Origin of the sequence: Paenibacillus donghaensis (assembly GCF_002192415.1) — a bacterium.
GTDB classification, from domain to species: domain Bacteria; phylum Bacillota; class Bacilli; order Paenibacillales; family Paenibacillaceae; genus Paenibacillus_AQ; species Paenibacillus_AQ donghaensis.
In genome coordinates this window covers 8,357,944-8,473,286 of record NZ_CP021780.1, presented here as the reverse complement: position 1 = coordinate 8,473,286, position 115,343 = coordinate 8,357,944, and the positions used below count along the sequence as shown (strand labels likewise).

95 protein-coding genes, 5 pseudogenes and 1 riboswitch (2 of these 101 only partly in view) are annotated in these 115,343 nt (G+C 51.7%); of the genes and pseudogenes, 22 read left to right on the top strand and 78 right to left on the bottom strand.

From position 1 onward, the window contains the following. Positions 1-436 carry the 5' portion of an RNA 2',3'-cyclic phosphodiesterase gene (gene thpR / locus B9T62_RS38200; RefSeq protein ID WP_087920014.1) on the bottom strand. 170 nt of this gene lie to the left of the window's left edge, so 436 of the gene's 606 nt are visible here — the first part of the coding sequence; it begins with the start codon at positions 434-436; the stop codon falls past the left edge of the window. A 91-nt stretch (positions 437-527) separates the two neighbouring features. Here thpR and B9T62_RS38195 point away from each other — a divergent pair, with 91 nt between their 5' ends. Then, entirely contained in the window at positions 528-1,484 is a 957-nt protein-coding gene (locus B9T62_RS38195) for a D-2-hydroxyacid dehydrogenase (RefSeq protein WP_087920013.1), read from the top strand. 102 nt (positions 1,485-1,586) lie between these two features. Here the strand turns inward: B9T62_RS38195 and B9T62_RS38190 are convergent, their stop codons facing one another. Continuing rightward, a complete protein-coding gene (locus B9T62_RS38190; RefSeq protein ID WP_087920012.1) occupies positions 1,587-3,362 on the bottom strand; it encodes a methyl-accepting chemotaxis protein in 1,776 nt (591 codons plus the stop codon). Positions 3,363-3,540: 178 nt separating this feature from the next. Then, the gene (locus tag B9T62_RS38185) at positions 3,541-4,950 is read right to left on the bottom strand and encodes a deoxyguanosinetriphosphate triphosphohydrolase family protein (RefSeq protein ID WP_087920011.1); all 1,410 of its coding nucleotides are present in this window, start codon (positions 4,948-4,950) and stop codon (positions 3,541-3,543) included. Between the two features lie 212 nt (positions 4,951-5,162). Between B9T62_RS38185 and B9T62_RS38180 the strand changes: the two genes are divergently transcribed. After that, on the top strand, positions 5,163-6,161 hold the full coding sequence (locus tag B9T62_RS38180) for a substrate-binding domain-containing protein (protein WP_087920010.1): 999 nt from the start codon (positions 5,163-5,165) through the stop codon (positions 6,159-6,161). A 105-nt stretch (positions 6,162-6,266) separates the two neighbouring features. On the opposite strand, the gene B9T62_RS38175 is transcribed toward B9T62_RS38180, so the two are convergent. The 14 genes from B9T62_RS38175 to B9T62_RS38110 form a co-directional block, all read right to left on the bottom strand. After that, positions 6,267-6,677 carry a hypothetical protein gene (locus B9T62_RS38175; RefSeq protein ID WP_087920009.1) on the bottom strand — a complete coding sequence of 137 codons (411 nt, stop codon included), beginning with the start codon at positions 6,675-6,677 and terminating at the stop codon, positions 6,267-6,269. A 24-nt stretch (positions 6,678-6,701) separates the two neighbouring features. Then, positions 6,702-7,076, bottom strand: a complete 375-nt coding sequence (locus B9T62_RS38170) for a hypothetical protein (RefSeq protein WP_087920008.1) — start codon at positions 7,074-7,076, stop codon at positions 6,702-6,704. Then, positions 7,073-7,393: a hypothetical protein gene (locus B9T62_RS38165; RefSeq protein ID WP_087920007.1), complete on the bottom strand. Its 321-nt coding sequence runs from the start codon at positions 7,391-7,393 to the stop codon at positions 7,073-7,075. Before B9T62_RS38165 ends, B9T62_RS38170 begins: the two co-directional genes overlap by 4 nt. Beyond that, a complete protein-coding gene (locus B9T62_RS38160) occupies positions 7,393-7,962 on the bottom strand; it encodes an RNA polymerase sigma factor (RefSeq protein ID WP_087920006.1) in 570 nt (189 codons plus the stop codon). Before B9T62_RS38160 ends, B9T62_RS38165 begins: the two co-directional genes overlap by 1 nt. A gap of 202 nt (positions 7,963-8,164) precedes the next feature. Continuing rightward, positions 8,165-8,830, bottom strand: coding sequence for a molybdate ABC transporter permease subunit (gene modB, locus B9T62_RS38155; protein WP_087920005.1), 666 nt, complete (start codon positions 8,828-8,830; stop codon positions 8,165-8,167). Positions 8,831-8,859: 29 nt separating this feature from the next. Further along, positions 8,860-9,642 carry a molybdate ABC transporter substrate-binding protein gene (gene modA, locus B9T62_RS38150; RefSeq protein WP_087920004.1) on the bottom strand — a complete coding sequence of 261 codons (783 nt, stop codon included), beginning with the start codon at positions 9,640-9,642 and terminating at the stop codon, positions 8,860-8,862. Between the two features lie 163 nt (positions 9,643-9,805). Next, positions 9,806-10,696, bottom strand: coding sequence for an ABC transporter permease (locus B9T62_RS38145; RefSeq protein ID WP_087920003.1), 891 nt, complete (start codon positions 10,694-10,696; stop codon positions 9,806-9,808). A gap of 11 nt (positions 10,697-10,707) precedes the next feature. Further along, positions 10,708-11,712 carry an ABC transporter permease gene (locus B9T62_RS38140; protein WP_087920002.1) on the bottom strand — a complete coding sequence of 335 codons (1,005 nt, stop codon included), beginning with the start codon at positions 11,710-11,712 and terminating at the stop codon, positions 10,708-10,710. A gap of 12 nt (positions 11,713-11,724) precedes the next feature. After that, the gene (locus B9T62_RS38135; RefSeq protein ID WP_087920001.1) at positions 11,725-13,395 is read right to left on the bottom strand and encodes an ABC transporter substrate-binding protein; all 1,671 of its coding nucleotides are present in this window, start codon (positions 13,393-13,395) and stop codon (positions 11,725-11,727) included. Positions 13,396-13,508: 113 nt separating this feature from the next. Then, a complete protein-coding gene (locus tag B9T62_RS38130; RefSeq protein WP_087920000.1) occupies positions 13,509-14,480 on the bottom strand; it encodes an ABC transporter ATP-binding protein in 972 nt (323 codons plus the stop codon). Then, positions 14,477-15,466, bottom strand: coding sequence for an ABC transporter ATP-binding protein (locus B9T62_RS38125; RefSeq protein WP_087919999.1), 990 nt, complete (start codon positions 15,464-15,466; stop codon positions 14,477-14,479). Before B9T62_RS38125 ends, B9T62_RS38130 begins: the two co-directional genes overlap by 4 nt. Before the next feature lie 245 nt (positions 15,467-15,711). Beyond that, positions 15,712-16,677 (bottom strand): helix-turn-helix transcriptional regulator, encoded by a 966-nt coding sequence (locus B9T62_RS38120; RefSeq protein ID WP_169834500.1) that lies wholly within the window; start codon positions 16,675-16,677, stop codon positions 15,712-15,714. Between the two features lie 199 nt (positions 16,678-16,876). Further along, positions 16,877-17,569, bottom strand: a complete 693-nt coding sequence (locus B9T62_RS38115) for a hypothetical protein (RefSeq protein WP_087919997.1) — start codon at positions 17,567-17,569, stop codon at positions 16,877-16,879. 187 nt (positions 17,570-17,756) lie between these two features. Further along, positions 17,757-18,449, bottom strand: a complete 693-nt coding sequence (locus B9T62_RS38110; RefSeq protein WP_087919996.1) for a M50 family metallopeptidase — start codon at positions 18,447-18,449, stop codon at positions 17,757-17,759. Positions 18,450-18,730: 281 nt separating this feature from the next. On the opposite strand from B9T62_RS38110, the gene B9T62_RS38105 reads away from it, so the two are divergent. Continuing rightward, positions 18,731-19,222, top strand: coding sequence for a coiled-coil domain-containing protein (locus B9T62_RS38105; RefSeq protein WP_087919995.1), 492 nt, complete (start codon positions 18,731-18,733; stop codon positions 19,220-19,222). A 24-nt stretch (positions 19,223-19,246) separates the two neighbouring features. Continuing rightward, positions 19,247-19,951 (top strand): AIM24 family protein, encoded by a 705-nt coding sequence (locus tag B9T62_RS38100; protein ID WP_087919994.1) that lies wholly within the window; start codon positions 19,247-19,249, stop codon positions 19,949-19,951. A 911-nt stretch (positions 19,952-20,862) separates the two neighbouring features. On the opposite strand, the gene B9T62_RS38095 is transcribed toward B9T62_RS38100, so the two are convergent. From B9T62_RS38095 to B9T62_RS37980, 22 genes are all read right to left on the bottom strand, one after another. Further along, the gene (locus B9T62_RS38095; RefSeq protein ID WP_087919993.1) at positions 20,863-21,318 is read right to left on the bottom strand and encodes a Dps family protein; all 456 of its coding nucleotides are present in this window, start codon (positions 21,316-21,318) and stop codon (positions 20,863-20,865) included. A 1,571-nt stretch (positions 21,319-22,889) separates the two neighbouring features. Continuing rightward, positions 22,890-25,592, bottom strand: coding sequence for a discoidin domain-containing protein (locus B9T62_RS38090; protein ID WP_087920587.1), 2,703 nt, complete (start codon positions 25,590-25,592; stop codon positions 22,890-22,892). 55 nt (positions 25,593-25,647) lie between these two features. Continuing rightward, a complete protein-coding gene (locus B9T62_RS38085) occupies positions 25,648-27,171 on the bottom strand; it encodes a glycosyl hydrolase (RefSeq protein ID WP_087919992.1) in 1,524 nt (507 codons plus the stop codon). 28 nt (positions 27,172-27,199) lie between these two features. After that, on the bottom strand, positions 27,200-29,521 hold the full coding sequence (locus B9T62_RS38075) for a PA14 domain-containing protein (RefSeq protein ID WP_425436628.1): 2,322 nt from the start codon (positions 29,519-29,521) through the stop codon (positions 27,200-27,202). Positions 29,522-29,535: 14 nt separating this feature from the next. After that, positions 29,536-29,615: riboswitch (cyclic di-GMP riboswitch) on the bottom strand. Between the two features lie 137 nt (positions 29,616-29,752). Further along, on the bottom strand, positions 29,753-31,126 hold the full coding sequence (locus B9T62_RS38070; RefSeq protein WP_087919991.1) for a sugar phosphate nucleotidyltransferase: 1,374 nt from the start codon (positions 31,124-31,126) through the stop codon (positions 29,753-29,755). Between the two features lie 50 nt (positions 31,127-31,176). Then, a complete protein-coding gene (locus B9T62_RS38065) occupies positions 31,177-32,517 on the bottom strand; it encodes a UDP-glucose dehydrogenase family protein (RefSeq protein WP_087919990.1) in 1,341 nt (446 codons plus the stop codon). A 4-nt stretch (positions 32,518-32,521) separates the two neighbouring features. Further along, positions 32,522-33,622, bottom strand: coding sequence for a glycosyltransferase (locus tag B9T62_RS38060; RefSeq protein ID WP_087919989.1), 1,101 nt, complete (start codon positions 33,620-33,622; stop codon positions 32,522-32,524). A 99-nt stretch (positions 33,623-33,721) separates the two neighbouring features. Then, entirely contained in the window at positions 33,722-34,861 is a 1,140-nt protein-coding gene (locus B9T62_RS38055; protein WP_087919988.1) for a glycosyltransferase family 4 protein, read from the bottom strand. Further along, on the bottom strand, positions 34,855-36,048 hold the full coding sequence (locus B9T62_RS38050; protein WP_087919987.1) for a glycosyltransferase family 4 protein: 1,194 nt from the start codon (positions 36,046-36,048) through the stop codon (positions 34,855-34,857). Before B9T62_RS38050 ends, B9T62_RS38055 begins: the two co-directional genes overlap by 7 nt. Next, positions 36,035-36,889, bottom strand: a complete 855-nt coding sequence (locus tag B9T62_RS38045; RefSeq protein ID WP_087919986.1) for a glycosyltransferase family 2 protein — start codon at positions 36,887-36,889, stop codon at positions 36,035-36,037. The genes B9T62_RS38050 and B9T62_RS38045 overlap by 14 nt, the downstream gene beginning before the upstream one ends. 19 nt (positions 36,890-36,908) lie before the next feature. Next, positions 36,909-38,288 (bottom strand): lipopolysaccharide biosynthesis protein, encoded by a 1,380-nt coding sequence (locus B9T62_RS38040; protein ID WP_087919985.1) that lies wholly within the window; start codon positions 38,286-38,288, stop codon positions 36,909-36,911. Beyond that, positions 38,254-39,744: an O-antigen ligase family protein gene (locus B9T62_RS38035; protein WP_087919984.1), complete on the bottom strand. Its 1,491-nt coding sequence runs from the start codon at positions 39,742-39,744 to the stop codon at positions 38,254-38,256. Before B9T62_RS38035 ends, B9T62_RS38040 begins: the two co-directional genes overlap by 35 nt. Positions 39,745-39,785: 41 nt before the next feature. Then, positions 39,786-40,559 (bottom strand): WecB/TagA/CpsF family glycosyltransferase, encoded by a 774-nt coding sequence (locus tag B9T62_RS38030; RefSeq protein ID WP_087919983.1) that lies wholly within the window; start codon positions 40,557-40,559, stop codon positions 39,786-39,788. Then, entirely contained in the window at positions 40,556-41,902 is a 1,347-nt protein-coding gene (locus tag B9T62_RS38025) for an O-antigen ligase family protein (RefSeq protein ID WP_087919982.1), read from the bottom strand. The genes B9T62_RS38030 and B9T62_RS38025 overlap by 4 nt, the downstream gene beginning before the upstream one ends. 10 nt (positions 41,903-41,912) lie before the next feature. Next, positions 41,913-42,848, bottom strand: coding sequence for a glycosyltransferase (locus B9T62_RS38020; protein WP_087919981.1), 936 nt, complete (start codon positions 42,846-42,848; stop codon positions 41,913-41,915). Between the two features lie 25 nt (positions 42,849-42,873). Further along, positions 42,874-43,566 (bottom strand): sugar transferase, encoded by a 693-nt coding sequence (locus B9T62_RS38015; protein ID WP_087919980.1) that lies wholly within the window; start codon positions 43,564-43,566, stop codon positions 42,874-42,876. 38 nt (positions 43,567-43,604) lie between these two features. Next, a complete protein-coding gene (galU, locus tag B9T62_RS38010; RefSeq protein ID WP_087919979.1) occupies positions 43,605-44,495 on the bottom strand; it encodes a UTP--glucose-1-phosphate uridylyltransferase GalU in 891 nt (296 codons plus the stop codon). Positions 44,496-44,520: 25 nt separating this feature from the next. Next, complete coding sequence (locus B9T62_RS38005; RefSeq protein WP_087919978.1) at positions 44,521-45,162, bottom strand: CpsD/CapB family tyrosine-protein kinase; 642 nt, start codon at positions 45,160-45,162, stop codon at positions 44,521-44,523. Beyond that, positions 45,146-45,898 carry a YveK family protein gene (locus B9T62_RS38000; protein WP_087919977.1) on the bottom strand — a complete coding sequence of 251 codons (753 nt, stop codon included), beginning with the start codon at positions 45,896-45,898 and terminating at the stop codon, positions 45,146-45,148. The genes B9T62_RS38005 and B9T62_RS38000 overlap by 17 nt, the downstream gene beginning before the upstream one ends. Before the next feature lie 1,913 nt (positions 45,899-47,811). Then, positions 47,812-48,447, bottom strand: coding sequence for a response regulator (locus tag B9T62_RS37990; RefSeq protein WP_087919975.1), 636 nt, complete (start codon positions 48,445-48,447; stop codon positions 47,812-47,814). Between the two features lie 23 nt (positions 48,448-48,470). Next, positions 48,471-50,084 carry a sensor histidine kinase gene (locus B9T62_RS37985; protein WP_245864274.1) on the bottom strand — a complete coding sequence of 538 codons (1,614 nt, stop codon included), beginning with the start codon at positions 50,082-50,084 and terminating at the stop codon, positions 48,471-48,473. Positions 50,085-50,676: 592 nt separating this feature from the next. Next, positions 50,677-50,994 carry a hypothetical protein gene (locus B9T62_RS37980; protein ID WP_087919973.1) on the bottom strand — a complete coding sequence of 106 codons (318 nt, stop codon included), beginning with the start codon at positions 50,992-50,994 and terminating at the stop codon, positions 50,677-50,679. A 104-nt stretch (positions 50,995-51,098) separates the two neighbouring features. Here B9T62_RS37980 and B9T62_RS37975 point away from each other — a divergent pair, with 104 nt between their 5' ends. Together B9T62_RS37975 and B9T62_RS37970 are read left to right on the top strand one after the other, a co-directional pair. After that, complete coding sequence (locus B9T62_RS37975) at positions 51,099-52,034, top strand: hypothetical protein (protein ID WP_087919972.1); 936 nt, start codon at positions 51,099-51,101, stop codon at positions 52,032-52,034. Positions 52,035-52,114: 80 nt separating this feature from the next. Continuing rightward, positions 52,115-52,354, top strand: a complete 240-nt coding sequence (locus B9T62_RS37970; RefSeq protein ID WP_087919971.1) for an NHLP leader peptide family RiPP precursor — start codon at positions 52,115-52,117, stop codon at positions 52,352-52,354. On the opposite strand, the gene B9T62_RS37965 is transcribed toward B9T62_RS37970, so the two are convergent. Together B9T62_RS37965 and B9T62_RS37960 are read right to left on the bottom strand one after the other, a co-directional pair. Further along, positions 52,355-54,301, bottom strand: a complete 1,947-nt coding sequence (locus tag B9T62_RS37965) for a sensor histidine kinase (protein ID WP_087919970.1) — start codon at positions 54,299-54,301, stop codon at positions 52,355-52,357. Positions 54,302-54,407: 106 nt separating this feature from the next. Then, positions 54,408-56,114 (bottom strand): sensor histidine kinase, encoded by a 1,707-nt coding sequence (locus B9T62_RS37960; protein WP_087919969.1) that lies wholly within the window; start codon positions 56,112-56,114, stop codon positions 54,408-54,410. A gap of 253 nt (positions 56,115-56,367) precedes the next feature. Here B9T62_RS37960 and B9T62_RS39820 point away from each other — a divergent pair, with 253 nt between their 5' ends. After that, positions 56,368-56,547: a hypothetical protein gene (locus tag B9T62_RS39820; RefSeq protein WP_157794177.1), complete on the top strand. Its 180-nt coding sequence runs from the start codon at positions 56,368-56,370 to the stop codon at positions 56,545-56,547. Positions 56,548-56,595: 48 nt separating this feature from the next. Continuing rightward, positions 56,596-57,270, top strand: coding sequence for a hypothetical protein (locus tag B9T62_RS37955; RefSeq protein ID WP_087919968.1), 675 nt, complete (start codon positions 56,596-56,598; stop codon positions 57,268-57,270). 419 nt (positions 57,271-57,689) lie between these two features. Here the strand turns inward: B9T62_RS37955 and B9T62_RS37950 are convergent. Then, positions 57,690-57,785, bottom strand: a pseudogene (locus B9T62_RS37950) (LysR family transcriptional regulator); the annotation flags it as partial. Between the two features lie 40 nt (positions 57,786-57,825). On the opposite strand from B9T62_RS37950, the gene B9T62_RS37945 reads away from it, so the two are divergent. Beyond that, complete coding sequence (locus B9T62_RS37945) at positions 57,826-58,209, top strand: GyrI-like domain-containing protein (RefSeq protein ID WP_087919967.1); 384 nt, start codon at positions 57,826-57,828, stop codon at positions 58,207-58,209. Between the two features lie 159 nt (positions 58,210-58,368). Here B9T62_RS37945 and B9T62_RS39815 read toward each other — a convergent pair whose 3' ends face one another. From B9T62_RS39815 to B9T62_RS37910, 8 genes and pseudogenes are all read right to left on the bottom strand, one after another. Then, entirely contained in the window at positions 58,369-58,596 is a 228-nt protein-coding gene (locus tag B9T62_RS39815) for a hypothetical protein (RefSeq protein ID WP_157794175.1), read from the bottom strand. 322 nt (positions 58,597-58,918) lie between these two features. Further along, entirely contained in the window at positions 58,919-59,332 is a 414-nt protein-coding gene (locus B9T62_RS37935) for an NUDIX hydrolase (RefSeq protein ID WP_245864748.1), read from the bottom strand. Positions 59,333-59,341: 9 nt separating this feature from the next. Then, a pseudogene (locus B9T62_RS42000) lies at positions 59,342-59,521 on the bottom strand (class I SAM-dependent methyltransferase); the annotation flags it as partial. Positions 59,522-59,665: 144 nt separating this feature from the next. Next, entirely contained in the window at positions 59,666-60,634 is a 969-nt protein-coding gene (locus B9T62_RS37930; RefSeq protein ID WP_087919964.1) for a helix-turn-helix transcriptional regulator, read from the bottom strand. Between the two features lie 226 nt (positions 60,635-60,860). After that, the gene (locus B9T62_RS37925; RefSeq protein ID WP_245864273.1) at positions 60,861-60,965 is read right to left on the bottom strand and encodes a MerR family DNA-binding transcriptional regulator; all 105 of its coding nucleotides are present in this window, start codon (positions 60,963-60,965) and stop codon (positions 60,861-60,863) included. A gap of 188 nt (positions 60,966-61,153) precedes the next feature. Next, positions 61,154-61,297 (bottom strand): annotated as a pseudogene (locus B9T62_RS41110) (GNAT family N-acetyltransferase); the annotation flags it as partial. Positions 61,298-61,739: 442 nt separating this feature from the next. Continuing rightward, complete coding sequence (locus B9T62_RS37915; RefSeq protein ID WP_087919962.1) at positions 61,740-62,192, bottom strand: Lrp/AsnC family transcriptional regulator; 453 nt, start codon at positions 62,190-62,192, stop codon at positions 61,740-61,742. A 196-nt stretch (positions 62,193-62,388) separates the two neighbouring features. Further along, positions 62,389-63,672, bottom strand: coding sequence for an MFS transporter (locus B9T62_RS37910; protein ID WP_157794174.1), 1,284 nt, complete (start codon positions 63,670-63,672; stop codon positions 62,389-62,391). Positions 63,673-63,818: 146 nt separating this feature from the next. Between B9T62_RS37910 and B9T62_RS37905 the strand changes: the two genes are divergently transcribed. After that, positions 63,819-64,535, top strand: coding sequence for a peptidylprolyl isomerase (locus B9T62_RS37905; protein WP_087920583.1), 717 nt, complete (start codon positions 63,819-63,821; stop codon positions 64,533-64,535). Positions 64,536-64,677: 142 nt separating this feature from the next. On the opposite strand, the gene B9T62_RS37900 is transcribed toward B9T62_RS37905, so the two are convergent. The 10 genes from B9T62_RS37900 to B9T62_RS37850 form a co-directional block, all read right to left on the bottom strand. Continuing rightward, positions 64,678-65,784 carry a Glu/Leu/Phe/Val family dehydrogenase gene (locus B9T62_RS37900; protein ID WP_087919961.1) on the bottom strand — a complete coding sequence of 369 codons (1,107 nt, stop codon included), beginning with the start codon at positions 65,782-65,784 and terminating at the stop codon, positions 64,678-64,680. Between the two features lie 47 nt (positions 65,785-65,831). Further along, positions 65,832-66,152, bottom strand: a complete 321-nt coding sequence (locus tag B9T62_RS37895) for a hypothetical protein (RefSeq protein WP_157794173.1) — start codon at positions 66,150-66,152, stop codon at positions 65,832-65,834. A gap of 401 nt (positions 66,153-66,553) precedes the next feature. Continuing rightward, positions 66,554-67,258 (bottom strand): pirin family protein, encoded by a 705-nt coding sequence (locus B9T62_RS37885; protein WP_087919958.1) that lies wholly within the window; start codon positions 67,256-67,258, stop codon positions 66,554-66,556. Positions 67,259-67,417: 159 nt separating this feature from the next. Next, positions 67,418-69,082 (bottom strand): MGH1-like glycoside hydrolase domain-containing protein, encoded by a 1,665-nt coding sequence (locus B9T62_RS37880; RefSeq protein ID WP_087919957.1) that lies wholly within the window; start codon positions 69,080-69,082, stop codon positions 67,418-67,420. Positions 69,083-69,084: 2 nt separating this feature from the next. After that, positions 69,085-70,572 (bottom strand): glycoside hydrolase family 43 protein, encoded by a 1,488-nt coding sequence (locus B9T62_RS37875; RefSeq protein WP_087919956.1) that lies wholly within the window; start codon positions 70,570-70,572, stop codon positions 69,085-69,087. A gap of 27 nt (positions 70,573-70,599) precedes the next feature. Continuing rightward, on the bottom strand, positions 70,600-71,481 hold the full coding sequence (locus tag B9T62_RS37870) for a carbohydrate ABC transporter permease (protein WP_087919955.1): 882 nt from the start codon (positions 71,479-71,481) through the stop codon (positions 70,600-70,602). A gap of 12 nt (positions 71,482-71,493) precedes the next feature. Next, entirely contained in the window at positions 71,494-72,393 is a 900-nt protein-coding gene (locus B9T62_RS37865; protein WP_087919954.1) for an ABC transporter permease, read from the bottom strand. 87 nt (positions 72,394-72,480) lie between these two features. After that, positions 72,481-74,142, bottom strand: a complete 1,662-nt coding sequence (locus B9T62_RS37860; RefSeq protein WP_087919953.1) for an extracellular solute-binding protein — start codon at positions 74,140-74,142, stop codon at positions 72,481-72,483. Positions 74,143-74,249: 107 nt separating this feature from the next. Continuing rightward, the gene (locus tag B9T62_RS37855) at positions 74,250-75,914 is read right to left on the bottom strand and encodes a response regulator transcription factor (RefSeq protein ID WP_087919952.1); all 1,665 of its coding nucleotides are present in this window, start codon (positions 75,912-75,914) and stop codon (positions 74,250-74,252) included. Position 75,915: 1 nt separating this feature from the next. Further along, positions 75,916-77,649 (bottom strand): sensor histidine kinase, encoded by a 1,734-nt coding sequence (locus B9T62_RS37850; RefSeq protein WP_087919951.1) that lies wholly within the window; start codon positions 77,647-77,649, stop codon positions 75,916-75,918. Positions 77,650-78,115: 466 nt separating this feature from the next. On the opposite strand from B9T62_RS37850, the gene B9T62_RS37845 reads away from it, so the two are divergent. Beyond that, positions 78,116-78,946 (top strand): DUF6973 domain-containing protein, encoded by an 831-nt coding sequence (locus B9T62_RS37845; RefSeq protein WP_087919950.1) that lies wholly within the window; start codon positions 78,116-78,118, stop codon positions 78,944-78,946. Continuing rightward, positions 78,943-79,392 carry a hypothetical protein gene (locus tag B9T62_RS37840; RefSeq protein ID WP_087919949.1) on the top strand — a complete coding sequence of 150 codons (450 nt, stop codon included), beginning with the start codon at positions 78,943-78,945 and terminating at the stop codon, positions 79,390-79,392. Before B9T62_RS37845 ends, B9T62_RS37840 begins: the two co-directional genes overlap by 4 nt. 420 nt (positions 79,393-79,812) lie before the next feature. Here the strand turns inward: B9T62_RS37840 and B9T62_RS37835 are convergent, their stop codons facing one another. The 5 genes from B9T62_RS37835 to B9T62_RS37815 form a co-directional block, all read right to left on the bottom strand. Then, positions 79,813-80,745, bottom strand: a complete 933-nt coding sequence (locus tag B9T62_RS37835) for a manganese-dependent inorganic pyrophosphatase (RefSeq protein ID WP_087919948.1) — start codon at positions 80,743-80,745, stop codon at positions 79,813-79,815. 87 nt (positions 80,746-80,832) lie between these two features. Continuing rightward, positions 80,833-81,951, bottom strand: coding sequence for a slipin family protein (locus B9T62_RS37830; RefSeq protein WP_087919947.1), 1,119 nt, complete (start codon positions 81,949-81,951; stop codon positions 80,833-80,835). Between the two features lie 560 nt (positions 81,952-82,511). Further along, entirely contained in the window at positions 82,512-83,288 is a 777-nt protein-coding gene (locus tag B9T62_RS37825; RefSeq protein ID WP_087919946.1) for an AAC(3) family N-acetyltransferase, read from the bottom strand. Positions 83,289-83,522: 234 nt separating this feature from the next. Next, on the bottom strand, positions 83,523-84,203 hold the full coding sequence (locus B9T62_RS37820) for a stalk domain-containing protein (RefSeq protein WP_087919945.1): 681 nt from the start codon (positions 84,201-84,203) through the stop codon (positions 83,523-83,525). A 202-nt stretch (positions 84,204-84,405) separates the two neighbouring features. Beyond that, positions 84,406-85,095: a YjjG family noncanonical pyrimidine nucleotidase gene (locus B9T62_RS37815; protein WP_087919944.1), complete on the bottom strand. Its 690-nt coding sequence runs from the start codon at positions 85,093-85,095 to the stop codon at positions 84,406-84,408. Positions 85,096-85,231: 136 nt separating this feature from the next. Between B9T62_RS37815 and B9T62_RS37810 the strand changes: the two genes are divergently transcribed. Then, a complete protein-coding gene (locus B9T62_RS37810) occupies positions 85,232-86,170 on the top strand; it encodes an MraY family glycosyltransferase (protein WP_425436626.1) in 939 nt (312 codons plus the stop codon). 441 nt (positions 86,171-86,611) lie between these two features. On the opposite strand, the gene B9T62_RS37805 is transcribed toward B9T62_RS37810, so the two are convergent. Then, positions 86,612-87,139, bottom strand: coding sequence for a mismatch-specific DNA-glycosylase (locus B9T62_RS37805; RefSeq protein ID WP_087919942.1), 528 nt, complete (start codon positions 87,137-87,139; stop codon positions 86,612-86,614). A 258-nt stretch (positions 87,140-87,397) separates the two neighbouring features. Between B9T62_RS37805 and B9T62_RS37800 the strand changes: the two genes are divergently transcribed. From B9T62_RS37800 to B9T62_RS37780, 4 genes and pseudogenes are all read left to right on the top strand, one after another. Next, positions 87,398-87,970, top strand: coding sequence for a hypothetical protein (locus tag B9T62_RS37800; protein WP_087919941.1), 573 nt, complete (start codon positions 87,398-87,400; stop codon positions 87,968-87,970). Positions 87,971-88,044: 74 nt separating this feature from the next. Continuing rightward, positions 88,045-88,587 (top strand): annotated as a pseudogene (locus B9T62_RS37795) (TerD family protein); the annotation flags it as partial. Positions 88,588-89,415: 828 nt separating this feature from the next. Continuing rightward, a pseudogene (locus tag B9T62_RS41105) lies at positions 89,416-90,132 on the top strand (TerD family protein); the annotation flags it as partial. A gap of 451 nt (positions 90,133-90,583) precedes the next feature. Further along, positions 90,584-91,132: a DUF559 domain-containing protein gene (locus B9T62_RS37780; RefSeq protein WP_342746142.1), complete on the top strand. Its 549-nt coding sequence runs from the start codon at positions 90,584-90,586 to the stop codon at positions 91,130-91,132. Positions 91,133-93,045: 1,913 nt separating this feature from the next. On the opposite strand, the gene B9T62_RS41405 is transcribed toward B9T62_RS37780, so the two are convergent. The 5 genes from B9T62_RS41405 to B9T62_RS37755 form a co-directional block, all read right to left on the bottom strand. Further along, positions 93,046-93,174, bottom strand: coding sequence for a hypothetical protein (locus B9T62_RS41405; RefSeq protein ID WP_281257669.1), 129 nt, complete (start codon positions 93,172-93,174; stop codon positions 93,046-93,048). A gap of 334 nt (positions 93,175-93,508) precedes the next feature. After that, entirely contained in the window at positions 93,509-94,279 is a 771-nt protein-coding gene (locus tag B9T62_RS37770) for an amino acid ABC transporter ATP-binding protein (RefSeq protein WP_087920582.1), read from the bottom strand. A 57-nt stretch (positions 94,280-94,336) separates the two neighbouring features. Next, positions 94,337-94,996 carry an amino acid ABC transporter permease gene (locus tag B9T62_RS37765; RefSeq protein WP_087919939.1) on the bottom strand — a complete coding sequence of 220 codons (660 nt, stop codon included), beginning with the start codon at positions 94,994-94,996 and terminating at the stop codon, positions 94,337-94,339. 46 nt (positions 94,997-95,042) lie between these two features. Then, complete coding sequence (locus tag B9T62_RS37760) at positions 95,043-95,795, bottom strand: amino acid ABC transporter substrate-binding protein (RefSeq protein ID WP_087919938.1); 753 nt, start codon at positions 95,793-95,795, stop codon at positions 95,043-95,045. 217 nt (positions 95,796-96,012) lie between these two features. Continuing rightward, positions 96,013-97,725: an MFS transporter gene (locus tag B9T62_RS37755; RefSeq protein ID WP_087919937.1), complete on the bottom strand. Its 1,713-nt coding sequence runs from the start codon at positions 97,723-97,725 to the stop codon at positions 96,013-96,015. 154 nt (positions 97,726-97,879) lie between these two features. Here B9T62_RS37755 and B9T62_RS37750 point away from each other — a divergent pair, with 154 nt between their 5' ends. Next, positions 97,880-98,497 carry a TetR/AcrR family transcriptional regulator gene (locus B9T62_RS37750; protein WP_087919936.1) on the top strand — a complete coding sequence of 206 codons (618 nt, stop codon included), beginning with the start codon at positions 97,880-97,882 and terminating at the stop codon, positions 98,495-98,497. Between the two features lie 90 nt (positions 98,498-98,587). On the opposite strand, the gene B9T62_RS37745 is transcribed toward B9T62_RS37750, so the two are convergent. Further along, positions 98,588-99,751, bottom strand: coding sequence for a polysaccharide deacetylase family protein (locus B9T62_RS37745; RefSeq protein WP_169834499.1), 1,164 nt, complete (start codon positions 99,749-99,751; stop codon positions 98,588-98,590). Positions 99,752-100,239: 488 nt separating this feature from the next. Between B9T62_RS37745 and qoxA the strand changes: the two genes are divergently transcribed. From qoxA to qoxD, 4 genes are read left to right on the top strand one after another with little or no spacing between them, the layout of a single operon-like run. Continuing rightward, positions 100,240-101,256, top strand: a complete 1,017-nt coding sequence (gene qoxA, locus B9T62_RS37740) for a cytochrome aa3 quinol oxidase subunit II (protein WP_087919934.1) — start codon at positions 100,240-100,242, stop codon at positions 101,254-101,256. A gap of 39 nt (positions 101,257-101,295) precedes the next feature. Further along, a complete protein-coding gene (gene qoxB / locus B9T62_RS37735) occupies positions 101,296-103,239 on the top strand; it encodes a cytochrome aa3 quinol oxidase subunit I (RefSeq protein WP_087919933.1) in 1,944 nt (647 codons plus the stop codon). Then, on the top strand, positions 103,236-103,832 hold the full coding sequence (gene qoxC / locus B9T62_RS37730; RefSeq protein WP_087919932.1) for a cytochrome aa3 quinol oxidase subunit III: 597 nt from the start codon (positions 103,236-103,238) through the stop codon (positions 103,830-103,832). The genes qoxB and qoxC overlap by 4 nt, the downstream gene beginning before the upstream one ends. A gap of 1 nt (position 103,833) precedes the next feature. Continuing rightward, positions 103,834-104,127 carry a cytochrome aa3 quinol oxidase subunit IV gene (gene qoxD, locus B9T62_RS37725; protein ID WP_245864272.1) on the top strand — a complete coding sequence of 98 codons (294 nt, stop codon included), beginning with the start codon at positions 103,834-103,836 and terminating at the stop codon, positions 104,125-104,127. A 252-nt stretch (positions 104,128-104,379) separates the two neighbouring features. On the opposite strand, the gene B9T62_RS37720 is transcribed toward qoxD, so the two are convergent. The 6 genes from B9T62_RS37720 to B9T62_RS37695 form a co-directional block, all read right to left on the bottom strand. Then, positions 104,380-105,672, bottom strand: a complete 1,293-nt coding sequence (locus tag B9T62_RS37720; protein WP_087919931.1) for a HAMP domain-containing methyl-accepting chemotaxis protein — start codon at positions 105,670-105,672, stop codon at positions 104,380-104,382. A 1,789-nt stretch (positions 105,673-107,461) separates the two neighbouring features. Further along, positions 107,462-108,151, bottom strand: coding sequence for an ECF transporter S component (locus tag B9T62_RS37715; protein WP_087919930.1), 690 nt, complete (start codon positions 108,149-108,151; stop codon positions 107,462-107,464). Then, positions 108,124-109,809 (bottom strand): ABC transporter ATP-binding protein, encoded by a 1,686-nt coding sequence (locus tag B9T62_RS37710; RefSeq protein ID WP_245864270.1) that lies wholly within the window; start codon positions 109,807-109,809, stop codon positions 108,124-108,126. Before B9T62_RS37710 ends, B9T62_RS37715 begins: the two co-directional genes overlap by 28 nt. Then, a complete protein-coding gene (locus B9T62_RS37705) occupies positions 109,725-110,669 on the bottom strand; it encodes an energy-coupling factor transporter transmembrane component T (protein WP_087919929.1) in 945 nt (314 codons plus the stop codon). The genes B9T62_RS37710 and B9T62_RS37705 overlap by 85 nt, the downstream gene beginning before the upstream one ends. Beyond that, on the bottom strand, positions 110,666-111,682 hold the full coding sequence (locus B9T62_RS37700) for a DUF4430 domain-containing protein (RefSeq protein ID WP_157794172.1): 1,017 nt from the start codon (positions 111,680-111,682) through the stop codon (positions 110,666-110,668). Before B9T62_RS37700 ends, B9T62_RS37705 begins: the two co-directional genes overlap by 4 nt. A gap of 639 nt (positions 111,683-112,321) precedes the next feature. After that, positions 112,322-115,343, bottom strand: the 3' portion of a protein-coding gene (locus B9T62_RS37695) for an S-layer homology domain-containing protein (protein WP_087919927.1). Its footprint extends 1,595 nt past the window's final position; 3,022 of the gene's 4,617 nt are visible here — the last part of the coding sequence; its start codon lies off the right edge, out of view; the stop codon is at positions 112,322-112,324.

Sequence of the window (115,343 nt, the reverse complement as noted above, 5' to 3'; positions counted from 1 at the left end):
CGCGATATTTTCGGGCAAGGGTCAGATGCGGTTTATAGGGTCTTGCCTCGTTTGAATAACCCAATAGACGGGTAGTGTTAGTTACCGACCGATGCAGCTCCTCCAGCTTGTCGAGCTCACCGGAAATCCCGGCCCATAGCACACGTGGTGCTTCAGGAAGACCAAAGATTCCCCACGTGTGCAGGGATAGCTTGAAGGGCTTCATACCCTTTTCAGCCTCTTGGAGCGCTTCTAGTAAGGGCGGAATATTGCGAATTGGAATATCCCCCATAAATTGCAAAGTAATATGATAATCCTGCGGATGTGTCCATTTGGCAAACTGCAGCTTCCGGGACAGTCTGCCGCACTGCTCACCCACAATCCCCTGCAGTTCACGGGGTAAGGGCACAGCTATAAATAAACGTTCGGTTTCGTCATTGATTCCCTTCATTTCCATTGAAATTTCACCTTTTCCCGTAGATTTGTTATCCTTAATTTATCTTACCCTCTAATCTCGTCCAATATTTCTACTAACAGGAGGCACCCGCATGACTAAATCCATTGTTTGTTTACAGAAGCTCACATCCGAGCAGCAAGAGTGCATCCGAGCTGCCGCGCCGGGTTATACACTTCTGCAAGGAGACACCAAGCAGCCCGATCTTCAGCAACTTGCCGAAGCGGAGATTATAATTGGCTGGGCCAAAGGCATCAGTGATACGGTACTGCAGCCTGATTCCCCGCTGCGCTGGGTACAGGCCTGGTCGGCCGGCGTGGAGAAGATGCCACTCGGCAAGCTGGAAGAGCGCGGCATTCTGCTGACCAATTCCAGCGGAGTTCACGCCCAGCCCATTGCTGCGGTCATCTTCGGGTTCATGCTGCTCTTCACCCGCAACCTGCATACAGCCGTGCGCAATCAACAGAAACGCCATTGGGGCTCGGAGGGCAGTGAGAGCGAGCTCACCGGCAAAACAGCCGTTATTGCCGGCACCGGCTCCATCGGCAGCGAAACGGCCCGCATTGCCAAGGCCTTCCACATGAAGACGCTCGGGATCAGCCGTTCCGGCAAGTCTGCCGAGCACTTTGACCGCGTGGTCTCCACCAGACAATTGCAAGATGCCGTCGGTGAAGGGGATTTCATCATCAACACCCTGCCGCTCACAGACGAAACCACGCAGCTGTTCGATGCCACTGTCTTCTCGGCCTTCAAGCAAGGCTCGTATTACATTAATATCGGGCGGGGAGCGACAACGAACACCGAGGCGCTCCTGGAGGCCCTTAACAGCGGCCGACTGCGCGGAGCAGGGCTTGACGTGTTCGAGCAGGAACCGCTGCCTGAGGATCACCCGCTCTGGGCGATGGAGCAGGTGGTTATCACCCCGCATAATGCAGGAACAACGGATCGTTACGCGGACCGGGTCGTTGAGATTGTTACAGACAACCTGAAGACATATCTGGAATCAGGCAAGCTTGCCCGCAACCAGGTAGATTACAGCCGCCAGTATTAAATTTCAGTCTCTAATTTATGGTGTGAACCCTAAAGAATCTTATATTTGAGCAAAGGGGTATTCCGCAGCCGTTCTAACGGCCTTGCGGAATACCCCTTGTGCTTATACCTTGAAGCGGGTTACGGATTCTTCAAGCTCACCGCTCAGCTGCTTCAAATATTCAATTCCTCCGGCCAAATCATCGGTGGCCTTGACCTGTTGAAGCGCAGAGGCCGAGGTTTCCTCAACACCGGCCGCCGATTGCTGGGATAATGCTGAGGTATGCTGGCTGAAATCCTTCATCGATTCACTGGCCTCGTTCATCAACTGCAGCTCAGCCCCCATCGCATCTATGGTTGCCGCCATTCTGCCGACAGATCTGTTGATCTCTCCCAATGCCTCACCGGTCAGCCTAATTTGACGGCTGCCTTCTTCCGTTTGGGATACGCCAGCCTCCAGCTGTTCTACCACATCCCGTGAGTCCTGCTGAATGCCCTCGGTAATGCCCGTAATCTCGGCAACCGTCTGCTGAACCTCTTCAGACAGCTTGCGGACCTCCATGGCGACCACCGCGAACCCGCGGCCTTGCTCACCGGCCCGGGCGGCTTCAATGGCTGCGTTAATCGCCAGCAGATGGGTCTGCTCTGCTATATTGCGGATGGAGCCAACCAGCTGGAAGATGCCTTGATTCTTGAGATTCAGCTCTTCTACTCTTATCATGGATTGGGCTACAGCACGGGAAATCTGCTCCATCTGCGCCACAGAGCTGTCCATTAAAGTCCGGCCCTTCTCCCCTTGGAGCGATACCTCATGGGAATGAAGCGACAGCTCTTGCCCTTTGCCTGCAAAATCCTCAATCAGCGCGTTCAGATCATCGACCGCCTTGGAAGCGTCCACAGCCGCCTCGGCCTGGCTGGCAGAGCCGGCTGCCAGTTCTTCCATGGTGGCTGCGATCTGCAGACCGCCTTCCTTGGTCTCCAGTATCGCCTGCTGTAAGGTTTCACTCTGTCCGCCGATTCCTTGCGACACTCCTCTGATCTGCTGCACAATGCCCAGCAGAGCCTTGTTCATTTCATTCACCGTTGCTCCCAGCTGACCCACTTCATCTGTATTTGTAATCAGTGTATCCGGTTGAGTCAGATCACCGGCCGAGATATGCTTCAGATGCCCTGTTACTTGCTTAAGCGGTTTGATCATATTGCGGTGAATCACCAGGTTAAGTCCCGCTATGATAAGAAGCACTACTGTTACAATGATGTAGATCAGGGTGCGAGACGTGTGAAACTTGCTTACGGACAGGGCTCCCAAGACTGCTGCTTCATCCTGGCTGTGCTTAACCAATGCCTCCAGATCAACCTGCATGGAATTAAAGGCGGCGACTCCCTTGTTCGACACCTCCAGAGCCAGCTCCTGATCGCCTTCGGCGCTAAGCTTCACCGCTTGAGAATTCATCATCATGTACTCATCCCATTTTTTGCGCAAGCTCTGAAATTGCTCCGTCTGCGCTTGAAGGTCGAGGGATTGTTCGTAGCTCTTCATCGTTCCTGCGACTTTGTGGATAAATTGATCTCTTTCCTGCTCCAGCTTTTGTTTTACCGCCTGATCCTTGCTTTGGAAATGCTGCAGGCTTATAGCCATAATATGCTCCGTGGCATAATTGATCTCCTGAATCTTGTCCATATCGGGCAAGACCTGCTCTACAATGGCGCTGGTATTATCTTGCATTTGGTACATCTGGAACAGCGAGATTCCGCCGATCAGGATCACAAACAGGGCCAATGCTGCATAACCTGCTGCCATTTTGAAACCAATGCTTTCCATGCGCTTTTGCACAGATCTGCCAAGCTTTCCTGTGAAACGTTTTTTGTTCTTTTCTGAAGTTATCAGTTCTGTACTCATATGTACGCCTCCCAGGTTTAGTTACAGCTCCATTTTCAGGAAATTTATATAATTTTCAACATTCAATTTTCATTTTCATAAAAATTCAAAAAGAGGAGGCTCCACCCAGCCCCGCCTCCAGATCTACATTCCTCCCGAAGCGGCCGGGGAGCAGCCTCTGCCTCTACAACCTTATCTTTTAATCCAAATCATAAATGGAGCCTACCTTAAGTCCGTACAATTCATTGTATATTTTCTCGGCAAAAGCATCGGTCATGCCTGCGATATAATCGATCACCATATGCTCCCAGGTCCAGATCGGCTTCTGCTGTCGTTGGTCCTTCTCGAAGCGCTGCAGCCAATCGGAGGGAATAATCGCCTTGGACGTGTCCGGATCGTTGAATGCGCCCCAGAGGCGCCGCAGAATCCATTCGCTCCTCTTCTGCAGCCGCTGTACACGCAAATCACGAATCATCGTCACCCAGGCGAAGCTCTTAAGCACACTTACAGTCCGCAGCATGTCCTCATCCTCCCGGCCGTCCTTGATGAAGGTGACCTTCTTCCAGTCTCCATCCTCAATGACCCCCAGGCTTGCGACAAAGGTGCTGACCCAATAAGCCTTCACTTCACGGCGGGTACGGGAATAATCATTCTCACAGGTGGGCATCTTCTCCATCCAGACGCGCAGAAAGGAACTGAGCACCTCCGCCACTTTCACTCTGATGTTCTCTTCCTTCCACCCCAGCCAGAAGAAATCCTCCAAGGTGGTGATTTTCTCGGCGACCAGCTGCTGGGTATACGCATCATGCATAAAATGCTCGTGGACCTCAATCTTGCCCGCCTTGATGCCATCCTCCAGGTCATGGGCCGAATAAGCAATATCGTCGCACAGATCCATCAGTTGGGCCTCCAGCGTCTTCTTGCCGGCAGGAATGCCCCACTGGCTGCGAATCTCAGAGATATACTCCCATTCATGCAGGTACATCCCCTTCTTCAGCACCGTACCGGGAAAAGGATATTTGTTAATTCCCAGCAGCACCGCATCGGACAGGTTCAGCCCGTCGATATTCTCGCGTTTCTCCAGGAACATAATTAGCCGGAAATTATGGGCATTACCCTCAAAATGCTCGTAGCGCCGCTTCGTAGTCTCCTGAATCAGCTGCTGCTGCACCGGACCTGCGCCTGCCCGCCGCGCCTCTTCCAGTGTTTTGTCTTCAATCAGCCGCTCCAGAATGCTGTCAAGCACCTCTTCACCCTTGTGCCCAAACGGCGGGTGGCCGAAATCATGGGCAATTGCCGCACATTCCACCACCTCGGGATCGATGACCAGTCCCGGATTCTCTGCCCGTCCGGTTTCTACCTCCGGGTAGGAGCGGAGCAGGCTTTTGGCTGCCTCGCGGGCAATCTGCGCCACCTCCAGCGAGTGAGTGAGGCGCGTCCGGTAATAATCGCCGGTGCCTGCGCCAAAAACCTGTGATTTGCCCTGCAGCCGGCGGAAGGTCGGTGAATGAATCAGACGCGAATAATCACGTTCGTAAGCAGCTCTTGAGGTTTCCAGGCGGGTGATCTCCGGATACTGCCGATGCTCTCTTTGTTCGATTAGTGTCATACTCCCTGCCCCTATCCCTTAATCTGTATTTAGGTTTTCATTATAAGACATTTTCATATCTGAAAGTGAAAATTTTATCAACCTGACTGCACGTGTTAGGTTATCAACCCGCTTGGTTCCGGCAATTGCGGAGGATAACAAAATAAGGTAGTCTTGTGCTATTATAATGTACTTTGGAATGCCGTGTTAAACCATCCTAGGAGGCTTTATTTATGTCTGAGCATACATCCTTCACAACCGAAGAAATCGCCGGGCTGCTGAAGATTTCGAAATTAAAGGTTTATGACCTGATCAAAAAAGGCGAGCTGCCCTCCTACCGGGTCGGCAAGCAGATGCGTGTCGACCTCTCCGACCTGGAGGCTTACAAACAGAATTCGCGCAGCCTGACTTCAACCGCCACAGCAAGCGGGCATGGCGTGGCAGCATCGCCTTCACTCTCCGCCTCCTCCAACGAAGCCATCGGCCCCAGATCTTCACAGCTCCATAGCGGCAAAACAGCTCCGGTGAACATTGTCATAACCGGCCAGGATATGTCGCTGGATATTCTGGCTACCCATCTGGAGCGCTCGCTGCCTTCAGCGCGTCCGCTCCGCTCCTATGCCGGAAGCCTGGACAGCCTGATCGCGATGTATCACGGGGAATCCGACATCGTCAGCACCCATCTGCTGGACGGCGATACCGGCGAATACAATCTGCCCTACATCCGCAGGCTGCTGGTGGGATTCTCTTATATCGTAGTCCGCATGCTGACCCGCAGTGCCGGACTCTACGTCCGGGCAGGCAACCCTTTGGGATTACGCGAGTGGTCCCAGCTGGACCAGCCCGGTCTGCGTCTGGTTAACCGTGAACAAGGCTCCGGAGCCCGCGTGCTGCTGGATGAGCAGCTGCGTCTGCACGGCATCCGTGCCACGGACATTCAAGGCTATCAGACCGTAGAGAACAGCCATCTGGCCGTAGCCGGACGGGTGGCCAGAGGGGAAGCCGATGTCGGCATCGGCACAGAGAAGGCTGCCAGAATCATTGATGGCGTTGAGTTTGTTCCGCTTGTTCAGGAGCAGTATGATCTGGTCATGGTCAAGCAGCCCGGTCGTGAGGGCTGGATTGCCGCCGTGCTGGATACCCTGCGCTCCGAGGCGTTCCGCAATGAGCTTGGCTCCATTCACGGCTACGATCTCAGCGAGACCGGAACCATCATTTATGAGACGCCTTGATTAGCGTGTAGCCTCTACATGTTTAGACTTCACACAACAAACAATCCGCAGCAGATTCGCGTGCGGATTGTTTGTTGTGATTTTTTTCATTAGAATGTAACTTTGCTATTTATCGGCGTCACTATCGTTCTCCTTAACTTTGGCGAGACTGACCTCAAAGCTGCCTTTGGCTTGATCTCCATGGATCTTAAGCTTGTATTTCCCGTCCTGCTCGGCTTCCAACTGCAGATTACCTTCCTCATTCACCGGGAGCTCTTGCAGCAGCTCATTCTCCGGACTAAACAGCTTCATCGACAATTCACCTTTGTCTACCTCAGATTTATAATCAATAGTTAAGATGTCACCGCTCTCCAGCTGTATGCTCTTCTGATCTGTACCTGTAAACAGCTTATATGAAGCTTTGATATGGCCTTTGGTGCTGGAGCCTGCGTACATCATTTTTAAATCACAGCCTGTCAGCAGAAGAGCCGTCAATATCCCAAATAACAGCACAGTGCTCCATCTTCTGATTCTCATCGTCGTCCACTCCCTTAATAGTAATTATATTGGCTTGCCGCAATGCGGGCAGGTCTGTGGCAGCGGCCTCTCCACAGCAGGCGGTCCTGCCTTCTGCTGCCGCACAAACATATAAATAATCAGTCCGATCCAATTGGGGATATACAGCACCACACTCATCCAGAACCAGCGGTTCAGCCTCCGGCGGGAGGCATCTCTGTAGATGAATACTGCAATCGGCACATTCAGTCCCAGCCTCACCAGCAGCACTGCCCCTACAAGCATCACCCAGAGCATATTGTCGCCGTAGACATCCTCAATGTAAGGAAACATCCAGTAGGCGCCGAAGCCAAGCGTCAGTAGCAGCGCGATACTAAGCACCCAGAACAAAATCATGGCCAGAGAGAAACGGCGCGTCATCTCTTCACCTCTGTACTCGGTCCGCCCACGGCCGATTTCATGATACAGAACAGCAGCACCGCTGCCGCAACGCTCTGCCACAGCATCATGCTGAGTAAGGCCGCCAGCTTGCCCGGCAAAGGCAGCGGAGCGAACAGTACCCCTAGGGTTACTGCAATAAGCAGCAGTGAGTTCAGGAGACCCAGTCCTACCATCAGCCAATAATTCATTCCCTGCCTATTGCGGAGATGCTCCAGCGTCTGCGGAACCAGATGTGACGGCGCGGCTTGCGGCTTGCGGAAATAGTCACTCCAGATCTGTTCCTGCGGTTCCACCATTACGTCCCTTCCTTCCCTTGCTTAAGTATTTCCTTCAGCAGCTTTTTCCCCTGATTCAACCTCGATTTCACCGTCCCAAGCGGAATGTCCAGCATATAAGCAATTTCTTCATAGCTGAATTCCTGATAATAATAAAGAGTCAAGGGTGCCAGATAACGTTTAGGCAGCCGGCGAAGGCTGGTCTCCAGTTCCGCACGCTCCTCACGTTGCAGCAGCGTCTCCTCCATCAGAGGAGCAGTGTCCTTGATTCGGAGCAGCGTGGCATCTGCAGCACCCGGCTCAAGCGCCATTAGCCTCCAGCGTTTTTTCCATTTCCGGTAGCTGTCCCTGTAGAGATTAAGGGTGACCTGAAACAACCAGGCTTTAAACGGCCGCTCACAGTCATATTGATGCAATTTGCGGATCACGCGTACCCATACGTCCTGGAACAAATCCTCAGCATCGGTTGAATTCAGGGTCAAGTGGCGGCAAAAGCGGTACAAATCGTCCTTATATCTGCCGATGAGCGGCTCCAGTGCCTCCGGGCGGCCTTCATAGATTCGTTCCACCAGCTGTTTGTCGCTAATCATCTTCTCCGCCCGCCCTTTCCCTTCCACCCGACATTACGAAACTGCGCCCACTTTGTTCGAAATTTCACAAAATAAGTATGGAGCAGTTTGTTTCATCCTGTATATAGCGATCCGCACACAGAAAAACGGACCTCAACAGCAGCTGTTGAAATCCGTTATTCAGTCATTAGTTATCCAGTTATTAAATGATGTGATGGTCTGCTCAGGTCCAGCGACGGTTGACGAACATCAGCATGGCCGCAGAAATGGCTATGATAGAACAAACCCACAGCCAGGCCAGCGTCATATTGCCGCCGTCCACGGCCACATAGATCGCAGTGGGCACCGTCTGCGTGCGTCCGGGAATATTTCCAGCCACCATGATCGTAGCGCCGAATTCGCCCAGTCCTCTGGCGAAACCAAGCACATACCCTGCGGCAAGCGACCGGCCGGCCAGCGGCAGGGTGACATAACGCAGCACCTGCAGCTCACTGGCGCCCTGGGCACGCGCCGCATCCTCAAGGTCCTTCTCGACCCCCTCAAATCCCGCTTTGACTGTCCGGTATACCAGCGGGAAGGCGACTACAACTGCAGCAATCACCGCAGCCCCCCAAGTAAACAGGATGGTCTGCTCCGTCCACTGCTCATACCATCTTCCAATCCAGCTCCGGCGTCCCAGCATGACCAGAAGTACGAAACCTACAACCGTAGGCGGCAGTACCAGCGGCAGCAGCAGGATAGTCTCGACCAGACTTTGTCCCGGGAACCTCCTGCCTGCCATCGCCTTAGCCACAGCGGAGGCCAGGATAAATACAATGATGCTGGTAATGACCGAAATTTTGAGCGAAAGCCAGACTGGGGCAAGAAATTCATTCCAGTTCAACTCCATCTGCAGCCCCCGCTTGTTCAGAGTTTAGTTTATTGTGGAAGCTTAAATCCATAGCTTGTAAAGATGTCCGTGGCGGCTTTGGACTGCACATAGCTATAAAAGGCTTTGGCTGCCGTCCCATTCTTGCTGCCCTTCACAATCCCTACCGGGTAGTTGATTGCCTTATGCACATGAGGGCCTACCGTCAAAGCGATTTTCACTTTAGAGGAGGTGAGCGCATCGGTCTTATAGACGAAGCCGGCATCCACATTCCCTGTTTCTACATAAGATAACACCTGGCGTACATCCTTGGCAAAAACCAGCTTGCTCTGCAGAGGATCCCAGAGTTTCTTGGCTGTGAGCGCCTGCTGTGCATATTGGCCCGCCGGTACCGATTCAGGCTGCCCTACGGCTACCCGCTTAAACGTTCTGTCGGCAAGCTGGGCAATCGTCGTAAGCTTGGCTGCCGAATCTGCCGGCACAACCAGCACCAGTTGGTTCTTCAGCAGCTTGGTATGATCGGTGATCAGGCCTCCCTCCACCAGGGCATTCATCTGCTTGTCACCAGCCGAGAAGAACAGATCCGCTGGCGCCCCTTGTTCGATCTGCTTCTGCAGGGTGCCGGAAGCGCCGTAGTTGAATATCAGGTCAATACCCGGATGCTGCTTCTCATAGAGAACGGCGATCTTGTCCAAGCTATCCTGCAGGCTGGCTGCTGCCGATATCACGATCTCCGTCTTCTTCGCGGCAGCCTGCACCTCAACCTCAGGTACCGCAGATATCCCCGCAAACAGCATTACAGCCAGCATGGTCATCGCCAATTTCTTTAACATTTTCCATTCCTCCCATTTATATATCTATATGTTTAGATGCTATTCTAGCATAATAATATCCAGTTATCTATATGTTTGGTTATGTTTATATATAATTAGATATGAATAGCACACAAAAAAACCCTTAAGGCAGCAACTCACCATAAGGGCAGCTTATATAAGTCTAATTCTTCATCCGCGGGTCCAGCACATCACGCATGCCGTCTCCCATCAGATTAAATCCAAGTACAGTCAGCATGATCGACAATCCCGGAAAAATAACGGTCCAGGGTGCTTTTTGAATAAACTGGCGTGAATCGGAGAGCATTTTGCCCCATTCCGGGTCAGGCGGCTGCGCCCCCAGTCCGAGAAAACCCAATGCTGCCGCTTCAATAATCGCCGTCGCTATCCCGAGCGTACCTTGCACGATAATTGGCGTAAGGCTGTTGGGCAGAATATGGGTCAGCAGAATCCGGCTGTTCTTCATCCCGATTGCCCTTGCTGCCGTGATATACTCCTCGGACTTCAGACTCAGCACCTTGGCACGCACCAGCCGGCCATAGGTGGGAATATTGACGATAGCGATAGCGTAGAGGGCATTCTGCAACGATGGCCCCAGAATGGCTACAATGGCAATGGCCAGCAGAATACTCGGGAACGCCAGCAGAATATCGAACACTCTGGAGATCAGCATATCGAGCCATTTGCCGTAATAACCGGCCAGCACCCCCAGGAAAGTACCGGTAATAATTGAGCCGATGACGGAGAAGAAGCCTACCCACAGTGAAATCCGCGCGCCGTACAGGACCCGGGTGAACAGATCCCGGCCGAGATCATCCGTACCGAACCAATGCGCCGCAGACGGCGCTTTCAGCCGGTCTACCAGCACCTGCTCCTTATAGCCATACGGTGCAATCAGCGGCGCCAGCAGAGCAATTAGAATAAAGAATACAATAATACACAGTCCGAGCATGGCCGTTTTGTTCTTGCGGAACGCCTTCCACGCATCATGCCAGGGACTGGTGACCTTCTCGGCAAGCATGGGAGGCGCCCCGTTTAATGATGCCTGTGCCATAGGTTCACCCCTCACTTGTAATTGATGCGTGGATCAACAGCGGCATACAGCAGATCCACCAGCAGATTAATAAGCACAAAGATAAAAGCGATCACCAGAATGCCTGTCTGAATCACCGGATAGTCGCGTGAGCTGATCGCCTCAAATATGTATCTGCCCACGCCGGGCCAGGCGAAAATCGTCTCGGTCAGCACCGCTCCTCCAAGAAGGGCTCCAGTCTGCAGGCCCACCACGGTCAACACGGGAATCAGCGCGTTCTTGAGCGCATGCTTGTAGACTACAAAAAATTGAGACAAGCCTTTGGCTTTGGCTGTACGGATATAATCGGAGCTCATCACTTCCAGCATGCTGGAGCGGGTCATCCGGGCGATAATCGCCATCGGGATGGTCCCCAGCGCGATGCTTGGCAGAATGAGATGTTTAACAACGATCCATAGCTGGTCCCAGCGTCCCGCGATCATGCTGTCGAGCACATACAGATTCGTAATGCTCTCTATCGGGTTACGCTGGTCCATCCTTCCTATGGAAGGCAGCCAGTGCAGCTTCAGCGAGAATATCAGCTGTTCCATTAGACCCAGCCAGAAAATAGGCATCGACACCCCGACTAGCGCAATAATCATCGCGGTATAATCGAACCACGAGTTCTGCCGCCAGGCGCTTAGAATCCCCGCATTTACTCCTACCACCGTCGCAAACAGCATGCTTGCCACGGTAAGCTCCAGCGTAGCTGCAAGATAAGGCATTATTTCTTTGGCAATCGGCGTTTTGGTACGGATAGACGTACCGAAATCGCCCTTCAGCAGATCGCCCATATAGTTGAAGTATTGCTGCAGCCACGGCTGGTCAAGACCCAGTTGCTCCCGCAGCGCCTGCTTGGACTGCTCCGTTGCTTTTTGGCCAAGAATCGTTTCTGCCGGATCACCCGGAATCGCATGGATAATGGAGAACACGATAATGGTCATTCCAATCAGCACCGGGATCAGTACCATCACACGTTTTAATAGGTAGGAGTTCAATTCAGCTCACCTTCATTCGAAATAAACTTCACTGTAATATTCCGTCCCTGTAGGTCCGGGAACAAATCCTTTGAGGTTCGCCTTGCCGGCAAGCAGCGGAGTTGTATGCACCAGCGGAATCCAAGGTGCATCGGCTTTGATGATCTCCTGAGCCTGCTTGTACAGGTCAGAGCGTTTCGCCTGATCCGTCTCCTTCTGTGCGCCGATCAGCAGCGTATGCAGTTCCTCATTGACATAGAAGGTACGGTTATTGCTCGGAATCGCATCCTTGTCCAGCAGCGTATAGAGGAAGTTATCCGGGTCACCGTTATCCCCGGTCCAGCCCAGCATGTAGATGTCATCCTTCTCGCCTGCTTTGGTATCATCCAGATAGGTAGCCCATTCCGGAGATTCGATTACGGTTTTGACACCGATTTTCTCCCAATCGGCTTGAATGGCTTCCGCTACCTTCTTGCCGTCAGGCATGTAAGGGCGTGGTACCGGCATGGCATAGAGGGTTACGGGTTCCGGCAGACCGTCAGGATATCCGGCTTCGGCCAGCAGCGCCTTGGCCTTCTCCAGATCATATTCATAATCGGCAATCCCTTCATTAAAGCCCCACAGTGACGGCGGCATTGGATTGACTGCAGCGGTTGCCTGGCCGGAGAAAAATGCATCAATAATAGCTTGTTTGTTGACGGCATGGTTCAGCGCCTGTCTAACCTTTACATTGTCGAACGGCTTCTTTTTGAAGTTGAAGCCCAGATAAGAAACGTTAAATGGCGGGCGTTCAATTTTTTGCAGCCCGCTATTGCCTTCCAGCGTGGACAGATCATCAGGACTAAGATCCTCCATCAGGTCGATCTCCCCGTTCTGCAGCGCATTGAACCGGGCCGAGTTGTCCGGGATGGAACGAACAATAACTTTATTCAGCTTCGGAAGGCCTTCCTTCCAATAGCTGGCGTTCTTGTCCAGTGTGATGAAATCATTGCGTTTCCATTCCTTGAACACGAACGGTCCTGTTCCTACCGGCTCATTCTTGAAGTTCTCTTTCTTCTCCTTGATCGCCGTCGGACTGGCGATGCCAAAGGAAGTCATGGCAATATTCTGCAGGAATGGAGCCTGCGGCTGGTTCAAGGTGAACTGGACGGTGGTCGCATCAACCGCTTTAACTTCCTTAATTACGCGGCTGTCCTCCGGTCCAAACATGGAATCATAATAATCGAAGGAATCGCCTTCGAATTTGAATTCAGTCGCCGGATCACTCCAGCGGTTGAAGTTGAAGGCTACCGCTTCCGCGTCCAGATCCGTCCCATCATGGAACTTCACACCCGGATGCAGCTTGAAGGTGTAGCTAAGGCCGTCAGGCGCAACTTCCCAGCTGTCCGCCAGTGATGCCTGTACTTCTGAAGTGCCTGGTTTGTATTCCAGCAGTGAATCGAACACCTGATGGGCAATCTTCAGGGATTCACCATCCGTTACAATCGCCGGGTCGAGCGAGGCAGAGTCACCGCCGCGTCCCAGTATCAACGTATCCTGCGCAGTTTCTGCAGCAGTTGTACTCTCAGGAGCTTCCGTTGCAGCCGCATTAGTCGGCGTACTGGCATTTCCTTCTGTCGGCGCATTGTTGTTCCCCCCACAGCCGCTCAGGGCAAAAGCTGTGCTAAGCATTACGGCAAGTGCAAGACTACTCCATTTCTTCATCTCCTGAAAACTCCCTTCTCTCACTTAAAGTAATAAAGCGTTTATATGGAGCCGCGCCTAGGCGCAGCCATAAACCGGGGCCTGTATAGCAGAAATGAAGCTTCTAGCGCAGCCTAAGCATCATATAAATGACAGGCTGTCAAATGTCCGGGATCTGTCTCCAAGAGAGGAGGCCGCACGCTTCTGCAGACATCCATCACGCGCGGACAGCGGGTGTTAAACGCACAACCAACCGGCGCGTTGGACGGACTTGGCACCTCGCCCTGCAGAATCACACGTTCCTTGCGGACGTCCGGGTCTGGCTCAGGCACTGCCGACAGCAGTGCCTGGGTATACGGATGTTTGGGCTGTGCATAGAGCTTGCGCTTATCTGTAATTTCAACAATTCTGCCAAGGTACATCACGGCTACACGGTCACAGATATGCTTCACTACACTGAGATCATGCGCAATAAATATGTAAGTCAGACCAAACTCAACCTGCAGATCCTGCATCAGGTTCACAACCTGTGACTGGATGGATACATCCAGCGCCGATACCGGCTCATCGGCGATGATCAGCTTCGGCTGCAGGGCAAGCGCCCTGGCAATCCCGATCCGCTGGCGCTGTCCGCCCGAGAACTGGTGCGGATAGCGCTGCAGATGCTCTTTGGCAAGACACACAACATCCGCCAGCCTTTCCACTGCCGCCCGGCGTTCCTTGGCATTCCCTACGCCATGCACGATCATCGGCTCTTCCAGAATCCGCTGCACGGTATTGCGCGGATCCAGCGAAGAGAACGGGTCCTGGAATACAATCTGCATCTCCCGGCGCTGCTTGCGCATCTGTTCCAGCGACAGCTTGGTGATCTCCTGTCCCTCGAACCAGACCTCGCCTGCCGTCGGCTCGATCAGACGCAGGAGCGCCCGGCCGGTTGTGGACTTGCCGCAGCCGCTCTCCCCTACCAGTCCAAAGGTTTCGCCGCGCTTCACCGCGAATGAGATATCATCCACCGCTTTGACATAGCCCTGTGCCCTGTTGAAGAATCCCTTGGTGATCGGGTAATACTTCTTGAGATTCTTAACCTCGAGCAAACTCTCACTCATACAGCATCCTCCTGTTCACTGTCGTGCAGCCAGCATCTGCAGCTGTGCTGCTCCTCTTGCAGGGTTAGCTGGGGCAGCGACCGATGGCAGATTTCCATAACACTCGAGCAACGCGGAGCGAAGCGGCAGCCTTGCAGCTCATTGCTGAGAATCGGCACATTCCCGGGAATCGAATAGAGCCGTTCAAGTTCCACATCCATTCTGGGCACGGATTGAATCAGCCCGCGGGTATACGGATGCAGCGGTTTCTTGAAAATATCACGTACGCTGCCTTCCTCTACCACCTTGCCGGCATACATGACGGCAACGCGGTGGCACATCTCGGCTACAACTCCAAGATCATGGGTAATCATCATAACTGCGGTGCCCTGTTCTTCATTCAGCCTGCGGATCAGGTCCAGAATCTGCGCCTGAATCGTCACATCCAGTGCCGTTGTCGGTTCATCCGCAATCAGCAGCTCCGGGCTGCAGGAGATGGACATTGCAATCATCACCCGCTGGCGCATACCGCCTGACAGCTGATGGGGATACTCATCAATGATCGCCTCCGGCCGGGGGATGCCCACCTTGCCGAGCATCTCAATGGCATGCGCACGTGCTTCCTTTCTGGAGAGGCCGCGGTGTAGCCTCACAGTCTCCATAATCTGCTGTCCTACTGTAAACAGCGGATTCAGCGAGGTCATCGGCTCCTGAAATATCATTGATACGGAGTCGCCACGGATCTTGCGCATTTCCTTTTCCTTCAGCGGAACGATATCCCTGCCCTTGAACAGAATCCGCCCATCCACGATCCGGCCCGGCGGGCTTGGAACCAGCCCCAGGATGGACAGCGAGGTGACGCTTTTGCCGCAGCCCGATTCCCCTACCACACCCAGAACCTCACCTGGATTAATGTACAGATTCACTCCGTCTACGGCAGGAATTTCGCCGCGGTCACTGAAAAAATGAGTATGCAAATTCTCAATCTTCAGAATAGGCTGGATCAAGCCGACCCCTCTTTTCCATTAAAAATTAAACTAAGGTCAATAATGTAATACAAAGTCTCATAAAGAGAACTTCGTTAACCCAAACCTAACATAAAAAGAGTTGAATTTCTTTCGCAAAGCTATATATATGTTATATAATGTATAACTTACTATATAAACCATGGGTATACAAGAAATATTTGTATGTTTAGCTAACACCATAGAAATTGTTGGAATAAAAGCATCCGTTTTGTAGAAGAATTGCGCTATTTGTAGATTGACAGCCACTTTTCCAGCTGATTTCTGAGTAATTCCCGATAGTGTACAGGCTCAATGATCACTGCTTCCTCTTCAAAACGCATGATCCAGCGCACAAATTCTATATCTTGCTCTACTGAAACCTTGAAATAAACATAACGGCCCTGGCGGTCCACCTTGCTTGGCTTGATGAGCATATTCTCTTGCTTGATCCATTCCATCATCCGTTCTGAGAATCTGACTTTAAATTCCAGTTGAAGACTGTCCTGATCCAGTGACCACTTCTGCTCCATAAACTGCTTCAGATCAAACTTTGCCTTGGAGAACGTATGGCCCAACACCTTCACAGTGGAGAACCCTCCCAGATGGAAAGTGCGGATGCCTTTATATTGATGACAGTAACCGATCAGATGAAAACGATTTTCCAGCGGAACCAGGCAATAAGGGTCGATCTGAATACTTTTTTCTATAGAGGCATTTTCGCTATAGTCAGCCTGGATACTTTTTTGTTTATAGACGGCAACCAGAATTTCAGCTAAAAAATACTTAAATTCAGTACGGGAGCCCCTTCGCTCAATCCAGGGAAATCCAGTTTCCCTCCTCACACTCTCCATAGTTTCTTCCCTCTCCGCCCTATACTTATAATCTGCTGCCATTACCTTTTCGTAAGCCCCTTCGAATCCCGCTGGCAGCAGAGGTCTGATCTCATTCAGCGTATGGCCGAACTGGGAAAAACCAGCCGCTTCCTCCTCCGACCAATCCAGCGGATAAAGCGCAAAATTCCCAATAAAAGCATAGCCTTTCCCGTGTCCCAGGTGAGTGATAGGGATATGCATTGCACTCAGCGCATCCATATCCCGGTATATCGTTCTTTCGCTGTTGCCGCAGCGTTCTGCCAGCTCGCGCGCTAGAATTCCAGGCTTCGCTTGAACCAGCGTAATAATGCGCATCAGCCGAATTAATCGGTCTGTCATATTCAATTCCCCTTGATTCATGGTAAAATAGAACCATTATTTTAGAATAGACTAGTTATATATATCTATAATCCGGGTAATCTTAACCAAGATCAGAAATAATATAATAGAACTATTTTACTATATTACCCCATTTATATATAACATTAACGCTCAGTCCATCTTCACAAAAGCGAAAGAAATATGTTATGTATAAGCTTCAGACCTCATTCTCTCCCGCCGCTTTGCTGTGTGCTTTATGCACACTGTCCAGCTGTTTGTATAGCGTCTCCGCTTCTTTAAGCAACTGCATATCACCACTTCGTGTAGCCAGCAGCAGCAACTGGTCGGCCTGGGTACGGAGCTTATCATACGCACAAGTTTGCCGGCCTGTGCTCTGCAGGACCATCACTTCCTCCAGCACCTTGGCCGTTTTCAACAGCTCCAGATGTTTCTCGACATGGAAGCTGTGAGAAACTGTGAGCACGTCGGTGTGGCGGGTGTATTCGAGACCCAGTTTTTGGACGGGCAGCTCACGAATCCGCTCCACCGAAGGCTGCTTGTATTGCCATTGCAGCCATAACGCATCATGTTTGCCGACAGCCATAGGGCTGAGAATAAATTCAAAGCCGATAAACTTGCGTTGTCCTGCATGTATTTTACCAAGCTTTAGGAGCAGTGATCGCCCCTCTCCTGCCTCAATTTCACAGCCGTGGCATCCCGACAGCCGGACGTGGGATTCCAGCCAAATTCTTAGCTCAATCTCACGGGCCACTACCTTGCGGCTCTGCTTGCGTTGAGGCTCATTCTGGGTAATTCCTTTCCATTCGACAAGCAGAGCTATATTACGCGCTCCTCCTGCAAAGATACGCTCCTGGCTCCATGTAAAAACGGGTTGAATACTGGCTTGCATATTTACACCTCTTTCTAATTTTTGGGTCTTCTATTAATGTACCAATATTGGCGGACAACTCCTTGTCATGGAATATATGTTCGGCTTCAGAATATCGACAAAAAAAGGGCCACCTACCTTATTAGTAGATTGACCCTTTCAAAAAACAACTTTCTTTGTCTAATCATGTCGAAATATTTCCGATATTTCACCTAGTTGCCTTCACTGTATTTGAGCGTACCCGTTCGCGCGTGAAAAACTGCTGCAGCGCGAGCTTAGCACAGACCAGCGAAATCATCAGAAACAGCAGTGCCCAGAATAGGGCGGGTACCGGGGTAAGCCGGGCCAGATTGGCGGCATCGCCGGCCCTTGACGGCGAAGTTACAGCCGCATAGACCAGATAAAGAGTGCCCATAACCGATTCCTCCAGTGTCAGAAAAGCCAGGAATAAGTAATAATAACGGCTGGCTTTCTTCCACGGAAAGAGCATCAGTAGATTGAGCAGGATGAACCCTGCCAGCCAGATCATGCCAAAGCTCCCGCGAACGTACAGCAGCAGCATCATAATGGCGATGGCCGAAGACAATATGAGTCCCCAGTTCTGTTGCCCTTTCCGGTACAGATAGAATAGGAGCAAGGCGAATAGTGAGGCAAACGGGTACCCCGCAAGCGATAGCACAATGGCCTTGCCCCCGGCCTGAATGGCTGAATAGGTAACTCCGCTATGGTTCATATACAGCTCTACTCGCAGCACACGTCCTGAGAGCAGCAGCGTAGCCAGCGCATGGCCAAATTCATGGACCATGGTATCCAGATTGCGGAATAACGAAGAGAACGGAATCCAGCGGGTTAACAGTGCCGACCCGGCCAGAATCAGCAGCGTTGTAAGCCATTTATTCATAGTTTGCAGCCTCCCTTCCGTCAAAGTATACGATAATTGGAGGGGCTTCTCAATTCTAATCCATGCCGTATGCACAAGCTGTCGGACGGTGTCCAGCTATGATAGAATAATAAGTAGAAACGGCAGGCTGTCCTCTGCAAAGCGTATGCTTCCGAAGCAGCGATCCTACGTATCGCTTTCAGGTATCCGTTTCTGCGAGAAATAGAAGGATGATGGATAGCGTAAAACATATAAATCCTTATATTTTAAGAAATAATAGCCTATGCAGGTGGTGACTATGAATGAATAACTCTATGATTATCCGCAGATCTATACGACTGCTCTGCCCGCTTCTGCTTGTGCTGGGAATTTCGCTGAGCCTTCCGGCCCCTGCGGCCAATGCCAACTATTTAAATGATTTATATAATGGTTTGGAAACCTTCTCCGAACTACCCGGAGAAGTCAACAAGCTGCAGGACAGCTACCAGCAGACGATGGAAGAACTGCAGCAGACCAAAGACGAGCTTGGCAACACGATGAACCAGTTGGGACAAACGCAGCAGGAGATGGAGACCTACCGGTCCCAGAATGCTGCACTGCAGGAGCAGAACCGCCAGCTGACGCAAATGGTAGATGAATTAAGGGATGACCGGGCGGCACGCGAGAGTTATCTCAACCGGATTAAGGTTACTATTTTTACCGGAATCGGCCTTGTACTTGGCTATTTCGTGCTGATTCGACTGATAAGGTTCGGGATGCGCCACCGCTCTCGCAGAGGGGACCGGCTGCTATAATGAACTAGGGAAGGAATGTGAGCGATGAACGTCGATATCCAGGATGAAGGCGACGGCGGAGGCGGACAGGCAGTCGCTTTTACCATTGCCGAACACGAAGAGGTTCATGTTCTTCACCCGCAGCAGATTATCGCCTACCAGGGCCCTTCTTCCGGCCGCGCAGATAGAATTATGGATGTTAAAGGCATCTACCGCAAACGCAAGCTGATCCGCTCGGACCTCTCCGGTCCCTGCAGATTCGTGGCTGCGCTGCCTCCCGGCTACCGGGTCAAAACCATGCAGCTGGATGGCAAAAGCGATCTGCTCTATGATTTCAGACATCTGTTCTATTACAGTGAAGGGATTACCATGCAGACTCGGATGCTGAGCATCAAGAATATGTTCATCACGCGTGACGTTGTAAAGGTCAAGTTCTCCGGCAAAGGCAGCATCGGTATATTGACCGAAGGCACAGTCTGTGAAGCGGAGCTCGACCCGTTCGAGCCGCTGTATGTGGACGCGGGCAGCATCGTCGCCTATCCCGAGAATGCCAAGCTGGAGCTTACCGTATACGGCAACCATCTGGCCAGTCAGCATATGAGCTATCATTGGAAAATGACCGGACATGGGTCTGTGCTGTTTCAGGCGGGCAGGCAGAGCCGCCGCTTCGAGCGTGACAACAGCGAAGACGGAATCATCAAACGTTTCCTGCGCGAAGCCCTGCCTTTTGGCGGCGTGTTCATTAAATGACCGCCGGCCTTGCGGGGGCAGAACTGGATGGGCGTGGTGAAAATAACGGATTTAGGTTACTACTTAGGCCTCCCGCCTTCCCTCTATAGGTTTGAGCGTTCAAAGTCGAAACCCCGTCCTCCCCCATCTGCCATTTCAAGTAACGGACTGTATAGCCTGTATTGAGCTCAAAACCGCCGAATCGAAGGGTGTTTGGAGCAAATTAGGGCCTTATAGAACGTGAACTTAAGAATGTTACATACGGAGTTGCCAAGAAACCCTATGAATCAGGCTTTCTGACAACTCCACTACTCTATTCTTAAGTTCATCTTATATAGCCGTGAACTAGCGGTAGAATTTTCTGCCTGGACCTAAGGAGTAACGGATTTATACACTATTTTGCGCCTCATATGGCTGAACGAGCTAAATTTAGAGGATTTATCCCTTATTTTATGGCACACACTGGTTTGACTGGTGTTCCTCTCAGTAATGGGTTGAGTAGCGGCAGCAGTCTTTATGTTAGCCAAGTAGAAACGGCTTCGCCGCCCTCTGTAAGAGGCGGTATCCGTTTCTGCGAGAAATAGAAGGATAATGGATTGCGTGAAACATATACATTCTTATATTTCAAGTAGAAACGGCTTCGCCGCCCTCCGAAAGAGGCGGTATCCGTTTCTGCGAGAAATAGAAGGATAATGGATTGCGTGAAACCTATACATTCTTATATTTCAAGTAGAAACGGCTTCGCCGCCCTCTGTAAGAGGCGGTATCCGTTTCTGCGAGAAATAGAAGGATAATGGATAGCGTGAAACATATACATTCTTATATTTCAAAAAAATCGCTCTGCTGTAATGGAGGCATCCATTTCAAGCAGAGCGATTTGTTTATGAGCTGAACTGCGGGCTGGGCTGAGCATGCCCGCCGGTCAGGCGCTATTAAGCCAGGTAAGCGTTCAGCATCCAGGCGTGTTTCTCCACATTGCTGCGGATTCCGATCAGCAGGTCGGCGGTTGGCTGATCGCCAAGCTCTTCAGCAACAGCGATGGCTGACTGCAGCTCTGTGGCGACAGCGGAATAATCGCTGACCAGCTCGGCCACCATTTCTTTGGCATCCTGGCCGGATTTCGCTTCCTGCAGCGCTGACAGCTCCAGGTATTGCTTCAGCGTAGATGCAGGTTGTCCGCCAATAGCCAGCAGGCGTTCTGCCAATTCATCCACATAACCGGCGGCTTCATTATAGAATTCTTCGAATTTCTCATGCAGGGTGAAGAAATGCGATCCCTTGACGTACCAGTGATAGTGGTGCAGCTTCACGTACAGCAAGGACCAGTTGGCTGTCTGGCGGTTCAAGGCAACATGCAATTCAGTGTGGCTCTTCGTTTGGATACTCATCATTAAAAACCTCCTTGGTTAGTGTCTATATGTTATTGTATTTAGACTCAATCTAAATCTATATACAATTTAACATAAATAATCTTCTTTTGCAACCACTCAGTTACTCATGTTGCTGCAGATTCTAGCATAAGCTACAGCCACTCCCCATACCTGTTAGCTCTGTCACAAAAGGCCACTTGCTTGCGAAATTGCCATAAATAACCCAGCTGTGGAAGGAAAAGCTACACAAGCTTCCTCTGAAGGAAAACAAGCTGGTCTGCAAGATGGATCATTGCGATATCTCACGCCTTTCCTGTCTGCTCAGACAAGGAATAGTATGAACAAGCCCGGATATTCAATACGCAACGGCTTCGCCGTCCTCTGCAAGAGACGGTATCCGTTTCTGCGAGAAATAGAGGCTCAAAATCAAAATCAGCGGTTGGCCCCTTGTGAATGATGCCCGCTACGGGTTCGGAGGGTTCTTCCGATCGCTGTTAAAGCCCGATTTCCTGATTGTAACCTGCAGATTCAGTTCCATGATATAGAACGTGAACTTAAGAATGTTATATTCGAGTTGTTCGGGTAGCCCTATGCACCAGGCATTCTGACAACTCCACCGTTTCATTCTTAAGTTCATCTTATATAGTCTCATATGTCCAGTCCAAAGAATTAGTTGCGAAACTGGTTATTACTTAGAGCCCCCTTGTTTTCCATGTATTACTCGTTCGAGCCTGTCATACCACACCACGCGACAAGGAGGCTAAGCATAACAAAGGAAGGCTGTCGCCGGTAACCAGCGATTACCTTTCAGACTATTAACGGACTCAGGAGCCCCTATTCAAGCCGAACCCCACTAGGTAAGGCCTGTTTTTCCGATATAGAGGCTATGCGGTCCGCTAGACTCCAAACCATCGCAGGAATGAGGAAATAAGAGCTATACGGTCCGTTAGCACGTAGGTTACCTGAAGTTCGGGTGGGGAGGGTTGGGATTTCGGTAGTGCGATCCCCTAACCTTCGCAAGTAAACCTTCTATATCCTCGCAGGGTTCTAAGTAGTAACCGAAACTGCATCTATTTAGCCGTTTTTTTCTGTGTTGGAGGAAATAAGTGCGAAAACGCACCTAATTTAGGATTTTGAGCGTAATAAGCTTGCTTTACTCGAATTTAGTTGCAGATATGCACTTATTATCCCGATAATGGGTGTTTCGGCGGAAATTAGTTGCAGTTTCGCATCTAATTACTCCGGAGGTTCCAGGGCAACACTCTAAATCCTGGCTGAATCCTAAGCAGTAACGAAATGTGAGAATAAGCCTCTCTTCCTATAGCGGAAGAGAGGCTTATTTGATGAGGTATAGGTTACTACGTAAGGCCCCTTGCCTTCTGATAGAGGTTTTAGCTTTCTAAGGAAGCGAACACTACCGTTTTTCCAGAATCCCGTAAGGCCCTCCGCTCTGTTCACTCGTATAGTCAACCGCTGATTTTTAGATTGAGCCGAAATAGAAGATTAATTTATGTCGTTAAATCTATAAATTATTATATTTTCAAAAAAACCCCAGCAGAGTATTCTGCGGAGGTTTCTTCCAGGTTATGCTATGATTCCCGTGAGAGCACCTCCAGTTCCTGAATCGACCAGTAGTTGCCTCCTGAGCCAGTCTGCACGATTCGGACATACCGCGTCTTCACCTGGGAAAATTCTATTCTTGAGACACCCAGCTTGCCTTTGCCAGAAGCAATTCTGCTCCAGCTAGCTGCATCGTCAGAGACATAAATCTCATATCCCCGCGGATAGTCGTAGGTTGAGAGGGAAATGTCCAGATCCAGGGCTTCGATGGTATGAGCCTCACCCATGTCTATCTGGAAATACTCGCCTGATGCCTGATGTTTGCCGCTATCCCAGCGCGTATGCAGGTCGCCATCAATGGCGCTGGCAGGCTTCGAGCCCTGAGTATTCACATTAGAGGTCACCTTCCACGCTCCGCGATCCAGCGGAACAAGACCGGTGGCCGTAATCTGCAGCGTCTGCGACATGACCCGTGAGTTAGTTGCTTTGACGGCATAGGTGTAGAGGTTGCCCTCCTGGAGATTCCGGTCGATAAACTGCGTATCCTTAATTCCTGCTGCAATCACCTTCAGCACTTCTCCAGGGCCATCGGCGCGCAGCAGCTCATAGCTTGCTCCCGGCGCCTCCAGCCAATTCAGCTTGACGGTCAGCCCTTTGGCCGCCGTCGCTTTCAGCCCTTTCGGAGCTGCAGCCGTCATCTCAGATGACGGCTGCAGAATATACTGTACAGCCTCGCCCGGTTTCAGCGTTTCCTGGAAACGCAGTGTAGGCGAAGCCTTCAGTCCTGTTACATATCTCCGTGCTTGTTCATAGGTATCCCCGCTGCCGAAACGTTCACCTTCATACACCGTTTCTTTCGGCATTGCCACGTCTACCGTTACGGTCTGGGGCGTGTCCTCGAAATTGACGAGGTTCACCAGCACCTTGTTGGAGGTCGCGCCGCTGCCCGCAAGCGGTTTAAGGGTAGAAGTATCCACCGCACGAACATATACCAGCTTGTCCAACAGAGCCTCCTTGTTCGTGATCTGGTAGCTTAACGGCGTGCCATGCGTGGCATAAGCCACACTTAATCTTCTCATAATACTGACACGCGATTCCTCGTTTGGTTTCGTATAATAGATTTCCGTCTTGGCTGGATCATGCCCCTCCAGGCTAAAGCCATATTTGAACAGGCTGAACTCCTTGAAGAATGCGGCATGCTGCACGAACATGTCTGCATAGCCGATATGCCCGCGCATAATTCGGTCGAAGACAGCAGCTGTCGGCTCGGAAGCACCATATTGATAGGCATCGACATGGCTGTCGGAGGTGCCGAATTCAGTAGTAAGCATTTTTTTGCTGAGTCCGTCGGCAGCTCCGCCAAAGGTCTTCAGATTCTCGGTGAAACTTCCGCCGCCGCTGAAGATGTAGGACTCGCCGTAGGAGTGGCCGTTGGTCAGATCCGTAACCTCTTCCAGCTCCATACGCTGTTTTGGATCACGCTCCCACCCGTCCGGGTCTCCGCACTGCTGTGCCCCGCCTTTCTTCTGATTCCCGCAGGAATCCTCGCTGAAGCCTGGCCAATAAGCCCAGCCCGGCGCCACTGTCTTCAGATGCGGGGCAAGTTCCTTGCCCTTCCCGTTCAGCCATTCCGCAATGGCCAGATTGACCGCCTTGGAACGGTTGAACAGCCCGGGCTCATTATCCACCTCATAATACTGGAAATAGCGGCTATACTTCTGGAAATATTCCGTAAGCTTCTTCTCAGCATCCTCCGGCAAAGAGCCGTCGGCATTCAGCTTGATGTCACCGGTATGCAGGTAGAGGGCAACCGCCTCCATGTTGTAATCCTGCAATACCTTGTAGTAATCTTCCATATTGGAGCAGGAGCGGCCGACATCACTGGCACAGCTGGTACGCATGATGTTGCCGCTGTAAGCTACACCCAGCCATTTCATAATATAGGGCAGATGGTTCACTGCACCTTCATCGAAATAAAACTGCTTATTGTTAACCATAGTCCCCGTCTGGATATAACTGCCGTGAATCGGCTCCTTGATCGGAGTCTTCAAGGATTCCAGGCTGAGGTTATCCCAGGTCCACCACGTATAGGGGTCCTCCTTCTCCGAGGAGTAGATCCCGCGGGCTGTCTGCAGCTTCAGCTCATTGGTGCCCTTCTGCAGCTGCTCCTTGGGGATATACAGCTCATAGGTTTTGCGGAAGCTGAATTTATTGTCTGTCCCCGATACTCCGGCGATCTGGATAATCCCTGACAGCTGCCGGTTGGAGAACACGCTCATCTGCGGAACCGATTTGTAGGCATCGGTAATGCTTACGCGAAATAAGACCCCGTTTGCCGGGATCTTATCGAGCTGGTACGAGATCCGCAGTTCAGGCTGGGTAGACCCGTTCAGCCCGGAGGGCAGCTGCTGAAGAACGGAAGATTTAGGCGTTGCCGATGTAATCGTGATGGCAGATTTCGGGGAAGCAGAGGATTTGGCGGCTGTGAATTCTCGCGCGGATTCATCGTGTGTGCCCAGCTTCCACAGGAACTCGCCCTCCGGAAGCTCCGGCCCGGCATCGTCAGCCACCGGGAGGTCAGCCAGTCCGGCATCCTCCACCACCTCGTCATGGGGCGTCCCGCCGCGTCCGAACACTGAGATGGACAATAGAAGCAGAACGGTCAGAGCTGCGAATTTGAGCAATAGCTTTATAGGTTTGATTCTGGTCTTTGGTCTGGTCCTTTTCCTCATGTCCATGTCCTCGCTTTCTTTCGGAATGTCAGAATGTCTTCCTATGAAGCTGCTTCTATTTTAGAAAAAGAGCCTTCTGCGGGATAATCGACTGCTTCTGGCGTGCGCTTTTCCACTGCAGCCGGATGCTTGCGTCTCCTCGGTTCTCGTAATATTCCACTTTGATATCGTACAGCGTGCCTGCAGTCAGAGTAATACTGCCTTCACGACCAACACCGCTCTGGTTCTGCCAGCTGTCGATAACCAGCTTCCCGTCGATCCAGACCCGCACTCCATCATCGGATGAAGCAGAGAAGGTGTATTTCTCGCTGTACACGGGTTTGACCTTTCCTATCCAGCGGATGGAGAAGCTGTCCTTGCCAATTCCCTCTGCCGGACCTTCCCCATGCCAATTGAAGTCAATATTGCTGTCCTTGCGAATGACTGCAGCTGTCCCGGACAGCTCCGCATTGTTGAAATATTCGCCGGTCAGTCCATTGCGGGAGACCGGAGCTATAGCGGCTTGTTCCGTGCGCACGAAATCTTCACGGGACACGGTATAATTGCTGCCCATAAAGCTCTTAATCTGCTGCATGTTGTTGTTCTCGGTCAGCATTTTGCCCCAAGTCATCATATAAACCCACTGGCTCTGTTTCTTGGCCAGCATAGCCGGGTCAGGCAGCTCTCCGCTCTCGCCGATGCCAATCGGCTTGCCGTCGGCAAGTTTAAGCAGGTTGTCGTAATAGGATTGTCTGAAGTCATTGTTGTAGATATCGGCAGCCAGTACATCTACCTTATCCGTTCCCGGATAATACGGCGCATACGGATCGGCCTCCTTGGTCGGCGCGTTCGGATTCCATACCCACAGCAGATTATCTAGCTTGTGCACATCGGTAAACCGTTCATACATAATGTTCCAGAGTACTTCGAAATTGTTCTTCTTGCCCCACCAGAACCAGCCGCCGTTCATCTCATGATAGGGCCGCCACATTACAGGTACACCCGCATCACGCAGCTCCCCCAGATATTCGGCGATATCATCAAGCTCCGCCACCAGGCTCTGATATTCCTTAGTACCTGGTGTGACATAGGCATTAAATTTGGCCTGGCTCAGATTCATCTGAACCCTGGACCATTCCGGAGAGGTGCCGGGCAGGCTCTGATGAAAAGTCATCGCCACGATGCCGCCGTCTTTATGCCATTTGATTGCGCTGGCTACAACTGCCTGACGCTGGGCGGCAATGGTTGCCGGGGACTGGTTATTCAATGCTCCCAGCTCATAGCCGTGCAGCACGGCTTGTTTGCCTGTAGCGCTCTTAAGCTTGCTGTTGAATTCATCCGGGCTCTCCAAGTAATCATGCTGGCCGGAGAGGATTCCCTTGCCGCTTAAATTGACCAAATCACGCAGCAGCTCACTGGCTTCATCGGATGCTTCGGGATTTACGGGAGCTATCGGCGCAGATGCGGGAACCTTGACTTCCGTCAAGGTGATATCCCCTGACTCTGTCAGATTCCTCGCCTCTGTCCAGTGTAATAGGGTCACCATAAGAATAACCGGCAATAGGGTCGTCAACAGCATATATTTACGGTAATTCTTCAAAGTATTCCTCCTTCTAAGCGGCTGTAAGTCAAACACCTGCAGGAAGGAACAGCGCACTCGCTGGTACGGTTCCTTTGGACTGACTGGCGCTTTCCCACATCAGACGCACTCTGGCATCACCCTGGTTCTCATAATATTCAACCTTAATCTCATACAGCTGGCCTGCGCTTAGACTGATCTCACCCACACGTTCGGTGCCGCTCTGCTTGGTCCAGCTGTCGATGATCAGGCTGCCGTCCACCCAGACTCGGATGCCATCATCTGATGTGGTATAAATCTGGTAGGTTTCACTGTACTCAGGTTTGATCAGTCCGCTCCAGCGAACGGAGAAGAAATCAATCCCGAGCAACGGGTCCGGCGAATTTTGCCGCCAGTTGAAATCAAGCTTGGCATCTTCACGCATCAGCACCGGGCTGCCCGACAGCTGCATATTGCTGAAATATTCGCCATACAGACCGTTAGCGGCAGGAGCGGCAGCTTCGGGAGATGCAGCCTGCTCTGGCATCGGCAATGGCATTGGCTCAGGCTGAGCTTCCATAACCGGCGGTAAGCTTTCGGCGGGGACCGGTGTTGGCGCTGCGGCTGGTACCGGTGCAGGCGTTGAGTCCGGTGTTGGTGCTGCAGTTGGTGTAGGCGTGGGCACTAAGGTCGGTTCAGCTGTTGGTACGGGCGTAGGCGCAGGCGTGGATACAGCCATCTCAAGCGAATTCGCAGCAGAAGTTGCCCCGTTAAACAATGCGCTCGCCGGAACGGTTACCTTCGCCTGGCTGGGACTCTGCCACATCAGCTTCATGCGGGCATCGCCCTGGTTCTCGTAATACTCCACCTTGATGTTATGCAGTTGCCCGGCTTGCAGGGCAATCGTGCCCATTCGCTCGGTGCCGCTCTGCTTAGTCCAGCTGTCGATAATCAGGCTGTCGTCCATCCAGACGCGAATACCGTCATCCGATGCCGTATAGATCTGATAGGTTTCACTGTAGAGCGGCTTAATCTGGCCGCTCCAGCGAATGGAGAAGTAATCCACGCCAAGCGATGAATCGGGCGCGCCCTGACGCCAGTTGAAATCAATGTTCTTATCATTGCGCACCAGTACTGGCGTTCCGCTAAACTGCATATTTCTGAAGTATTCGCCCGTAAGCCCGCTGGCCGGAACTACCGGATTACCGTCTACAGGCATGGGAGTTGGTGAAGGTGCTGCCGTAACCACAGGTCTCGGAGCAGTGGTTGGTGTAGGTGTAGGTGTAGGTGCAGGCGTGGCTGTCACCACCGGTGTTGCCGCTGGAGTTGCCGTAGCAGTCGGGAGCACCCCCGATTTGTATTTATCCCGGGTCAGCGTATAACTACTGTTCATGAAAGCATGGATGGTTTCCGTGCTGTTTTTTTCATATAACATCTTTCCCCAGTTCATCATATATACCCACTCGCTCTGCGATTGCAGCAGCTTCGCGGTATCCGGCATTTCTCCGTTCTCCCCAATGGCAATCGGCTTGCCGGCGGCCAGACTGAGCAGGCTGTCATAATAGTTCTGCTGGTAATCATTTTCGTATATGTCTGCTGCAAGAATGTCCACCTTATCCGCCCCCGGATAGGAATGGGAGTAGGGATCAGACCATACATTAGGCGCATTCGGATTCCACACCCACAGCAAATTGTTCAATTTATGAACGTTAACAAAACGGTCATACATAATATTCCACAGGTCAGGGAAGTTCGTTTTGCGGCCCCACCAGAACCAGTCGCCATTCATCTCATGGTAGGGTCTCCACAATACCGGTACACCGGCATCACGCAAGCGTTTGAGAGATACCGCGACCTTGTCTAGCTGGGCAATCAGGTTATTATACTGAGGAGTGCCGGGAGTTACATATTTATTGAATTCGCTCTGACTAAGCCCTCTATGCACATTGGACCAGTCATAAGAGGTTCCGGGCAGATTGGCATGGAAGGTCATCGCTACAATCCCGCCGTTTCGGTTCCAGTTGATCGCACTGTTCACCACATTCTGGCGCTGCCAGGCCAAGGTGCCTTCGGTTTGCCCGCTGATTCCTCCCAGCTCATAGCCGTGAAGCGCAGCATATTGTCCGCTTGTATTCTTCAGCTTGTTGTTCATCTCGTCCGGGCTCTCCAGGTAGTCATGCTGGCCGGCAAGAATGCCTTGTCCGGACACAGCGTTCAGATATTCTAGTAGTTTAACTGCTTGGGGGGAAGCTTCACGGTTTACGGGGGGCATGGAATTTAGAGCCCCTGCATCTACAGAAGGAATCATCCCTCTGCCCCAGGGAATAGCAGTCATAAATAAGGCAACAGCGGCCACAATAAACAATAGTCGATACGTGCGGTAAGATCTCAATTTCATCTCTTCCTTTCGGTAGCCAGGCTGCCACTCTTGCGAAGGCCCTATAGCTTTGCGTCCCAGTCTTTCGACAGGTTTGCCTTTATCGTTATTGAAGGATTGATCCCTCTAACCGTAAGTATCGACTCTATTTAGTTTTTATTTAGGTCATTAATTGACTAATTTCGAAAAATAAGGCTTAAGACCTGTTTTGAATCCGTTTTATTTGTTTAAATAGTTAGTTTGGACCTAAGATATAAACTGCTGTAATTCGATATCTTCCCAGTTCAGGGTGATGCGGATATTATCCTCTTCCACCAGCTCCGAGCCAGTCTGGACCTCAATAAACTCCATATCCGTCACCGCCAGAATCGCATGCTTAGTGCCCTGCGGAATACGGACCACATCGCCCGCCTTCACATTATGCATCTTCTCATTCAGCACAATGCTCGCTTCTCCGCTGACGATTGTCCAGATCTCACTGCGCTTGTGATGCAGCTGATAGCTGATGTTCTTGCCCTCGGAGATAAAAATCCGCTTCGTCAGCACCTCATTGCCCTCATCATATTTCACATAATCAATCACTTTATAATGGCCCCAGCGGCGCTCCTCGTACATCGGTCTTTGTTCAAAAGCCTTCAGCACTTCCTTGATTCTCGGGCTTTCCGCCTTGTGGGTCACCAGAATGCCGTCCGGGCTGGCAGCAATGATCAGATCCTTCGCCCCGATCACCGTGATTGGAATATCCAGCTCATTGATCAGGCAGGTACCTTCCGAATCGGCGGTCACAAATCCTTTGCCCACATGGTTGCTGGTCATCTCCTCGGTCAGAGTGTTCCAGGTGCCAAGGTCTTTCCAGAATCCGTCGTACGGCTGCACCACGATATTCTCTTCCTTCTCTACCACTTCGTAGTCGAAGCTGATCGACGCCAGCAGCTTATATTGCTTCTGCAGTTCTTCATAATTCAGCGGCAGCCCCTTGCGCTGCAGGATATCAAGCAGATACCCCAAGCGGAAGGCAAACACGCCGCAGTTCCACAAGGCATTGCGGCTTATGAGCTCTTCGGCCTGCTTACGTTCCGGCTTCTCCTGAAAATGACTGACCTGCATGTACCCGCCCGGCCCGGCTTCGGCGCTGGTAGGGATAATATAGCCGTATTTCTCCGACGCGTGCTCCGGCACCACGCCAATCAGGGCCAGATTCGCCCCGCTATCCTGCATGGTCTGCTCCAGCTGGGCCACCGCCTGGAAGAAGGAAGCCTCCACATAGGGATCCACCGGCAGGATCGCTACCGTCTCGGCCGGGGATACACCAGCCACCGAATACAGATAGGCCGCTGTCAGCGCAATTGCCGGGAATGTGTCCCGCCGCGCCGGCTCCACAATAATCGGAACGTCATGCCCCAGCTGGCTCTGGATCATCTCCACCTGGCTGCGGCCTGTGGCCAGATAACTGGAATCCGCCATGCCGGTTTCCTGAAGCTGTCTCCATACCCGCTGAACCATCGATTCCGGTTCACCTGCGGGGTTTTCCAGTACCTTTAGGAATTGCTTCGAACGTGAATCGTTGGACAAAGGCCACAACCGTTTTCCTGAACCGCCTGACAAAAGTACCAGTTTCATAAGTGAACCCTCCTCATGGATTAGGTGAAGCATATTGTAGAAGCCTGTAATTAAACCACGCCTGCCACACTTGGAGAATAGCCGCTGAGACCGCCCATCGCCGGGCGTCCCACCGAGTGGTATTCCAGCCCTGTGCCTTCAATCTGCTCCTTGCCGTACACATTGCGGCCGTCGATCAGCACCTGGCGGCGCATGCTCTGGGCCAGCTGATGCAGGTTGAGCTCCTTGAACTCGCTCCAATCGGTCAGCAGACATACCGCATCGCTGCCTTCCGCCGCTTCCTGCGGCTTCGTGCACCAGCGCAGCTGCGGGTGATCATATTGCTGTCTGAAATTGTCCGCAGCAATCGGATCGTACAGCTTCACAATGGCGCCTTCGGCTACCAGCGCTTCAACGATTTCACGGGCAGGCGCCTCACGGACATCATCCGTATTAGGCTTGAACGCCAGGCCCCAGATGCCGATGACTGCGCCGCGCAGATTGCCGAGCGATTCATGCAGCTTGGAGAGAATCATAAACCGCTGTCCCTTGTTCACCTCAACCACCGATTCCAGCAGCTTGAACTCATAATCGACGTTGCCGGCGATCTGGATCAGCGCATTGGTGTCTTTCGGGAAGCAGGAGCCGCCATAACCGATACCGGCCTGCAGGAACGAGGAACCAATTCTGCGGTCCATGCCCATTCCTTGCGCCACCTCGGTTACATCAGCTCCCACTTTTTCACAGATATTCGCAATTTCATTAATGAATGAGATCTTGGTGGCCAGAAAGGCGTTGGAGGCATATTTGATCATCTCTGCGCTGCGGATGTCGGTTACGAATACATTCTCCGTGAAACCCTTATGCAGCGTACGCATGGTGGACTCAAGCTTCGGATTGTCAAGGCCGATAATGATCCGGTCCGGATGAAGCGTATCCTCGATGGCTGAGCCTTCCCGCAGGAACTCAGGAGCGGATACGATGTCAAAAGGATGGCTGGTGTGCGCGGCGATCATGTTGCGGATCTTCTCATTGGTGCCTACGGGAACCGTCGATTTGGTCATAATGATCTTGTAGCCTTCCATCGCTTCGCCGATCTCGGCGGCAGCGCCTTCGATGTAGCGCAGATCCGCTTCGCCGTTAGGCAGAGACGGTGTTCCCACAGCCAGGATGACAATATCCGAGCGGCGTACCGACTCTTTCAGGTCGGAGGAGAAGGACAACCGTCCTTCGCGGAGGTTCATCTCGATCAAAGCCTCAATCCCCGGCTCATAGATGGGAGATTCCATCCGGTTCAGCTTGTTTATCTTATCCTCATCCTTGTCGACGCAAATGACATGATTACCATTCAGTGTGAAACATACGCCCGATACAAGACCGACATAGCCGGTGCCGATTACTGCCAGCTTCATACATTCATCCTCCTTTTAGGAAATTGACGTAGGCCTGTTCAACATACTGCTTGAACTGGACCATAAACGTCTGCTCATCGAATTTCTGTGCGTGGCCGATAATCTGGCCGATATCCCAGGCATAGGCTTCCACTTCGTTGATCGCCTGCTGCAGGTCTTCCACTTCCTGATGCTGAAAAAATACGCCGTTCACATAAGGCACAATCGTGTCCAGCGCCCCGCCTGCCTGATAGGCAATGACCGGTCTTCCAGCGGCGTTGGCTTCCAGCGGGGTAATTCCGAAATCCTCTTCTCCCGGAAAAACAAACGCCCGGCACTGGGCCATCAGCCCGGTAACCTGCTCATCCTCCAGCCTGCCCAGAAACTGCACATTGTCCTTGGCCATGCCCTCCAGACGCTTGCGGTCAGGTCCGTCGCCGACAATCAGCAGCTTGAGGCCGTTGCGGCTGAAGGCTTCGACAGCCAGGTCTATCCGCTTGTAGGAGACCAGCCGGGACACAATCAGATAATAATCGCCGATGTTGGCCGAGCTTTTGAAGCGTGAAGTGTTGATGGGCGGAAAGATGACATCCGAATCTCTGTGGTAGTAGTTCTCAATCCGCTTCTTGACGACAGACGAGTTGGCTACGAACTGATTCACATTCTTGGAGGTCTTCTGATCCCAGCTCTTGAGCTGCTGCATATATACCTTCAGCATCTTCTTGAACAGACCGGAATTCGACTGACGTTCCATGTAAGTGTCGTAATCCCATGCAAACCGCATTGGAGTATGGCAGTAACAAAGATGAAACGTATGTTTTGGCACCTGAATGCTTTTCATAAAAGCACTGCTGGAGCTAAGGACGATATCGAAACCGCGAAAGTCCAAATCACGGATGGCCATGGGATAAAGCGGCAGCACCCCTTTAAAATTGGTCTTCACACCCGGAATCTTCTGCAGCCAGGAGGCCCGGATATCCGCGTCTTTGAGGTTGTCAGTTAGGCGGCTTCCGTTAAAAACCGTCGTGAAGATCGGAGCTTCCGGGTACATCTGGTGGAACACCTCCACCACACGTTCCGCTCCGCCCATTTGGATTAAGTAATCGTGCGCTATCGCAATTTTCATGTGAATCATCCTCAAAGTTTTATGGAGCATCCTCTTCAGCATTGCTGTGTAATCCATTGCCGCTAGGTCTATCCGCTTCGTTAAGTCTGCCGCGTAGGATCAGGTCCCAGCCAGCAGTCCCTTATAATAAGCTACAATGTCTTTGACGGTATTCTCGATTACAAAATGCTCTTTCACCCGCCGCATGCCCTGATCTGCCATCCGTCTGCGTTCCTCGGGATGCTCCAGCATCCAGGTGATCGACTCTGCCAGCAGGTTCGGATCTCCGGGCTGAATCAGCAGCCCTGTCTCTCCGGGTACCACGATCTCTACCGGTCCGCCTTCATTGGAGGCGATCACCGGAAGTCCCGCAGCCATGCCCTCGACAATAACCTGGCCGAACGGCTCAGGCGTTATGGAGGTGTGGATCAAGAGATCCGCTTTATTCATCAAGCCCTGAATGTCCTCAACATGGCCGAGCAGGCTCACATTGGTTAGTAGGTCATCGTCCATCTTCCGCAGCAGCTCCTGCTTGTATTCCTCTTCACCGAACAAGGCGTCTCCGGCGAGCCAGAACTTGACCCGCGGATCGTACTTGAATGCTTTGGCTGCTTCCAGCACAACATGCTGGCCTTTCCAGTGCGCGAGCCGCCCTACCAGCAGTACGTTGAAGTCCTTCTGATCGCGGATGCCGATGCCGCTTCCGATCGCTTTGGCAAAAGCGGAATACACCACCAATGTCTTCTTCGAGCGCGGCAGCTCCAGCGCATTCAGCGTGGACTTGGAATTGGCGATGACGCCATTGGGCAGCAGCCGCGACAGCAGCCTGATCACCTTGGCGACGACCGGCTTCAGATAAGGGGCACCGATATGGTCACGGATATGCCAGATCAGCGGGATACCCGCCTTCTTGGCGGCAACGGCTCCATAGAAGGCTGACTTCAGGGAATTGGTGTGTACACAATCCACCTTCTCCTGCTTCAGCAGCGGTGCCAGCTTGCGGCCGTAGGCCAGCAGCTTCATCGCCGCTGCCAGTGCGCCGAGATTCACGGCATTGCGGCCGCGGCTGCGGATGCTCTCGTCCAGCGGAATCACCCGCACATCGATGCCTCTATCGCGCAGCCGCTCTGCCAAGGTGCCTTCCTCGGCCAGAATTACCAGCGGGTCGATCTGATCACCTATGTTGGTAAGAATATTGAACAGAGCGACTTCGCCTCCGCTCCATTTGGCGGTGTGATCGATATAAGCTATTCTTAGCATCCTGCGGCCACACCCTTTCCCAAGGTTTGAAGGAACACCGTCTCCACCTGGTCGGCTACATGCTGCCAGGTGTACTTCTCCAGCACATGCCCCCGGCATTCCTCACGGCTGGGCAGCAGCTTGCGGTTGCTCAGCATATGGATCATGCCTTCAGCCATATCCTCGCTGGCCGCACTCTTGAACAGCAGCTCGGGACGGAAGCCCTGCAGAATTTCTTTGTTGCCGCCGATGGGGGTCGCCATCACCGGCAAGCCAGTCGCCAGTGCCTCTACGGTGATTAGGCCGAAGCCTTCCAGCGCCTGAGAGGGAACTACAAACATGTCGGCTGCCTGGTAATACGAGGTTAGTTCATGGTCCGGGATATAGCCGAGCAGCCTCACCTTGTTGCTCAGCCCATAATCGGCGATTTTCTCTTCCAGCTCTCCGCGCAGCGGACCTTTGCCGCCGATCAGCAGGATCGCGTTCGGGAAACGCTCGGATACCTGCTTCCAGGCTTCAAGCAGCTGCAGCAGGCCCATCCGGTTCACCAGTCTGCGGACCGTGAATACGGTCGTGGCGCCTTCCGGCAGATTCAGCGTTCTGCGGATCGCCAGCCGGTTGGTGGCCGGAACAAACCGTTCGATGTTCGCCGCGCCCGGTATAATAATGATCTTGTGCAGCGGCACATCATGCTGCTTGTGCAGAATGTCACGGAACGTCTCGCTTAGCACGATGAATTTATCGGCCAGCTTGTAAGCCTTGCGTTCAATCGATTTCGCTATCGTTGTCTTGACCCGGTGCTTGATGCCCTGGCCTTCGATCTTCATTTCTTCATTCCAGGGACCATGGAAGGTCATGATCACGGGAATACCGCGTTTCTTCGCTTCAATCGCGGGGCCAATGCCGTAAGGGGCGAAATGGGAGTAGAGGATATCAATACGCCCACTGCCGTTGCCCATTAGATCAGCCGCTTTGCGTTGGAACGCATCCTTGCGTTTCCAGATCGTCTCCTTGGGGTCTCCGGCATTGTGGATAATCAAATCCTCAGGGGTAGGCGGCGTTTCCGGACTGCAGATCAACGCATGTACCCGATTGCGGGAGGAGAGCTGCTCGCATACGGATTTGAAATACGTATTCAGTCCGCCGGGCTGCAGGGAGGGCCAGCTGAGTCCCGTCGTCATAATGTTCAACCCGTCATTGTACGGCATAACTTCTCTCTCCTTTTTCTTCTTTCGTGTTCTGGCCTTTGGCATTATGCTGGGCCAGCTTACTCGAGCTGTTCAATTCGTAGAGCTTGAAGCCGACCATGAATTCATACATCACCCAGAATACGGAAACCGCGAAGCCGGATATTCCTTTCTTGAACAGACCATGCAGGAAATACTTCTGCAGGAAGCGGGCCGGCGGTCGGAGCAGCAGATGGCTGAGCCGGAATGGTTTGCCGCTCTCAAAGGCGCTTTGCGCTTCCAGATCGGTATATTTATTGAACCGGGCCACATGGTCATTGATGCTGCGGAAGCCTTGATGCCACAGTGTCCCTGTCAGGCGGACCGTCCGGTCCTCCGAGACGTCCGGCATTTCATGCACCAGACTGTTGCGGATGCCATACTGCTTGCGGTTGTACAAGCGGACCAGATATTCGCCCCGGTCCAGCCATCTGCCGAGAAAGTCACCAATCCGGTAGAGCGAATACGCTATGCCCGGGTCCGTCAGCGCAGGCTTGCGGGCCAGAATATCGGCGCCCAGCTCGTCGCTGACCACTTCGTCGGTATCGATAAGGAAGACCCAATCATGGACGGCACGTTCCACCCCGAATTCTCTCTGCTTCGCATATCCGGGCCATGGGTTGACGTATACCCGGCAATCCAGGCTCTCCGCCAGCTGCACCGTCCCGTCCTTGCTGCCTCCGTCGATCACAACCACCTCGTCGGCGAATAGCCTGCAGGACTGAATGGCTTTGGCAATTCGAGTTTCGTCATCCTGGGCAATGATTACAGCCGAGATGGGAATACTGCCCGGGCTGCCAAGCACACTTGTCACTGAATCCATGAAGGTTTCCTCCTTTGTCTTAGGTCTCGCTAGGTTTCTTGCGGATATAGGAATTCATTGTCGTCTTCATCCACTGAATGTCCTCCCGGTTGATAAACATCCAGGGAAGCTTCACCTTCAGGTTGTATTTGATATTAAGAATAATAAACAGCAGCCGCAGCACGGCCGAGGACAACATTGCCGCGCCCGCTCCCAACAGGCCGAACTTCGGCACGAGCAGGAACAGCAGCGGAATGACGAGGATCAGGCCCACACCCTGGAGCATCGAGACGAACTTCGGCTTGCCGAGCGCCATGAACACCTGGGCCAGAATCAGTGTTCCTCCGCTGATCGTCACCTCCAGCAGCAAGAGTCGGAATACAGTCAGCGCCTCATTGAACTCCTTGCCGTACAGGAGCGGGATGACCAGTGGCGCAAGCACCATCAGGAGCAGCGAGCCCAGCAGCGTGAAGGTGGTGCTGATGCGGAAGGCCTTGAAGGTAAGGGCTACCGCCTCCTCCTTGCCCAACTCGGAAGCCTTCGGGAACAACACGACCGTAATCGAGTTGGAGAAGAACTTCACCATTCGCGACAGGCTCACGGCTACGGCGTACAGCCCGAGATCAGCGGGCCGCAGCAGCCCGGCAATGACAATCTGGTCAATGTAATAAGAGAATTGACCCAGCAGATCGTTGCCGTAGGAGCCCAGACCGTAGGTGAACAGCCTGCGGAAGTTCAGGTAGGCATCCTTCATTTTGACCCTGTAGGTGCGCAGCAGTACCAGCGTCATTCCGATGAAGAGCGGTGCTCCGGGAACCAGGTAAGCCAGTGCCGTAGTGAACGGGTTCATCCAGCCGCCAAGGATCAGAACGATGATCATGCCCAGTGTAAGCAGCGGAGTCAGATAACGAATCCAGTTAAATTTCTTGTAGTCGCCTCTGAACTGATACGCCGCATTGTTAATCTGTGACACCACTACTATAGGGCACAGAATCATCGACCATTGCGCGAAGCGCACTACCTCCGGGCTGAAGGATTTCAGCCAGTAGGGCAGAACCAGAATGCCGATGATCATTGCGGCTGTCCCGAAGACAATGCCGAGCAGCAGTGCCATCCGGTAGAGCACCCCGGCGTCATCCGGGTTCTTTTTGGCATTGTAGATCAGAGCGGACGGAATGCCGAAGCTCATGCTGAACGCCAGAAACTGTGACCAATTCACCATAGCTGTCTGCTCCCCGCGTCCTGTAGGTCCAAGATAACGGGCTGTCAGCACACCAGTGAGGATATTCACCAGCAGGATCAATACGCTGACAAACATGGTCTTCACGGCAGCCGAGCTATTGTCGTTGCTCTTTGAGAACCGCTTCAAGGAGGACCAGACTGTGCTATTGGGAAGTGATTTTGCGTTCAACTGCTCCATGGGGATTTCCCTTCCTTCTGCTCTGTGTTATCTCTTTCGCGCTGAGGCCAAGGCCGACCAGCATCCAGATCAGGTACCCCTTAAGTCCGGGGAACCCATTGTCCGACACCAGGCTGACCACTGCGCCCGTCCATGCAGCGAGTGCCAGCCGCGAATACGGCTGAAGGTTATCCTTGCTGATCACCCTGGACACAATTTGTTTGGCTACAGCCGCCAGGGCACTGAAGAAGAATAGCCCTCCCAGTACGCCAAAGGTGAGCAGCAAGGCGATCACTCCGTTGTCCATATTGCCGTATTCACCAAGTTCGCCGGCATTGCCGATCTTCGTTCCCTGCCCCACACTGCCGATGCCCTGCCCTACAGGGTTGGAAGCCACCATCGGCAGCATATTCTGCCATAGGCTCAGCCGCTCATTGTAGGAATGGTCCTCCGAGACAGAAGTCAAGGTCTCTACCCGGGCTACCAGCCCCTCGGCTCCCGGCAGCTTCGGCACAATCCAGAAGAGTGCGGCCGCAACGAATACCAGCTGGAGCAGAGACTTCCATTTCCCCTTGGAGGAAGAGGAAGCGATATAGACCAGCAGCATGACAAGAAGGACAAGCCAGGCTGAACGGACCAGCGTAGTCAAGAGGCAGATCACCACCAGCAGCACACCGATCCAGCGCAGCGTGCCCTGCCATCTCTTCTCCAGAATCATCGGCACCAGGGCGAATACCAGGAAGGTAGCCGCCGGACCCGGCGAATTCAAGGTAGAGAAGACCCGAACCTCCAGCGGATAAGGGGTTCCGATGGAGATCATATCCGCATTTCGCATCCAAAAGGCATCCCACGGCGGAACGGTCAGATACTGCACTATTCCGTAGATCGCCACTAGTACAGCGATGTTGGCATAAGCGTAGAGCAGCCGGTCAATATCCTTGGCCTTGAACCGGGTTACTGCGAAGTACGGCAGCAGCAGCAGCGGAACAATATAATTGGCCAGATCGTACACCGAGCCCATCCCGTTCTTGGCCAGCCCGATCAAGGCGCCATATCCCAGGGCTACAGCGAACAGCAGGATAATCCGGGTGGAGGATTTCTGGATTCTGTGAATCTCCTTCAGCACCGGGATCACCAGCGTCGCTCCGGTCAGCAGCGGTGCGAGACTCAGCAGGGATACCGAATGGTATACCCCTTCACTCCAGTCGGAGATCCGCCGCAGCTCCGGTGCCACCGCCCAGATCAGCAGGGTGTAAGGAACCAGCTGCCGCGGTCTTACCAATGCAAGCAGCAGGGCCGGGAACAGAATTCCCGCCAGCACCACACCTTGCAGGCTGTTCGAGGCGCTTAGCTTCGCGCTGACTAATCCGATCATCATCGGCAGTCCGAGACATAGGGCAATGAATCCTGCCAGAACGGCAGCTGCCTTGATCGATGTCAGCGACGGAAGTGCCAGGCTTCCTTCATTGCGGTTCATCTGCTTCACCCCCACTTCACTGTAAGCCCCGGACTTTCCGGCTACTCTATTTTTCCGTCTCTTGCTTTATCCCGTTTGCGCAGCTCCTTCAACAGCAACACCAGGAACTGCGCATCGTCCACCAGATATCTCTTCCAGAGCCGGCCCGGCTCCTGGCTAAGCCGCCAGAACCATTCAAGTCCGGTCTTCTGCATGAAATCCGGTGCCCGCTTGACCGACCCGGACAGGAAGTCGAAGGTAGCTCCCACTCCGATCGAGATCGGAGCCTGATAGGAGGTGTAGTGGCGGTAGATCCACTTCTCCTGCTTGGGTGCCCCGACACCGACAAATACAATATCCGGCTGGGCTTCTGTCAGCATCCTTACAATCCGTTCATTCTCTTCCGCGTTGTTCTCAAACCCGTAGGAGGGAGAGTAGCATCCAACAATGTTCATGCCCGGATAGGACGCCTTCAGATTCTTGGTTGCCTGCTCCGGCACACCTTCAGCAGAGCCGAGGAAGAACAGCCGGTACTTCCTTTGCTCAAAGGCTTCTCCCAGACGGCTGAACAAATCCGCCCCGGATACCTTCTGCTTCAGCGGCTTTCCGAGCATTTTGGAGGCCCAGATGAGCGGCATTCCATCGGCGACAACCGCTCCGGCTTCAGAATATACGGTCTGAAACTCTTTGTCCTTGCGCAGCTTGATTACATGATCGACATTGCAGGTGAGAATGTAGGATTGATTCCTCTCCTTAATGGTCCTGTCGATGTATTCAAGCAGATCCATGAAATCATAGTTATCGAAATTGACATCGAACATATTCACTTGGTTCATCGTATCACTTCTTTTTGTGGGGAATCGGTTGGCTGTGAAGACCGGTACAGACAGTTTAGGTACCAACAGAACGGAATAATAAATTGGACCGTCGACAGCGTATTGTCTGAGAACGAATAGATTAGAAACGCTGCAATAAAAAACACATAATAAGGTTTGACCTTCGGTGCCAAAGCTCTGTAAACCAGAACGAACACAGCCAATAAGGAGAGCAGCAGGACAATGGCGCCGATATACCCCCCATCGTAATAGAAGCGGATGTACTCATTGTGGGGAACGACGAAACCCTTGTAGAGCGTTCCGTCATTCGCCACAGTAACGGCTCCAAGTCCCCTGCCCGACCAAGGGGAGTCCGCAGCCTTGTTCAGGAAATATTCCCAGGCCTCGGACCGACCCGAAAGGTCCACAGCCGTGTCTGTTGTCCGCTCAAAGGAACGTTTCCTGAAGTTATCCAGCTGCATAAAGACGGCTGCGAAGATCAACAGAAACGAACCCATCAGTGGAATCAGATAAGTGGTCTTGCCCTTCAGATACTGCCGGGAAATATCATAGAAGTAGTACAGCACCATCAGCGCCAGCGCCAGAATCGGCCCTCTTGTCCCTGTAGCCAGCAAGATGAAGAAATTGAGTGCCAGCATGATGTAGAAATAGCGGATATGCTGCGGGCTGCGCTTAATCTCGATAAACGGAATGCCGACTCCCATGAAAGCGAGCATCGCGAGATGCGCCGGGATATTCGCCCCCTGAACCCGCACCGCCCCCGTAAATTCCACATCCAGGAAGGGGTGAATGCCTGCAAGCTGCAGCAGCACTCCGACAGCCACACTGACTAACGGCAGCATACAGAGGATTCGAATCTGCCTGTCAGCCACTTCCTTCTTCCAGTTGATCAGCAGAAACACGAACGGCAACGATAGACCGATGAAGGCTTTGACGGCAATCGATGAGGTCATCTCCGGCAGCCAGATGGACAGCCCGAAGGTAATGAAGAGCAGGGCGACCATCGCCCAGAGCGGGTGGCTGAGCCGAAACCGCACGCCGTTGACCAGTATACAAGGCACCAGCAGCATCACTATGACCAGCTTGTATAAGGACAGAATCTCCACTCCGAACAGGCTGCCTGCATAGAGAAAGTTGATCGACACCGCTGTCGTCAGCAGGACGAAATAGCTGATAAGTTCGGGACGCGAGATCGAAACACCCAGCAGGATGATCAGCAGAACGGCCGCAACCGCAACCGCCGGCTGGTAGATGACCGCCGTTCCAAGGAACAGGGCGGACATGAGATAGAGCATCCCGTATGGCAACACATGAAATTTGGAGCCCCACTCAAAATTGGTCATTGGTCTTCCCTCACCCCGCTGCAGATTCCCGCTTCCGGTTCCAGATCATATGAAGCGTGCCGCGAATACTTTCGAGCCTGCATTTATTCAGCAGCCTCTTCCCCTGGCTTCTGGAAAGCACAGAGTCGGTCATGATATACACGATCTTGGCAGCTGTTTTGGCCAGCAGAAGCAGATTGCCCTTCAAGCCTTCGCTCTTCATCGCGTTCGAAATTCCCTGGCTGTAATACCGCTTCATAATCCAATCCTCGGTCAAGCGGTTAGCCGGTACAAAGTGGTCCACCGCCATCAGCGGATGGTAGAGAATGGACTGCCCCGCCTTGCGGATCTGTTCAAAAATCCAGGTCTCTTCGCCGGAGAGCAGCGAATCGCCCTTTCTTCCCAGATCCAGCGGAAACAGGCTGATATCGAAGGCCTCCTTGCGCATGGCCATATTGGCCCCGCAGGGATGCAGACGCCCCGGATATTCCTTGATCCGGTTGCCCAGATCAACAATTGTATAGGGTAGCTCGAAGGGCTTGATCAGCCACTCCGGACGTTTGGTCTCGAACATGGGAGCAATCTTGCCGCCCATAGCCATCACTTCCGGCCTGCTCTCAAAGGTGCTGGCGATCGTAGTGATCCAGGTCCGGCATGGAATTGCATCATCATCAAGAAAGGCAATCCATTCCGACTTAGAGGCCAGAATCCCTGTATTCCGGGCAGCCGACAACCCCTGCACCGGCTCCATAATGTAACGTATATCAAGCTCTGATCCGTAATTATCCATGAACACCTGAACCGCGGCCGCCGTATCATCCTTGGAACAATTATCGACAACGATGATCTCAGCCAGATCCAGATTCTCCAGCGGCAACAGCGACTGCAGCGTCTTGATCAGCAGAGCCGACCGGTTGTAGGTGCAGATGATAATGGATACCTTAGGAATGACTCCGTGTTCACGCATCGGTATTCACCTAATTTCCATAAATTTAATAAGCATCTTTGGAGCCCAGCAGCATGATTGCCGTCTTGGCAATAATCCGCAGGTCCAGCATCGTGCTCCGCATGTGAATATAAGTCAGGTCCAGCTGTACCATTTCATCGAAGCCGACACTGTTTCTGGCATTGACCTGCCAGTAGCCGGTGCAGCCGGGTGTAACGGTCAGGCGCTGCTTGTCATATTCGGAATACTGCTCCACCTCTTCCGGCAACGGCGGGCGGGGTCCTACAAGACTCATATGTCCCAGCAGGACATTCCACAGCTGCGGAAGCTCATCAATGCTGGTCTTGCGCAGGAATCTTCCGGTCCGCGTAATCCGCGGATCATTCTTGATCTTGAACATCGCACCACTCACTTCGTTAAAGGCAAGCAGCTCCTCCTTCAGCTCCTCGGCATTGGATACCATCGATCTGAACTTGTACATCGGGAACTGCTTTTCTCCTTTGCCCACGCGGTTCTGCCGGAAGAACACCTTGCCTTTGGGGTCCTCCAGCTTGATCAGCACAGCTACCAGTACAAACAGCGGGAGCAGTACAAGAAGACCAAGGGCGGAACAAAAGATATCAATTATCCGCTTCATGACCAGATAGGAATCCGTTTCTTTTTTCCCCTCATTGGCATGCAGCATGTAAAGTTTCGGCAGGACGGCGTCGTAATCTTCCGGCAGTTTTTGCATGCTCATTCCTCCTAAAATTTTGGTAAGTATAATGGTGTTGCAGGTTAGCTTCCCACCGTGGTTTGTCCCGCTTTGCTAAGCCATTCGGCCATCGCGTCCATCACCGGATACCGCAGATCCTCTTCTTGCAGTGCGAATTCCAGCGTGGTCAGAATATAGCCCAGACGTTCGCCGACATCGTATCTCGTTCCATCGAAGTTATAGGCATACACACGTTCACTTTGATTCAGCTTCTGGATGGCATCGGTCAACTGAATTTCGCCGCCTGCCCCTTTTTCCTGCAGATCAAGGTATTTGAAAATCTTCGGTGTGAACACATACCGTCCCATGATTGCCAGATTGGAAGGCGCTGTGCCCAGCGGCGGCTTCTCTACGAAATTATTTACCCGGTACAGCCGTCCATCCTGTAAGTCCGGCTCGATAATCCCGTAACGGTTCGTGAATTCATCAGGAATTTCCTGAACCCCGATAACTGAATTCTGCGTCTCCTCATACTGCTCAATCAGCTGTTTGAGGCAAGGAGTCTGACCGGTGACAATATCATCGCCAAGCATGACGCCAAACGGCTCATCGCCGATAAAGCGGCGTGCGCACCATACGGCATGACCCAGTCCCTTGGGTTCCTTTTGGCGGATATAGTGGATTTCGACCTTGGATGAACGCTGTACTTCCTTCAGCATCTCCAGCTTGCCGTCCTCCAGCAGACGGGATTCCAGTTCAAAGGCGTTGTCGAAATGATCCTCAATCGCCCGTTTCCCTTTACCGGTAACAATGATGATGTCTTCGATTCCGGATGCGATGGCTTCCTCCACGATATACTGAATCGTAGGTTTGTTAATGATCGGAAGCATTTCCTTAGGCATTGCCTTTGTCGCAGGGAGAAAGCGCGTTCCTAGTCCTGCTGCGGGGATAATCACCTTTTTTACCTTTTTCATGAGATTCTTCCTCCCTTAGCTTCCGTTATTTAGCTTGGTTCATAGCAATTCCGAGAATGGTCGAGCCTGCTTGTTCCAGTAACGATTTCACCTTGCGGAGCGATTCCCTCTTCGACTTCCCTTGTCTGGCAACGAGGATAACCCCGTCAGCCTGTGGTGCTATAATCCGTGCATCGCTGTATTCCACCGCAGGCGGCGTATCGAGCAGGACCAGATCATGTGTGGCCCGAAGCTCCTCCAGCAGCGAAATCATTCTGTCGCTGCCCAGCAGGTCCGGCGGACTGACATTGGTGATTCCGGCCGGAATCACACAGAGGTTGGCCAAGGTTCCGTAGACACCGATGTCCTTCACTTCTTGACGTCCGCCCAGATAGGCGGCAAGCCCTTCGCTGCCCTCCACCGCAAACACGGTATGCAGTCCCGGTTTCCTCAGGTTGCAATCCACCACCGCAACCTTCTTGCCATCCTGGACGAAGGAGACTGCCAGGTTGGACAAAATCGTTGTCTTGCCTTCACCGCCTTCGGCTGAAGTGAACAGCAGGACCTTGCCTCCGCTGCCTTGCAGCAGGGCAAGCTGGCGGATATAGGTGCGCAGCGAGCGGAATGACTCCGAGATGGGTGAAGCTGGATTCAGGTCAGCAATCAAGCTTTTATTCAGCGGTAGCATAAGCGCCCTCCCCTACTGTGGCATTGGCATTGGCATTGGCATTGGCCGCCTTGCCCAAATCGCGTTTGCGGATGGGCGGGATGGAGGCAATGACCGGAAGGCCCAGATCATACTCCGCTTCCTTCTCGGAGCGAAGTGTACCGTTCAGCGTCTCCAGCAGCAGGATGACGCCCAGTGCTGCCATAAGCGAAACTACGAAGCTGATCACAAGATTCATCATGTAGCCGCCGTTTACAGGTCCGGGCACATCAGATGGATCAGCCGGTGTCAGGAATGACACATTGTCCACTCTCATCAGTGAAGGCAGGCTGCGGATGAAAGTCTGCGAAACCGCGTTTACTATTCCTGCGGCCTTAGTGTAGCTCTCATCCTCGACGCTCAGGTTGATCACCTGGCTCTTCTCGGATGATTTGATCTGCAGCTTCGACGCGAGCTGATCTTCCGTCAGGTTGAACTCCGGATGAGCCGCGGCCACACTTTTCATAATCGTTGGCGACTTGATAATTTCCTTGTAGCTCTCAATCAGGTTGAGGCTGAAATTCAGATCGTTCAGATTGTTGCTCTCGGGCATGTTCGCGATGTTGTTGACCAGCAGCTGTCCGGAGGCGGAGTAGACGGGTACAACGAAGTTTTTGCTGACATAGAAGGTGGTTGCACAGGAGATCAATACGAACAACGCGATAAGCCACAGCCTTTTCTTAATCAGGTTAATGTAATCCAAAATCGTCTTTTCCACAGTAACCCTCCTTCCACTTAAAGTTCATTCTGAAAGCATTCATGAAAATTTCAGTTATCTTACTTTTATTCTATCAACCCGCTCACTTTCCCACATGGGCCATATCATCACTTTCCGATTCACTTTCGAGTAACCCTTACTACCACTTTGGAGGGGGGGGTGGTATACTTTTGTACCATAATTCGGTGGCGACCCCTCCCAAACCCAGCTTCGATCCCTCCCAAGCCCTCCCTTCCAAGGGAGGGCTCCAAAGGGTTGCACCCTCTGGACACCTGCAAGTCTGGCGAATGAGATTGGCGGTACTGTGATTAAAAGAGTGCGATCCCTCCCAAACCCTCCCTTCCAAGGGAGGGCTCCAAAGGGTTGCACCCTCTGGACACCTGCAAGTCTGGCGAATGAGACTGGCGGTACTGTGATTAGAAGGGTGGGTGCGAGGACCGCTTATCCCTGCGGGACCGCTTGGACGCCGCTGGGGCTGACCTGTTATCCCTGACGGGATACAGGCCGAACTGAATAAGGACAAGAGCCCAACGGCAAAAGCCGGCTGTTCCTTCGGAATGCGCGAGGCCCTAACGGCAAAAGCGGGCTGTTCCTGCGGAATGCGCAAGACCCTAACGGCAAAGGCGGGCTGTTCCTTCGGAATGCGCGAGACCCTAACGGCAAAGGCGGGCTGTTCCTGCGGAATGCGCGAGAGATTGACTGGAGCTCTCCTCCTATATCACCACACCGCGCGACAAGAAGGCTAAGAATATCAAGTGTTGGCCGCAGCCAGTAAATTCTACTACAGCGTTTCAGAAGTTTTTACCCGGCCTGTGCAACCACCTCCTGCCCCAAAAGCCTGCAATAATACAGTTTTTTTCGTGTAAAAGCGGCTTGGAGACCCAAAGCCTGCATAAGTGCAGGCATTTCCACCCCCGAGACCGTTTCACAGCCCGAAGGGCTAAAAAACCTGCACTATTACAGGTATTCCGCAAAAAAGGAACAAAGGAGAATAAATACCTGCACTTTTGCAGGAATTTCTTTTTATTTTCTCTTCGGACCCTGTGGTCTATCTAACTTGGCCCTGGAGACCGGGAGAGGAGAACGGGGAAGGAATTTAGGAAACAGACTACTACGGTCGCTCTTATTGCTTAAGAGCCTTTAAGGTTAGAGCAGCAGGCGTAACCGGTCGCCAGCGCTCTCCATTCGCTGAATGAGTGGCGAATCTGGTTATTGCTTAGGTTCACAGCGAGAGATTATAGAAAACTCCCCTATTATGTATTAGTACATTGTTTAGGAGCGCTTTAGCGCCATAACAGCCATCCGGAGCGTGTCGATTCATTGTGGACAACTGTAAACTTGGTTCTCTCAAATCGATTTTTGTGTTGGAAAGCGAAAATTTCCATCAGAAAATGGATCTGAGCGTCTCTGAGAGGAGATTTTTGGGTTGCTCAACTGCATTTTTGATTTATCCACAATGAATCGACAGCCTCATCCGGTCCGTTAGACTCGACATCAGCGCAGAAATGAGGAAATAACAGCTGGAGAGTCCGCTAGAAGAGGGGTTACTTAAAGTTCGGGAGCGCTCCCCCAGCTGGGTCATACTCAAATGTGCTGTATGTCGGTTTCCGTACAGCTCGAGTTCTTCTGTGCTGGATGTGGGGTGCTGGGTGGGGATTGCTGGGTGGGGATTGCTGGGTGCTGGGTGTGAGTGCTGGGTGCTGGGTGGGGGGTATGGGGTGTGAGTGCTGGGTGGTGGTGCTGGGCATTATGGAGATGCTGAAGCTTCATAAGCTTCAGGGGTTTCAGGGGTTTCAGGGGTTTCAGGGGTTTCAGGGGTTTCAGGGCCTATTTTAGCCGGGCTAGACGCGCAAACAACAAAAAAACACGGACATCATGTCCGTGCTTCCGAATAATGGCTACTGCCGCATTACTTAATCATAAGACATTTCGTATTTGGTCAAGCCTACAGCATTCGCAAATAGCGCCGCTTGTGTGCGGTCGGCTACCTGCAGCTTCGCTAGAATCTGGCTGACATGCTTCTTCACGGTGAATTCGCTGATGAACAGGCGTGAGGCAATTTCGCGGTTGCATGCTCCCTGTCCCAGCTCGATCAGCACTTCTTTCTCCTTAGGAGTCAGTTCATCGGTAGGACTGCCGCCGCTCATTCGCATCTTATCTTCCATCAGTCCAGGATCATAATACTTTCTTCCCTTATAGACCAGTTGGATAGCGAACAGCAGCTCTTCCGGCAAAGCCTCTTTCAGCACGTAACCATCTACCAGCACTTCTTCGGCCTTCAGGAAATCCTCTCTGCTGGCAGAGGAGGTCAGCAGAATAAACTTGCTCAGAATTCCGCGTTCCCTTGCCGCTTTGATCACATCCAGACCAGATTCATCAGCAAGCTTCAGATCAATTAACACCAGATCAGGCTGTGTTTCTTCAATCACTTGTAGAGCCTCTTGGCCATTCGTTGCCTCGCCAGCAAACTGTACATCAGGTTGCATAGAAATGACTGCTGCCAGTCCTCTTCTCACCAAAGGGTGATCATCTACAATGACGATTTTCACTCAAACGACCTCCTGCCTAAAGTTTATGCATTTTTTAGTTCAGCAACGCCAACCGGTATCGATATCAAAATTCTGGTTCCAGCATTCTCATTACTGGATAACTGGAAGTCACCGCCAAGCGACTGGGTTAAATACTGCATATTCTTCATGCCGAGTCCACCGGTATTATCCTCGGATTCCGTCCAGATCAGATCCGTATCGAACCCGACGCCATCGTCGCTGATCGAGAGTCTGATCCATTTCGGCTTGAGGGATAATTCCACCTCTACACACCGGGCTGCGCCATGACGAATGGCATTGCCTGTAGCCTCGGATATAATCCGGAATAACGCTTTATGATAAGGGTAGGGCAAGCTGAAATCATCACCGGTAATCTGTAAATTAATCTCTACGTCGTTTAACCTCGACAGGCTGTTCAGATGAGACCTTACCATACTCAGCCAAGTGGAACCACCGCTCTTCTTCGAACTCAGGCTGTAGATCGTAATCCGCAGCTCTTTGGCTACCTTGGTAGCCGAGTCATGAATCAATTCGATCTGTTCCTCCAGCTCGGCATCGGCCATCTTCCGCCAGGTCTGCTTCAGAGAATGGGTCGCATAGACAATCCCGAACAGGGACTGGGACACGCTGTCATGCATCTCGTCGGCAATCCGGTTCTGCTCGTTCGTGACAATCAGCCGGTTCTCAATCACACCCAGCTCATGGCGCTCCAGGATAATGGCACTTAGCTCCGAGAGAAACATCAGCTGCTGAATGTACCATCTGCGGCCCTCGAGACCCTCCGCAGCTTCCAGCTTCACACCGATCATCCCGACAAAACGGGTGCTCATCCGCACCGGCATCAGCAGAAAATCACCCAATCCCGGCAGGCTCTTGAATACTGGCTCCCGCTGGAGCCTCCACTCATGCTCGTTCTTCTCCAGCTCATAGAACAGGAAACGTTCCTCTTCCTGCTGCCAGCCCGTCTGCCTACTCTGCGGAGCCGGTTCTCCGCTCTTCTTGGCAAACCAGAATAATGCTTTGTCCAGCTTGGTAAGCTTCACCACATAATCCGTAATCACCTGGCCAATGTTCATGAAATCATGCTGGCTTGAGGTCTCCACAATGTGGTATAGCGATTTAATATGCTCCATCGTCTCATTCGTGCGTGCATCGGCTTCCTCACGCTGACGTTTCAACCGATTGACCATCTGCATTACTATAACCGTAAGTACCAGGGCTAGAAACAGGTTCCCGTTCTCAAGCACCGCTTCCGTGAAAGAAAGGTTGGCTGAATTGAGAAAAAGATAACAAAACGCAACAAAAACTCCAATATAGCCCAGAAGCAGGCTCCACCCAAAATAAAAGGATAAAGAACCCGCAGCAATCAACAAAGGATTAAGTACATAGAGCCTAAACGGGCTGTCATAACCTCCCGTATATAAAGTCAGGCCGATAATTGCTGCCAGCTCCAGACTAATAGCCAGCATAAGCGTCCGCGGATTGCTCCGGTACCGCTGATAACACAGGGTAAACAGATAAGCTACTATGAATAAAATAACGACTGTTAGGAATCTGTATATGACGGAAGGTCCCGAATGATCAAGGAGATACATTAGCGATGTGAGGGACAATGAAAAAGCTCTGTAAAATTTCAATAATCGTTCTTCTGTGGTTGATCTTGTTTTCATCCCACCACCCTATTCTCCAGTTTGTGTGGAAAATGCGAGCTTTCAGCGCTTTGTTAAAAGCATCATACATGAGATAAATCACAAGCACAAGTTACCCTACTCCCTGTGAGCGTTTACATTACAAAAAAATAACAAAAATAATCACACTTTTTTCTGGAAATTCTTCTTCTATGCCCTTATTTACTAAAATATGTCTATTTCGTGTAACTTCCATGTTACCTCATTATTGAAAACAGCTCTATCTCTGCTTGAATTTAGAGTTTAAAGAGTTATGTTAATTAAAATTTGCAGGTGAAAACGCTCCAATCCACAATTGATGTAAGAGTTTGTAACGCTTTAACGGATTTATTTAACCTATGCCTTAAGTAGGATATATCCAGCCTTAGACCTCCTTGCGGCAGGTTTGGCGTGACTGCTCCACCAACTGAACTAAGAATTTGGGCCATTTAGAATTTTTATCTTCTATTATAAAAGAACACTCCGGCAGCAAAACCGGGACGGCTCAGCTATATTGCCGCTATATATAGAAGGTTCTCCCGCCGCCGACCCGCGATCCTCTTTATTTATCCTCCAAAAGTCCTTTTCTCAGCTCCAGATACTCCTCGCGAAGCGCTTCATACTGATTCTCCAGCATCTCCCGCTCCCGGCGCTCCCACTCCTCACGTGCTCTGCCTGCTTCTTCGTCCGGTTCATCCTCCACGATTCGCCACAAATCGGAGAACAGGTAGTTCTTCATAACTACCGGCTGGCCCGCAAGCTGGCCCTCCGCCCAGAAAAGTCCCTCTAGCGTACGAAGCACAGCGCGACCATCGGGTGTAACCGCCTTTTGACCGAGCCGAATGACCCTCAGCATCTGCCCCAGTGTATACCATTCCATCAGCCTTATTCCCCTCCAAAATATCATTGTCAGCAGACTTCACACAACGCTATAATCAGTACAACTATTGATATCTGATCTATTTCAGAACAGGAGTGCGTCCTATGGAATGGCTACATAGTTACGATAAAGAGCTGCAAGACGTATTTGCCGAAGCCCGGCAGCGAATCGCTGCCTTTCCCGAGCCACTGAATACCAAAGGCTTGGCCTATCTGGAACAATTCAACGTGTTTCAGACGAACAGCCACAAGAATTACATCTGTTATCTGCTGCCCTTCTGGTTCCGGGAAGGCTATGGACTCAGCAACCGCGATACCTCGCAAATGGCAGTAGGCAATGTACTGATCATGCTGTATTTCTTCTTGCAGGATGATCTTATGGACAGCAGCTCAGCTTCGGCACAAGAGATCTTGCCTCTGGCTAATCTGCTCTATATACAGTTTCTGCAGATTTATATGGAGTTATTCGCGGCGGAGCCTGTGTTCTGGTCGTCCTTTGGCCGTTATATTACAGAGTGGGCAGACAGTGTATCCCGTGAGAACATGGCTGATTACTTCCTTACCGACCAGACAGGGATTGCCCGCAAGGCCAGTCCGCTGAAATTATCCAGCACAGCTGCTCTGCTTCTGTCCGGTCAAGGCGACAAGGCCGCAGAAGCGGAGTGTATGCTGGACACTGTGCTGCTTACTCTGCAGCTGCTGGATGATTACGAGGATTGGGAAGAGGATCTGACGGAGGGCAGCTACAACACCTTGCTTGCCATGGTTCGGAACGAGCGCGGAAGCAGTGGAAGCCTGCCCACGTCCGCCGAGGTCAGAGAATTCATCTTCACATCGGGCGGACTTCAGCGATATATGGCGCTTGCTCAGACCAATCAGAGCAAGCTTGCCACTTCCAGCTTGAATGTGCCGCATCTGCTGGCGTTCCACCAGGCACTCGTCTCCAGCCTGCTGCAGATCTCTGCAGCGATCGAAGAAGAGAAGCTGCGGCTGAAAGGCGGCGGACTCTTCTATTGGCTCTCTAAACAACAGGATTTGTGATGAAAATAGTAATAGAAATAGAGTAAAGGTCATGCTATACTTGCAAGGAAAATATAACCATTTGTGGAAGGGTGATTGTTATGTCAGAAGCCATTCTTAGAAATCAAGTGATTCAGAAAGCATGGGAAGATCCCGGTTTCAAACAGAAATTGCTTACCGATCCGAAGGCAGCCCTCAAAGAAGCACTTGGTATTATCATTCCCGATCATGTAACGTTGAAGGCTGTGGAGGAAGGCTCCGACGAATTCTATCTGGTTATTCCGCCCAGTCCTGCATCAGGATTGGTGAAGGCAGACATTCAACCCCTTGGTTCTTGGTAATTACAACGTCCCGGCTTCACCCGGAGCAGGAATCGTCCGCCCCTCTGCCAATGGCAACAGGGTAATGGATTCGGTTCCTGCTCCTTTTTGACTTACGAAGCGGATTTCCCCCTGCATGGCTTCGATAATCCGGAACGTCACCATTAGACCCAGGCCGGTGCCTTTGGATTTGTTGGAGAAATACGGCTCGCCCAGTCTTGATAATACCTCCGGCTCCATCCCTTCTCCATTATCCTTAATCCGGATAATTACCTTGTTCTCCTTGCGGGCGGCATACATGTAGATCACTCCGTCTTCCCCGAAGGATTCAATGCTGTTCTTGATAATATTGATAAAAGCCTGCTTAAGTTTCGAGGAATTGCCTCTAACCCACAGATCGTCCGGCACATCCAGCACCATCTTGCCGCCGTTTAAGTGACAGAGCGGGAGCAGAATGCTCTCAATATGCTTAAATTCATCATACAGGTTAAGCACGGATATCTGCTCGAACTCCGGTTTGGCAAAGGTCAGGAAATCAGTGATAATGTTTGACGCACGATCCAGCTCGCTTAAGGCCATGGTTAAATATTTTTTGTCATCGCCGGCCGTTTTTTGAGTCAGCAGTTGGAGGAAACCACGTGTGACCTGCAGGGGATTGCGTACCTCATGGGCTACTGAGGCGGCCAGCTCACTGATAATTTCCATTTTCTCAGAACGCTGCAATTCATTGTTAAACAGCTCGAGCTCTCTGGAATACTGCACCACCTGCCGGTGATTGTGGGCCAGCCTGCGGCCAAGAATGGCTATCAGTGACAGGATGAACACGACTAAGGCCCATTTCCACATAAACAGGTCATAGTTACGTCCACGAATGTAATACCACACCAGCTCACTTACTCCGGTAACTGCCGCTGTCCCGAAGCCCACCGCAAAAATGATCGCATCCTTGTTGCCTTTGGCCGAATAGATAATGACACAGGCAATCAAGAGAAGGAACTGCAGAATCAGGATACCGCCGACAATAGTGGTAGAAATAAAGTAATACCATTCGATCCACTGATTGCCTGACAGCAGATTGACCATAAAGCAAACCGCACAAAACAAGGAGTAGGCTACCTGAAACTTGCGGAATTTGGTGATCAGTCCGAACCGGCCGCTGCCAAATATCGACTCAAACAAAAAGGTCAGTGCAGGAAGCAGAGACAGCAGACCCAAATCCAGCAGCGCAATGCTGAGCGGCCCCAGGCCGCTGTAGAAGGTATAGATAAACGGAGAATAGGTAATCGACAGCACACCCGTGGAGGCAATAACAATGGACAATGAGACAGCGATGGAGAAATACTCTTTGTTCAGGTAGAACGCGCACACGAATAAAACGACAGCCAAAAAGAAAAATGAGCTGCCCAGGATCACATCGATCAGTCCGTGATTGATATATTCCTTGACGAGCACATCGTGTTCGCCTGCGATTACAGCTTCCTTAATGCCCATTCTGTCTTGAAGCGTTTCGGTCTGCACATATAACATCTGGCCGCTGTCCTCAGGACTTAGCGGAATGAACAAGGAATAATGGTCTTTGATATAATCCCTATTCTCTTCATACACCAGATGCTCCCCGACAAATACCTTCACATGAAGCGCATATAAGGTCTCAATATAAATCGAAGGAGCCGTATAATTCAGTTCCGGCAGCGTAAGGCGTGTCCAGGCAGCGGAAACTCCGGCAGGCAGCTCGGGAATCTCATGTGAAGAGTCTACCTTAATCCAGCCCGCTTCATCGGATTTCGCCTGCAGCGCTTGGTCTGCCGCGTCCGGCTGAATCCATTTCATCTGCCACTCTGTGATGTACTGTGACGCATGCCTGACGTTGGGCGCTGCCGAAGCCGTCCAGCCCCCCAAGAACAGGCTAATACATAACATAATTACACTGATTGAGATTAGGGAAGAGAGTTTTTTGATCAGACGCATGCAAGCACCTCAAGGAATAGTTTCAGAAACATGTTCTTTCCTAGACTATTATTTCGCTCAAATACGCCCCATTCCTTCAAAAAAACGGAATATCCAAAAATTTTTCCTAATTATTGTGCGCCATTGGCAGCTTGATAATGACTTCCGTTCCTTCATCCTTCTTGCTCTGAAACTTGATGGTTCCATCCATAGCCTCTATAATCCGGAAGGTCACCATCAGGCCAAGCCCGGTTCCTTTGGTCTTATTGGAATAATACGGTTCACCCAGGCGAGACAGCTCCCCGGCCTTCATTCCCTCTCCGTTGTCAAGCACACTGATGATGACATGCTCGCCTGATTTCCAGGCCGAGATCGTCACAGCCCCCTGATCCTTCAAGGCTTCAATACTGTTCTTGATCAGATTAATGAATGCCTGCTTGAACTTGGAGGAGCTGCCGCGTACCTGCAGTTCCGGCTGCATCTTCAGTTCAATCGTCCCTCCCTGCAGATGAGCCAGCGGCACCAGAATGCCTGATACATGCCGTAACTCTTCGCAAACATCCAGCACCTCGACGGTCTCAATTCCGGGCTTGGCGAAGGTCAGGAAATCGGTGATGATCAGGGAAGCCCGGTCCAGCTCCGTCACAGCCATCGCCAGATATTCCTTCTCCTTCTTCTCCGAGCGTTCCCCCAGAATCTGTAGAAATCCCCTGGTAACCTGCAGCGGATTGCGCACCTCATGAGCTACGGAAGCAGCCAGCTCACTGATAATCTCCATTTTCTCGGAGCGCTGCAGCTCATTATTGAAACGTTCCAGCTCGCGCGAATATTCAACCACCTGATCGTGATTCCGCGCGAATCTCCGTCCGGACACCATGATCAGCCCCAGCACAAACGCCATCATACCCCATTTCCACCAAGTGAAATGATGTGCGCCGCCAGTCGTGTAATACAATACCAGCTCAATCACCGAAACGGCAGCAAATACACTGAAACCCACAGTGAAGATGATGGCATCCCAGTTGCCCCTGCAAGCTTGCCTCACCGACAGCAGCATCAGCATGCCAAATTGCAGCAATATCAGAACTCCCGTAACGTCCACGGTGATCAGGCGGTAGAGGCCATCAAGACGATAGGCCAGCAGGACATTAACAGCCAGCAGGAGCAGACACATCAGCGAATACCCGATCTGGAATTTACGGACCCGTGTCACCCAATCTCTGCTGCCGGAGCCGAATATTTTCTCGAAATAAAAGGTCAGGCAGGGCATTAGTGTAAATAAAGCTAGGTCGAAATAGATTTCGATATGCCTTCCATAGCTGCTGATCAGCAGCGGCAGAAAGGACGAATAGGTCACAACCAGCACGCCTGTGGAGAAAATGACAAGCACCAGCAGAATTCCGCTCGGAAACAGCTCCCGGCTGACAAAAAAAGAGCAGCCCAGCAGAACAATTGCCGCAAAAATTAGTGTTCCGCCCACAATCAGGCCCAGAAAATCCTCGCGTCCATAACTTCCCAGCTCTGCGGCGAAATTCTCTCTGTCATTCATGCTCACAATGTTGACAATCCCTTCAGCTTCTCCGCCCTTGCCCTGCAGCGCGTCTTCGGTTGCGGCTGTTAGCGGAAGTAGCTGGCTGTACTTCGTGTCCTGAGTGGTAGCCGAGGCTTGGGGATAATAGAAAATGCCGAAACCGGTTGCCGTTCCAACCCTCTGCAGCCCTGAGCCGGATCGATCTTTGCTCTCCAGAGCAGCAACATTGGGCAGCAGAACCGCTAGCAGCAGAATAGATAGAACAAAAACCGCAAATTTATGTAATGGCAACAACTTCATCATGTGCACCTCAGTAAGTCATTAGTTGGATTTATCTGGTTCTTATGATTCTTATTTTCGACAACCTTCGCGCTATCCCTGCCTATATTTGCAAATAACCTCGAAATGAGACGTTTTTCTTCTAACCGGCGGTTAATTCACTCTGAAATGAATATATTAAGAGCAGTACTGACCTCCCCCTTGCCGATTCGCTTCCGTGTAAACGGGTAAACTTCTACTATACATCTCTAGACATCTCTATTCAGAAGGAGAAGGTATGATGAGCGACAAAAAGTATAACGCCAGAACAGAAGAGGAATCAGAGGATCTGGTTACCGAGCGGGATATTGACGAGGATTTCGGCCTGTTCCAGGAGGGCAGCTTCCCGGGCGCCCTGCCGGATGACGATCAGATCGACGCCATAAACCATGCGGTTCCGGAGAAGAAACCGGACTAGCTTTTTAAGAGCCTCAGCACACCATTATAATAAGAGGAGTTGACGGATATGGGCAACGAATTTAACAAGACGGAAGCCGATTTCACCTATGAGCGATATAACAAGATGGGTGGTGTATCCTCTGAGCAGGATATTCCGCTGGAAGAATTGCGGCACTTGGGAACAATCACGGAGCAGAGCCACAGCGAAGACATTGAAGCAGACGATAAGCGTCCGCTCGAATCAGCCTTGGCCAGCCATGAGCAAGCTCATGAAAGACCGGTGGATTTCGTCGACGGTATTGCGGATGACGGCGCCGATCAGGCACTGGTCGGCGATGGCTATCTGGCCGCCGACATCGGGCTGAACCAGCTGGAGCCGGGTCTTGGCCGGCGGGCTGACCGCGAGGATATCATCGCCTCTCCCGCACCTGAGCGGGATGAGTTGCTGGAGTCCGACGCCGTATTCGCCGCCGGAGCGGCAGGCCTTGGCGGAGGCGTAATTGATTATGCCGAGGAAGGCGAGCGGCTGGGAGATGAGCGGCCAGTGAGCGAAGAACAACTGCTGGTTGAGGAGCCCGATGCTTATGAAGAGAGCGCTGCCGATGAGGAGCAGCCGCTGGAGGATATTCCCGATGCTGATGAGATCCAGCCAGGCAGCGCAATCGACCCCGCCTCTCCACCCGTCGATGTCATGCCGGGAACCGATGTGCTGAATGGATCGAATGGTGAGGATGACCGCTAAACCCTTCCTCAACACCTTTACATTTCGTGACCACTTAGGTCCTTAGCGACTTAGATCCCAGCGAGGAACGAGTAGTTAGAAGGTTATCCTGGTTCCATCGGAGTTAAATAGATGCGAAACTGGTTACTACTTAGGTCCCTCTGAGGATGTAGAATGCTACATTAGAGATTTCAGAGGAATTAGATGCAAAAGTGCATTTAATTTCAGCTGAAATTCCTGTTATTGGGCAAATAAGTGCGAATCTGCAACTATTTTCGAGTAAAACGATTGTTTAAGGCTCAGAATCCGAAATTAGATGCCTTTTTGCACTTATTTGCTCTAAAACAGAAAAAATCTTCTAATTAGATGCAGATTCGCAACTAATTCGGTGGATTGGACTTATGTGGCGATCCGACTTTGATGCTCCTCGATTACAGCTGTTTCCCTGCGCCCGTCAGTTCCGCGTCCCATCCCCTTTTGAATAACTGCACCCCTATTTCCTTTTCTAAACGTTGAATTTGATTCGATATGGTTGCCTATAGTATTGCCGTCGGGTGTTCTCCAGAAGACGAAGCAATGGCACCGGTGCTTGAGTGGATTAAGGCCTCGAATTTACTAAGTACAGCACGTTTTTTCGGTGGCAATGTTAAACCGATGCCAAGCAATCGCGGAAAGCCTTATGGTTATGGAATGATTGTGACAATACCAGATGGTGTTTCGGTTCCGATGCATCTAAAGGAAATGGTGCTACCCGGTGGTCTTTACGCTATATTTGAAAGTAGTGAGGATGTTAATTTATCTTGGAAAACTTTTATGGGGAGATTAGCAAAAGACGGAATTTACAAATCTGATCGATCAAGACTATGCTTGGAAGAGCACATTCGTAATGAAAAACCAAGCGGGTGTGGGAACGAGTATCATTTGATTTTGTTGGAACCTGTAAAGGTAATTAAAAACTAGGAATACGAATAGCTAAGTACAAAAAGGCCATACTTTGTGGGGTGGCCTAAAAACTTGCCGTTACAGACAGCGCGGTGAACCGTATCACAAATAGGGGCAAGTTTTTTAGGGTTGAATTCGCAAGAGGCGTGAAACATCCTTTTGTGCATGGACTTGCGCTCAATAGCTCTGACTATCAGTTATCAATTCCTCACATAGATTTTCTACATCATTCAGCAGATCGGGTATCCAAGCTTCTGATCCTGGGATTATATCTTTACCACCATATACAAGCCAACGTAATGTTTTAATCAGCCAACATAAACCGCCAATTCGCACTTGCCAGTTCAAATGATCAATGTGCAAATTAGTTACCTCTAAGAAAGCTGAAAAGCATATTGGAATCATATTTTCATTCCCTCCCATACATTTGTTAATGAACGCATTTTTACATATATAGTCAAAAAAGTATAGACTTATTATTTCTCGTTTAGTATGATGTTGAATAAGGTCTTGAAAATTATCGGGACTCTTTTTTTTTTGCAAGAATCGGAGTCTTCCAACCTATGCTTACAAGTTTGATACGTTCAAAGTGAAAATATTTTATAAAGTGTAGGATACCCAGACGCAAGCTGTCTTTGGTCCGCTCAAAGAAGATAATCACACCAACGGAAGTTCGTCGAGCCGTTCGTAAATCGACAATCCTTTCTCTTTGGCAACCCTTACCATTTCATCGGCACCCTGAGACGTTTTTCTCGATTAATACATGATCATCATTCGTTCCAGAACGATACGGGCCTGCGATGAGGATATGCAGTGGTTTCGATTTCACTTTCAAGAGACCTTGGATCTGAGCGTATTGGAGCAGCATTATCGTCTTAGCGTCACGAATCTCGCCGCTTTCGACCATGTCTAGCGCTTGAGCAAATGGAAGTTCCACCACTTCAATGTTCTCCTGCTCCTCCTCAAGGCCCCCACCGTGACCCGTTGTCATATCTTCACTATACTCAGCTACATAGAAGTGCAGGATTTCGGTAACGGAGCTCGGTGACATATAGGCCTCGCCCACTCCTACGTTACCCAGGTGGAACCGTTTAATAGCATGATCCAACACGTGAAAGTCGGAGTCGAACGAAACCGCCAAGTGTTCGACCTCTTGTAGGTGTTGAGTGCTCATCGTAGAGGTGCACACTACACCTTCTCGCTTTAGGACACGGTGCATCTCACGGATTGCTCTAGGGATATCCGGCACGTGATACAGCATGTTGTTAGCGATAACCATGTCAAATTGCTCATCATGGAATGGGATCTGTTGTGCGTCAACAGAATCCATAGTGCCAGGTGAGATAAAAATGTCTATAGTAATATAAATTTACAGCACCTACACAACTCAAGCACGAAGCGCAGATATGGAAACTACCCTGCTATAGATAATATCAAAGGAGTCATTTCACATTGGGCAGGTGCTTTTTATTGATTATGACTTCCGCACTGGTCTGATATACTTAAAAAACCGTTCCGGATTAAAATAAAAGTAAATTATTCTACCGGGAGAAGTATCAAAGCAGTAACCAGTGCCTGCAAAATCAAAAGTTGCCATTGTCTTTTCGATCTTTTCCTCTACACTACGATTTTCCTGCTCATAATCGAATGGACCATGTTCAAAAACAATATACTCGGCTTCGGGAACATCAATCATAAGCATTTGTGGTGGTACTTCGCCTTTATAATCAAAAGGAAGACGTGTACCATGACACTCTGTACGCGGAATACCCCAATCGCAAAGTCTACCGTCCGGGTCATTGATATACGCCATAATTTGACCACTGCCGCTGTTAGCTTCGCTCCCTCCATCGTCGTCCAATTTGCCCTTAATACTATCGAGTAAGCCGCAAATTGTTTCGTAGTCCTGTCCGGGAATAAGACTTTGCTTTTGCCAAAAATCCCAATACCCATTACTCTCATAGTTTTTAATGTGCAAAAATTTGTGTGCGGGAATCGTTACAAAATAAATTTTGACATCATCCGTAGATTTCATCATACCAATCTCTCCAAATCCGAAAAAGTAGCGGTCGAAAGAGTTTATTTTTGTACGAAGGGCGACAGGCATAGGCTTTTTTCGGTATTCACTTGGAGTTACACCATATGTTCCCTTGAAAGCTCTGGTAAAAGCTTCATGTGATGAAAAACCATAATCAAAAGCAATATCCAAAATGCTTTTTTCACTATCCCGAACCTCTTTTAGTACAAAGGCTAATTTTCTATGCCGCAGATAATCCCTAAATTGCATACCCGATATTTCCTTAAATTTTCTCGTAGTATGAAATTCGGAATAACCTAACTTACGAGAAAGAAATCGCAGCGTTATTGCTTCACCGTTACGATTTTTAATACACTTGTCAATTTCATCAAGAATTATTTGAATTTGCTTGTGCCACTCGTACATTCGTCTGTTCACCTCGTTTCAACCACTCTATAGTCATTATAGAGTGGTTGAAATTGCATTGCTTGATTTCACTTGCGGAAAAGAGAGGATATATTTTATTCCTTAACTCGCCTAATATAAATTTTCAACGCTTACACAGCATCAAACACTAAGCGCAGATAAGGAAACTACTCTGCCTTGGATAATATCAACGTTATCATTCAATGACAATTCAAACGTTTTGGTCCTAACCAAACATCAGCCCCACCTTATCGTAATATCGTAATGTCCTGACCGTTATCCCTGTACGCTTGGCAAGCTGTCCTGTCGTCAGATAGTTCTCTTTGTTCATCCATTCCTCACATCCAATTGATTGCTCTAGCATGTCATTCTCAGTCAGTATAGCAAGTGACGTAACGTCGCCTTCAAGAAATATTTATCCAATAAGAAAAAAGAGAAAACCACCCTAGCAACAGGTGGACTTTAACTTGCCGTTACAGTCAGTGCGGTGAACCGTAAGTAGGGGCATTTTCTGGGGTGACCTCTAAATTGTTCTATTACAAAGAGGTCATTCATTACGGTGACTTTATCCGCTTTCATAGTGCTGAATGTAAAGAATAATGTAGAAAAACCGACTAACTCTCCATTTTGTTCTGCCACAAACTGCACACCATTTTGCTGGTCAAAAAAGGCTTTATTTGTTACTACTTAGGACTCCGTATGATAAGAACACTTCAGATTCAGTTCCATGCACCAGGCATTCTGATAACCCCATCGTTTCATTCTTAAGTTCATCTTATAGAGTCTCATATGTCCAGTCCAAAGAATTAGTTGCGAAACTGCATCTATTTAGTCATTTTTTTCTGTGTTGGAGAAAATAAGTGCGAAAACGCACCTAATTTCGGATTTTGAGCGTAATAAGCTTGCTTTACTCGAATTTAGTTGCAGATTTGCACTTATTCTCCTGATAATGGGCGTTTCGGCTGAAATTAGTTGCAGTTTCGCATCTAATTACTCCGAAGGTCCAGGCAACACTCTAAATCCTGGCTGAATCCTAAGCAGTAAGCGTTATTTCAACTAAAATGAAGGAATCGCATCTTGGATTCCTTCATTTTTAATTGCCAGGCTACTCTTTATACGCAAGTAAATTCGTTCCTTCAATGAGGTTTTTATGCGCGATAGGTGCAGACATCACGATTAGAGTTGTATAAGTTCCGTATTGATCGCACTGGTTTTCAAACTCTTCCAGTCCAAGAGTGGAGTCCGTCATGACTTTCAATAAATAGTTGTGTTCTCCACTTATTCGATAACATTCCACCACTTCAGGCGATGAACGGCAAAAATCAAGAAAGGCATAACAATCTCGCGTCCGAAAAAGAATATAGGCTATGCTTTGCTTACCCACTTTTTGTGGGGAGATCACTGTACGGTATTCCTCAATAACTCCTTTTTCTTCCATTCGTTTCACACGTTCAGTTACGGCAGGCTGGGATAGACCTACCAGCTTTCCTAAGTCGGTCATTGATAACCTAGCTTGGTTCTGTAAATGAGACAGAATGTTATTATCAATTTCATCCATGATATCGCCTCCTTATGTAAATCCGATATTCATATAATAAACACACTTACTTTAAATAATCAATCAAATAACGTTAGCTGCTTACGCTGATAGCTGTGGGGAACCTCGCCGTCTACTCGATTTTGACACTGTTCCTTTTATTGATGGCACGGCAGGTTTACGCCTTGCACCCTTGCAGAACGCGCGGCAATATGAATTACTGCGCCGCCGATTGCCTTGCAAGGCGGGCCGCATCGATCTGCTGCTCCAGCTTGCGCGTCTTCACCAGCACGGCAGCCGCAAGCAGCATCACTCCATTGATGACAAACACCCATTTGATCGGAATCAATCCGCCCAGTAAGCCGCCCATAATCGGCCCGGCCATCGTAGCCAGTTGGGCCGCAGACTGATTCAAACCGAAAGCCCGCCCGCGGAAGCCCGGCTCAATTACCTGAACAATCATGGCGTTAACCGCAGGCAGCACACCGGCGTAGAACAGGCCATAACCAAAGCGCAGAATAGCAAATCCCACATACCCGGTTACGAAATATTGCAGAATATTACCGATTCCGCCGCCGATCAGCCCGATAAAGAGAATCAACCCGAAACCCTTCTTGCTCCCCAGCTTACCCCACTGCGGCGCCATCAGCACCGTCGCTATCCCTACGGCAGAGAAAACAATCCCAGAGCTTAAGGAAGCGCTATCCTTAGAGATGCCCATGTCCAACAAATAGATCGGAATCAGCGGCTCCAGAATCATAATGGAGAATGTGCTGATCCCGGCGAGCGTCAGCAGTGTGATAAAGGCCCGATTGCTCCGGGCTTCCCGGATATCATCACTCACATGCGACCTGGGAGCTGAACGGTCGAAATTATGCTCCTTGGCGAAGAAGGTAGCAATCAGCGCCGACACCAGTACGATCACCGCAGAGAACAGAAACGCATCGCGGTTACTGGTGTAATAGCTGACCACCCCGCCAATCAGAGGTCCGATGATGCTCCCGGTTGCTCCCGCTGTGGACATGATGCTGAGCGCATATCCCGTCTTGTCTTCAGGAGTATTGGTCGCCACCATGGCAATCGCCGCCGGCACGAAACCGGCCAGCAATCCCTGCAGCACACGCACCAGCAGGAAGACATAGGGATCATGTACAAAATAATTGATCAAATAGAGTGCAGCCAGACTGAAGCCCGAGCGGATCAGCATCGGCTTGCGGCCGTACTTATCGGCGAGAGATCCCCAGAAAGGCGATATCAGGGCGCTGGCCAAAAAGGTAATGCCAAAGCTGACTCCTGACCAGAGTTCCAGGTGATTGGTTACGCCCAGCTCATCTGTCAGAAATATGGAAAGAAACGGGATAGAGATCGAATACGCCGTGCTGCAGAAAAAAACGCCTACCCACAGCACGATCAAATTGCGACGCCAGGAGAAATTCAAACTATGCACAACCTTTCTCGATGTGATCATGATCGCTTCCTGTAATTGTAAGCCTACCCGCATATGCTGCCTATTCAAAAGCGCACAATGTATTTTTGCAAGTAAGGGGACAAAGGAGGTATTATGTAAAAAGACAACCTGTTTACAGAAAGCAAAGGAGCGATTAACAAGTGAAAAGTACACGAACGAAATCAACAGCATTGCTAATTATGCTGTGCCTGGTCATGGTATTTGCCGCAGGTTGCGGCAATAAACCGGCTAACAACAATGCTGCAAACGGCAATACCAGCAGCGGTGCAGGCAATACGCCGGTGACTGAAGCAACAGCAACACCGGCGGCTACTCCCGCTCCACAGGAAACTGCTGCTGCGGCAACAGGCACTGAAGGTCTGCCCGATGAGAACGCCAGCCATCCTGTAGTCACCATTGAAATGGATAACGGAGGCATCATCCAAGCTGAGCTATACCCTGAGTTAGCCCCGAACACGGTGAATAACTTCATCTCCCTGATCAAGAAGGGCACCTATGACGGCACGATCTTTCACCGCGTCATCCCGGGCTTCATGATTCAGGGCGGTGACCCCGATGGCAACGGTACAGGCGGTCCTGGTTACAGCATTGCCGGTGAATTCTCCCAGAATGGCTTCACCAACAACCTGCTGCATAAAGAAGGCGTCCTCTCCATGGCAAGATCACAAGAAAACGACACCGCTGGCTCGCAGTTCTTCATTATGACTGCCGAGTCTCCACATCTGGACGGGCTGTATGCCGCGTTCGGCCAGGTCACCGAGGGTCTGGAGGTCGTCCAGGAAATCGTCAATCTGAAACGTGATGTCAATGATCGTCCGGAAGAACCTCCGGTCATGAAAAAGGTAACTGTGGATACTCTGGGCGTTACTTACCCGGAGCCGACAACCATTCAATAGTTATTATTACCCGTATAACCCGGCAACCCCAACCTGTTCTACAGGCGGAACATTGCCGGGTTTCTTCATAGCCGCAGCTCACAAGTGATTTCACAGCCTCCTTGAATGAACAGGGAGGCTGTGAAATCTATCTAAGCTGCGGCTATCCGCGCAGGTTCCGTCTGCTGAGCGCATGCTGTCCATTGCGCAGGAAGGTACTGCGGCTGTTTCTGAGCAGATGAATCCGCTCCTCGGCAAGCTGATCCGCTGCAACATAAGCTGGAACCCCGCTGCTCCGTGAAATGTCCAGCACACGGGTAATGTTGTCATAAACCTTGGCTACCTGCTTGAAAGCACGCTCCCTGTTGTACCCGTTCAGCTCATCGGCAATGTTAATGACTCCGCCTGCATTGATCACATAATCAGGAGCATACACGATGCCCATCTCATGCAAGGCATCCCCATGCCGTTTCTCCTTCAGCTGATTATTCGCTGCGCCGGCAACCACCTTGGCCTTCAGCAGCGGAAGGGATTCATCATTCAGTGTCGCCCCCAGTGCACATGGCGCATAAATATCACAATCCACCCCAACAATCTCGCGCGGATCAACACCTGTCGCTCCGAATGCTTCCACCGCACGGGCAACAGCCTCTTTACGGATATCCGTTACAATCAGCCGTGCGCCTTCTTCATGTAGATGCTTGCACAACGAAAAAGCCACATTGCCTACACCCTGAACAGCGACCGTCTTCCCTTCAAGCGAGTCTGTGCCAAAAGCAGCCTTGGCCGCCGCCTTCATTCCCTGGTACACGCCATAAGCGGTAGCCGGAGAAGGATTGCCGGAAGAACCGTATGTAGGAGAAGTGCCAGTCACATAATCCGTCTCCTGATAGATGATGTTCATATCCTCTTCAGTGGTTCCTACATCCTCAGCCGTGATATAACGGCCGTTCAGTCCTTGTATGTATCGTCCAAAAGCCCGGAACATAGCTTCGTTCTTGTCTTTCTTGGGATCGCCGATAATGACCGTCTTGCCTCCGCCTAGATTAAGGCCGGATACGGCATTCTTGTAGGTCATTCCCTTGGCCAGGCGGAGCGCATCCACAATGGCTTCCTCTTCCGTCGCATATGTCCACATCCGCGTTCCTCCGAGAGCGGGCCCAAGTGTTGTGTCATGAATAGCGATGATTGCCTTTAATCCGGAAGCTTTATCCTGACAAAACAACAGCTCCTCGTAGTCGTCCCGCTCCAATGCTGCGAATAATTCCATTTCTCCCTATCTCCTGTCTCTTTATCTGATTCGTGTTAATTGCCTTGTTACTCCCAATACTGATCCGGCCGGTATTCAATCTCCGATTGCACCGTCAGCGTCAAGGTATTGGTCGTTTCATCATACCGCACAGGGTTGTCTCCTACATAATACCAATGCTTCACAACAGGGCCGTCTGGCGGCTCCTCGAAACGGAACACATTCAGCTCCGACGCAAGCCCCACCACCGCTGCCCCTTGATCCGCAGTGACACCTTCGATGGTAATGACGGTCAGCGCTCCGGCTTGGTCAAAAGAATAGGTCAGCCCTTCCGTGCTGCTGAGCAGCATCCGTCCGGTTACCGCGTGTTTGACGAGTACTCTTTCCATGTTTGGCCCTCCTCAAAGTTTTGCGTAGCAAAACTAGCATCGTAAGCATACACTTAGCTTTGCGCAGCAAAGCTATCTTCGTAAGCATCCACTTAGTTTTGCGCAGCAAAGCTATCTTCGTAAGCATCCACTTAGTTTTGCGCAGCAAAGCTATCTTCGTAAGCATCCACTTAGTTTTGCGCAGCAAAGCTATCTTCGTAAGCATCCACTTAGTTTTGCGCAGCAAAGCTATCTTCGTAAGCATCCACTTAGTTTTGCGCAGCAAAGCTATCTTCGTAAGCATCCACTTAGTTTTGCGCAGCAAAGCTATCTTCGTAAGCATCCACTTAGTTTTGCGCAGCAAAGCTATCTTCGTAAGCATCCACTTAGTTTTGCGCAGCAAAGCTATCTTCGTAAGCTGCCTAAGGCAGGTCAATCAGCATAATCAGCGCAGCGTCATCGCCCTCGGCCGCCAGCGCCAGCTCATTTGTGTCTGTGATCCGCGCCGAGTCACCCGGATGCAGCAAAGTATCTTCGCCTGCCCGCAGCACACCTTCAATTGCATAGATAAATATCCGCCGTCCCGCTTGCTGGCTGAATCCCAGCTTCTGCCCCGCAACCAGCCGTCCCAGGTAGATCGTCAGCTGCTGGCCGATGCTCACGACTTCATCATCGCCTTGCGCCACCACAGGCAGCAGTTGCCCCTCCAGCTTCGCCGGGTCGAAGCTTCCCGCCGCATAGGATGGCGCAGTTCCCCGCGTCTGCGGCATGAACCACAGCTGCAGCAGCCGTACCGGTTCATCCGCTGACGGATTATGTTCGGTATGGATCGCGCCGGTGCCCGCGGACATCCGCTGAATGCCGCCGAACCCGGTCTCCATTACATTGCCGAGGTTATCCTCATGGCGCAGCCTGCCGGACAGCACGATAGAGACAATCTCCATATCGCTGTGCGGGTGCGCTCCGAAACCTCTGCCCGGAGCAATAGTATCATCATTGCATACCCGCATCGGGCCAAAAGCCGTATTGTTCTCGTCATAATAATCCCCGAAGGAGAATACGTGGCTGCCCTGCAGCCAGCCATGGTCGAACTGGTGGGCCATATCCGCCGAATAACGTGTAATCATGAGATCGCCTCCTTGTCATAAAATGATTGTAGCATAAAGCATGGTAAAACAAGAAAAACGGCTTTCTGCAGATCCGCTACGCTACCATATACAAAATAGGGAACAGCATCCGGGCAGAGCTGCCCTTTTGCTGTTCCCTTCAGGATGTAACTTACTGTGTTAACGACCCCAATGTCCAGAATCATAGGTCGGCGCGATAACACCGATATCCGGGCCCGCTTCAAAGCCTCCTATCGTAAAGAAGAGCTGTTCATTGCCTTTGACGGCAACAGTATACGTCTTCCCTTCCCATTGAACCAGGCCTTGTGCAGGCTGAGCCATCATGCCCACCAGTGCCTTCAGATTTCCTGCGCGGTCTGTCACCGCTCTTGTTCCATAAGGAAATCCGATATGGACGTGACCCTCCCTGTACAGCATGGCTCCTTCCCGAGTATTCACCAGCTCATAAGATACCCCATCGACGATGCGGGCATAAGCAGTCACACTTGCGAGCTCCTCCCCATGATCCATGGAATAAGGTACAAGTCCGGTAAACCACAGCTCGCCTTCCGGTGCCGGCAGGATACCGCAGGTCCGTTCCACGAAATCAAGCACACACAGAATAGCCGGGGAGTAGGTGTCGGTATAGCCTTCCGTTCCGGTCCATGGGCTTATCGTCTGGGCAAAGTTCTTCATCCTTGCCATAGCATTCAGAATAGGAGTGATGATCCATGTCAGTTCTACATACCGGCCATGGGCTTCAAAGGCATGTGGTGTGCGGATCAGGGTCAAGAAATTGGTTGTGCCCGCCCAGCTGTTATACGCCGATGAAGGGTCAAACCGCGGATCATCCATCGCGATGGACGTCAAGGGATATTTGGCGAAGAACTTTGCGGTATTAAGCAAATACCGCTTCAGTGCCGAGTCGAACAAACCACGGTCACCCACTTCGCAAGCCAATACGCGCAGCAGTACATCGGATTGGACCCGGACAAAGCGGTCATTGCGGTCCAAGTCATAAAAGAACTCATCGGTTTCGTCATAGCAATATTGAAACAGGCTATCGAGGCTTTGGGCAGCTTTGCGTTCCCAGAAAGAGCCATCCTCTCCCAGAATGTCGGCCATCCGGGCCATATATTTGCGCTGGCAATATACATTGGCCGTGAGGTCAGGCGCAAGCAGCGGCAATACAGGCGATTCAGGGCTGAAGCGGCGCGGGTCATCCCTATGCGGGGTATCCGGAATATGCCAGAACCGCGGAGACAAATCGTGGCCGGTGTCAAAGGTGCAGAACGCCTCCACACAACCCGAGCCGCGTGTATTCCTATACTGTTCCAGCCACTCGTCAAATCCGGCCATAGCCTGATACATCTCCCGCAGGAATTCTGCATCTTGTCCGTTCAGGGAATAATGATTCCATACGCTTCTTGCGAGCGGCGTCACCATCTGGATTTGCCTGTAGGCCGGACCCTTGTCCGTAATCTTGTAAGGAAGCAGACCATCCTCCCTCCGGTATTCGGCGAATAGGCGAAACGTAGCCTGCGCAACATTCGGCATATAACGGGACAGAAGTTCGGCGTTGATCGTCCCCGTACTCTCCAGCCAGGTGCCTAGGTAGGCTCCCCCTTCATGAAGCACCGGTGCGCGTTCATGGACAGAAACAATGCAGTCCAGGAGTTTCTTAACCGCGCTGTAATAGACCTTCTCCAGGCTTCCGGAGGAAGCTGCGAATTTCACACCGGAGTTCAGCCATTCCTCCAGCACCCCTTCATCGGATGATTTCTTAAGTTCCCCTATGACAGCGGCCGTATCGATGCTTCTTAGCCGGTCAAGCAACTCCTTCATCGCTAGGCGCCGCCTCTCTGCACGTCGTATTGAAACCAATGGAAATCTGCGTTGCCGCCTGTTTCCTCACGGGTATAGCTGAACAGGCCCAGACGCGCCCCCTTCCAGAACCCCGCCAGCATACGGCAAGGGCCGCCGAACGGAAGCCATTCCTCACCCAGGCTGAAGATGAACCGGGTCTCCCCGTCCAGATCCATGAGGCTTCCCAGTCTCACCGTCTCTCCTGTCAGCTTCGGACCGTGAAACACGGTTCCGCCGGTGACTGCACGCAGATAGATTCCTTCCCGCTCCGAGACAGCCCCGATCCAGTTCTCCTCCCGGGCGCACAGAAAAGCAAACCCGGCGCGCTGGCCGATCTTCATGCCGCCGATGAACAGTTCAGTGCTTGCTTCCCCTCGTTGGCCGATCATTTTCTGGGTTAACGTATTCCTCGCGTGCAGCAGATCCGGTGCCTCGAGAGCCAGCAGCCGCAAGCCATTCTTCGTAAGCGACCAGTTTCCGTTGACGGGATTATGATTCCACTGCCACTGCAAGCCCAGCTCCGGCCCCAGAAAGTCATCCGATGTCGCAGGCAGTCCGGGCAAATGGCTTCCGGCCACCTCCGGTTTCGCATAGATGTCCACCGGTTCTCCGTTCCTGCCTATGACCGGCCAATCGTCCTCCCAGCGCACAGGCTGGAGATGGCAGACTCTCCCCAGCGCACCGGTGCTGCTGAAATGCAGAAACCAGGTTTCACCGCTCTCAAGTTCCACAATCGCTCCCTGATGCGGACCGTTAACCACAGTAGCCCCTTGCTGAAGAACCACCTTTCGTTCGTAGGGTCCGTACAGACTGGCGGAGCGCAGCACGGTCTGCCAGCCGGTTTCTACCCCTCCTTCGGGAATAATGAAATAGTAATAACCGTTCCTCTTATAAATCTTTGTCCCTTCGGCAATTTTACCGACGTACACGATAGTCCCTGCATCGAGCAGACGTTTACCGTCCGTACTCATGCGGTGAAGAATAATGGGTCCTGCTCCTACGGTACTGTGTCCAAGATAAGCCTGGCCATCCTCATCCCAGAAGGGGCAGGGATCTTCCCAGCCCGATACCCGGACCACTTCATGAAGCGGCTCCCAGGGTCCGGCAGGATCAGCTGCTGAACTCATATACAGCCCTTCATCCGGTGTGCAGAAGTAAACATAGAATCGCCCGTTATAATAACGGATCGCAGGCGCCCAGCTTCCTTTGGCATACGCGTGCATTTCGTCATAGGCCGGGTCGATATCCAGCCGTTCGTACACTTTTCCGATCAGACTCCAGTTCACCAGATCCTTGGAATGAAACACCTGCATGCCCATGAAGTGAAAGTCCGAGCATACCATATAGAAATCGTCGCCCACGCGAATGACATCGGGATCGGATACATCCGCATTCAGCACAGGATTACGATAATAGCCATTGCCTAAATCCCCCCAGCGGGGCCATTCAGCCAGGTCGTGTATATTCACAAATTTCTCTCCTTGTCGTCTAACAGATTATCCTTTGACACTGCCCATCACTAGCCCCTTCATAAAATACTTCTGCAGAAATGGATACACAATAAGGATGGGAAATGCCGCCAGAAACACTTGGGCTGCCTTGAAGGTTCTATCCGAAATCGCGGACATATCCAGCAGATCATTGGTGGTCGCTGTGCTGGGGTCCACATTGATAATGATCGTCTGCAGATAGCTCTGCAGCGGGTAATTGGTGGTGGAATTCATATAGATCAGACCGTCAAACCAGGAATTCCAGTGAAATACGACAATGAACAAGGTAATCGTCGCCACGGAGGGCATGGATAATGGAAGGTAAATACTCCACAGTGTCCGCCAGTGGCCTGATCCGTCCATATTGGCCGCCTCCTCAATCTCCTTCGGCAGCTCCCGGAAGAAATTCATCAGCAGAATGACATTAAAGACCGAGACGGTAGACGGCAGGACCAACGCCCAGAGTGAATCCAGCAGCCCCACTGATTTAATCGTCATATAAGTCGGAATCAGTCCTCCATGGAATAACATGGTGACAATGAAGAACCAGGCGTAGATGTTGCGTGAGCGCAGCACCTGCTTCTCTTTGGACAGCGGATAAGCAATCAGAATGCTTACGACCATGCTGATGGCATAACCCAGTCCCACTCTTTTGAGCGATACGAGAAATCCGTCGAGAAACTCATGTTTGGTTAAGGCAAACTTATAGGAGTCGATCGTGAAATCTACAGGCCACAGCTTCACATAACCTGCCGCTGCGGCACTGCTGGAGCTGAAGGAAATCGCCAGCACGTTGATCAGCGGCAGAATGCAGGCAATGGCGGTAACACTCAGTAATATATAATTCACAATCAAAAACACTCTTCTGCTGGCAGTTAACTTGTGCAATTCCTCTCCCCCTTAAAAGATTCGATATCCGGCATACCGGTTAGCCAGCTTATTGGAAATGACAATCAGGAACAGCGAGATTATCGATTTGAATAATCCTACTGCCGTGGCAACCCCGTACTGCGCTTCCACTAAACCAAGCCTGTACACGAAGGTATCAATAATATCGCCGGTGCTGTATACCATCGGGCTGTAGAGATTAAAGACCTGTTCAAAACCTGCGTTGAGCACATTCCCCAGGCTCAGTACCGTCATCAGCGTAATAATGGGGAGCATGCCCGGCAAGGTGACATTCAGCATTTGCTTCCAGCGGCCCGCGCCATCCACGGTAGCAGCTTCATACAGACTCTGGTCAATCCCCGTCAGGGCGGCAAGATAGACGATGGTGCCGTAGCCGAATCCTTTCCATGTGTCCGTCAGAACCAGTGTGAAGGGGAACCATTGGTCATTGCCCAGGAAGAAAATCGGCTTCACCCCGAACATCCCCAGAAACTGGTTCACTATTCCGCTGGAGGGAGACAGAATATCGATGAGTATTCCACCCAGAATGACCCACGACAAGAAATAAGGGAAGTAAATGGTCGTTTGAATCGTGCGTTTGAACAGCGCTCCGGAAACCTCATTGAGCAGCAAGGCGAAGATGATCGGAATCACCAGACCAGCAATGATTTTGAGAACGGCAATAAAAATCGTATTCCACACTACACTTGTGAAATTCGGCATATCAAGCATATAGCGGAAATTATCAAACCCAATCCATTTCGAATGGAAGATTCCCTTGGATGGCACAAATTTCTGAAAAGCTATTACAATCCCCATGATGGGAATATAACTGAACACAAGAGTCAGAATAACTCCGGGCAGCAGCATCAGATGCAGCGGCAACGACTTCAGCTTGTTTCGGGTACCCATCTGTTCAAACCCTCCATTTCTATCGCATCCCTTGCATTCCGGGGAAAAGGCGGCCTTTCCCCCGTCAGGATTGAACTGCAAGCGGCTTTATTTATTTTTGTCCGCCCATTCATTGATCTCTTTCTTAATCTGTTCTCCACCGAGCTTGGTCCAATCCTCCACAAATTTATCGAAGGTATCAATGGACTGTCCCATCACGATCTTGGTGAAGACCTCCTCCTCCATCTTCTGGAGTGTGGCATTCTTCTCGACCATAGTGGCGGTTGGAGAACCGTAGAAGGCGTCGAAGATGTAATTCTCATCATTTACATATTTGTCTATGACATCAAAGCTGCTTGGCGAACCGAAGACGCGCTCCGTTCCCCAATTGGTTCTGTCCCCGCTGCGGTAGGACATAATCCGCTCATAATAACCTTTCTCTTCAGCTGACAAACCGGATGGATCATTGGCTTCAATTGCTTTTATTGCGTTGTTATGCGCATTTAGATTCTTCTTGGCAGGATCGGCGGCGATCAAATTGTACAGGTACACCGGAACATTGTTCTCGCTGATCCCGAATTCCGAATTGGATTCCGCATTCTCATCATAGCCCTGCATCCCGAAGTTCAGCAGCTTGAAGATGGCCTCCGGATGTTTGCTGTCCTTGCTGACTCCATAGTAAGTGGTAATCGGCATAATACCAATCGGCGTTGCCGGCCCGGTGTCAGAGGAAAGAATCGGCAGCGCTTTCCATTCGGCGTTCGGATCATTGTCCACATTCTTCTGAATGACCGACAGCGGTGCAGACATGGAGCCGTAGAACAGCCCCACCTTACCTCCGGCAACCGACTCGGTTACCTTGGAACGGTCCTTGACACCAAATTCCTGATCAAGCATTCCGGCCGCATATAAATCCTGAAGCTGTTTCAACGCTTTTTTGACTCCTGGCTGAATGCTGCCGTATTCCAGCTGGCCGGACGAGTTTTTCACCCATTTGCCCGGGTACACATGATATCCTGAGAAATAGCCTGAAGTTCCAAAATGCGAGTCAGTTAGAAAGGTCTTGGTGAGCGCGAGCCCAAAAGTGTCCGCTTTTCCATTTCCGTCCGGATCATTGTTGGTGAAGGCTTCCGCGACCGCCATCGCCTCCTGCATCGTCTTCGGCTCGGAAAGCCCCAGCTTATCCAGCCAATCGGTACGTACATACAGAATCGGCAGACCGTCTACGGCAGAGGAAGTCCGCGGCAGAGCCATCAATCTTCCGCCAATCTTGGCCGTATTGAAGCTGGCTTCATCCTGAAGCATGATTTTCTTAGACAAAGGCGAAGCGTATTTCTCGAACAAGTCGGTCAAATCATACAGCATATCGTTCTCAGCCAAATCGGTAAGCTGTTTATTCTTCAGCCACATGATATCCGGCAAATCCCCGGAGGCAATCGAGACGTTCATCTTCTGGTCAAACTGTTCGATCGGCACCGTCCATGCGTATTTGAGATTAATGCCAAGATCGCTGGCATAGGTCTTTGTATAGATATTGTCTTCTATGGTATCGCCATTCTCGTATTTGTAAGTCGATTCCGTATATCTCCAGGCAGTGACGTCAACCGGCGGATCATATTTGGCGTTGATATCAATGGCCCTGTTCTCGGCATTAGCACCATTCTTGTCCGTATCCGCTGAATTACCGCTTCCGTTGCCGCAAGCGGCAAGCATAAGCATTCCCGCCGCACTTAGAAGCGTCAAGCTCTTGATTTTATTATTTCTCTTCATTTGAACCTCCCTGATGAATGTACTGTTGATGGGCCCCCGGTACTTTCAATGATAGTTCTGTTACCGCTTTCATTCAATATTCATCTGTTTACTTTTGAATCCGCTGTTTACCTACTCAGCACAAGAGAGCGGTATTCCTGCGGTGTCATGTTCAGGCTCTTGCGGAAGGAACGGGTGAAGTTTGTAGCTGTTCCGTAGCCCACAAGCTCAGCTACCTCCTGAATTTTGATGTCAGGATTGCCGAGCAGCTGCTTGGCTTTGTTCATTCGCGCGCTGGTGATGTATTCAGAAAGGTTAATCTCGGTAACCTGCTTGAACAGCCGTGAGAGATAAGAAGGATTAAAGTATACGAGCTCCCCTAGCCGGACCAGTGAGATTTCATCGGGATCATGCAAATGTTCCAGGATATGCTTCTGAATAATCAGGATCACCGCTGTTGCTCTTCTCTCTTCCTCCTGGCTCTGAAGACTGAAGAGCAGCTCGCCAACCTGGATCAGGTACCCGAAGGCTTCCTGCCAGGACTCGTGTTCACCGGGCTGCATGAGCTTATGCATGCCAACCTTTGCCGCTACGGTGTCTACCAGATTCCAGCGGTTCATGTACGTCAGAAAGACCAGACCTATGGCATAATAAACTTCCATAGCCGGAGTGTAATGCATGCTGTCTACAGCGGCGAAAGTGACCGCGCACTCCTGCAAGGTCTTCTCAAACTCCTCGCGCTGCCCGTTCTCCAGCTGATCGCGAAGCAGCTCCAGCCGGGAATGACGGAATGATGGCTTCTTGGCTCCCATTTTCTCCGCCTGCCTCATCTCTTGCCGGATCAGCTGTTTGTCGAGCAGCAGCATCCCGCTGCCCTGTCCGATCCGGTAATTCATCAGCATTTGCAGGATAGAGAACCGGTCTGCGGCATGCTCCCAGCTGACCGGACTGTCATCCAGCACGAACGAAAGCACCTCGCCCACTGACTCACGGCAAGCCAGCTGAATCAGTTCCAGATTCCCCTTGATATAGGTCAGAACCTGGCCCCAGCCATCCTCCGCAGCATGACCAGGCAAGGGCTGTATTAACCAGATGAGGTCGGATTTATCATTTACTGTCTCCACAACTACGGCATGCGCGGAGATATATTGCCTTGCAATCAGCTTGATTCCGTAGAGCTGGCTGGTTCTATAAGAATACATGGACTTGTTCTGGAAACTGTTGACCCTGCCGAGCAGAATTAGCACGGACTCCTCCGCACGAAGCGGGATTCCCAGTTCGTCCAGCTGCTTCTGATTGATTTCCCGGATATTCAGCTGCTCGTTCAATATGCCTTTCACATAATCGTTCTGCATCATTTCCCGGGTGGTGTATAGTTGTTCCTGAGCCTGCTTCAGGAGCGACTCATTTCTCAGCTCAATCTCGATCTCTTTGACGGACTGCTCAACCACCTGGATCACTTTTTCATAGCCCTCTGTTTTCAGCAGATAGCTTACACCGTCATACTGAATGGCGGAATAGATATAAGAGAACTCGTTATGGCCGGTCAGGAAAATAACTTTGCAGGTTGGCCATTTATCCCTGATCTTATCCAGCAGCTGCAAGCCGTTGATGCCCGGCATCCGAATATCGGTAAGCACAATATCAAAGCGTGTCCGGTCAAACAGACGGACCGCCTCTTCCCCTGAGTAGGCTTTATACACGTCGAGCTCCAGATTTGGCAGGTTCTTCAGAACCTCATATAAACCGTCGGCAATAATCTTCTCATCGTCCACAACCAAAAGTCTGAACATGTTATACCCCCTTCTCCGCAAGGTTCATGCGGATCGTTGTCTTCAAGCCTCCAAGCCCGCTCCGCTCCAGCAGCAATCCGCTGCCTTCACCGAATTTCAGACGGATGCGCAGATGAATATTAAGCATTCCGGTAGTTTCCACATCATTGCTAGCCAAAGAGTGGCTTAAGTGAATAAGCTGCTCCTCGCTCAACTCATTCCCGTTGTCTTCAACAATCATTTGCAGCTCATCTGCCATATGCTGAAACCGGACCCGCAGCATCCCGTTCATCGATCTTTGCTCCAAGCCATGTTTGAACGCGTTCTCAATAATCGGCTGCAGAATTAGCCTTGGCACCATAACCTCGCGGATGGATTCCGGCAGCTCGCCGAATTCGACCTGATTGCGGTTGGAGAAGCGGGTGGACTGAATCTCCGCGTAGACCTTCGCATGCTTCACTTCATCGGCAAGGGTCACTTCCTCCGCATGGCTTCGCGTGATGAATTGAAAATAGACGCCAAGCTGGTTGGTGAACTGCTCCAGATTCTCATTGTCCCCAAGCCGGGCCATGGTGTTAAGAATAAAAAAGCTGTTGTACAAAAAATGAGGGTTAATCTGGGACTGCAGCTGCTTCAGCTCCGCCCGGTGTGTCAGAATCTGCTGTTTGTACACCTGGTCAACCAGAGACTCCAGATTCTCCAGCATGCTGTTGAAGCGGGCATAAATATATCGGAACTCATCATCCGCATCATGATCGATCCGTACAGCGAAATCCTCATGCTCCACCCTGCGGAAGGCTTTTACCAGATTAAGCAGCGGCTTGTGGATATACTTATAAGCGTAAAGGGAGTACATGACAATAATGATCACGGACAGCGCTGCCAGCAGCAGGAACCAGTTCTTGAAATTGTCCAGTGGCGCAAAGACTGCGCTTACAGGAACATACTTGCTCAGCACCGCGTCAAAAAACGGGGAATAGGAGTATACCGCCAAATAACGGGCATTCACAAAGTCAATGGTTCTCACCAAATTCTGTTCGGAGTGGTTGGACAAAACGTTCGCAATCGTGGGATCAGGTCTGATTTCGCCATTAGTGGAGATCGTATACTCCGGATTAATCAGCATGAGCTGCTCGTCGGATGAGTTCACCATCTTCTTGAGGTTCTCGTTCAACTTGCTTTTGGAAAATTCAACAGAGAGGATGAACAGCGGCTTTCTGCTACCCCCCGGTGAAGTCGTGGGATAGGCTGCGCTTATAAAGAGCCTGTCATTAATATCCCTCAGCTGCGATCCCGGAGAATCCATGGCAAGTTTCAGCCCATCCCATTCCTCCTGATTAAATGCAGAAACGGTCAAAGCCGAAACCTTTTTCTGAACTGACGGTATGTAAGCGTACACATCAATAATGTAAGTGCTGCTGTTCCTTATCGCATTGAGCCGCTGCTGCAATCTCAGGATGCTCTCCATCCGTTCAATGTTGTTCATCGATTCAGGAATGGAGCCGAGCGCATTCAGATTATCATCGGTCAGACAATCATACTGCAGCAACTGGATTCTGCGGAATTCCTGCTCCAGGTTGCCGAAATATTGCGACACCTGCGAACTCATGGACTTAGAAATCTCCGCCTTTAACGTATGAACGCCCCAGTTATAAATAATCATACTGAGGATAAAGAGCGGCAGCAGAATACAAATAAACGACAGCATCAGTCTTCGAAACACATTTTTCTTCCATGGAAATTTCTTTATGTTCATTTCGCCCTCCACCGGTTGCAGTTTTTCTTCACTTTGATTTTTAGCACAGGGAAGCTTCTGAACGCAATGAAAACAAGTGGAAACGGCTTTCCTTTTATAAGGACGGTATGGTTTCAGCGAGAAATAGAAGGATAAGTTATTGTGTGAAACCTATAAGACTCAAAACCAAAATTTGCGGTTGAAAATTGAAGAACTGAAAAACGAGGATAGAAATGGAAAAACATCTGTACTTCCTGTATTGTTGTAAGTCCTACCCCACAACAAGAAAAGGAAATGACAGATGCCCCTCCAGTATATCAACGAAATGCTCGGATTACCAGAGCTGCAACTGCATAGTATTCTCTCCCTTAATGCAACGGAAGTACATTGGAAGCCTCGCCGGTGGCGTATAAACAGCCCTGCCCAATCTGCTGTTCCGAACAATCGGTGAAGCGAGAGGGCCGCAATAAGTCACGCAAGATTCGTCATGAAATTGAAAAACCTGTCATTGAACAAGGCTATAACTCTATCTGTTCTGTCTGTTTCCTTATTACTTCCAGGAACTTCATTTGCTAATGTTTACGAAACAAAAGAAGCTGTTTCAACTTCATTTGCTAGCATTGTTGAAGTAGCTTCAAATGAAAATCTAGAAATAAAGAAAAATGAGATTAAAGCGCTGTTAGAAGCAAATGGTGGTTCATCTCAGAATTTTGATGAACTAATTAAATACACAAATCAGGGTGATATTGAGTTTATTTACAGTATAATTGAATTAAAAAAAGCTAATCCTCAACTCAGCCCTGAGGAAATTGTTGAACTTGTATTTCCAGTAGAAGATAGTATAGTACAAGCTAGAGGTCAATCTAGTTCAGGTTGGAACTCTTTAACAACTGCTGAAAAGTGGTTAGTTGCTGGCTATCCAGCTGAAGCATTAATCGTGAATGCAGCGAAAAATAACACAGATGAGATTACGAGTGTTCGTTATCCAGGCTGGACAGATGGAGACAAGGGTAATGCATTTAGACATGCTTTATGGAACGCAATAATGGCTTTAAATATTACTAAAGTGATGGCGGAACAATTTGCATCTGCTCATGAAGATGTCGGATTAACGAATGCTGAATTAAGCGCAACGACTTGGAATGGATATAACGGTTTACAGCATAAACAAATGGACTTGCATAATAATCAAAAGGGTAGAGATTGTGTGAGCTGGTATGAAATTCCTTTTGCTGTGACGAACACAGATCTAGCAAACAGAGTTCAAGCAAAAATGTTACACTTAACTACTAGAATTTTGATAGGAGGAGGCATATGAAAAAAAACATACTGATATTAGCTGTATTAGTCGGACTAATTTCTATAGGATATTTGGCCTTCTTGCTTACAACTAACGAAAATACTAGTAACAGCACAAAAATTATTGAGCAAAATATTGTTAAATTAAAGAATGAAAATAGTACAGCTAAATTCGCTGATATTACTCCTTTTGTTTGGGATAAGGCTTTTATAATCAAGGATCCTTTTCTCGATGAAGAAGCTCTAGATAGGATTGTTGGGGTTAAATGTAATTTAGATAGGTTAGAAACTGATATTAAACGTAGAATTATTTTTGTGAATGAAGGGGAATTTGTATTCGATTACATTTATGATATCAGAGAATTTATGTATAAATATGATGGAACAACCGAGCTAACAAAAAATAGTTCCATTATTGTAGAGAATGGAACTAATAAAATCATGGTCTTAAGAATAGAACAATGATTGTATTTAGACGTGAAAAGACCGCAGAAATGCGGTTTTTTTATTTTAGGAATTAGTAGCGCCGTAAATGGTGTTGTGGCACAGTATAAGAGAACATATTCTATCTGCAGGAGACACTGCATTCCCAATCAAAAAGTATTGGCAGCTGCCTGCTTCTCCTTCAAGTACAGCCGTACTAGCAGTTCGTACAGGCTCGCTTTCTGCTGCATCAAAAACATGTGTAACCCCTTCTCCTGAACATCGTCAAAGCTGGTTGGGATTTTAATCGAATACAATCGGCAACGCTTATTAGGATGAAAATATCAACCGCTAATTTTTAGGTTGAGCCACATATAAATTGTTATATTTTTAAAAAAACCTGCCCATCCAGTTAAGGAAGTGAGCAGGGCTTGGTATGATTATGAGCAGCATATTCCAATCTTACAGCTTGGCGATAGTCTCGGTAAGTACAGGAACAATCTGCGATTTGCGGGAGACTACACCTTTGAGCAAGGCTTTGTTGTCATCAAGCTTGACGTTGTAAGCCTGCTCAACCGCTCCGGCCACACGGCCAAGCGCCAGTCCGGTCGAATCGTTGTTCAGAATGTCCGTTACCACGAACAGGAACAGATCCAGACCCTTCTCGTCAATGATAGAAGTCAGTGCGGCTTCCAGCTCGCCTTGGCGGGAAAGTACATCATTGATATCAACCGCGTTCACCTGAGCGATCTCCACCTTATAATCCCCCATCTTGAACTCTTTGGCGTCCAGGGAAACCAGCTGGGCAATCGTCTTGTCGCTGAGATCGGCACCAGCCTTCAGCAGCTCCAGGCCGTAGCTCTGTGCATCTACACCGGCAATCTGAGCCAGCTCTTCAGCAGCAGCCACATCTTCAGCGGTGCAGGTAGGGGACTTAAACAGCAGAGAATCGGAAATGATGGCTGACAGCATTAGTCCGGCAATGGCCTTCGGGATGGCTACGCCGTTCTCTTTGTAGAGCTTGTTCAGAATCGTAGCCGTACATCCAACCGGCTCTGCACGATAGTACAGGGGATGGGCGGTCTGGAAATTGGCGATCCGGTGATGGTCAACCACTTCAACCACACGCACCTGATCGATATCGTTAGCACTCTGCTGGCTCTCATTATGGTCAACGAGAATGACCTGCTTCGCTTCACCAGCTACATATTCCAGCAGGCGGGGAGCTTCCACTCCGAAATGATCCAGCGCAAATTGCGTTTCGCCGCTGACTGCGCCCAGACGGATCGGCTCGGCATCCCAGCCCAGTTCATTTTTGAGTGCCGCATAAGCAATTGCTGAACAAATTGTATCCGTATCCGGATTTTTGTGACCAAACACCAATGTTTTTTCCATTTCCAATCTCCTTACTATGTTTTATGTGAGAATAATATACCATAGATTGATAGGGACTAGCCAGAATAGGAAAGAAGGAAGCCGGAATTAGGCTTCCTTCTTCCCTCCACCGTCGATCAGCAGCTGGCCTAGCCGCTCCGACAACGTACCTCCGCCGACCAGCGAGACATTCCCGATTTTCTCGCTGATCTTCTCCAGGAACTCCAGCTCCTTCAAGCGGTAGAGCGTCTGGTTCTCATCCATCAGCTTGGCGGTATTGAGCAGGCTGCGGGTGGACGCCGTTTCTTCGCGGCGGGTGATGAGGTTGGCTTGCGCTTTTTTCTCAGCCAGCAGGACGGTGTTCAGAATGTCCTTGACCTCGCCCGGCAGAATAATGTCCTTCACTCCAGCCGAGTGGAATTCGACGCCGTAGCTCTCGCTCTGCTGCCGCAGACGCTCCAGCACAAACGTGCCGACCTCCTGCTTCATCCGCAGCAATTCATCCAGCTTCAGGCTGCCGACATATTCGCGCAGCGCCAGCTGCAGGCTGATATATATCTGTTCTTCCAGCGATTTGATCTGCAGCATGCGCAGCGGACTGACAATCGAATATTGGCCTACAAAGTTCAGCCGCAGGCTGACCTTGTCTTCGGTGAGCATCTCCTGGCCGGTCATATCCAGCTGCTGCTGGCGCAGATCGACTGTCTTCACAGCTACCTTAACAGGCCCCCGCCAGAAATCATATCTGCCAGGCGCAAGCTCACGCTGCAGCACATTGTTGTAATAGAGAACGCCGACTTCGTAATATGCTACCTCGAAGCTCTGCACATATTGGACCAGATGGCCCAGCAATGCCCGGTTGACCCCTTCGGGAAGCTCGGGCTGCCGGATATCGGCCGACACGAACTGGTGATTCTTGAGCGCCGTCCAGAAGGCATATTTCCCTGGAGTCAAGAGCCCTTGGAATCTTCCATCCTCATAGAGCAGCACATATTCATTGTCTGCGACACTTACTACCTGCAGATCCCCACGCAGCTCTTCGTCCAGCAGAAAGAGATCCAGGTCCTTGCCGGGTACCATAAAAGGTTCACGCAGCTTCAGCTTATGTATGGACTGTTCGCCAAAAGGAGACAGCCGGTAGGTGCCCGGCTTCAGATATTTACTATAGCTTCCGTCTTTAAACAGCAGTCCCCGTTCTTCCGAGGTAATTGTGATTTTGTTAAACATGGCAGCCTCCATTCCTTAAGTTGACCCTGTAAGGCGGGAGTTCTCCCGGAGGCGGCAGCGGAGCCGGTCTTAAGGAGTGTGCAGGCCAGCGGCGTCAGGCAGGCAGCGCCGCACCCCGGGCGAAGCCGCTAGCTTCGCTTGCACCCGGTCTTGCAGTTGCCTTGCCATCGGCCTGCGGCCTCCCACACCCCGGTATCCGCCGTCTTCAGAGCTGCGCCTGCCAATCAATAAATAAAGGAATATTATTCCGTATCTCTCCCATTCAACCCAAGAACACTCTCCCACTTGAACTTTAGGTAACCCACCCTACTTGTGTCCTCCCATAGCCGCTATTTCCTCATTCCGGCGTTTTTTTTGAGTCATGCGGACTGTATAGCCGCTATATCGTCAACACAGGCCACAAACAGAGGTGTTTCGCTGGAATAAGAGCCCCTGAGTCCGCTAATCCTGCAAAACAGCCTGTTTACAGCATATAGGGGCTCCTGAGTCCGCAATCATCTGAAAGTTAAGCGATGGTTACTGGAGGGCGCGGCCTTCATTGGTTATTCTTCAGCTCTGTTCTAAATCAAGCCTTCCGTCCCCGGCAGCGGCTCATTGTCCGAGAACAGCTGCGGATTCTGCCGGAGCATCGGGCCCAGCACAGCAGCCGTCTCTGCCGCTCCGCATACGCGTGCCTCCGCCATGCCGAACCTGCCTTTATAGAGAGCACCAGCGGATTCCAGCACCCCCTCCACCTTCCAGAAATGCTCAGACCAGGAGAGGCCGCAATGCCTGAAGGAAGGCACGACGAGTTCTTCGCCGTCAGGGGTTATGGTGAAGAGCCGCTCCGGCTCCTCCGACAATCTGCCGGGGATATCCTCCCACTCCTCAATGCCGTGGATGAAGGTATTCCGCCGCAAATCGACGCCCACCAGCAGAATCTGCGCCTTGCGGTCCAGCAGCCGGCCCCATGCCGAGCCGCGTGCGCAAGGCGTGTCCCACCGTTCGTCGCCCCGCGTGAAAGCCTCCGCATCTGCGCCCAGTGCAGCTACGGAGTGGGTGGGATGCCACGAGCGGATCACTCCCTCCCGTTTACGGAACAGCTCCGGCAGAATGCCGACACAGCAGGGCGATTCCAGCACAGAGAATCGCGGGTTGCCCGCTCTTATGTACCTCCAGGTGTGTGTCGGCAGCACCAGCAGACCGTCCTTCATATACAAGCTGAGCGCATCCAGCACCGTATCCGGGCCGCCTTGGACCAACCCCATGCTTTTGAAGGAAGAATGCACCAGCAATGTCCCGTCCGGTTTAATTCCCAGCTCCCCCAGTTGTCTCATCAAATCTTCCTGCGTATACATAGCATCTTGCTCCTTGTGTTAGATGGATTAGGATAATTATACTTCATTGCTCATGTGTACATAACAAGAAGAAACGGCTTCGCCTTCCTCTGAAAGAGGCGGCTTCCGTTTCTTCGAGAAATAGAAGGATAAATTAAGACGTGGAACATATAAATTCTTATATTTCGAGAAAAAAGGTTACCCTGCAGCAACAAGAGCCTGCCATGGATAACCTCTTGCTGGTTCAACTTCCGTCTATTCGGCTTCTGACCAGGTAACCGTATAATTGTAGTAGCCGGGACGTGTTGTGGAGACTGAGCCTGTAATCGACAACGGATTGATGCCGCCCAGTCTTCCGGTGATGTTAAGCGTTGTGGCACTAACCACCTGCGAGGCATTCTCCAGCCGTTTGATCCGCGCATACTCGCCGTATACGAAACCCATCGTCTCCAGCGATTCCTGTGAAGAGTAGCTGAAGGCTGCCTTCTTCAGTCCATCGACTTCCGTATCTAGGGTCGTTGCTATAACTGCATCCGCAGGAATCGGGAAATCCTGAGGCATATTCTCCGGCCGCATCGTGCTGATGACAGGAGTTCCTCCATCGCTGTTGCCCGGATTCGTGGTTGCCGGAGGTGTTACGACATTCGCGCCCGTCCCTATTCTGACCTTGTAATTGGCCGCATCATATACGATTGGCACGTCCAGCGCACCCGCCACAGAACGGATCGGCAAATAGGTCAATCCATTGTATGTAATTGGAGTCAAGGTTTTGCCGTTGCCGTCTTTCATCCAATAGGGTGTACCATCCACCACTACACCTATGCTGTGATTCAGATAAGCTTTAATCTGTTCCAGTTTAGCTCCTGCGTACACGCCGGCCGAACCCGTAACGGCCATACCGGAAACGACAGCTGCAATCAGCCACTTCTTTTTCAATAGTATTCCCTCCGCTGTTTAGAATTATAGAATGTGAACTTAAGAATGTTACAATACGGAGTTGCCAGCGAGCCCTATGCACCAGGTCTCTGGCAACTCCACTACTCCATTCTTAAGTTCATCTTATATAGTCTCTTAATATACATACCACTGGGAGCACATTCTAATCTAATTTGGCAAAAGGAAGTTCCCAAGAAGGCGCTCAATTGACAATTTTCAACAGCTCTGCGAGACTACGAATTTCGTATTGCGGCATAAGACCGGTTTCGTTCTTCTTGCCCAGCGGGTTGAACCAGCAGGTGTCAATGCCGTAATTAATTCCGCCTTGAATGTCCGAGGTCAGGGAATCGCCCACGATAAGCACCTGCCGTTTATCCGCTTCCGAAATCCCAAGTCTGGCAAAGGCATAATCAAAAATCCCCCGCTCCGGCTTCTGGCTGCCCGCTTCCTCGGAAATCACAATCTGCTCAAACACTCCGCTTAAGCGCGAGTTGCCGATTCTAGCATTCTGCACATCCTTAATCCCGTTCGTGATAATCGCCAGCCTGCAGTCTCCAAGCTCTGCGCATAGCTCTACGGCTCCCTGGATCAGGTAGGTGCCCTCTCCAAGCAGACGCAGGTAGGTCTCGCTGAACTCCTGCGGATCATGGCTCAGCCCGTGAGCGGTGAACAGCCGATTGAAGCGCTCCACCCGCAGCGCAGGCGAGCTGATTCTGCCCAGCTCCAGATCCCGCCACAGTGCCTGATTAATTTGTTGGTAGCTTGCTGCATAATCCTCTGCCCCGGTGGGCATGCCAAAATGGGTAAACACTCCGGCCAGCGCCCGGCTTTCAGCCAATCCATAGTCAAACAGAGTATCATCGGCATCAAATAAAATGATTTCGTATTTCATTGCGACTCCTTTCAGCTGCCACAGTCTATCAATAAGATCATCGACAATATCTTATCTTATAGGATATACTTCGATCAAACAGGCTTTGAAATTCTAACCTACGGTGGTGAGTGTCATTTTATATGTTTTTTCGTTTTTGGTGTCTTTTTTTATCGTCTATCTGTTGATCCCTCCGCTTGGCAGACTGGCCTTCAGGCTTGATTTCGTGGACAAGCCCCGGCAGGATGTGGAACGCAAAATACATAGAGAACCCATTCCCCTTACAGCCAGCTATGCCATCTTTCTTGGCTTCTTCATTACCTACCTGCTGTTCGCACGCGACTTCTCCATGGAGACGGTAGCCTTGTTCGCGGGTGGTGTGCTGCTGCTAACCATTGGCACGGTAGATGACTGGTACAAAACCAAAGGCAAGGACTTTCCGGCCTTGCCCAAGCTGGTGGTGCAGGTGAGCGCGGCCATTCTGGTCTATCTGTCCGGCAATGCTTTTACCGGCTTCTACAATCCGTTCTCCGGCGATTATATCATTCTGCCTGTGGTGCTGTCCTTTCTGCTGACGATTATCTGGATCTTCGGCGTGACGACGGTTATCAATTTCTCGGACGGTATGGACGGGCTGGCAGGCGGGCTGACCGCCATCTCTGCGGTTACGCTGTTCGTGGTCGCTCTGGCCAAAGGGCAATCGGCTTCGGCGATCATGGCCATTTCGCTGGTCGGAGTCACCATTGCCTATCTGCGTTATAACAAGCCGCCTGCCAAAATATTCATGGGCGACGCGGGCGCCACATTCCTCGGCTTCATTCTGGCCGTAATCGCACTGGACGGAGCCTTCAAGCAAGCTACCGTGCTATCGCTGTTCATCCCGATCCTGGCACTGGGCGTGCCGATCTTCGACAATATCTTCGTCGTGATCCGCAGATTCGTGCAGGGCAAGTCGATCTATCAGGCCGATGCCACCCAGGTGCATTACCGCCTGCTACGCGCTGGCCTGAATCAGAAGCAGGTCGTAGCCGTACTCTGCCTGATCAGCCTCTGCCTGTCCTTGTCTTCGATCATTCTGCTGCTGATCCAGACCTGATTCAACAGCCCTAAGGCTGCCTTTACACAACAAAAGCCGCCATTCTCAACTAACGGAGAAAGGCGGCTTTTGTTGTGTAATATAGTAGCTGCTTCGGTCCGTGAGAAGATTTAGATAGCTATTGTGAGAATCTTCAGCGAAACTAGCCGAGTTCATAAGCAGGCGTCTAAGTGCAAATCTGGTTACTACTTAGGACTCCAGCCTTCTTCCAGTAGGTTTGAGCTTCGGAGTAGGGAAACAGAGATGCTATGGGGAAAACTACCGTTAACTGCTGGCTTTTGTGCGATTCTCGTTGCCTATAGGGAAAAGTTACCACTAATTTGTCTATCCAGGGCTTTTCGGAGCGGATTCCCCCCCAGCTTTCATCCAACTAGCGGTAGAATTTCCCTATCATGCCTCACTGGACCTAAGTAGTAACCGTATTTGCAAATAAATTTCCATTCAGGACAGCGGCATATGCTCCCGGATATAATCAGACAGCTCGCGGTAAATCCCCACGATGCGCGGCATCGGCATCCGCACCAGCCCGCTGGAGGACGGTGCGACGAACTCTTTAACCCCATCCACCACCGGATCGGAAGACTCCTGAAACCCCCAATCCGCCTGCTTCCTGCGGCTGAATTCGGTATACACGCCTTTGCCCACGAAGCAAGTGATCTCCGGGCGGTATTGCTCCAGCTTCCCACGGAGCAGTTCACGTCCCTCATTATACTCCTCACGTGTAATATCCTCCGCCCCCCGCGTCGGCCGGGAGACGATATTCGTGAAGCCATAGCCCAGCTTCAACAACTCGCCATCCTCTGCAGCCTCATACAATCGCGGCGTCAGCCCTGATTGGTGCAGAATTCTCCAGAAGTTGTTGCGCAGGTTAGCGTAATGATGTCCCAGCTCGCCGGAGAGCAAGCTGGGATTGAAGCCGACAAATACGATCTGCAGTCCGTGATCCAGATGATCCGGCACTTCCTCCATAGATACTCCTCCTTAAGGCAAACTTTGACTGGATCATAAATCGCCTTCGACCGGATGTCAACCTCCGAAGTTGTCCCTTCCAGACTGTCAGATTCGGCGATCCTATTATGCTGTATAAGATGAACTGAAGAATGAAGCCATAGAGTGGGCAGAAAGTCTGATACATAGGGCTTCCCGCCACTTCGCATGTGACATTCTTAAGTTCACGTTCGATATGCTATTATTATCTGAGAGAATTGCAGCTTAGGAGGTAGAGGAATGGACGTTTTTAAATACGAAGTGACATCAGAGTCAACCATCAATCTTAAATATGAGTATGGCGGAGAATATTTCACCTTCAATCTGTTCCGCAGCGACGGCCTGTGGATTCTTCACCCGTTCGACGGTATTCTGATCGGCAACCAGGCCATGTGCCTGCTCGTCGTGCAGGAGCTGTTCAAGCACAAAGCCTTCCAGGTCATGCTCGCCAAAGAAAATATTCTTTTCTCCAACATCCGCTCCTCCGTGGAGCTGGACAGCATGAATTCCCCGATAGCTGTGCGCAATGAACGGGGCGCGTATGAGGAAGATCCGGAGCCAGCCGATGATCTGATGGACTTCGTGCAGGGGCATACCCTTGAAGAGATCATCGATTTTGAAGCCAGCCAGGTTAAAGAGCGCTGCTCCTTTTATAAAGATATTTTGCAGCGGATGTTTATGGATGATCTCGGTCCTTCGGACCCCGAATTCCGCAAGGTGCAGGAAATAGTGAAGATCTATGAGCAGACTGCGGACAAGCTGACCCAGTTGAACGGTCCCAATCTGGATACAGGCGGCGGCAGACGCTGGTGATCCACCAAGGCAGGAAAACTAAGATATAGCGGCAACGGCATCATCTTCATTATCTTATTGAGAGGCTGGTAATCATGACGATTTCATTAATCAAGGGACAGAAGGCCGATGTGACCAGAAACGCCCCTCAGCTTACCCGCGTCATTGCCGGGATGGGCTGGAACCATTCGAATGCAGCAGTTGAGGTTGATTTCTCGGCATTTATGCTGGGAGGCACGCAGAAGGCCAGTCGGGATGAGGATCTGATCTTCTACGGCAATCCGTCCTCGGTTGACCGTTCGGTGACTGTAGTCCAGTCCTCCCCCCAGGCCTATTCAGGAATTAGCGATCAGGCCCAGCTCGTGATTGAGCTTGGCGCGGTTTCTGCCGTTTATGAGCGGATCGCTTTTGCGCTCACGATCTATGAAGGCGAGCAACGTCAGCAGAACTTCTCGCTGCTGGACGGCGCCTATATCCGGATCATCGATCCTGCGGCGGGTACAGAACTGGTGCGTTACGATATCGGAAAGGCTTTTACGGTGGAAACCGCTATCGTGGCTGGAGAACTGTACCGCTACCAGCAGGACTGGAAGTTCGGGGCTATCGGCTCCGGCTACGCCGGCGGGCTGGCCGCGCTCTGTGCCAGCTATGGCCTTGAGGTTAGCGGCGGGGCCGGGGGGAGTTCGGATGCTAGCGCAGGAGCCAATGCAGGGGCGGGTGCCATTGCAGGGGCGAGTGCCATTGCAGGGGCGAGTGCTGATGCAGGGGCGAGTGCCATTGCAGGGGCGAGTGCTGATGCAGGGGCGAATGCCAATGCAGGGGCGAGTGCTGATGCAGGGGCGGGTGCCATTGCAGGGGCGAGTGCCATTGCAGGGGCGAGTGCTGATGCAGGGGCGAGTGCTGATGCAGGGGCGGGTGCTGATGCAGGGGCGAGTGCTGATGCAGGGGCGGGTGCTGATGCAGGGGCGGGTGCCATTGCAGGGGCGAGTGCCATTGCAGAAGCGGGTGCTGATGCAGGGGCGGGTGCGGGAACGAGCCCGGATGCTAGTGCGGGAGGAGCGGCTGCTTCGAATGGGACTCCGCAGCCGCAGCCGATGCCGCTGCCGGAGCTGCGCTCCCGGCCGAAGCCTGCGCCGGACGCGGTACCTCCAGCGGGCGATGCTGGGCAGCCTGCTCCTCCGGCGCCGCAGCCGATGCCGCTGCCGGAGCTGCGCTCCCGGCCGAAGCCTGCGCCGGACGCGGTACCTCCGGCGGGCGATGCTGGGCAGCCTGCTCCTCCGGCGCCGCAGCCGATGCTGCTGCCGGAGCTGCGCTCCCGGCCGAAGCCAGCGCCGGACGCGGTACCTCCGGCGGGAGATGACGGGCGGCCTGCTCCTCCGGCGCCGCAGCCGATGCCGCTGCCGGAGCTGCGCTCCCGGCCGAAGCCTGCGCCGGACGCGGTACCTCCGGCGGGCGATGCCGGGCGGCCTGCTCCTCCGGCGCCGCAGCCGATGCCGCTGCCGGAGCTGCGCTCCCGGCCGAAGCCTGCGCCGGACGCGGTACCTCCGGCGGGCGATGCCGGGCGGCCTACTCCTTCGGGTGCTCCCGTCAACCTGAACAAGATCACGCTCAAAAAACGCGGCGACAGCATCAATCTTCTCAAAGGCGCCGGGTCCAGCGGCGAGATCGTGGTCAACCTGAACTGGAACCAGTCCAAGTCATCTGGCTGGTTCGGCAGCAAAGGCATCGATCTGGATCTGGGCTGCCTGTTTGAACTGAAGAACGGCATGAAAGGCTCAGTCCAGGCATTGGGGGAATCCTTCGGCGAGCTAAATCGGCCGCCTTATATCTCCTTAGATGGCGACGACCGCACCGGCTCGGTCAGCACTGGAGAGAACCTGCGGATTAACAGCCGCCAGCTCTCCGAGATCAAACGGATCGTGATCTTCGCCTTCATCTATGAAGGCATCACGAACTGGTCGCAGGCCGACGGGATCGTCACGATCAAGCAGCAGGGCGGACCGGACATTGAGGTCCGGCTTGATGAGCACAATAACAACAAAGGTATGTGTGCCGTAGCCATGTTCACCAATGTGAACGATCAGACGCTCAGTGTGGAACGGCTGGTGGAGTATTTCGGCGGACACCGGGATCTGGACAAGCAATACGGCTGGAACCTGAACTGGCAGGCCGGCAGCAAATAGCCAGCTTGTGCTGAAGCCACCGGTCGAGAGTAAAGCTTTTACTTCCACTCTTTTATTTCGCAGGTAAGTCAGCCGCTAACGTTGTCTAAACCCAATATTTGGAGCACTCCTATTGAGAATACTAGGAGAAAAAGCGGCTTGTGCCTACGAATGGAAGAGCCTAATTCTCTGCAGAATCACCTCTGGAGCATTATATGAAATATGACTTCTCGGAAAACCTCTAGGCATGCAGCTGATTATATTTTATAATCAGCTTAACGAGACGAAGAACGTCCCGGTCCATTCTGATGAATGGGCCGGGGCGTTTTTTGATGCAGAAGGAGCTGGGAGTTATGAATGTTGAAGAAGCGCATGCCGCATTTCTGGAGAAGCATATCGGGGCAAGAACTGGAGAACGAAAAGGCGGCTGGAGCGGGGGCATCGTGAAGCGGAGCAGCTATTCTGCCGGCAGGTGTGGTGGCCGCTGCGTGGACATTTTGAGGAACTGCACCCTGAATATGAGGTGGTGGATTGGCGCGGACTGTCTTATTTCTGCGATTTTGCTTGGCTCACCCCCTACACTCGGCTAATCATTGAGATCAAGGGATTTGGTCCTCATGTCCGCAACATGGATCGGCAGAAATATTGCAACGAGCTGAACCGCGAGAGCTTCCTGGCCGCGATGGGCTACCAGGTGATTTCTTTTGCTTATGACGATGTCGCTAGCCGTCCTGAGGTCTGTATCACATTGCTCCGGCTGCTGATTGCACGCTACCTTCCCGAGTCCTCCCCGCTGCCGCTGCCTGACGTGATTAAAAAAGAAATCGTTCGGCTGGCTTGTCTGCTTGCCCGTCCCCTGCGGCCTCTTGATGTAGAACAGCATCTGGGCATCAACCACCGAACGGCAGTGAGAAGCTTGCAGTCGCTCTGTGCAGATGGTTGGTTCTCTCCGGTGAGCGGAGCGGAAGGCAAACATATTGTCCGCTATCAGCCTCAGCCCCATGTCTTGCAGCGCTTATAGATGATAGCTGGTAAAGGTAGGATAGTAGCCCAGAAGCGAAGAAATTGCGTTGGTTCGGTGTAGAGTGACTGTTGCACGTAGGATGGTGCTAGGTTGAGGCGCGGGGTGAAGTAACTGGTTGCTTAGTGATAGGACTGACGGCTGCGCGTTGGGCAAACTACGCTGGGGCGCTGGGTGGAGTAACTACTTCTATTTTTTTGCTGTAACGTCGGCTCACCTCCAGCAAACCTGCAAAAGTGCAGGTATTTCCAGCGGTTCGTTCTCTCATCTGAAAATACCTGCGAATATACATCTTTTTAGACTACAATCGGCCCTTTCTTGCTGTTTCGTTCATTAAACCTGCACTTTTGCAGGTTTTTCGTTCAAATGGAATATTTCAGGCGGAATACCTGCACTTTTGCAGGTATTTTCTGCTGGCTGTTGCTCGGAGCAAGACTGGTTGGTTGGGTGGGTGGTTGGTTGGTTGGGTGATAGACTGACGGCTGCGCGTTGGGCAAACTATGCTGGGGCGCTGGGTGGAATAACCTGGTTGGTTACGCTGGGCAAACTATGCTGGGGCGCTGGGTGGAGTAACCTGGTTGGTTAGTTATAGGACTGGACGGCTGCGCGTTGGGTAAACTATGCTGGGGCGCTGGGTGGAGTAACCTGGTTGCTTAGTGATAGGACTGACGGCTGCGCGTTGGGCAAACTATGCTGTGGCGCTGGGCGGAGTAACTGGTTGCTTAGTGATAGGACTGACGGCTGCGCGTTGGGCAAACTACGCTGGGGCGCTGGGTGGAGTAACTACTTCTATTTTTTTGCTGGAACGTTGGCTCACCTCCAGCAAACCTGCAAAAGTGCAGGTATTTCCAGCGGTTCGTTCTCTCATCTGAAAATACCTGCGAATATACATCTTTTTAGACTACAATCGGCCCTTTCTTGCTGTTTCGTTCATTAAACCTGCACTTTTGCAGGTTTTTCGTTCAAATGGAATATTTCAGGCGCAATACCTGCACTTTTGCAGGTATTTTCTGCTGGCTGTTGCTCGAAGCAAGACTGGTTGGTTGGGTGATAAGACTGATGGATGCACGTTGGGCAGACTACGCTGGGGCGCTGGGTGGAATAACCTGGTTGGTTAGTTATAGGACTAACGACTGCGCGTTGAACAGAACTACGCTGGGCGCGGGTGAAGTAACTGGTTGGGTGGGTGATAGACTGACGGCTACGCGTTGGGCAAACTATGCTGGGGCGCGGGTGGAGTAACCTGGTTGGTTAGTGATAAGACTGATGGATGTGCGTTGGGCAGACTACGCTGGGGCGCTGGGTGGAGTAACTACTTCTATTTTTTTGCTGGAACGTCGGCTCACCTCCAGCAAACCTGCAAAAGTGCAGGTATTTCCAGCGGTTCGTTCTCTCATCTGAAAATACCTGCGAATATACATCTTTTTAGACTACAATCGGCCCTTTCTTGCTGTTTCGTTCATTAAACCTGCACTTTTGCAGGTTTTTCGTTCAAATGGAATATTTCAGGCGCAATACCTGCACTTTTGCAGGTATTTTCTGCTGGCTGTTGCTCGGAGCAAGACTGGTTGGTTGGGTGGTTGGGTGGTTGGGTGGTTGGGTGGTTGGGTGATAGACTGACGGCTGCGCGTTGGGCAAACTATGCTGTGGCGCTGGGCGGAGTAACTGGTTGCTTAGTGATAGGACTGACGGCTGCGCGTTGGGCAAACTACGCTGGGGCGCTGGGTGGAGTAACTACTTCTATTTTTTTGCTGTAACGTCGGCTCACCTCCAGCAAACCTGCAAAAGTGCAGGTATTTCCAGCGGTTCGTTCTCTCATCTGAAAATACCTGCGAATATACATCTTTTTAGACTACAATCGGCCCTTTCTTGCTGTTTCGTTCATTAAACCTGCACTTTTGCAGGTTTTTCGTTCAAATGGAATATTTCAGGCGGAATACCTGCACTTTTGCAGGTATTCCTCTCCTGCAGGCGACCAGCTGCACGAAGCCCGCCCGCAGCAGCCTGCGGACAGCAAAAAGAGTGCTCAGTCTCCTGTGCACTCCCTCCCGCCTGCGCCTGCAGCTTCTGCTTGCAGCTTTTGCTTACTCCTGCAGCTTCTGCTTACGCCTACAGCTTCTGCTTACGCCTACAGCTTCTGCTTACGCTTGTAGCTTCTGCTTACGCCTACAGCTTCTGCTTACGCCTGCAGCTTCTGCTTACTCCTGCAGCTTCTGCTTACGCCTACAGCTTCTGCTTACTCCTGCAGCTTCTGCTTACGCCTACAGCTTCTGCTTACGCTTGCAGCCTCTGCTTACTCCTGCAGCCTCTGCTTACGCCTGCAGCTTCTGCTTACGCTTGCAGCTTCTGCTTACGCCGCAGCTCCCGGCGCAGAACCTACTCCCGCTGCAGAAAAGCGCGGGTGCGGGCCAGCTGCGGATTGCCGAACAGCTGCTCCGGCGTACCGGATTCGGCAATCTCGCCATTGTCCATGAAGATCACGCGGTCGGCGACATCGCGGGCGAAATTCATCTCATGCGTGACGACAATCATCGTCATGTTCTCCTCTGCCAGCTGGCGGATGACGCGCAGCACCTCACCGGTCAGCTCAGGATCGAGCGCCGAGGTCGGCTCGTCGAACAGCAGGATGTCCGGGTTCAGCATCAGCGCGCGGGCAATCGCCACCCGCTGCTTCTGGCCGCCGGACAGCAGCGACGGATACACCTCCGCCTTGTCTTCAAGGCCCACCTTGCGGAGCAGATCCATGCTCCTCGCTGTAATGGCCTTGACGCTCTCCCGCTTCAGCGTCCGGGGCGCAAGCTCCAGGTTGCCGCGTACCGTCAGGTGCGGGAACAGGTTGAAATGCTGAAAAACCATGCCCATAGCGGCGGTAATCTGCTTGACCTCTGCGCCGCCGGCATATTTGCCGTCCCATACCAGCGGCTTCCCCTGGATGATGATGCTGCCGCCGTTCACCTCCTCCAGGTGGACCAGACTGCGCAGCATCGTGCTTTTACCGGAACCCGAAGGTCCGATTACCGCTACAGCTTCCCCTGGATTAACGTTGAAGGTGACTTGCTTCAGCACTTCAAGGCTGCCGAACGATTTGCGCAGCTGCTGGACTTCTATAATCGGACGGGCGGGGTCTGCCTGGTTGTTGCCGGGCATGCGACCCACGCCTGTTGTATTCGTGTTAGTGAGGTTATTCATCCTTCGACAGTCCTTCTACTCGAATTTGAAACGTCTCTCCAGCGTCTTGAAGAATAACGTCAGCACCAGTGTCATCAACAGATAGATTACACCAGCAACCACAAACGGCGTTACCGTGAAATCACGGTTCGATGCCGTCTTGGCGAAATACAGCAACTCTGGCACGGCAACCGCGTAGAGCAGCGCCGTATCCTTGACCAGTGTGATCGACTCATTGGCCAACGCCGGCAGCGCTACGCGGAACATCTGGGCAATAATAACCTTGCGCAGCGTCTGCCATTTGCTAAGGCCAAGCACCTTGGCCGCCTCATGCTGCCCCTTGTCGATGGACAGCAGTCCGCCGCGGAAGATCTCGGCGAAATACGCACCGTAGTTAAGCACAAATCCCAGTGTAGCCGCCGCAAAACGGTCCATCACCAGATACTGCCCAATGACAGGAATCTGCGGCAGCCCGAAACAGAAGAACAGCAGCTGCAGCAGCAACGGCGTGCCCCGCATGACATAAATGTAGCTGTGGGCCAGCCATTGCAGCGGCTTGATCACGCTTTTGGCCATCAGGGTAACTATGAATCCCAGTGGAATCGACAGCACGATCACGATTAGAAACAGCAGCATCGTCGTCCATGCGCCTTCCAGCATAGGTCCCGAAATACGTACAATATAATCCAAATCCATTCTCCGACCGACTCCTAATAGTATAACAATCTAGTTTACATAAGCTCTATAGTACCTTATTCTCTCCAAACCAGGTATTGGATATTTCCGCAGCCTTGCCGTTGCTGCTAAGCTCATCAAGCGCCTTCTGCAGCTCTTCCAGCAATGCTTCATTGCCCTTTTTGATCCCAATGCCATATTGCTCCGGTGCAAGTGATTCTTCCAGCAGCTTGAACGTATCCGGCTCTTTGGAAATATAATATCTCGCTACCACTTCATCAATGATCACTGCGTCCAGACGTTTCGTCTTCAGATCAGTCAGCGCCAGCACATTGTCAGGAAATTCCGACACATGGCCTACGGTATCGTTGATCGGACTTGCGGCAAGTGCATCCGCAGCCGAGGACAAGCTCTGCAGACCGATTTCCTTGCCGGCAAGATCCGACAGCCCGCTCAGCGGTGAATCTGCAAGCACAACCACTACCTGGCTGTTCTCCAGGTAAGGGCGGGTGAATAGCACCTTCTCCTTGCGCTCATCCGTAATGGTGTATCCGTTCCAGATCATGTCGATCCGTCCGCTGTTCAGCTCGGACTCCTTGGCCGACCAGTCAATCGGCTGAAAGGTAACTTCCTTGCCCATCTGTGCCACAGCCGCTTTGGCATAATCGATATCGAATCCGACGATTTCATTATTATCATCCCGGAAGCCCATCGGCGCGAACTTGTCATCAATGCCGATAACCAGCTTGCCGTCTTTGGCCCCCGAGGCCGAACATCCCGCCAATACCGTAATGGCCATAATCATCAATAAGACCCACATTCCAACTCTCTTCAACTTTTCTCCCCCTAGTAATTCACACACTTCAGCGTGCGCTTTAGTTCATTAACACGTTATCAGAGTATCATAATAACACAGCACGTAAACACCGTCGATACCCAGCAGAATACATCTGTGTCCAAAAAAGCAAAACAACGGCAGACCCTCATTCACAGGGTACAGCCGTTGTTTGATCACTCTCTTATTTTGTCCCAGCCTGTTAGTGGTTAACCTGAACCGCCTCTTGCAATCGCTTGGCAGGCATCCTCCGCCGGTCGCTTAACAACGCGAACAGTATGCCCGGAATCAGCATATAGCCGGCCATGGCAAAGGTCCGGCTGAATGCCTGCTCGGGAGCCTCCCGCAGCAGTTGGCCGACTCCAGGCAGCACCAGCTGCACCTCCGCATACTGCTCTGCCCTGGCAGCTCCAAACGCAGCTTGCTGCTCGGCTGTAAGACTGGCAGCCGCAACTTCGATATTCTCCACCGCCGCGAGATACAGCCCTTCAGCTGAACCCGCTTCTTGCTCTCCTCCTGTCGTTATCCGGGTTGAGGACGTCCCATTGCCAGCCCAGTTGTCTAGCGTCCCACTAAGCGACTCACGTACAAAAGGCAACATCGCCTGATCCTGCTGCACAACCGCTATAGCTTCTGTATGGGCAGATTCAAGCCTGTTGTCCATATTTTGCTGAAGCACGGTTACTATAATGGCTACACCCAATACACTGCCCAGCGCCTTCATCATATTGATCACGCCCGAGGAGACACCCACCTTGTCTGCCGGCACATTGCGGATTGCGGAAGACATCACTGGCGCCATGGTAAGACCCACGCCGAAGCCGGCTGCTATCAGCCGCAGCAGAACATCTCCTACCGATGAATCTGCATGCAGCCCGCCAAGCGAATAAGTGGCCCCCGCCATCAGCACTATCCCTGCCGCCGCAAACCAGCGGCTTCCATACTTATTGGATAACGGCCCGGCCAACCCTGAGCTGACGATCGAGCCGACGGCCAGCATTGAGAGCACTAAGCCGGCCTTAAGCTCGCTCATTCCCATCATCCGGGTCAGGAAAAAAGAAGTCAGCAGCGCAATATTCATCAGCGCGGCCCCAACGACCAGCATCGTCAGCGAGGCACCGTTGAAGGTGCCTATCTTCAGCAGCGATAGCGGCAGCATCGGTTCCTTCCCCTTCCACTGGGTCAAGAAAAAGAACAGCAGCGAAATTACAGCGGCCGACAGCAGCATCCAAATCACCTGCGAACCCCAGCCATACTGCTCCACTTTGATCAGCGCATAGGTCAGGCAGAACATCCCTCCGCTGATTCCCAGAATTCCACCCCAGTCTATATTGTGTCCCGCAGTATCATCTCTGGACTCTTTAATGAATATCAATGTCAGCACTATGCTTGCTATGCCCAGAGGAACATTAACGAAGAATATCCACTGCCAATTCAGCTTCTCCGTGATCATTCCGCCAAGTGCTGGCCCACTGGCCGCCGCCAGTCCCGAGACCACTCCCCAAATACCAATAATCATTCCGTGCAGCTCTTTAGGGAACGTGGTCGTGGTAAGCGGAATCGTAACCGGCACAATAATCGCACCCGCCAACCCTTGAAGGACTCTGCACACAATCAGCATTTCAAGCGAGGTCGACAGACCAGCCAGCAGCGAAGCCACGGTAAATAAACCAATACCGATAAGGAACACTCTTCTGCGTCCGAATTGGTCAGCCAATCTTGAAGCCGTAAGTATAAAGACCGCAAACGCCAAATTGTAGCCATTCATTACCCAAGAGAGCTGTGACACATCCCCACCAAAATAATGCGTCATCTCCGGCAGAGCAACATTAATAATGGTGGTGTCCAGCAGGGCCATAAAAAAACCCAATACAATCGCTGTAAAAGATAAAATTTGCTTCGCTCTTGATCCCATTTCCATTCCCCCTCAAATATATGAACCATAGTTCATGTTCAGATTATATGAACTATGGTTCACCTTTGTCAACACAAAAAATGAACTTTGGTTCAACTTCCGTTGACAGCTACCTTCTCCTCCTCTACAATCGATAGTAAAAGGGGGCTGTGCCTTGAGTGAGATCGAAGAGAAAATAAGAACGCCCCGGCAAAACCGGAGCATCAAGACCAAAGAAGCCATAACCGAGGCGGCTATGAAGCTGTTCTCCGAGAAGGGCTATCATCAGACCAATACGAAAGAAATTGCCGCCGCCGCAGGGGTATCCACAGGCAGCTTTTATTCCTATTTCATAGATAAACGCGCTGTTTTTATCGATGTGCTCAATATATACAATGAAGCCTTGCTGTCCCAAATTAAGACCTCGCTTGCCGAAACCGACCTTGACCAACTCGACAAAAGCGCACTGATTGTTCACCTTGTAGATACTCTTATAGAGTCTCATCAGGTCTACACCGGGTTCCATAAAGAACTAGCGGTAATGGTGCTTATGGATGAGGGCATACGGCAACTGATGGAGGAACAATACGAATTAGGCCGCCAGCTCACGCTGCAATATCTCCAGCAAGGCCAGAAAGAAATCAAAACATCTGATTTGGAAGCTACATCAGTCGTCATATTCGAATCCACTGGTGTTATCGTAGATAAAATCGCCTTCTCCCCAGGCAAAATCTCCCCTGACCGCTTGAAATCGCAGCTTGTCCAGATGATTACCGACTACCTTTACAAATAGACACGAGTACAGTGGTACGCAAAAAGGCGGCAGTCGAGACTGCCGCCTTCTTATTAACTTGCTCTATTCTCCAATGCCAACCCCTCCCGCCTACCGGACATCCTTCCAGAAATTAAGCGGACGGGTATCCTGCGTGATTACGCTGAACTGGTAGCCCTCCTTCTGCAGGGACTCCAGAATGCGCGGCAACACCTTAAGGGTCGCCTTCTGGTCATGCATCAGGATAACCGGGTTGGTCTTGGACTTCTTCAGCTTGTTCACCTGATTCATCACCGAAGTATAGATTCTGTTGCTGTCCTCTTTGTATCTCCAGTCTTCCGAATCAACGTTCCAGTCCCACAGCTGGTAGCCTTGTCCAAGCACCTTGTCGCGGAAGGCTTTGGTGAAGTAGGGCTTGCTGCCATAGGGCGGACGGATTAATGTAGTCGTCTTCCCTGTAATCTTCTTCACAATGGCTTGATTACGGTCCATTTCCGACAAGGCCGCGGACGGCGAAGCGTAGAATTTCTCTTTGCGGTGAGTCATGCCATGCAGTGCCAGGCTATGCCCTTCTTCGGCCAGCCGTTTCACCTGGGTAGGATAAGTGTTCATATTAGGCCCGATCATGAAAAAGGTTGCCTTCACCTTATAGTCCGCCAGCACATCCAGCAGTTTGGAGGTTGATGCCGTTGGTCCGTCGTCAAAGGTCAGATATACGGTCATTCCCGGCTTACCGCTTGTCTTTGGCGGATTCGCCGGACTTGCCGGAGACACCGGTGGCACTGCGATAACCTTCGGCTTCAGCTTTTCCTTGTACTGGGCCACAAAAGCAGCATCATCCAGCTTGGCCGAGGCATCCCTAACTCTCAGCAGGTAATTGCCCGACTGGTATGAAATCTGCAGCCCCAAATAAGTGGTCAGCTTCAGGGGGGCCATCAGCATGCCGCCACGCAGGAAGGTGTGCAGCTTCACTTCGCTTCCATCGTGAAGGAGCGCACGCTCGTGATCATTCAGCAGCAGGATCGATCTGCCTTGACTCTTGACCTGGAAGCCCTCCTTCTGGCCGGTCAGGCTCAGACTCAGTGCCTGGGTAAGCTCCCGAAGCGGAACATAATACGTATTATCGACGGAAATAGCCTCAATCTCCGTTAATTCATCATTAACTCCCAATCGGAGCGTAGCCGAACCGGCTGCCTCAGCCGTACCTCCAACCTGCAAGAGTCCCACACATACGAATAAAGACATCAATATTAGACATACTTTCTTAAAGGGCACAATCAGCAATCTCCCATCTATGTATATTTTCTATAACCATAGCATATATAAATAGACTGATATTTGAGAGATTGTAACCATGTGCAGAAAAAATTGTTACCTTTGTCATGCATAAAACGCTGTTCTCATGCAGCCGTAAAAAATGTGAAAACCCTGTCAAAAGCTGTCGTATCAGCGTTTTCGAGAAAAACCAGCCATTGGGGACAGCTTATAATTGTGACGAAATTAGTAACAATAGTGAAATATTGAACAAATGATGAACACATTTTTAAATCCTAAAACCTGCGCCACTACAGTGATCTATGTCATATCAAAAGAAATTAGTAGTGAAATGATCACATATATTTAACGAAATCGCCATTTTTAAGGGTTAAAATAGCCTTTTTCCTAAAAAATGTATTTTGCATTATGGGTAAAGAGTTCTTACTATAGATACAGGTTAAGTTTGTCGGCCACTACTTAGAAGTATTGAAGGAAGGAGCTTAAGCATGAATAAAAAGGGACCGTTATACGCTTTATTTATCAGTCTGGTTTTACTGTTGCCGGGGTGCAGTTCGATTGCTGTACTCAATCCGAAAGGACCGGCTGCACGGACATTGTCTGACACCATCATTCTTTCGATTCTTGTCATGCTGGGTGTTCTGGCAGTTGTCTACATCTTATATATCTTCATTCTGGTGAAATACCGGGCCAAAAAAAGCAACGAAGGCTACATTCCTCCTCACGAGGAAGGCAACAAGTGGCTTGAAGCACTCTGGATTGCCATCCCGATTGTGATCGTGGCTTTCCTCTCCGTGGTGACTGTCAAATCCACATCGGCCGTAGAGAACATAGCAGAGGATTATAAAAATCAGAAACCTCTTGTGATCTACGCCTCCTCTTCCAACTGGAAATGGCATTTCAGTTATCCAGAAGAAGGAATTGAAACGGTCAACTACGTAAACATGCCTGTTCACCGTGCCGTTGAATTCAGAATGTATTCGTTCGGTACGATCACGAGCCTCTGGATTCCGCAGCTGGGCGGACAGAAATACGCGATGAGCGACATGCTTACGAAGCTGCACCTGTCCGGCGACACTGTAGGTTCTTACATTGGTAAGAATGCCAACTTCAGCGGCAAGGGCTTTGCCCACATGGAATTCGAAGCACTCGTCATGAGTGATGCGGATTATGCGGACTGGGTGAAGGAAGTCAAAGAAACTGCGCCTGAGTTGACCGAGGATGAATTCAAGGGACTGCTGGAAATGGATTTTGCCGGACGCAAAACCTATTCCTCCACTCACCTGACCTTCAGCCCTCCTCCGGGTGATCACAGTGAACATATGAGCGGTGACGGTACGGAAATGGATATGGACAATGGCCATATGGACCATCAGGACAACAAGGATATTCATCCTTCACCTGAACCGTCCAGCCAGACTGAATTTGACGGCGAGCCGAATCCTGAGCTGGATCAGCCACTTCCAACCTCTGCTGTAGATGAAGAAACTCATGAAGGCCACTAACAGCGGCTTATAAGAAACAACCTGAAAGGAGCCATCCTAATGGATTTGGAAAGATTTAAGGTTCACGGCGAACCCTTGATATACGGAGCTATGATTAGTATCGTTCTGGCTACCATCGGCATTATCGTCGGCCTGACCTATTTTAAGAAATGGGGTTATCTGTGGCGTGAATGGCTGACTACCGTTGACCACAAAAAGATCGGGGTTATGTATATCCTGGCCGCTCTGCTGATGTTGTTCCGCGGCGGGATCGACGCCATGATGATGCGTCTGCAGACCGCAGCGCCCGAGATGAAATTCCTTGATGCCCAGCACTATAATGAGGTCTTTACGACCCATGGCCTGATCATGATCCTCTTTATGGCCATGCCTTTTATCATCGGTCTGATGAATGTGATCATTCCGCTGCAGATCGGCGCAAGAGACGTTGCTTTTCCGCGGCTGAACGCCGTCAGCTTCTGGCTCTTCTTCTTCGGGGCGATGCTGCTCAACATCTCGTTCGTTATCGGCGGTTCACCGGATGCCGGCTGGTCCGCTTACTTCCCGCTGGCGAGTCTGGAGTTCAGTCCGACCGTCGGGAACAACTACTATTCACTGGCCCTGCAGATTTCAGGGATTGGTACCCTGATTACCGGGGTTAACTTCATCGTCACTATCCTTAAGATGCGTGCACCTGGCATGAAGCTGATGAAGATGCCGATGTTTACCTGGTCCGTTCTGATCACCAACGTGATTATCGTCTTTGCCTTCCCGGTACTGACGGTTGCACTGGCGCTGATGATGTTCGACCGGATCTTCGGCTCTCAATTCTTCACGATGGCCAACGGCGGGATGGATATGTTGTGGGCCAACCTGTTCTGGGTGTGGGGACATCCCGAGGTGTATATCGTTGTCCTGCCTGCGTTCGGGATATATAGTGAGATTGTCGCCACCTTCTCCAAAAAGAACCTGTACGGCTATACCTCCATGGTATTCAGTATGATAATCATCTCGCTCCTGTCCTTCCTGGTATGGGCTCACCATTTCTACACGATGGGCCAGGGCGTGATGGTCAACAGCTTCTTCTCGATTACCACGATGGCGATTGCCGTACCAACCGGGGTCAAAATATTCAACTGGCTGTTTACGCTAAGGAAGGGCCGAATCTCCTTCACGACCCCGATGCTCTATACCCTGGCGTTCATTCCGATCTTCACGATCGGCGGGGTGACCGGAGTCATGCTGGCGATGGCCAGTGCCGACTATCAATACCACAACACCATGTTCCTGGTAGCGCATTTCCACTACGTGCTGATTCCAGGTGCCGTGTTCGCCGTCATTGCGGGCTTCCATTACTGGTTCCCTAAGGTCTTCGGCTTCCGTCTGAACGAACGCTTGGGCAAACATGCTTTCTGGTGGATCATTATTTCCTTTAACGTCACCTTCTTCCCGCTGTTCTTCCTGGGACTGATGGGAATGACACGCCGGATGTACACCTATTCCGAGGAAACGGGCTTTGGTCCGCTCAATATGCTCTCATTCGCCGGGGCTGTCGGGCTGGCCATCGGGTTCGTGATTCTGGTCTACAATATCTACTGGAGCACACGTTACATGCCGCGCGATACTACAGGCGATCCATGGGATGGACGTACGCTGGAGTGGGCAACGAACAGCCCGATTCCGGCCTACAACTTCGCTGTGGTGCCTAAGGTGCAGACACGCGACGCGTTCTGGTCCCAGAAGGTCGACAACATCCAGCTGTATGAGGAAAAGATTACCAAGATCCATATGCCGAGCAATACAGGTAAACCTTTTATACTCGGTGCCATTTTCTTCGTATTCGGCTTCTCGCTCGTCTTCAGTCTCTGGATTCCGGCTATCCTGTCGGGGATCGGCATCCTTATTGTAATGGCTGCGATGTCCTTCGACCGTGATCACGGGTTCTACATTCCGGCTGAAGAAGTCATTGCTACTGAAAAGAAATTGCGGGGTGAGACTGTATGAAAATAGATGCGTCCAAGCCGCTTGAATATTCAACAGAGGAGAACAACAACAAGATCTTTGGCTTCTGGATCTTCCTGGGAGCGGAAATTGCGCTGTTCGCCACATTGTTCACTGTTTATTTTGTAATGGTTAACCGGTTCGCCAGCGGACCTAGCGGCCCGGAGATTTTTGAAATCGGCCCGGTGCTGATTGAGACCTTCCTGCTGCTGAGCAGCTCGTTTACGATTGGTCTGGCGGTTCACGCCATGCGCCACGGCTACAAAAAAGCGATGATGGTCTTCATGGCCATCACGCTGCTGATGGGTCTGGGCTTCCTGGGCATAGAAATTATGGAGTTCTTCACTTATGTTCATGAAGGAGCTACACTGCAGACCAGCGGGTTCCTCTCCAGTCTATTCGTCCTGCTGGGCACCCATGGAGCGCACGTTACCTTCGGCTTCCTGTGGGGCACAGGGATTATGATTCAGTTGTGGCGTCAGGGCATTAATCCGGCAACAGCAAACAAATCGTTTATCTTCTCGCTGTACTGGCATTTCTTGGATGTTGTCTGGATCTTTATCTTCAGCTTCGTCTACCTGAAAGGAATGATGTGACATGATGAAGCAACTGTTTCCGATTCGCCATGTAATGGGTTATATCGCCTCTCTCGTCCTTTCTGCGGCCGCACTCACAGTGATCTATGCGGACTTCTCCGATACAGCCAATATGGTCATCCTGCTGATCACAGCGATCATTCAGGCTTCCTTGCAGCTGTTCGTGTTCATGCACATCGGCGAGAATGCAGATACCAAAAAAGAGCTGTACCTCAATCTCGCGTACGCCCTGTTCGTCGGGCTGGTCACGATATTCGGCACACTGTTCATCTTCGTATGGGGCTGGTACGCTTAAGTTCTTGCATCAAGGTTATAAGCAGAAGCGGATACAGCCTTTGATGGTCAACACCTGCTTCTACAAGTAGAAACGGATATCGCCCTCTGGAAGAGGCGATATCCGTTTCTGCGAGAAATAGAAGGATAATGGATAGCGTGAAACATATATAATCTTATATTTTGAGAAATACAGCAAGCCCCCCACCTGCCAGAGTTCTGGCGGATGGGGGGCTTGTTCGTGCTTTAATGCTTAACCTCTGCTCGTCTCTCTTTACAGACCAAACCGGTTCACACTCTCCTGCAGATCCTCCGATAGCAGACCCAGATACTGGGCCTGTGCGGAGATTTCCAGCATCGCCGACATTTGCTCCCGCGCCTTCGTCCCTGTGCCAAGCACAGCCTCTGCTCCTTGGTCCAGAAATAGCTGCAGCTGCTTCAGAGCCTCTGCCACCGCTTGCGATTCGCTGGCGATATGTGCCACAGCACCTATGATTTCTCTGGTGTGCTGTACGGTGTCTACCCCAAGGTCCGCTGCTGCCGGGTCCGCCCGCTTATAGAAGACAAGACTGCTGCTTTCGATTGCGGCGGCTTCAGCGGCTATCCGCTGCACAGCCTCCAGGGCCTGGCTCACGCTGAATGCCTGCTGCTTATAGCTTGAAGCAGCAGGACTGGCAGCTTCGGCCATAGCATCGGCAGTCAGCGAGGAGTGTCTGGCGCTGGCGCTCATCTCCTCCGACGAGGCGGCTATCATCTCCACACTTTCCGCCACCCTATGCATGATGGAGCGCAGACTGCCCAGCATATGATTGAAGGAGCTGTTGATTCGGCCAAATTCATCGTTGGCCTGATAGACATCCGCCGCCTTCAGGTCCCCTTCTTCGGCACGTTTCATCCGTGCCTGCAGCAGCTTCAGCGGATTCGCAATCTGTCGTGCGACGATACAGCAGAGCGCGGCGCATATCATCCAGATGACCAAGGTCAGCAGGATATTCGCCCTCTTCGCATACGACGATTCCGAATGTGCTGCCGCCAGATGGGCTGCCGCCTCCTGCTGCAGCCCATCATTCAGCTTATGAAGCAGCGCACCCATCCGCTCCCGGGAGGTGTGGAATGCCCCCGAATACAGATCGTATGCCTCCTGGCCATGGTCACTGAGACACAGCCGCAGAATCGTATCCCGCTGGGCGCGGTAACCGGGAAGCAGCGCGGCATATTCATTGATTGCGCCGCCAATCTCCGGTTTATCCTCGAAAGAAATGTCCAGCAGCTGGTTTAGCAACCCGTCGTTGCCGGCAATTCTCTGCTCTATCCCTCCCTGCAGCTGCAGCTTCATAGCCGAATTATGAGTAATCAGCAGCTCCAGGATGGAGGACTCGATCTCCTCATTATTTATGCGCATTTGACCCAAATAGGAGATGGGCAATACATTTTCATTGTAGGTTTCCGTAGCCCGTTTAGCCGTCCGGTCTGCAATAAGGATGCCATGGGTTCCGATTCCGACCATCATGATCATAATCAATACCATCAGCAGCGTCATTTTATTTCTGACCTTTAGGTTCTTCATTCCAGTTTCCGCCTTGTCTGTGTCTTCTCTATCGTTTTATCGGCAAGGAAAGTCATTATAATGATGAATTTAAGAGAAATTTGTCGAAAAAAACAGTTTTATTATCGTTTTTTTAGGCTCAAAACCAAAATCAACGGTTGCCCCCTTTTGGAATGATGCCCGCTACTCCAGAATCCTGATTTTTAGATTAAGCCGTTTCTTATTCAAGTTCGCTTAGGAAGGAAGCGGCTTGATGGGAGAGCGAAGAGTTTGCTCTGCCGCCGAATTAGTTGCGAATCTGCATCTATTTCGCCGATTTTTTCCGTTTTAGAGCAAATAAGTGCGAAAATGCATCTAATTTTTGGATTTGGGGCGCTAGAGAATCGATTTACGCGAAAATAGTTGCAAATACGCACTTATTTGCCCGATAACAGGAGTTTTCACTGAAATTAGATGCAGTTTCGGTTACTACTTAGGACCCTGCGACACTCCAAGCCCTTGAACTAGGTAACCTGCATTTTAGCGGACCGTATAGCCCCTATTTCCTCCTATCTGCGATCTTTTGAAGTCTTACGGACCGTATAGCCCCTAAGTCGTCAAAACAGGCTCAAAAGCGAGGGTTTTCTGTGATATAGAGGCTCCTGGGTCCGTTAATCCTGCAAAACGGCCTATGTACAGCAAATAGAGGCTCCTGAGTCCGCAACCGTCTGAAATCGAAGCGAGGGTTACGAGCGAAGAGGGCTAGGGGACCTAAGTAGTAACCAGTTTCGCATCTAATTTCTCTGAAAGCAGCACTCTACACCCCTAGTGGGACCTAAGCAGTAACCGAAAGTGCAACTACTTTCAGCCGGATCATGCGCCAGCGGACGATTAAATGCAAATATGCAACTAATTTCGAGTAAGTCAGGCCTATTAAGCTTAAACGCCGAAATTAAATGCCTTTTTGGTTACTACTTAGGACCCTGCTAGGATATAGAAGGTTAGGGGATCGCCTACCGTAATCCAAACCCTCCCCCACCCGAACTTCAGGTAACCTACATCCTAACGGACCGTATAGCTCCTGTTTCCTCATTTCTGGGCTGGTTTGGAGTCTAACGGACCGCATAGCCTCTATATCGGAAGAACAGGCCTTAACTAGTGGGTTTTGGCTTGAATAGGGGCTCCTGGGTCCGTTAAAGCTGCAAAACAGCCTTTTTACAGCACATAGGGGCTCCTGAGTCCGTTAATAGTCTGAAAGTTAATCGCTGGTTACCGGCGACAGCCTTCCTTTGTTATGTTCTTGTCGCGCGGTGTGGTATGACTGGCTCGGACGAGTAACACATGGAACACAAGGGGGCTCTAAGTAGTAACCCATTTTGCACTTATTTGCTCCAAAACGGAAAAAAATCGCCATTTAGATGCGTTTTCGGTTACTACTTAGGTCCAGTGAGGAATGATAGGGAAATTCTACCGCTAGTTGGACGAAGGTTGGACGTTCTGGTGAGCTTATAGGGAATTTCACCACTAATGAAGTCCTATCCGCTCCGAAAAGCCCTCAATGGACGATGTAGTGGTCACTTTTCCCTATAAGCCACGACAATCGAGCATGAGCCAGGTATTAACGGTAGTTTTTCCCCATAGCCACCTCTGTTGTACTACTCCGAAGGCGCAAATCTAGTTGGGGGATGGCTGGGGTCCTAAGTAATAACCGTTTTCGCAACTAATTAAATATCCTGGAGTTACTGGTTATGGCGCCAATTAACGGTGCTCATTCCCCGTAATCTGTCTGCGAAAGTGGCAGTCGAACGGTGACAGACGGAGAGGCTGAGCGTCACTCCTCCTGCAGCAGCCCATATTTCTTGCGAAAACGCATCAGCACTTTGGTCCACCCGCCAGCCAGCAGCGACAGGAACAGCACATTGGAGATCGCATGGGTCAGATCGAAATAAAAGCTGGCCGCATATGTGGTGGCCACCAGTCCCCAACTGAAAGCATCGGGCAAGCTGATGATATGCCAGATGTTCATAATCCAGCCGAACAGGAAACCCCAAACGAAGCCGAAGCTAAGCAGACCCACACGCGACCGCAGCAGCCTGGTGTTGCGCAGCCAGCCTGCGCTCAGGCCGACCATACCCCAGGCAAACATCTGCCAGGGTGTCCATGGCCCTTGTCCAAAATAAATATTGGACACCAGCGCTGCCACCGCGCCGATAATGAATCCGGCCTCTGCGCCAAATACATAGGCAGACAGAATCACAATCGCGGATACCGGCTTGAAGCTCGGTAGCGCAGCGAACGGAATCCGGCTGACCGCGGCAATCGCCGACAATACGGCGAGCAGCACCAGCTCGCGCGACTCCAGCGGCCGGCGCTCCAGCCGCACGAACAGGGGAATCAGCGCCGCCGCCAGCAGCACCAGGCTGAGCAGCACGTAATGGCGGTCTTTCAGCGCCGCAGTGAGCGCAAGGCCCGCTATAAATACAGCCAAAGCAATCAGGAGCGGGAGCCGGAATCTGGCCATTGCTGAATTGCCTCCTTCACTGTCAGGACTTGAGGCAGCCACTCGCGCACCATGCGGTTCACGGCTGTCGTGTAGAAATAATTGCTGCCGAAAAAATCACCGGGAGAACCCTCCGCCGTAATCGCGCCGTCAAACAGCAGCGCACAGCGGGAAGCATATTCTGCGGCAAACTCCACATCATGCGTAACAAGAACAATACTGACGCCTTGCTCCCGCAGCAGCTGGAGTGTCGAAGCGAAACGCTCCTTGGCCTCCGGGTCCAGCCCCTTCGTAGGCTCGTCCAGCAGCAGAATATCCGGCTTCAGCAGCAGCACCATCGCCAGGGCAGTCTGCTGCTGCTGTCCGCCGCTGATATCATGCGGATGGTTATCGATTACCGCCTGCAGCTGGAAGATATCCAGCAGGCGCGCAATCTCGCGCTGCGCCTCTTCGCCGGACAGCCCGGCATACTCGGCCATCTGCGCAAGCTCGGCGGCCACGGTGTCCTGGCTGAAGTAGAGCAGCGGATTCTGGGCCAGGTATCCGGTATGGATGTCCCGGCCCAGTTCTACCTTGCCCCGCTGCGGCTTCGCCAGTCCCGCCATCAGCTGCAGCAGCGTCGATTTCCCGGCGCCGTTGCCGCCCATAATGGCGAGCAGCTCTCCCGGATAGAGGGAGAGCGTAAGTTTCTTCAGCACTTCCGCGCCGTCCTTGGCGTAGCGGAAGGTCAGCTCGCGGCAGCGCAGCAGCGCGGCTTCGCCTGCGCGGGCTGCCGCTCCAGGCTGCGCCGTCGCCGCGCTGTGCGGCGCAGCCGCTGGGCCTGCGCCTGCGGCAGGCAGGCCGCGCAGCCAGGCCTTGCCCTCTCGCACCGTGAGAGGGCTGGCCCCCGGCGGCGGAGCCGCAGCCTGCGGCGCAAGGCCGAGGAACAGGCGCGACGCCGCCGGCAGATAGGCGAGCTGCGCCGGGGCTTGCCCGGCGCCCAGCCTGCCCACGATCTCGCGCGGGCCGCCTGCGGCCTGCAAGGCTCCCCGGCTGAGCAGCAGCACCTGGTCAGCCAGCGGAAAAACCTCCTCCAGCCGGTGCTCGCTGATGATCACGGTCATAGACAGTTCCTCGTTCAGCCGGTGCAGCAGCTGGATGAACTCGCGCGCCGCGACCGGGTCCAGCTGCGAGGTAGGCTCGTCCAGCAGCAGCACCCGGGGCTGCAGCAGCAGGACTGAAGCCAGATTCAGCAGCTGCTTCTGGCCGCCGGACAGCTCATGCACCGGCTTATAGAGCAGCGGCTCCAGCCCGAACAGTCCGCATATCTCGGCCAACCTGCTGCGCATCACTGCCGGGGGCAGGCCCAGATTCTCCATGGAGAACGCCAGCTCATGCCAAACTGTGTCCATCACAATCTGCGCCTCGGGATTCTGGAACACCATGCCGATCTCTGCGGCAGCCGTTTCGGGCGCCAGCTCCGCCAGCGGCAGCCCCCGGTACAGGATGCTGCCATCCATCGTGCCCACCGGAGCAAGCTCGCGCTTGAGGTGGCGCAGAAGCGTGGTTTTGCCGCCGCCCGAGGGTCCGCAGAGTACGACGAACTCGCCTTCTTTTACCGTGAACGAGAGCTCATCCAGTGTGGCCCTGTCTTCTTCGGGATACCGGAAGGATAAGCGGTCGACCTTGAGGATCTCCATATCCATTTCTCCTTTGCTTCCAGAGCAAGGGGCAAGAGCACGAACAGACCGAAACATCCGTACATCGCCCCCTCCTCCAGGCTAAAATCATGAGGTCTCAGGCGCGGGTAAATTTCCAGCACGCCGTACCCCTGCAACCAGCCGAACACAACAGCCGCTCCGCTAGCCGCAAGCAGCACCAATAGAACGATGTCCTGCCGGTCCAGCTTGTAGATGGCATAGCTGCTGCGTTTGCGGATGCCATAGCCGCGTGCCTTCATGGAATCCGCGCTCTGCAGCGCCTCCTCCAGCGACCAGGTCAGCAGCACCTTCAGCAGCGTCAACCCATCCTTGATCCGTTTGCGCACACTGCCCGAAGTTACATCAATGCCACGTGTGCTCTGTACCATACCAATCTGACGCAGCCTCCGCTGAAACAAAGGCACGAACCGAATGGCCATCAGGGTCAGCAAGGCACTTTTGGGAGCGGCGGCAGCGAACAGGTACATAAATTTATCCGTAGTCACCGTGTGGTTATAGGACAGGAATACGATAAAAATGCTCAGCAGCACCAGCATCATCATCAGTCCGTACAGCACGGATTCCAGTGTAATTGGTTGGTCGAGAAAATAAAACAGGATGCTCGCGCCCCTGTGTGAGAACAGCGGATTCAGCACTGCCACCCCGCCTGCCATCAGCAGATAGAACGGCAGGGTGCGCCGCAGACTCCGGCCTTGTCCCTGCATCAGCAGCAGCACCAGCAGCGCAGCTATCTGGGTCAGCAGAAACAGCGGATGAAACAGCACCGCTGCAAACAGCAGCAGTCCGCCATAATACATTAAGGCAACCGCAGGGTGGACGGCGCGGAATCCTCCGCTCATGGAGACTCTGCCCCCAGGTCTTTGCCGAGATCCAGCGTATACAGCCACTCGATCGTATCGCCGGGGGTCACCTTGAAGCTTCCGGCGCTTTTGTCGGGAAATTCGCCGTTTACGCGGTACATCCAGCCGCTCTTGGAGCCATGGTCGAATTCATACAGATTGTCTATGCCCTCCACATAGGCAAAACCCTTCGTCCCCTGATATTCCATCGGAATCTTGTTCTTGCGAGTGATCCGCTTCAGCAGATCGAGCACACTTTCGCCCTGCTCGACCGTAGCTGCTGTCGCAGACAGGATCGTGCCGTGCTCTTCATCACCGGTGATCGAGATCGTCACCGTCTGTGTATTCGCCGGCGGCTCAGCCGCAGGCGCCTTGGACGGCGCGGCTGAGCGCGCCGGTGCTGCGGTGGCCACCGGCTTGACGGTTGCCGCAGGCGCAGCGGACGGCTTAGCCGCTGCTGTAGCCTGCGGTTTCACGGCAGGCTGTGCTCCGGCCTTAGCCGTTGCTGCCGGAGCGGCCGAGGCTGCAGGTTGGCCCGCAGACTTCGTCGCAGGCCGGGCCGTTGCCTCCTGGGCGGACCCCGGCTTGGCGGACCCCCGCTGGGCCTTCGCTGACTCGGCTGGCGCGCCTGGAGCATCCTGCTGCCCGGAAGCAGCACCCTCTGCTGGCGCAGATGAAACCGCTGTGGCCCCAGGCTTAGATGCTCCCACGGGCTCCGCTGAGATCCCCGGCTTCGCCGCCCCTTCATCAGCTGGTTCAGACATCGCTGCCGCCGCAGGCGAAGGATCAGGGCTGTCTATGCCCGGACTCGGGGACTCCCCGGGCGCAATTCCCCCGGCAGGCGTTGCCGATGGCATGTCGGAAGGCAGCGCTGTGGCTGCAGCATCCATGTTGCTGGTATTGCCATTCTCCGCAGACTCTGCCCCGCCATCGCCGGAGCACCCGGCCAGAAGCAGCAGCATGAGCACAGGAATCAAGAGCATTTTCACCCATCGGGTGGTTAAATTGAACATTACACTTGCACCTCCGAAAAAGGGAAAAGAACGAGGGCTTAGCATTCTCCCCCGTTCTATTTCTTCATTTGATCATAGTCTATGAAATTACACAGCGCGTCTTACCAGCCAATCGGCTAAATTAGTTGCGAAAACGCATCTAAATGGCGGGTTTTTTCCGTTTTGGAGCAAATAAGTGCAAGAACGCATCTATTTTGGTCTTCAGAGAACAAAAAACCTGATTTACTCAAAATTAGTTGCAGATTCGCACTTAATCACCCGTTGGAGTACGTTCCAGCTGAAATTAGTTGCAGTTTCGCATCTATTTGCTCCAAATGATCCAAGGTAACATGCTTAATCCTCACTAGGGACCTAGTAGTTACCAGTTTAACATCTATTTACTCCGAAAGTTCCAGAGCATCATGCTATATCCACGCTGGTCCTTAAGTAGTTACCAGTTTAACATCTATTTGCTCCGAAAGTTCCAGAGCATCATGCTATATCCACGCTGGCCCTTAAGTAGTAACTAGTTTCGCATCTATTTCCTTCAAACGTTCCAAACCAAATTCCAAAATGCTAGCTGGATCTTACTAGCCGGACCTTATTAACTGGACCTTACTAGCTATCTCTGGCTCACCATTCTTAAAAAGTAACCTTCCTTTAAGGCAGTCTGACAGCGACTACCGCCGCCATCTCCCGCGTAACCGGGGCGGACGGGTCAAAAGCTCCGCCGAATCCGCTCATATAGCCCAGTTTAGCTACCGCATGAACGGCTCCTGCCGCATAGGTGCTGATCTTCTGCTCATCCTTGAAGCTCTGCACATCCATCGGGAGCTCCAGCTTATAGGCTCGGGCAATCATTACCGCCATATCCTGGCGGGTAATCAATCCGTTCGGATTAAACGCTGTAGCGCTGACGCCGTCGATAAAGCCCAGCTCTTTGGCTTTCAGCACCTCTTCATAATACCACGCTCCCGCCTTCACGTCGCTGAACACCGACGCAGCCGAAGTCTGGGCAGCGGTATGGCCGGTCAATCGCAGCAGCAAGGCTGCGAACTGGGCACGGGTAATGTTCTGCTTAGGCGCAAATACCAGTGCGCTGCTGCTGACACCTTCCATCAGCTTGCGGTCATACGCTGCATGTACAGCCTCTGCCGCCCATGGAGCAATCTGCTGCTCATCTGCAAAAACCACACCTGTGCTGCCCGGCAGACCTGCCGCGGAGGTGATGCTGTACAGCTTGTCTTTTCCGCTCAGGAAGCGGTCATAAGCTGCCAGCGCAAGCAGTGCTTGCTCACTCGCCAGCCCGTTGCTGGCCTGGCCTGCCGTATGGGCATAGCCGCCGTCCTTCTGCTTGTAAGCCTCCAGGCTGCTCAGCAGCCCGCCTTTGGCTTTTACAAACCTTGCATCGTTAGGTCCTGCGCCAATGGCCGATAAGGCAACGATCACCTGCGCGACGCTCTCACTGTTCTCTGTACCGGAGAGCTTATAGCCGCCGTTCTCCAGCTGCTGCCCGGACAACCAGCCGAGTGCCGTATCCACTGCTGTCTTCACCTTGGACTGACCGAGATGGGTAGAGAGGGCGGTCACCGCCATGGCCGTAATGTCGACATCGCCTGCTTCTCCTGCAGCCAGCGGGAAGCTGCCGTCCTTGTTCTGCTGATCGAGCAGCCACTCCACCAGACGTTCCTTGCTCCACTCAGCGTCTGCCGGAATAGTGTAGGCACCACTGTCCAGCGCGATCAGGGCAAAAATCACACCATTGCTGCCCTGATTCGTCATAGCAGCATTATTATAGATGCGCTCAATCAGGTTATAACCGTAAGCCTTCTGCGGATCAAGTCCCGCTGCGGCTGCGGCCAGCGCCAGGCGCTCATAATCGGTGACCTTGCGGAATTGGCCTTGATTAGCCGCCAGCTGTTCCTGAAGAGCCTTCAGGTAGCTTGCTGGTACGGCATTTCCGGAACGGGCCAGGCCAATTGCCTGCCAGTCGCTGATCTCGCCTGCCGCCTTCATATAAGCAGCCAGATTGGCAATATCCTGCTTCAGCTGCTCCTGCTTCGGCTCCCACTTGCTGCGGTCCACCACCGCATACGCGGTGAAATGGCTGATCTTGCCGGTCATCATGCCGCTCTTCATATCCAGCGTGGAGGGTACCGGAATCCATTGCCCTGTAACTGTATCCAGCCAAGCCAATGCCAGATTCTGTGGATAATCCGTCGTTACCGGAACCTGAATCGATAGTTCCACTTGCTTCAGGAATTTGGTTCCGTCCGGAGTGAATTCATACAGGCCGGACACCAGCTCCTTACGGGTGGAACTCTGCTCCTGCACCTTAATTGTTACTGGTGCCGCAACCGAACCTGCCGGAAGCTGCAGCTGCACTTCATTGGCAGCATCCTTCAAGATCGATGCTGCGCCTGGAGCAACCGCCTGCTCCAGCGTTACGCTCTGAGCAGTCAGCTTTTTGGCAAGCTCTGCCGCCTGTGCCGCTGTCATTTTGTCAGCCGCATTCACGACTGTAGTGGTCTGGCCAACCTGACTCAGCGGAGTGGTATTCTCTGCTGTAATCGCTACTGCCTGAGTTCCGCCGGAAGTGTTTCCTGTTGATGAACCAGGCGCACTGGTGGTTTCACCCGTGTAATACCAGACCAGATTATCCCCGTTCTGCAGCCGGTAAATACCGGCACTGTCAGAGGACTCGGCATCCCGGTTCGTTTTGTACTTCCAGCCACTGAGCGGGCCGCGGTCAAACTCGGCCAGCCCGTCGATGGCAGACACATACAGCGTGGCTCCCGATCCAGTTGAAACCACTTTGCTGCCGAGAAGACGCACTAGTACGCTGTAGGCTGTATCTCCTTGTTCCAAAGCCACGGTTGTGGTATTCAGAATCGTTCCACGGACGCTGTCACCCACAACCTGAAGAGTAGCCGTTTGTGTTGTTGGCTGCGTTGTTGGTGACGTTGTCGGCGGTGTTGTTGGCTGCGTTGTCGGCGGTGTTGTCGCCGCTTTAATCTTCAGCGGAGCCGTTTCACGCAGCACAGTAGGATAACTCCCCGGCACATAACCCGTTACTTCCAGGGTATATTCCCCGGCGGCCAGGCCTTCCGGGAACACAGCCAGTCCATAGGTATCCGTTGTAACCGACTTGCTGCCTGCAGTTACCTGTACATTGTCGGCAGGCTTCTGTTCCGTTACCTCAGAAACTCCATTCCATGTAGTCACATTCTTGAGTACGGTTACGGTAAATTCTTGGCCTTCCTGCGGCTGCTCTGGTGTTGCCTTGATGGAGTGGATCAGCGAGGTGCCGCTGTAATCTCCATAATAGAACTTGGCCGATTCTCCGGCCTGCAGCACGTATTTGTCAGCACCGACATTCGGCGCAATACGTTGTCCATCCTTGTAGATCAGGTACATCCAGCCTGCGCCGGGACCGTATTGTCCGGCTTCTATTCCGTCAATGGCCGTAACATAATCTCCAAAGCTTGAAGCTGTAATCTCCAGCGGAATATTCTTGGCCGCCGTCAACTGCTTCAGCGCATCCAGCGCGGTAACGCCTTCCGCTGCGCCTGATGCAAGGGTATGGTGCGGCCCTTCAATACTTACTTCCGTCAACGTGCTGCTCGGTAAGACTTCGAGCGGAGCCGTCTCACGCAGTACAGTCGGGAAGCTGCCCGCTTGA

Bases quoted from the DNA above. Each gene is read 5' to 3' on its own strand.
- B9T62_RS38195 (WP_087920013.1), top strand. From the start codon at position 528: ATGACTAAATCCATTGTTTGTTTACAGAAGCTCACATCCGAGCAGCAA.
- B9T62_RS38190 (WP_087920012.1), bottom strand. From the start codon at position 3,362: ATGAGTACAGAACTGATAACTTCAGAAAAGAACAAAAAACGTTTCACA.
- B9T62_RS38185 (WP_087920011.1), bottom strand. From the start codon at position 4,950: ATGACACTAATCGAACAAAGAGAGCATCGGCAGTATCCGGAGATCACC.
- B9T62_RS38180 (WP_087920010.1), top strand. From the start codon at position 5,163: ATGTCTGAGCATACATCCTTCACAACCGAAGAAATCGCCGGGCTGCTG.
- B9T62_RS38175 (WP_087920009.1), bottom strand. From the start codon at position 6,677: ATGAGAATCAGAAGATGGAGCACTGTGCTGTTATTTGGGATATTGACG.
- B9T62_RS38170 (WP_087920008.1), bottom strand. From the start codon at position 7,076: ATGACGCGCCGTTTCTCTCTGGCCATGATTTTGTTCTGGGTGCTTAGT.
- B9T62_RS38165 (WP_087920007.1), bottom strand. From the start codon at position 7,393: ATGGTGGAACCGCAGGAACAGATCTGGAGTGACTATTTCCGCAAGCCG.
- B9T62_RS38160 (WP_087920006.1), bottom strand. From the start codon at position 7,962: ATGATTAGCGACAAACAGCTGGTGGAACGAATCTATGAAGGCCGCCCG.
- modB (WP_087920005.1), bottom strand. From the start codon at position 8,830: ATGGAGTTGAACTGGAATGAATTTCTTGCCCCAGTCTGGCTTTCGCTC.
- modA (WP_087920004.1), bottom strand. From the start codon at position 9,642: ATGTTAAAGAAATTGGCGATGACCATGCTGGCTGTAATGCTGTTTGCG.
- B9T62_RS38145 (WP_087920003.1), bottom strand. From the start codon at position 10,696: ATGGCACAGGCATCATTAAACGGGGCGCCTCCCATGCTTGCCGAGAAG.
- B9T62_RS38135 (WP_087920001.1), bottom strand. From the start codon at position 13,395: ATGAAGAAATGGAGTAGTCTTGCACTTGCCGTAATGCTTAGCACAGCT.
- B9T62_RS38130 (WP_087920000.1), bottom strand. From the start codon at position 14,480: ATGAGTGAGAGTTTGCTCGAGGTTAAGAATCTCAAGAAGTATTACCCG.
- B9T62_RS38120 (WP_169834500.1), bottom strand. From the start codon at position 16,677: ATGACAGACCGATTAATTCGGCTGATGCGCATTATTACGCTGGTTCAA.
- B9T62_RS38115 (WP_087919997.1), bottom strand. From the start codon at position 17,569: ATGCAAGCCAGTATTCAACCCGTTTTTACATGGAGCCAGGAGCGTATC.
- B9T62_RS38110 (WP_087919996.1), bottom strand. From the start codon at position 18,449: ATGAATAAATGGCTTACAACGCTGCTGATTCTGGCCGGGTCGGCACTG.
- B9T62_RS38105 (WP_087919995.1), top strand. From the start codon at position 18,731: ATGAATAACTCTATGATTATCCGCAGATCTATACGACTGCTCTGCCCG.
- B9T62_RS38100 (WP_087919994.1), top strand. From the start codon at position 19,247: ATGAACGTCGATATCCAGGATGAAGGCGACGGCGGAGGCGGACAGGCA.
- B9T62_RS38095 (WP_087919993.1), bottom strand. From the start codon at position 21,318: ATGAGTATCCAAACGAAGAGCCACACTGAATTGCATGTTGCCTTGAAC.
- B9T62_RS38090 (WP_087920587.1), bottom strand. From the start codon at position 25,592: ATGAGGAAAAGGACCAGACCAAAGACCAGAATCAAACCTATAAAGCTA.
- B9T62_RS38070 (WP_087919991.1), bottom strand. From the start codon at position 31,126: ATGAAACTGGTACTTTTGTCAGGCGGTTCAGGAAAACGGTTGTGGCCT.
- B9T62_RS38065 (WP_087919990.1), bottom strand. From the start codon at position 32,517: ATGAAGCTGGCAGTAATCGGCACCGGCTATGTCGGTCTTGTATCGGGC.
- B9T62_RS38060 (WP_087919989.1), bottom strand. From the start codon at position 33,622: ATGAAAATTGCGATAGCGCACGATTACTTAATCCAAATGGGCGGAGCG.
- B9T62_RS38055 (WP_087919988.1), bottom strand. From the start codon at position 34,861: ATGCTAAGAATAGCTTATATCGATCACACCGCCAAATGGAGCGGAGGC.
- B9T62_RS38050 (WP_087919987.1), bottom strand. From the start codon at position 36,048: ATGCCGTACAATGACGGGTTGAACATTATGACGACGGGACTCAGCTGG.
- B9T62_RS38045 (WP_087919986.1), bottom strand. From the start codon at position 36,889: ATGGATTCAGTGACAAGTGTGCTTGGCAGCCCGGGCAGTATTCCCATC.
- B9T62_RS38040 (WP_087919985.1), bottom strand. From the start codon at position 38,288: ATGGAGCAGTTGAACGCAAAATCACTTCCCAATAGCACAGTCTGGTCC.
- B9T62_RS38035 (WP_087919984.1), bottom strand. From the start codon at position 39,744: ATGAACCGCAATGAAGGAAGCCTGGCACTTCCGTCGCTGACATCGATC.
- B9T62_RS38030 (WP_087919983.1), bottom strand. From the start codon at position 40,559: ATGAACCAAGTGAATATGTTCGATGTCAATTTCGATAACTATGATTTC.
- B9T62_RS38025 (WP_087919982.1), bottom strand. From the start codon at position 41,902: ATGACCAATTTTGAGTGGGGCTCCAAATTTCATGTGTTGCCATACGGG.
- B9T62_RS38020 (WP_087919981.1), bottom strand. From the start codon at position 42,848: ATGCGTGAACACGGAGTCATTCCTAAGGTATCCATTATCATCTGCACC.
- B9T62_RS38015 (WP_087919980.1), bottom strand. From the start codon at position 43,566: ATGAGCATGCAAAAACTGCCGGAAGATTACGACGCCGTCCTGCCGAAA.
- galU (WP_087919979.1), bottom strand. From the start codon at position 44,495: ATGAAAAAGGTAAAAAAGGTGATTATCCCCGCAGCAGGACTAGGAACG.
- B9T62_RS38005 (WP_087919978.1), bottom strand. From the start codon at position 45,162: ATGCTACCGCTGAATAAAAGCTTGATTGCTGACCTGAATCCAGCTTCA.
- B9T62_RS37980 (WP_087919973.1), bottom strand. From the start codon at position 50,994: ATGGAATGGTATACACTGGGGCAGATGCTGAGGGTCATTCGGCTCGGT.
- B9T62_RS37975 (WP_087919972.1), top strand. From the start codon at position 51,099: ATGGAATGGCTACATAGTTACGATAAAGAGCTGCAAGACGTATTTGCC.
- B9T62_RS37970 (WP_087919971.1), top strand. From the start codon at position 52,115: ATGTCAGAAGCCATTCTTAGAAATCAAGTGATTCAGAAAGCATGGGAA.
- B9T62_RS37965 (WP_087919970.1), bottom strand. From the start codon at position 54,301: ATGCGTCTGATCAAAAAACTCTCTTCCCTAATCTCAATCAGTGTAATT.
- B9T62_RS37960 (WP_087919969.1), bottom strand. From the start codon at position 56,114: ATGATGAAGTTGTTGCCATTACATAAATTTGCGGTTTTTGTTCTATCT.
- B9T62_RS39820 (WP_157794177.1), top strand. From the start codon at position 56,368: ATGATGAGCGACAAAAAGTATAACGCCAGAACAGAAGAGGAATCAGAG.
- B9T62_RS37955 (WP_087919968.1), top strand. From the start codon at position 56,596: ATGGGCAACGAATTTAACAAGACGGAAGCCGATTTCACCTATGAGCGA.
- B9T62_RS37945 (WP_087919967.1), top strand. From the start codon at position 57,826: ATGGCACCGGTGCTTGAGTGGATTAAGGCCTCGAATTTACTAAGTACA.
- B9T62_RS39815 (WP_157794175.1), bottom strand. From the start codon at position 58,596: ATGATTCCAATATGCTTTTCAGCTTTCTTAGAGGTAACTAATTTGCAC.
- B9T62_RS37930 (WP_087919964.1), bottom strand. From the start codon at position 60,634: ATGTACGAGTGGCACAAGCAAATTCAAATAATTCTTGATGAAATTGAC.
- B9T62_RS37925 (WP_245864273.1), bottom strand. From the start codon at position 60,965: ATGAACAAAGAGAACTATCTGACGACAGGACAGCTTGCCAAGCGTACA.
- B9T62_RS37915 (WP_087919962.1), bottom strand. From the start codon at position 62,192: ATGGATGAAATTGATAATAACATTCTGTCTCATTTACAGAACCAAGCT.
- B9T62_RS37910 (WP_157794174.1), bottom strand. From the start codon at position 63,672: ATGCGGGTAGGCTTACAATTACAGGAAGCGATCATGATCACATCGAGA.
- B9T62_RS37905 (WP_087920583.1), top strand. From the start codon at position 63,819: ATGCTGTGCCTGGTCATGGTATTTGCCGCAGGTTGCGGCAATAAACCG.
- B9T62_RS37900 (WP_087919961.1), bottom strand. From the start codon at position 65,784: ATGGAATTATTCGCAGCATTGGAGCGGGACGACTACGAGGAGCTGTTG.
- B9T62_RS37895 (WP_157794173.1), bottom strand. From the start codon at position 66,152: ATGGAAAGAGTACTCGTCAAACACGCGGTAACCGGACGGATGCTGCTC.
- B9T62_RS37885 (WP_087919958.1), bottom strand. From the start codon at position 67,258: ATGATTACACGTTATTCGGCGGATATGGCCCACCAGTTCGACCATGGC.
- B9T62_RS37880 (WP_087919957.1), bottom strand. From the start codon at position 69,082: ATGAAGGAGTTGCTTGACCGGCTAAGAAGCATCGATACGGCCGCTGTC.
- B9T62_RS37865 (WP_087919954.1), bottom strand. From the start codon at position 72,393: ATGGGTACCCGAAACAAGCTGAAGTCGTTGCCGCTGCATCTGATGCTG.
- B9T62_RS37860 (WP_087919953.1), bottom strand. From the start codon at position 74,142: ATGAAGAGAAATAATAAAATCAAGAGCTTGACGCTTCTAAGTGCGGCG.
- B9T62_RS37855 (WP_087919952.1), bottom strand. From the start codon at position 75,914: ATGTTCAGACTTTTGGTTGTGGACGATGAGAAGATTATTGCCGACGGT.
- B9T62_RS37850 (WP_087919951.1), bottom strand. From the start codon at position 77,649: ATGAACATAAAGAAATTTCCATGGAAGAAAAATGTGTTTCGAAGACTG.
- B9T62_RS37845 (WP_087919950.1), top strand. From the start codon at position 78,116: ATGAAATTGAAAAACCTGTCATTGAACAAGGCTATAACTCTATCTGTT.
- B9T62_RS37840 (WP_087919949.1), top strand. From the start codon at position 78,943: ATGAAAAAAAACATACTGATATTAGCTGTATTAGTCGGACTAATTTCT.
- B9T62_RS37835 (WP_087919948.1), bottom strand. From the start codon at position 80,745: ATGGAAAAAACATTGGTGTTTGGTCACAAAAATCCGGATACGGATACA.
- B9T62_RS37830 (WP_087919947.1), bottom strand. From the start codon at position 81,951: ATGTTTAACAAAATCACAATTACCTCGGAAGAACGGGGACTGCTGTTT.
- B9T62_RS37825 (WP_087919946.1), bottom strand. From the start codon at position 83,288: ATGTATACGCAGGAAGATTTGATGAGACAACTGGGGGAGCTGGGAATT.
- B9T62_RS37815 (WP_087919944.1), bottom strand. From the start codon at position 85,095: ATGAAATACGAAATCATTTTATTTGATGCCGATGATACTCTGTTTGAC.
- B9T62_RS37805 (WP_087919942.1), bottom strand. From the start codon at position 87,139: ATGGAGGAAGTGCCGGATCATCTGGATCACGGACTGCAGATCGTATTT.
- B9T62_RS37800 (WP_087919941.1), top strand. From the start codon at position 87,398: ATGGACGTTTTTAAATACGAAGTGACATCAGAGTCAACCATCAATCTT.
- B9T62_RS37770 (WP_087920582.1), bottom strand. From the start codon at position 94,279: ATGCCCGGCAACAACCAGGCAGACCCCGCCCGTCCGATTATAGAAGTC.
- B9T62_RS37765 (WP_087919939.1), bottom strand. From the start codon at position 94,996: ATGGATTTGGATTATATTGTACGTATTTCGGGACCTATGCTGGAAGGC.
- B9T62_RS37760 (WP_087919938.1), bottom strand. From the start codon at position 95,795: ATGTGGGTCTTATTGATGATTATGGCCATTACGGTATTGGCGGGATGT.
- B9T62_RS37755 (WP_087919937.1), bottom strand. From the start codon at position 97,725: ATGGGATCAAGAGCGAAGCAAATTTTATCTTTTACAGCGATTGTATTG.
- qoxA (WP_087919934.1), top strand. From the start codon at position 100,240: ATGAATAAAAAGGGACCGTTATACGCTTTATTTATCAGTCTGGTTTTA.
- qoxB (WP_087919933.1), top strand. From the start codon at position 101,296: ATGGATTTGGAAAGATTTAAGGTTCACGGCGAACCCTTGATATACGGA.
- qoxC (WP_087919932.1), top strand. From the start codon at position 103,236: ATGAAAATAGATGCGTCCAAGCCGCTTGAATATTCAACAGAGGAGAAC.
- qoxD (WP_245864272.1), top strand. From the start codon at position 103,834: ATGATGAAGCAACTGTTTCCGATTCGCCATGTAATGGGTTATATCGCC.
- B9T62_RS37720 (WP_087919931.1), bottom strand. From the start codon at position 105,672: ATGAAGAACCTAAAGGTCAGAAATAAAATGACGCTGCTGATGGTATTG.
- B9T62_RS37715 (WP_087919930.1), bottom strand. From the start codon at position 108,151: ATGGCCAGATTCCGGCTCCCGCTCCTGATTGCTTTGGCTGTATTTATA.
- B9T62_RS37710 (WP_245864270.1), bottom strand. From the start codon at position 109,809: ATGGAGATCCTCAAGGTCGACCGCTTATCCTTCCGGTATCCCGAAGAA.
- B9T62_RS37705 (WP_087919929.1), bottom strand. From the start codon at position 110,669: ATGAGCGGAGGATTCCGCGCCGTCCACCCTGCGGTTGCCTTAATGTAT.
- B9T62_RS37700 (WP_157794172.1), bottom strand. From the start codon at position 111,682: ATGTTCAATTTAACCACCCGATGGGTGAAAATGCTCTTGATTCCTGTG.